This is a genomic window from Streptomyces nanhaiensis (assembly GCF_046614825.1).
GTDB classification, from domain to species: domain Bacteria; phylum Actinomycetota; class Actinomycetes; order Streptomycetales; family Streptomycetaceae; genus Streptomyces; species Streptomyces radiopugnans.
This window is the reverse complement of the sequence record NZ_JBKJFM010000002.1, coordinates 1-111,071: the sequence shown is the minus strand read 5'-3', so window position 1 is coordinate 111,071 and position 111,071 is coordinate 1. Positions and strand designations below refer to the sequence as shown.

120 protein-coding genes and 7 pseudogenes are annotated in these 111,071 nt (G+C 71.4%); 56 read left to right on the top strand and 71 right to left on the bottom strand.

What is annotated here, in order from left to right:
* Positions 1–61: 61 nt before the first annotated feature.
* On the bottom strand, positions 62–634 hold the full coding sequence (locus ACLIYP_RS01445; protein WP_412711295.1) for a hypothetical protein: 573 nt from the start codon (positions 632–634) through the stop codon (positions 62–64).
* 209 nt (positions 635–843) lie between these two features.
* Here ACLIYP_RS01445 and ACLIYP_RS01440 point away from each other — a divergent pair, with 209 nt between their 5' ends.
* Entirely contained in the window at positions 844–1,680 is an 837-nt protein-coding gene (locus tag ACLIYP_RS01440) for a phosphotransferase (RefSeq protein ID WP_412711294.1), read from the top strand.
* Positions 1,681–1,745: 65 nt separating this feature from the next.
* Here the strand turns inward: ACLIYP_RS01440 and ACLIYP_RS01435 are convergent, their stop codons facing one another.
* The 11 genes from ACLIYP_RS01435 to ACLIYP_RS01385 form a co-directional block, all read right to left on the bottom strand.
* Positions 1,746–3,536 (bottom strand): type IV secretory system conjugative DNA transfer family protein, encoded by a 1,791-nt coding sequence (locus ACLIYP_RS01435; RefSeq protein ID WP_412711293.1) that lies wholly within the window; start codon positions 3,534–3,536, stop codon positions 1,746–1,748.
* A gap of 42 nt (positions 3,537–3,578) precedes the next feature.
* The gene (locus ACLIYP_RS01430; RefSeq protein ID WP_412711292.1) at positions 3,579–3,884 is read right to left on the bottom strand and encodes a hypothetical protein; all 306 of its coding nucleotides are present in this window, start codon (positions 3,882–3,884) and stop codon (positions 3,579–3,581) included.
* 288 nt (positions 3,885–4,172) lie between these two features.
* Positions 4,173–4,994: an SPDY domain-containing protein gene (locus ACLIYP_RS01425; protein WP_412711291.1), complete on the bottom strand. Its 822-nt coding sequence runs from the start codon at positions 4,992–4,994 to the stop codon at positions 4,173–4,175.
* The gene (locus tag ACLIYP_RS01420) at positions 4,985–5,353 is read right to left on the bottom strand and encodes a hypothetical protein (RefSeq protein ID WP_412711290.1); all 369 of its coding nucleotides are present in this window, start codon (positions 5,351–5,353) and stop codon (positions 4,985–4,987) included. Before ACLIYP_RS01420 ends, ACLIYP_RS01425 begins: the two co-directional genes overlap by 10 nt.
* Positions 5,354–5,380: 27 nt before the next feature.
* Entirely contained in the window at positions 5,381–6,166 is a 786-nt protein-coding gene (locus ACLIYP_RS01415) for an SPDY domain-containing protein (protein ID WP_412711289.1), read from the bottom strand.
* A complete protein-coding gene (locus tag ACLIYP_RS01410) occupies positions 6,163–6,552 on the bottom strand; it encodes a hypothetical protein (RefSeq protein WP_412711288.1) in 390 nt (129 codons plus the stop codon). Before ACLIYP_RS01410 ends, ACLIYP_RS01415 begins: the two co-directional genes overlap by 4 nt.
* Positions 6,553–6,846: 294 nt before the next feature.
* Complete coding sequence (locus ACLIYP_RS01405) at positions 6,847–7,248, bottom strand: hypothetical protein (protein ID WP_412711287.1); 402 nt, start codon at positions 7,246–7,248, stop codon at positions 6,847–6,849.
* A gap of 24 nt (positions 7,249–7,272) precedes the next feature.
* Complete coding sequence (locus tag ACLIYP_RS01400) at positions 7,273–7,920, bottom strand: hypothetical protein (RefSeq protein ID WP_412711286.1); 648 nt, start codon at positions 7,918–7,920, stop codon at positions 7,273–7,275.
* The gene (locus ACLIYP_RS01395) at positions 7,917–8,663 is read right to left on the bottom strand and encodes a hypothetical protein (protein WP_412711285.1); all 747 of its coding nucleotides are present in this window, start codon (positions 8,661–8,663) and stop codon (positions 7,917–7,919) included. Before ACLIYP_RS01395 ends, ACLIYP_RS01400 begins: the two co-directional genes overlap by 4 nt.
* Before the next feature lie 25 nt (positions 8,664–8,688).
* Positions 8,689–9,384 (bottom strand): hypothetical protein, encoded by a 696-nt coding sequence (locus ACLIYP_RS01390; protein WP_412711284.1) that lies wholly within the window; start codon positions 9,382–9,384, stop codon positions 8,689–8,691.
* Positions 9,385–9,397: 13 nt separating this feature from the next.
* The gene (locus tag ACLIYP_RS01385) at positions 9,398–9,613 is read right to left on the bottom strand and encodes a hypothetical protein (RefSeq protein WP_412711283.1); all 216 of its coding nucleotides are present in this window, start codon (positions 9,611–9,613) and stop codon (positions 9,398–9,400) included.
* Positions 9,614–9,646: 33 nt separating this feature from the next.
* Here ACLIYP_RS01385 and ACLIYP_RS01380 point away from each other — a divergent pair, with 33 nt between their 5' ends.
* Positions 9,647–9,964 (top strand): hypothetical protein, encoded by a 318-nt coding sequence (locus ACLIYP_RS01380; RefSeq protein WP_412711282.1) that lies wholly within the window; start codon positions 9,647–9,649, stop codon positions 9,962–9,964.
* Between the two features lie 68 nt (positions 9,965–10,032).
* Here ACLIYP_RS01380 and ACLIYP_RS01375 read toward each other — a convergent pair whose 3' ends face one another.
* From ACLIYP_RS01375 to ACLIYP_RS01280, 20 genes and pseudogenes are all read right to left on the bottom strand, one after another.
* Positions 10,033–10,470: a hypothetical protein gene (locus ACLIYP_RS01375; protein ID WP_412711281.1), complete on the bottom strand. Its 438-nt coding sequence runs from the start codon at positions 10,468–10,470 to the stop codon at positions 10,033–10,035.
* A 103-nt stretch (positions 10,471–10,573) separates the two neighbouring features.
* Positions 10,574–11,023 carry a hypothetical protein gene (locus ACLIYP_RS01370; RefSeq protein ID WP_412711280.1) on the bottom strand — a complete coding sequence of 150 codons (450 nt, stop codon included), beginning with the start codon at positions 11,021–11,023 and terminating at the stop codon, positions 10,574–10,576.
* A 25-nt stretch (positions 11,024–11,048) separates the two neighbouring features.
* Positions 11,049–11,297, bottom strand: a pseudogene (locus ACLIYP_RS01365) (arsenite S-adenosylmethyltransferase); the annotation flags it as partial.
* 34 nt (positions 11,298–11,331) lie between these two features.
* A complete protein-coding gene (locus ACLIYP_RS01360; protein ID WP_412711279.1) occupies positions 11,332–12,786 on the bottom strand; it encodes a hypothetical protein in 1,455 nt (484 codons plus the stop codon).
* A gap of 292 nt (positions 12,787–13,078) precedes the next feature.
* The gene (locus ACLIYP_RS01355; RefSeq protein ID WP_412711278.1) at positions 13,079–13,435 is read right to left on the bottom strand and encodes a hypothetical protein; all 357 of its coding nucleotides are present in this window, start codon (positions 13,433–13,435) and stop codon (positions 13,079–13,081) included.
* Positions 13,436–13,448: 13 nt separating this feature from the next.
* Complete coding sequence (locus tag ACLIYP_RS01350; protein ID WP_412711277.1) at positions 13,449–13,811, bottom strand: hypothetical protein; 363 nt, start codon at positions 13,809–13,811, stop codon at positions 13,449–13,451.
* Positions 13,808–14,263 (bottom strand): hypothetical protein, encoded by a 456-nt coding sequence (locus ACLIYP_RS01345; RefSeq protein WP_412711276.1) that lies wholly within the window; start codon positions 14,261–14,263, stop codon positions 13,808–13,810. The genes ACLIYP_RS01350 and ACLIYP_RS01345 overlap by 4 nt, the downstream gene beginning before the upstream one ends.
* 40 nt (positions 14,264–14,303) lie before the next feature.
* On the bottom strand, positions 14,304–14,792 hold the full coding sequence (locus ACLIYP_RS01340; protein ID WP_412711275.1) for a hypothetical protein: 489 nt from the start codon (positions 14,790–14,792) through the stop codon (positions 14,304–14,306).
* A 117-nt stretch (positions 14,793–14,909) separates the two neighbouring features.
* Positions 14,910–15,458: a hypothetical protein gene (locus tag ACLIYP_RS01335; protein ID WP_412711274.1), complete on the bottom strand. Its 549-nt coding sequence runs from the start codon at positions 15,456–15,458 to the stop codon at positions 14,910–14,912.
* 8 nt (positions 15,459–15,466) lie between these two features.
* Positions 15,467–16,045 (bottom strand): hypothetical protein, encoded by a 579-nt coding sequence (locus tag ACLIYP_RS01330; protein ID WP_412711273.1) that lies wholly within the window; start codon positions 16,043–16,045, stop codon positions 15,467–15,469.
* 576 nt (positions 16,046–16,621) lie between these two features.
* On the bottom strand, positions 16,622–17,128 hold the full coding sequence (locus tag ACLIYP_RS01325) for a hypothetical protein (RefSeq protein ID WP_412711272.1): 507 nt from the start codon (positions 17,126–17,128) through the stop codon (positions 16,622–16,624).
* On the bottom strand, positions 17,125–18,099 hold the full coding sequence (locus ACLIYP_RS01320) for a ParB N-terminal domain-containing protein (RefSeq protein WP_412711271.1): 975 nt from the start codon (positions 18,097–18,099) through the stop codon (positions 17,125–17,127). Before ACLIYP_RS01320 ends, ACLIYP_RS01325 begins: the two co-directional genes overlap by 4 nt.
* Positions 18,009–19,523, bottom strand: a complete 1,515-nt coding sequence (locus ACLIYP_RS01315; protein ID WP_412711270.1) for a VirB4 family type IV secretion system protein — start codon at positions 19,521–19,523, stop codon at positions 18,009–18,011. The genes ACLIYP_RS01320 and ACLIYP_RS01315 overlap by 91 nt, the downstream gene beginning before the upstream one ends.
* Before the next feature lie 42 nt (positions 19,524–19,565).
* A complete protein-coding gene (locus tag ACLIYP_RS01310; RefSeq protein ID WP_412711269.1) occupies positions 19,566–20,105 on the bottom strand; it encodes a hypothetical protein in 540 nt (179 codons plus the stop codon).
* A gap of 40 nt (positions 20,106–20,145) precedes the next feature.
* Positions 20,146–20,610 carry a DUF6238 family protein gene (locus tag ACLIYP_RS01305; protein ID WP_412711268.1) on the bottom strand — a complete coding sequence of 155 codons (465 nt, stop codon included), beginning with the start codon at positions 20,608–20,610 and terminating at the stop codon, positions 20,146–20,148.
* A 31-nt stretch (positions 20,611–20,641) separates the two neighbouring features.
* Complete coding sequence (locus ACLIYP_RS01300; RefSeq protein WP_412711267.1) at positions 20,642–22,114, bottom strand: SCO6880 family protein; 1,473 nt, start codon at positions 22,112–22,114, stop codon at positions 20,642–20,644.
* A gap of 84 nt (positions 22,115–22,198) precedes the next feature.
* Positions 22,199–23,590, bottom strand: a complete 1,392-nt coding sequence (locus tag ACLIYP_RS01295) for an SCO6881 family protein (RefSeq protein ID WP_412711266.1) — start codon at positions 23,588–23,590, stop codon at positions 22,199–22,201.
* 48 nt (positions 23,591–23,638) lie between these two features.
* Positions 23,639–24,328: a hypothetical protein gene (locus ACLIYP_RS01290; protein ID WP_412711265.1), complete on the bottom strand. Its 690-nt coding sequence runs from the start codon at positions 24,326–24,328 to the stop codon at positions 23,639–23,641.
* Positions 24,328–24,642 (bottom strand): DUF6112 family protein, encoded by a 315-nt coding sequence (locus tag ACLIYP_RS01285; RefSeq protein WP_412711320.1) that lies wholly within the window; start codon positions 24,640–24,642, stop codon positions 24,328–24,330. The genes ACLIYP_RS01290 and ACLIYP_RS01285 overlap by 1 nt, the downstream gene beginning before the upstream one ends.
* A gap of 104 nt (positions 24,643–24,746) precedes the next feature.
* On the bottom strand, positions 24,747–25,856 hold the full coding sequence (locus ACLIYP_RS01280) for a C40 family peptidase (RefSeq protein WP_412711264.1): 1,110 nt from the start codon (positions 25,854–25,856) through the stop codon (positions 24,747–24,749).
* Positions 25,857–26,369: 513 nt separating this feature from the next.
* Between ACLIYP_RS01280 and ACLIYP_RS01275 the strand changes: the two genes are divergently transcribed.
* The 18 genes from ACLIYP_RS01275 (at position 26,370) to ACLIYP_RS01190 (ending at position 39,200) form a co-directional block, all read left to right on the top strand.
* Complete coding sequence (locus tag ACLIYP_RS01275) at positions 26,370–27,125, top strand: DNA-methyltransferase (protein WP_412711263.1); 756 nt, start codon at positions 26,370–26,372, stop codon at positions 27,123–27,125.
* A 180-nt stretch (positions 27,126–27,305) separates the two neighbouring features.
* Positions 27,306–27,869: a DUF4913 domain-containing protein gene (locus ACLIYP_RS01270; protein ID WP_412711319.1), complete on the top strand. Its 564-nt coding sequence runs from the start codon at positions 27,306–27,308 to the stop codon at positions 27,867–27,869.
* Positions 27,866–28,345, top strand: a complete 480-nt coding sequence (locus tag ACLIYP_RS01265; protein ID WP_412711262.1) for a hypothetical protein — start codon at positions 27,866–27,868, stop codon at positions 28,343–28,345. The genes ACLIYP_RS01270 and ACLIYP_RS01265 overlap by 4 nt, the downstream gene beginning before the upstream one ends.
* Positions 28,346–28,454: 109 nt before the next feature.
* Positions 28,455–28,970, top strand: a complete 516-nt coding sequence (locus ACLIYP_RS01260; protein ID WP_412711261.1) for a GNAT family N-acetyltransferase — start codon at positions 28,455–28,457, stop codon at positions 28,968–28,970.
* A 24-nt stretch (positions 28,971–28,994) separates the two neighbouring features.
* Entirely contained in the window at positions 28,995–29,714 is a 720-nt protein-coding gene (locus tag ACLIYP_RS01255; protein ID WP_412711260.1) for a hypothetical protein, read from the top strand.
* Positions 29,715–29,938: 224 nt separating this feature from the next.
* On the top strand, positions 29,939–30,403 hold the full coding sequence (locus ACLIYP_RS01250) for a hypothetical protein (RefSeq protein WP_412711259.1): 465 nt from the start codon (positions 29,939–29,941) through the stop codon (positions 30,401–30,403).
* Positions 30,400–30,849, top strand: a complete 450-nt coding sequence (locus tag ACLIYP_RS01245) for a hypothetical protein (protein WP_412711258.1) — start codon at positions 30,400–30,402, stop codon at positions 30,847–30,849. Before ACLIYP_RS01250 ends, ACLIYP_RS01245 begins: the two co-directional genes overlap by 4 nt.
* Before the next feature lie 13 nt (positions 30,850–30,862).
* Positions 30,863–31,276 (top strand): hypothetical protein, encoded by a 414-nt coding sequence (locus ACLIYP_RS01240; protein WP_412711257.1) that lies wholly within the window; start codon positions 30,863–30,865, stop codon positions 31,274–31,276.
* A gap of 40 nt (positions 31,277–31,316) precedes the next feature.
* Positions 31,317–32,177 carry a winged helix-turn-helix transcriptional regulator gene (locus ACLIYP_RS01235; protein ID WP_412711256.1) on the top strand — a complete coding sequence of 287 codons (861 nt, stop codon included), beginning with the start codon at positions 31,317–31,319 and terminating at the stop codon, positions 32,175–32,177.
* Positions 32,174–32,656, top strand: a complete 483-nt coding sequence (locus ACLIYP_RS01230; RefSeq protein WP_412711255.1) for a hypothetical protein — start codon at positions 32,174–32,176, stop codon at positions 32,654–32,656. The genes ACLIYP_RS01235 and ACLIYP_RS01230 overlap by 4 nt, the downstream gene beginning before the upstream one ends.
* 65 nt (positions 32,657–32,721) lie before the next feature.
* Complete coding sequence (locus ACLIYP_RS01225) at positions 32,722–33,861, top strand: MFS transporter (protein ID WP_412711318.1); 1,140 nt, start codon at positions 32,722–32,724, stop codon at positions 33,859–33,861.
* A gap of 30 nt (positions 33,862–33,891) precedes the next feature.
* Complete coding sequence (locus tag ACLIYP_RS01220) at positions 33,892–34,206, top strand: hypothetical protein (protein ID WP_412711254.1); 315 nt, start codon at positions 33,892–33,894, stop codon at positions 34,204–34,206.
* Positions 34,207–34,299: 93 nt separating this feature from the next.
* Positions 34,300–35,499: an ATP-grasp domain-containing protein gene (locus tag ACLIYP_RS01215; protein WP_412711317.1), complete on the top strand. Its 1,200-nt coding sequence runs from the start codon at positions 34,300–34,302 to the stop codon at positions 35,497–35,499.
* A gap of 14 nt (positions 35,500–35,513) precedes the next feature.
* Positions 35,514–36,380 (top strand): SPDY domain-containing protein, encoded by an 867-nt coding sequence (locus ACLIYP_RS01210; protein ID WP_412711253.1) that lies wholly within the window; start codon positions 35,514–35,516, stop codon positions 36,378–36,380.
* Positions 36,381–36,414: 34 nt separating this feature from the next.
* On the top strand, positions 36,415–36,909 hold the full coding sequence (locus tag ACLIYP_RS01205) for a hypothetical protein (RefSeq protein WP_412711252.1): 495 nt from the start codon (positions 36,415–36,417) through the stop codon (positions 36,907–36,909).
* A 58-nt stretch (positions 36,910–36,967) separates the two neighbouring features.
* Positions 36,968–38,035: a SpaA isopeptide-forming pilin-related protein gene (locus ACLIYP_RS01200; protein ID WP_412711251.1), complete on the top strand. Its 1,068-nt coding sequence runs from the start codon at positions 36,968–36,970 to the stop codon at positions 38,033–38,035.
* A gap of 232 nt (positions 38,036–38,267) precedes the next feature.
* The gene (locus tag ACLIYP_RS01195; RefSeq protein ID WP_412711250.1) at positions 38,268–38,927 is read left to right on the top strand and encodes a hypothetical protein; all 660 of its coding nucleotides are present in this window, start codon (positions 38,268–38,270) and stop codon (positions 38,925–38,927) included.
* A gap of 21 nt (positions 38,928–38,948) precedes the next feature.
* Positions 38,949–39,200 (top strand): hypothetical protein, encoded by a 252-nt coding sequence (locus ACLIYP_RS01190; protein WP_412711249.1) that lies wholly within the window; start codon positions 38,949–38,951, stop codon positions 39,198–39,200.
* 867 nt (positions 39,201–40,067) lie between these two features.
* Here ACLIYP_RS01190 and ACLIYP_RS01185 read toward each other — a convergent pair.
* The 3 genes and pseudogenes from ACLIYP_RS01185 to ACLIYP_RS01175 all read right to left on the bottom strand — a co-directional run.
* A pseudogene (locus ACLIYP_RS01185) lies at positions 40,068–40,764 on the bottom strand (Scr1 family TA system antitoxin-like transcriptional regulator); the annotation flags it as partial.
* A gap of 257 nt (positions 40,765–41,021) precedes the next feature.
* A complete protein-coding gene (locus ACLIYP_RS01180; RefSeq protein ID WP_412711316.1) occupies positions 41,022–41,441 on the bottom strand; it encodes an ATP-binding protein in 420 nt (139 codons plus the stop codon).
* 1,476 nt (positions 41,442–42,917) lie between these two features.
* On the bottom strand, positions 42,918–43,067 hold the full coding sequence (locus ACLIYP_RS01175; RefSeq protein WP_412711248.1) for a hypothetical protein: 150 nt from the start codon (positions 43,065–43,067) through the stop codon (positions 42,918–42,920).
* A gap of 270 nt (positions 43,068–43,337) precedes the next feature.
* Here ACLIYP_RS01175 and ACLIYP_RS01170 point away from each other — a divergent pair, with 270 nt between their 5' ends.
* Positions 43,338–44,102: a hypothetical protein gene (locus tag ACLIYP_RS01170; RefSeq protein ID WP_412711247.1), complete on the top strand. Its 765-nt coding sequence runs from the start codon at positions 43,338–43,340 to the stop codon at positions 44,100–44,102.
* Positions 44,103–44,591: 489 nt separating this feature from the next.
* Positions 44,592–45,608, top strand: a complete 1,017-nt coding sequence (locus tag ACLIYP_RS01165) for a potassium channel family protein (RefSeq protein ID WP_412711246.1) — start codon at positions 44,592–44,594, stop codon at positions 45,606–45,608.
* A gap of 98 nt (positions 45,609–45,706) precedes the next feature.
* On the opposite strand, the gene ACLIYP_RS01160 is transcribed toward ACLIYP_RS01165, so the two are convergent.
* Both ACLIYP_RS01160 and ACLIYP_RS01155 read right to left on the bottom strand, forming a co-directional pair.
* A complete protein-coding gene (locus ACLIYP_RS01160; RefSeq protein WP_412711245.1) occupies positions 45,707–46,366 on the bottom strand; it encodes a response regulator in 660 nt (219 codons plus the stop codon).
* Between the two features lie 3 nt (positions 46,367–46,369).
* Entirely contained in the window at positions 46,370–47,317 is a 948-nt protein-coding gene (locus ACLIYP_RS01155; protein WP_412711244.1) for a histidine kinase, read from the bottom strand.
* A gap of 278 nt (positions 47,318–47,595) precedes the next feature.
* Between ACLIYP_RS01155 and ACLIYP_RS01150 the strand changes: the two genes are divergently transcribed.
* Together ACLIYP_RS01150 and ACLIYP_RS01145 are read left to right on the top strand one after the other, a co-directional pair.
* Positions 47,596–47,886: a DUF3040 domain-containing protein gene (locus ACLIYP_RS01150; protein WP_412711243.1), complete on the top strand. Its 291-nt coding sequence runs from the start codon at positions 47,596–47,598 to the stop codon at positions 47,884–47,886.
* A 639-nt stretch (positions 47,887–48,525) separates the two neighbouring features.
* Positions 48,526–50,049 (top strand): potassium/proton antiporter, encoded by a 1,524-nt coding sequence (locus ACLIYP_RS01145; RefSeq protein WP_412711242.1) that lies wholly within the window; start codon positions 48,526–48,528, stop codon positions 50,047–50,049.
* A gap of 10 nt (positions 50,050–50,059) precedes the next feature.
* Here the strand turns inward: ACLIYP_RS01145 and ACLIYP_RS01140 are convergent, their stop codons facing one another.
* The 3 genes from ACLIYP_RS01140 to ACLIYP_RS01130 are packed head-to-tail and all read right to left on the bottom strand — an operon-like array spanning position 50,060 to position 52,074.
* A complete protein-coding gene (locus ACLIYP_RS01140) occupies positions 50,060–50,323 on the bottom strand; it encodes a hypothetical protein (RefSeq protein WP_412711241.1) in 264 nt (87 codons plus the stop codon).
* Between the two features lie 34 nt (positions 50,324–50,357).
* A complete protein-coding gene (locus tag ACLIYP_RS01135) occupies positions 50,358–51,599 on the bottom strand; it encodes a cation:proton antiporter (RefSeq protein ID WP_412711240.1) in 1,242 nt (413 codons plus the stop codon).
* Positions 51,600–51,603: 4 nt separating this feature from the next.
* Positions 51,604–52,074, bottom strand: a complete 471-nt coding sequence (locus ACLIYP_RS01130; RefSeq protein WP_412711239.1) for a cation:proton antiporter regulatory subunit — start codon at positions 52,072–52,074, stop codon at positions 51,604–51,606.
* Between the two features lie 249 nt (positions 52,075–52,323).
* Here ACLIYP_RS01130 and ACLIYP_RS01125 point away from each other — a divergent pair, with 249 nt between their 5' ends.
* The 4 genes from ACLIYP_RS01125 (at position 52,324) to ACLIYP_RS01110 (ending at position 54,774) form a co-directional block, all read left to right on the top strand.
* A complete protein-coding gene (locus ACLIYP_RS01125) occupies positions 52,324–53,496 on the top strand; it encodes an acyl-CoA dehydrogenase family protein (protein ID WP_412711238.1) in 1,173 nt (390 codons plus the stop codon).
* A gap of 234 nt (positions 53,497–53,730) precedes the next feature.
* The gene (locus ACLIYP_RS01120; RefSeq protein ID WP_412711237.1) at positions 53,731–54,063 is read left to right on the top strand and encodes a hypothetical protein; all 333 of its coding nucleotides are present in this window, start codon (positions 53,731–53,733) and stop codon (positions 54,061–54,063) included.
* Positions 54,060–54,506 (top strand): MerR family transcriptional regulator, encoded by a 447-nt coding sequence (locus tag ACLIYP_RS01115; protein ID WP_412711236.1) that lies wholly within the window; start codon positions 54,060–54,062, stop codon positions 54,504–54,506. The genes ACLIYP_RS01120 and ACLIYP_RS01115 overlap by 4 nt, the downstream gene beginning before the upstream one ends.
* Positions 54,487–54,774, top strand: a complete 288-nt coding sequence (locus ACLIYP_RS01110) for a mercury transporter (RefSeq protein WP_412711235.1) — start codon at positions 54,487–54,489, stop codon at positions 54,772–54,774. Before ACLIYP_RS01115 ends, ACLIYP_RS01110 begins: the two co-directional genes overlap by 20 nt.
* Here ACLIYP_RS01110 and ACLIYP_RS01105 read toward each other — a convergent pair.
* Positions 54,771–55,031 (bottom strand): annotated as a pseudogene (locus ACLIYP_RS01105) (arsenic resistance protein); the annotation flags it as partial. The gene ACLIYP_RS01110 and the pseudogene ACLIYP_RS01105 overlap by 4 nt on opposite strands.
* Before the next feature lie 51 nt (positions 55,032–55,082).
* Between ACLIYP_RS01105 and ACLIYP_RS01100 the strand changes: the two are divergent.
* The 5 genes from ACLIYP_RS01100 to ACLIYP_RS01080 all read left to right on the top strand — a co-directional run bounded on the left by ACLIYP_RS01100 (position 55,083) and on the right by ACLIYP_RS01080 (position 58,773).
* Entirely contained in the window at positions 55,083–55,502 is a 420-nt protein-coding gene (locus ACLIYP_RS01100; protein ID WP_412711234.1) for an STAS domain-containing protein, read from the top strand.
* A gap of 453 nt (positions 55,503–55,955) precedes the next feature.
* A protein-coding gene (locus tag ACLIYP_RS01095; protein WP_412711315.1) for an IS5 family transposase occupies positions 55,956–56,845 on the top strand; the annotation gives its coding sequence in 2 pieces (ribosomal slippage) (positions 55,956–56,295 and positions 56,295–56,845; 891 coding nt in all).
* 336 nt (positions 56,846–57,181) lie between these two features.
* Complete coding sequence (locus ACLIYP_RS01090) at positions 57,182–57,535, top strand: SPDY domain-containing protein (RefSeq protein WP_412711233.1); 354 nt, start codon at positions 57,182–57,184, stop codon at positions 57,533–57,535.
* A gap of 110 nt (positions 57,536–57,645) precedes the next feature.
* Positions 57,646–57,936: a hypothetical protein gene (locus tag ACLIYP_RS01085; RefSeq protein WP_412711232.1), complete on the top strand. Its 291-nt coding sequence runs from the start codon at positions 57,646–57,648 to the stop codon at positions 57,934–57,936.
* 15 nt (positions 57,937–57,951) lie between these two features.
* Complete coding sequence (locus ACLIYP_RS01080; protein ID WP_412711231.1) at positions 57,952–58,773, top strand: SPDY domain-containing protein; 822 nt, start codon at positions 57,952–57,954, stop codon at positions 58,771–58,773.
* Between the two features lie 172 nt (positions 58,774–58,945).
* Here ACLIYP_RS01080 and ACLIYP_RS01075 read toward each other — a convergent pair whose 3' ends face one another.
* From ACLIYP_RS01075 to ACLIYP_RS01030, 10 genes are all read right to left on the bottom strand, one after another.
* Positions 58,946–59,644, bottom strand: a complete 699-nt coding sequence (locus ACLIYP_RS01075; protein ID WP_412711230.1) for a hypothetical protein — start codon at positions 59,642–59,644, stop codon at positions 58,946–58,948.
* A gap of 80 nt (positions 59,645–59,724) precedes the next feature.
* Complete coding sequence (locus tag ACLIYP_RS01070; protein ID WP_412711314.1) at positions 59,725–60,171, bottom strand: hypothetical protein; 447 nt, start codon at positions 60,169–60,171, stop codon at positions 59,725–59,727.
* 84 nt (positions 60,172–60,255) lie between these two features.
* Positions 60,256–61,980: a relaxase/mobilization nuclease domain-containing protein gene (locus ACLIYP_RS01065; protein WP_412711229.1), complete on the bottom strand. Its 1,725-nt coding sequence runs from the start codon at positions 61,978–61,980 to the stop codon at positions 60,256–60,258.
* A complete protein-coding gene (locus ACLIYP_RS01060; RefSeq protein ID WP_412711228.1) occupies positions 61,977–62,603 on the bottom strand; it encodes a hypothetical protein in 627 nt (208 codons plus the stop codon). The genes ACLIYP_RS01065 and ACLIYP_RS01060 overlap by 4 nt, the downstream gene beginning before the upstream one ends.
* Complete coding sequence (locus ACLIYP_RS01055) at positions 62,600–62,836, bottom strand: hypothetical protein (RefSeq protein WP_412711227.1); 237 nt, start codon at positions 62,834–62,836, stop codon at positions 62,600–62,602. Before ACLIYP_RS01055 ends, ACLIYP_RS01060 begins: the two co-directional genes overlap by 4 nt.
* Positions 62,837–62,922: 86 nt before the next feature.
* The gene (locus ACLIYP_RS01050; RefSeq protein ID WP_412711226.1) at positions 62,923–63,114 is read right to left on the bottom strand and encodes a hypothetical protein; all 192 of its coding nucleotides are present in this window, start codon (positions 63,112–63,114) and stop codon (positions 62,923–62,925) included.
* Entirely contained in the window at positions 63,111–64,724 is a 1,614-nt protein-coding gene (locus ACLIYP_RS01045) for a hypothetical protein (RefSeq protein WP_412711225.1), read from the bottom strand. Before ACLIYP_RS01045 ends, ACLIYP_RS01050 begins: the two co-directional genes overlap by 4 nt.
* Complete coding sequence (locus ACLIYP_RS01040) at positions 64,721–65,353, bottom strand: WhiB family transcriptional regulator (RefSeq protein ID WP_412711224.1); 633 nt, start codon at positions 65,351–65,353, stop codon at positions 64,721–64,723. The genes ACLIYP_RS01045 and ACLIYP_RS01040 overlap by 4 nt, the downstream gene beginning before the upstream one ends.
* 125 nt (positions 65,354–65,478) lie before the next feature.
* Positions 65,479–66,171 carry a zinc finger domain-containing protein gene (locus ACLIYP_RS01035; protein ID WP_412711223.1) on the bottom strand — a complete coding sequence of 231 codons (693 nt, stop codon included), beginning with the start codon at positions 66,169–66,171 and terminating at the stop codon, positions 65,479–65,481.
* Between the two features lie 2 nt (positions 66,172–66,173).
* A complete protein-coding gene (locus ACLIYP_RS01030; protein WP_412711222.1) occupies positions 66,174–67,076 on the bottom strand; it encodes a helix-turn-helix domain-containing protein in 903 nt (300 codons plus the stop codon).
* An 806-nt stretch (positions 67,077–67,882) separates the two neighbouring features.
* On the opposite strand from ACLIYP_RS01030, the gene ACLIYP_RS01025 reads away from it, so the two are divergent.
* From ACLIYP_RS01025 to ACLIYP_RS01010, 4 genes are all read left to right on the top strand, one after another.
* Complete coding sequence (locus ACLIYP_RS01025) at positions 67,883–68,329, top strand: helix-turn-helix domain-containing protein (protein WP_380898785.1); 447 nt, start codon at positions 67,883–67,885, stop codon at positions 68,327–68,329.
* 447 nt (positions 68,330–68,776) lie between these two features.
* Positions 68,777–69,115 (top strand): hypothetical protein, encoded by a 339-nt coding sequence (locus tag ACLIYP_RS01020; RefSeq protein ID WP_380898783.1) that lies wholly within the window; start codon positions 68,777–68,779, stop codon positions 69,113–69,115.
* On the top strand, positions 69,115–70,311 hold the full coding sequence (locus ACLIYP_RS01015) for an MAB_1171c family putative transporter (protein ID WP_380898781.1): 1,197 nt from the start codon (positions 69,115–69,117) through the stop codon (positions 70,309–70,311). The genes ACLIYP_RS01020 and ACLIYP_RS01015 overlap by 1 nt, the downstream gene beginning before the upstream one ends.
* Positions 70,308–70,928, top strand: a complete 621-nt coding sequence (locus ACLIYP_RS01010; protein WP_412711221.1) for a hypothetical protein — start codon at positions 70,308–70,310, stop codon at positions 70,926–70,928. Before ACLIYP_RS01015 ends, ACLIYP_RS01010 begins: the two co-directional genes overlap by 4 nt.
* Positions 70,929–71,157: 229 nt before the next feature.
* On the opposite strand, the gene ACLIYP_RS01005 is transcribed toward ACLIYP_RS01010, so the two are convergent.
* The 14 genes from ACLIYP_RS01005 to ACLIYP_RS00940 all read right to left on the bottom strand — a co-directional run bounded on the left by ACLIYP_RS01005 (position 71,158) and on the right by ACLIYP_RS00940 (position 86,084).
* Positions 71,158–71,952 carry a hypothetical protein gene (locus ACLIYP_RS01005; RefSeq protein WP_412711220.1) on the bottom strand — a complete coding sequence of 265 codons (795 nt, stop codon included), beginning with the start codon at positions 71,950–71,952 and terminating at the stop codon, positions 71,158–71,160.
* 62 nt (positions 71,953–72,014) lie between these two features.
* Complete coding sequence (fxlM, locus tag ACLIYP_RS01000) at positions 72,015–74,390, bottom strand: methyltransferase, FxLD system (RefSeq protein WP_412711219.1); 2,376 nt, start codon at positions 74,388–74,390, stop codon at positions 72,015–72,017.
* 30 nt (positions 74,391–74,420) lie between these two features.
* Entirely contained in the window at positions 74,421–75,797 is a 1,377-nt protein-coding gene (locus ACLIYP_RS00995; protein WP_412711218.1) for a phosphotransferase, read from the bottom strand.
* A complete protein-coding gene (locus ACLIYP_RS00990; RefSeq protein WP_412711217.1) occupies positions 75,794–76,246 on the bottom strand; it encodes an MFS transporter in 453 nt (150 codons plus the stop codon). Before ACLIYP_RS00990 ends, ACLIYP_RS00995 begins: the two co-directional genes overlap by 4 nt.
* A complete protein-coding gene (locus ACLIYP_RS00985; RefSeq protein ID WP_412711216.1) occupies positions 76,230–77,285 on the bottom strand; it encodes a phosphotransferase enzyme family protein in 1,056 nt (351 codons plus the stop codon). Before ACLIYP_RS00985 ends, ACLIYP_RS00990 begins: the two co-directional genes overlap by 17 nt.
* Positions 77,286–77,365: 80 nt before the next feature.
* On the bottom strand, positions 77,366–78,829 hold the full coding sequence (locus tag ACLIYP_RS00980) for an NUDIX domain-containing protein (RefSeq protein WP_412711215.1): 1,464 nt from the start codon (positions 78,827–78,829) through the stop codon (positions 77,366–77,368).
* A gap of 71 nt (positions 78,830–78,900) precedes the next feature.
* Positions 78,901–80,934, bottom strand: a complete 2,034-nt coding sequence (locus ACLIYP_RS00975; protein ID WP_412711214.1) for an ABC transporter ATP-binding protein — start codon at positions 80,932–80,934, stop codon at positions 78,901–78,903.
* 410 nt (positions 80,935–81,344) lie between these two features.
* Positions 81,345–82,058: a hypothetical protein gene (locus tag ACLIYP_RS00970; RefSeq protein WP_412711213.1), complete on the bottom strand. Its 714-nt coding sequence runs from the start codon at positions 82,056–82,058 to the stop codon at positions 81,345–81,347.
* Between the two features lie 14 nt (positions 82,059–82,072).
* Positions 82,073–82,747 (bottom strand): pentapeptide repeat-containing protein, encoded by a 675-nt coding sequence (locus ACLIYP_RS00965; protein WP_412711212.1) that lies wholly within the window; start codon positions 82,745–82,747, stop codon positions 82,073–82,075.
* A 62-nt stretch (positions 82,748–82,809) separates the two neighbouring features.
* The gene (gene amcA / locus ACLIYP_RS00960; RefSeq protein ID WP_380898750.1) at positions 82,810–82,986 is read right to left on the bottom strand and encodes a multiple cyclophane-containing RiPP AmcA; all 177 of its coding nucleotides are present in this window, start codon (positions 82,984–82,986) and stop codon (positions 82,810–82,812) included.
* Positions 82,964–84,082, bottom strand: coding sequence for a cyclophane-forming radical SAM peptide maturase AmcB (gene amcB / locus ACLIYP_RS00955; protein WP_412711211.1), 1,119 nt, complete (start codon positions 84,080–84,082; stop codon positions 82,964–82,966). Before amcB ends, amcA begins: the two co-directional genes overlap by 23 nt.
* A 375-nt stretch (positions 84,083–84,457) precedes the next feature.
* Entirely contained in the window at positions 84,458–85,306 is an 849-nt protein-coding gene (locus ACLIYP_RS00950) for a helix-turn-helix domain-containing protein (protein ID WP_412711210.1), read from the bottom strand.
* Positions 85,307–85,336: 30 nt separating this feature from the next.
* Positions 85,337–85,849 (bottom strand): DUF6879 family protein, encoded by a 513-nt coding sequence (locus ACLIYP_RS00945; protein WP_412711209.1) that lies wholly within the window; start codon positions 85,847–85,849, stop codon positions 85,337–85,339.
* Positions 85,800–86,084 carry a hypothetical protein gene (locus ACLIYP_RS00940; RefSeq protein ID WP_412694737.1) on the bottom strand — a complete coding sequence of 95 codons (285 nt, stop codon included), beginning with the start codon at positions 86,082–86,084 and terminating at the stop codon, positions 85,800–85,802. The genes ACLIYP_RS00945 and ACLIYP_RS00940 overlap by 50 nt, the downstream gene beginning before the upstream one ends.
* A 604-nt stretch (positions 86,085–86,688) precedes the next feature.
* Here ACLIYP_RS00940 and ACLIYP_RS00935 point away from each other — a divergent pair.
* The gene (locus tag ACLIYP_RS00935; RefSeq protein ID WP_412711208.1) at positions 86,689–86,937 is read left to right on the top strand and encodes a hypothetical protein; all 249 of its coding nucleotides are present in this window, start codon (positions 86,689–86,691) and stop codon (positions 86,935–86,937) included.
* A gap of 219 nt (positions 86,938–87,156) precedes the next feature.
* Here ACLIYP_RS00935 and ACLIYP_RS00930 read toward each other — a convergent pair whose 3' ends face one another.
* Positions 87,157–87,993: an endonuclease/exonuclease/phosphatase family protein gene (locus tag ACLIYP_RS00930; RefSeq protein WP_412711207.1), complete on the bottom strand. Its 837-nt coding sequence runs from the start codon at positions 87,991–87,993 to the stop codon at positions 87,157–87,159.
* Positions 87,990–88,475, bottom strand: coding sequence for an aldo/keto reductase (locus ACLIYP_RS00925; protein ID WP_412711206.1), 486 nt, complete (start codon positions 88,473–88,475; stop codon positions 87,990–87,992). The genes ACLIYP_RS00930 and ACLIYP_RS00925 overlap by 4 nt, the downstream gene beginning before the upstream one ends.
* Positions 88,476–88,689: 214 nt before the next feature.
* Between ACLIYP_RS00925 and ACLIYP_RS00920 the strand changes: the two genes are divergently transcribed.
* Together ACLIYP_RS00920 and ACLIYP_RS00915 are read left to right on the top strand one after the other, a co-directional pair.
* The gene (locus ACLIYP_RS00920; protein WP_412711205.1) at positions 88,690–89,169 is read left to right on the top strand and encodes a hypothetical protein; all 480 of its coding nucleotides are present in this window, start codon (positions 88,690–88,692) and stop codon (positions 89,167–89,169) included.
* Positions 89,170–89,484: 315 nt separating this feature from the next.
* Complete coding sequence (locus ACLIYP_RS00915; protein ID WP_412711313.1) at positions 89,485–90,516, top strand: NAD-dependent epimerase/dehydratase family protein; 1,032 nt, start codon at positions 89,485–89,487, stop codon at positions 90,514–90,516.
* A gap of 7 nt (positions 90,517–90,523) precedes the next feature.
* Here ACLIYP_RS00915 and ACLIYP_RS00910 read toward each other — a convergent pair whose 3' ends face one another.
* Entirely contained in the window at positions 90,524–91,870 is a 1,347-nt protein-coding gene (locus ACLIYP_RS00910) for a hypothetical protein (protein WP_412711204.1), read from the bottom strand.
* A 198-nt stretch (positions 91,871–92,068) separates the two neighbouring features.
* Between ACLIYP_RS00910 and ACLIYP_RS00905 the strand changes: the two genes are divergently transcribed.
* The 14 genes from ACLIYP_RS00905 to ACLIYP_RS00840 all read left to right on the top strand — a co-directional run bounded on the left by ACLIYP_RS00905 (position 92,069) and on the right by ACLIYP_RS00840 (position 107,508).
* Positions 92,069–92,515, top strand: coding sequence for a hypothetical protein (locus ACLIYP_RS00905; protein WP_412711203.1), 447 nt, complete (start codon positions 92,069–92,071; stop codon positions 92,513–92,515).
* 170 nt (positions 92,516–92,685) lie between these two features.
* On the top strand, positions 92,686–93,534 hold the full coding sequence (locus ACLIYP_RS00900) for an SAM-dependent methyltransferase (protein WP_412711202.1): 849 nt from the start codon (positions 92,686–92,688) through the stop codon (positions 93,532–93,534).
* Positions 93,535–93,669: 135 nt separating this feature from the next.
* Complete coding sequence (locus tag ACLIYP_RS00895) at positions 93,670–94,980, top strand: ATP-binding protein (protein WP_412711201.1); 1,311 nt, start codon at positions 93,670–93,672, stop codon at positions 94,978–94,980.
* Entirely contained in the window at positions 94,977–95,402 is a 426-nt protein-coding gene (locus ACLIYP_RS00890) for a roadblock/LC7 domain-containing protein (RefSeq protein ID WP_206351716.1), read from the top strand. The genes ACLIYP_RS00895 and ACLIYP_RS00890 overlap by 4 nt, the downstream gene beginning before the upstream one ends.
* Positions 95,399–95,779, top strand: a complete 381-nt coding sequence (locus tag ACLIYP_RS00885) for a DUF742 domain-containing protein (protein WP_412711200.1) — start codon at positions 95,399–95,401, stop codon at positions 95,777–95,779. The genes ACLIYP_RS00890 and ACLIYP_RS00885 overlap by 4 nt, the downstream gene beginning before the upstream one ends.
* Positions 95,757–96,359: a GTP-binding protein gene (locus tag ACLIYP_RS00880; RefSeq protein ID WP_412711312.1), complete on the top strand. Its 603-nt coding sequence runs from the start codon at positions 95,757–95,759 to the stop codon at positions 96,357–96,359. Before ACLIYP_RS00885 ends, ACLIYP_RS00880 begins: the two co-directional genes overlap by 23 nt.
* On the top strand, positions 96,356–97,666 hold the full coding sequence (locus tag ACLIYP_RS00875) for a cytochrome P450 family protein (protein WP_412711199.1): 1,311 nt from the start codon (positions 96,356–96,358) through the stop codon (positions 97,664–97,666). Before ACLIYP_RS00880 ends, ACLIYP_RS00875 begins: the two co-directional genes overlap by 4 nt.
* The gene (locus ACLIYP_RS00870; RefSeq protein WP_412711198.1) at positions 97,663–98,931 is read left to right on the top strand and encodes a cytochrome P450 family protein; all 1,269 of its coding nucleotides are present in this window, start codon (positions 97,663–97,665) and stop codon (positions 98,929–98,931) included. Before ACLIYP_RS00875 ends, ACLIYP_RS00870 begins: the two co-directional genes overlap by 4 nt.
* Positions 98,928–99,707: an STAS domain-containing protein gene (locus tag ACLIYP_RS00865; protein ID WP_412711197.1), complete on the top strand. Its 780-nt coding sequence runs from the start codon at positions 98,928–98,930 to the stop codon at positions 99,705–99,707. Before ACLIYP_RS00870 ends, ACLIYP_RS00865 begins: the two co-directional genes overlap by 4 nt.
* Positions 99,708–99,834: 127 nt before the next feature.
* Positions 99,835–101,001, top strand: a complete 1,167-nt coding sequence (locus ACLIYP_RS00860; protein WP_412711196.1) for a hypothetical protein — start codon at positions 99,835–99,837, stop codon at positions 100,999–101,001.
* Complete coding sequence (locus ACLIYP_RS00855; protein WP_412711195.1) at positions 101,001–101,897, top strand: hypothetical protein; 897 nt, start codon at positions 101,001–101,003, stop codon at positions 101,895–101,897. The genes ACLIYP_RS00860 and ACLIYP_RS00855 overlap by 1 nt, the downstream gene beginning before the upstream one ends.
* Entirely contained in the window at positions 101,897–102,823 is a 927-nt protein-coding gene (locus ACLIYP_RS00850) for an MDR/zinc-dependent alcohol dehydrogenase-like family protein (RefSeq protein WP_412711194.1), read from the top strand. The genes ACLIYP_RS00855 and ACLIYP_RS00850 overlap by 1 nt, the downstream gene beginning before the upstream one ends.
* Positions 102,820–104,739, top strand: coding sequence for a phosphotransferase (locus tag ACLIYP_RS00845; protein ID WP_412711193.1), 1,920 nt, complete (start codon positions 102,820–102,822; stop codon positions 104,737–104,739). Before ACLIYP_RS00850 ends, ACLIYP_RS00845 begins: the two co-directional genes overlap by 4 nt.
* Before the next feature lie 60 nt (positions 104,740–104,799).
* A complete protein-coding gene (locus tag ACLIYP_RS00840; protein WP_412711192.1) occupies positions 104,800–107,508 on the top strand; it encodes a hypothetical protein in 2,709 nt (902 codons plus the stop codon).
* Positions 107,509–107,710: 202 nt separating this feature from the next.
* Here ACLIYP_RS00840 and ACLIYP_RS00835 read toward each other — a convergent pair.
* The 3 genes and pseudogenes from ACLIYP_RS00835 to ACLIYP_RS00825 all read right to left on the bottom strand — a co-directional run.
* Positions 107,711–107,944, bottom strand: a pseudogene (locus tag ACLIYP_RS00835) (ABC transporter); the annotation flags it as partial.
* Positions 107,945–108,031: 87 nt separating this feature from the next.
* Positions 108,032–108,238, bottom strand: a pseudogene (locus ACLIYP_RS00830) (anthranilate phosphoribosyltransferase); the annotation flags it as partial.
* A gap of 252 nt (positions 108,239–108,490) precedes the next feature.
* Positions 108,491–109,519, bottom strand: a complete 1,029-nt coding sequence (locus ACLIYP_RS00825) for a tryptophan--tRNA ligase (RefSeq protein WP_412711191.1) — start codon at positions 109,517–109,519, stop codon at positions 108,491–108,493.
* Between the two features lie 502 nt (positions 109,520–110,021).
* On the opposite strand from ACLIYP_RS00825, the pseudogene ACLIYP_RS00820 reads away from it, so the two are divergent.
* Positions 110,022–110,279 (top strand): annotated as a pseudogene (locus ACLIYP_RS00820) (transposase); the annotation flags it as partial.
* A gap of 403 nt (positions 110,280–110,682) precedes the next feature.
* Positions 110,683–111,071, top strand: a pseudogene (locus ACLIYP_RS00815) (IS1182 family transposase); the annotation flags it as partial.

The following is a 111,071-nucleotide window of genomic DNA, read 5'->3' as shown; positions in this document are numbered from 1 at the left end:
CTGCCGCGAGGAACAGGTTTTGGCTGGAAGAAGGCCCGGTGCGCCTGAGCGGGGATGGTGGTCAGCGGGTGCGCCGCTTGGCGGCCTGTGGGAGCTGCGGGGGTGCGGACGCATCGGTCCGGCCTGGGGCGGGAGGGATGGCGTCGGGGGTGGGGTAGCCGAGCGTGATCTCGGTGCTGAGGCCGAGGGCCCACAGGTGGGTCTCGGCGCGGGTGACGGCGCCGACGCTCTCCCGCTCGCCCAGACCGCTGGGCGGGGTGTAGCCGGCGGGAGTGCGGGCGAAGCCGTGCTGCTCCAGCACGCCGTGGGCGGCCGGGGTGTGGGCGGTTGCGGTGACGCGCCCGTTGGACAGGTCGAAGCGGGTAGCTGTTTGGGAGGGCGAGCCGTCGGAGGTCCAGCGGGTGGTCGAGCTGAGGTCGACGATGTCCATGGTGTGCGCGAGCAGGCCGCTCAGCGCGGTGCCGGTGCGGTCGTGCGCGTCTTCCGCCGGAGTGGCGGGCGGCAGTAGATACAGCGTGCGGCGCTGGTGGTGGCGGGTGGTGAAGCCGCTGTGGGTCAGGATGCGGTGGGCCGCACGCGGGGGGTAGTTGATGACGGCGAAGGTGTGCCCGTCGTCGGTCGAGCCGACGACCACGTCGTGATGGTCGATGAAGGCGATCGGTGATTCCTTCAGGGGAAGGCGGCAAGGTCAGCGGCTGTGGCACGGTGCCGGGCTGGGGCGCGGGCTCGGGCAAGTGGGGTGCCGTCGGCGGGGCGTGGTGTTGGTCTGGGAGCGGGCCTGAGGAGCGGTGCGGTGCGAAAACCGAATGCGGGCGGCAAAGCAGCGTGGGCAGGATGCCCGGCGTGACCGGACTGCCGAGCAACACCGTCCCGCCGCCTTCCGTGCTCGACGCCTTCGGAGTGGAGGGCACTCCTGTCCCGCTGGCCGGAGGGCGGGGACGCAGCGTCCGCGTCGGCGGTTTCGTGTTCAAGCCCGCTGACGGCACGGAGGAGGAGGTGGAGTGGGCTGCCTCCGTGTTCGAGCGGCTCGCGCCAGGCAGTGGCTTCCGCGTCCCTGCACCGCTGCGCGCCGCTGACGGGCAAAGCGTCGTGGAGGGCTGGACCGCTGGCGAGTTCCTGGACGGGGAGCCCGGGCCCCGGGGGCGGTGGTCCGATGTGATCAGCGCCGGCCGTGCCTTCCACGCCGCCCTGCGGGAGCTGCCCCGGCCTGGTTTCCTGGACCGGCGGACGCATCCCTGGGCGGTGGCCGACCGGGTGGCGTGGGGCGAGGAGGAGACCGAGGTGGCCGCGGGACTCGCCGGACCTCTGTCGGCTCTGCTGGAGTTGAGGCGTCCGGTGGAACAGGTGTCCCAGCTCGTCCACGGTGACCTGACCGGCAACGTCCTGTTCGCCGCCGGTGAGGAGCCCGCTGTGATCGACTTTTCGCCGTACTGGCGGCCTCCGCTCTTCGCGGAGGCGGTCGTGGTGGCGGACGGTCTGCTGTGGTTCGGCCCTCCACCCGGTCTGCTGGTCGTCGGAAGTGACCGTCCGGGCTGGTGGCAGATGCTGGTCCGTGCGCTGATCTTCCGGCTTGTCGCGTACAGCGAGCTCGTGGGGCCGTCCGGGCAGGCCTGGGCGGACGAGGTGGCGCGGTATGTCCGGGCCACCGGGGTCGTGCGGCACAGACTGGGTGATGCGTAGCGCTGGTCCTTCCTGGAGCAAGTCCGGGCCGACCGCGGACTCGTCGGGCTCACCGCTGGGTCCCCTCACGCCGCGGGCCCGTGGTCGTCCTGGCGTGGGGTGGTCTTGGCGACCGCGCGGGTGGTGATGGCCTGTGAGGCGCGGGCGGAGGCGGCGGACAGCTTGGCGGCGCCGGGTTCGGTGTACCAGGGGCGCAGGTCGAGCATGGCGGCGCGCAGGCCGGTGGCGAAGCACAGCGCGGTGCCCTTGGGCAGGGCGCGGATCGCGTCGGCGGGCAGGATCCGCTCCTGCCGCATCGAGACGGAGGTTGACTTGCCGGATTCGGAGCGGGAGGTGGAGGTGGTCGGGACGTCGTGGTCGCCGATGAGGCGGGAGAGCTTGTCGGCGAAGTCCGGGTCGTCGATGCCGGAGCCGATGACTTTGACCGTGCTGGCGGACCACAGTGCGTCCATCCCGGCGTCGCCCCAGACCTTCTGGCCCTGGCGGTAGGACTGCAGGATGGTGATCGGGATGATGCCGCGGCTGCCGAGGTGGGAGTACAGGTCCGGCAGGTCGCTGATCTTGCAGACGTTGGCGGCCTCGTCCAGGATCGCCAGCATCGGCGGGTCCAGGCGTCCGCCGGCGCGCTCGGCCTGGGCGGTCGCCGCCCGCATCACCGAGTCCGCGCACGCGGCGATCAGCGCGCTCGCTCCGCCGCCGCCGTCCTTGGACAGCAGGTAGAGGGTGTCGGTGGAGGTGACGAAGTCGGTCGGCCGGAACTCGGGGACATCCCGTTGCGGGGTGACCCAGGCGGCGATCTCGCTGTTGAGGAGGGCGGCGGCGTACTGGCGGGCGGTTTCGTAGATGCCGTCGCGGGTCTCGGGCGGTCCTTCGACGGTGCCCTTGAGCTGTGCGGCGACAGCCGCGAAGCCGTGGTCGCGCAGGATGTCCAGCGGGGTGCGGTCGGCGGGGAAGGCCAGCCACTGCATCACGTCCGTGATCGGCCGCTGGTCCAGCGCGGCGGCGAGGAAGAGCTGGGAGAGGATGTTGGATCCGGCCTTGGACCAGAAGTCGCCCTGCTGGCTCGCGTCCACGCTCGCGGCGAGGAAGTGCCCGGCCAGGCGTCCGGCGCCGTCCAGGGTCGTGGCGTCGGCGAGGGGGTTCCACCACATCCGGCGGGCGGCGTGCGCGATCTGCTGGGGGTCCATCGACCACACCCGGCCCGCCTCCGCCCGGGCCTCCAGGGTGGCGGTGTAGGCGTCGCCCGCGGCCTTGTTCGAGGTCAGCAGGACCGGGCCGGGGGCGTTGAGGATCGCGGGGACGGCCAGGCTGGTGGTCTTGCCGGAGCGCGGGGCCATGATCGCGACCGCGACGTCCTCGTATCCCATGCGGACCTCGTGCCGGCTCCGTTGCAGGTTGCCCAGCAGGATGCCGGTGTCCCTGGGGTCGACGCGTTTGGCGGTCTTCAGGCCCGGCCGCAGGGAGCGGGCCTTGGCGGTGAGCGCCTTGGCCATCAGGGGCTGGATGTCCCTCGGCGTGGCCATTCCGGGGATCTTCTTCGGCCGTCCACCGCCCCGGTCCTTGTGGCGCGACCACACGGCGGCGGCCACCGCGGCGAGGGCGAGCAGCACGGCGACGGGCACGATCCGGGCACCGATCAGCAGGGAGGTTTCCCCGGCCTGGGGCCAGAGGTGGTCGGGGTGGAGCAGGGCGGTGGTGGGCTCGTAGCCGGCCCAGGGGCGGCCGGTGGCCCAGGCGGTGACGTTGCCGGACAGCCAGGCCAGATGGGACAGGGGGACGACGACGGCGAGCACGCCGAGGAGGAGGCGCAGGGCGGTGTCGTAGCCGTCGCTGGATGAGCTGCTGGGAGAAGGCAAAAGGCGGTGCGCTTCCGGGCGAAGGAGCGAAGACGGAGCCGGTCAGCGGGTGTGGCTCGGACCGGCCGAGAGGGCTGTGGTCGCGGTCGGGGGTGAAGTCACGGGCGAAGGGGCGTACCGGGCGGCCGTATGGATGTCGCGGATGGCCTGGCCGTGGGTGGCCCAGTCGTCGAGGTAGCTCCAGCATTCGGCGTGGTGCTCGGCGAGCGCGTCGTCGAACACCGGGGTGCCGGGCCCTGCGTCGGCGGAGAGGCTGTCGCGGGTCCGCAGCCATTCGGTGTGCAGGGCGTCGAGCCGGTCGAGCGCACCGGACAGGACGCTCAGTTGGTATCCCCAGCGGTGTTGCACCGCGTCGGTGGGCAGTCGGCCGAGCTGTGTCTCGGCCGTGGCCAGCAGGTGGTGGGCGCCGGCGCGGACGGTTTCGAACGCGGCGGCGGTGTCGGCGTCGCGCCGGCTCGCGCGCAGCCCGTAGGCGTGGTCGTCGTGTGGCCATCCGTCGAGGTCGGTGTGTTCGTCGGAGTAGGCGTCCCAGGCGTCGAGGATCTTCTTGCTGTCGCGGAGGAAGCCGTCGAGGTGGTGCAGGAATGCGTGGTGAGCGGTGGGATCGAGGGAGATGGCGGAGGTCTCCTGTCGGGATCAGCGGCGCGCGGTCGGTCGGGCGGTGTCGGCCTTGGGCGGGGCGGCCGCCGCTCTCGGCCGCGGCCGACGGGTGGCACGGTTCTGTCGGCGGATGGTGTCGAGCCGGGCGGTGTGCGCTTCGACGACCTGCTGCGAGGTGAGCGGGCTCGGCCGCTGTACGGCGCTGTGGTGGGCGATGCGGTCGTACATGCCGCGCTGGAGCGGTGCGGTGTCGGCGAGCGCGGCGGTGAAGGCGGTCATCAGGTGGGAGGGGGTACGGCCGTCGAACCAGGCGTGCCAGATCCGGGGACCTGCGGGGGTGCCGTGGTCGTGCCGGCGGGTTTCGATGTGCCAGGACGGCGTGTCGTGGTGGTCGACGTGACGCAGCTCGATGTGGCACAGGGCGTCCGGTGAGTGGGCCGCGTCCGGCGCGTCGAGCAGCCAGCCCGCCGAGGACAGCACCCGCCAGGGGCCCGGCTGTTCGCGCGGCGGCGGGGCGACGAGGGCGTCGGTGAGACCGCTGAGAACTTCGGCGGGAACGAGCTCGCCGAACTCGGCGTACCAGCCCGGCTCGGTGTCGGTGGCCTCGGCCCGCAGCCGCCACCAGGCGGAGGTGGCGGAGTGCGGGTCGAACTGCAGGCTGTGCCGGTGGTCCGGGCTGGTGAGCACGATCTGCGGGCTCAGCGGGTCGGAGGTGGGGGTCCATCCGGCCGCGGCCAGGCCGTGGGTGACGTGGCGGGCGTCGCCGGGCCCGGCGAGGTGGCGGGGAGTGGTGTCGAAGGGGATCCGCCGGGCGTGGGTGTCGGCGAACGCGGCGAGCTGCCGCTCGCTCACCGGCACCGGCAGTGCTCCGAGGTGCTCGGGGAGTCGCTCGTGAGGAGGGCCCGCAGCTGGTCGAGGGTGTAGTGCAGGTCGTACTGGTTGGTCTGCTCCCACGCGGCGGTGCGCAGCTCTGCGACCAGGGTGTGCAGGTCGGGGGTGCGCGGGGTGTCGGGGTGGTCGAGCACGGTCCGGGCGAGGGCGCGCAAGGCGTCGCCGAGCTGGACGGGAATGCCGGTGTACTCGTCCAGCAGCGGTTCGGCCAGCGCGAGGGCCTCGTCACGGGCGGGGGCATCCCGCAGGTAGGCGGTGAGCTGGGACAGGGTGTCGGTGGCGCACTGGATGTCGTCCAGGGAGGGGGCAGGAGTGCGGTCGGGCACGGGGCTCCTTGTGGTGTACGGGGCGGGTCAGCGACGTGAGCGGGCCCTGCCGGCGGTGGCATGCGGGCGGGGTCGGCTGGAGGCCCAGGAGTTGCGGACCCAGGCGGCGGCACGGGCGGCGGTGATGCGGGCCTGCTGCCAGGCACCGAGCTGGGAGGGGAGGACGGACACCGACGTGGTGCGGATGCGGTCGCTGGGCGGGACGTGCCCGCGCGGACGCATCACCGGCCGCGGGTCGGCCAGCGCGGCGGAGAAACTCTGGAGCAGATGCATCGGTGTGCCGGACGTGAAGTGGGCGTCCCAGGCCCTGCCGTGCTCGGTGCGGGCACCGACCCACCAGAACGCCTCGCCGGCCCCGGCCTGGTGGAACTGCACGAAGGCGTTGCCGTCCGGACTCATGGCGGTGAAATGCCGGCCGCGTTCGGTCTTCCAGTCCCGCTCCTGCAGAGGCGCCCATACGTTGGGGGCGTGGGCGGAGCGGGGCCGGGTGAGGGCGTCGGTGAACCCGGCGACGATCTCCACCGGCGTCTGCCGGCCGAGCGTGGCATACCAGGCCTCCTGCTGCCGGGTGGCGGTGCCGCGGATCGTCCAGCCGCCCGGCTGGGTGAAGGGGTCGTATCCGACCCGGACCGCGCGATCGGGGCTGTCGAAGACCAGCAGGCCACCCTTCTTGGACCTGTCCGTCCAGCCGGAGGCGCGCAGGAACTCGCCGACGTGCCGCACGTCGCCACCGCCGGCGAGATGGCGCGGCTCGACCAGGTAGTACTGCTGGGCCTGCTCGACGAATCCCCGACCGGTCTGGTGCTTCTTCACCGGCGTCGCCTGACGACCATGTCGGAGGCCACCGGCTTCGCCGTCGTGGCACCCGCGGCGGCCGGAGGCGCGGCGAGGCGCTCGATGTCCGCGAGGTGCTCATCGAGGTCCAAGCCGATGTCGTGCAGCTCGTTCGAGGCGCGCCCCAGGGCGAGCCAGACCTCGGGTGGGAAGGTACCGGCCCGGGCGTGGTGTTTGGCGAAGTGCGAGCCGGTGGCCAGCAGTGCGGTCACCTGGCCGAGGACACCGTCGTCGCAGTCCAGGACCTTGCCCAGGATCTGGGCGGCCTGGCGCGGCGGGGCCTGGGCGAGGTACTCGGTCAGCTGACCGAGACGGCGGGTGATGTCCTCGGCGAGGGTGACGGCGTAGGGCGTGGAGTCGGTCATGGTCCTCCCGGACAAGAACGGGGTGCGGCCGGAGGGCGGAGGCGGTTAGTGGTGGGGGCTGCGGTGCCGGGCTTCGTGGAGGGCCTCGTACGGGCCAGTGGCGGGCGGGGTGATGCGCTCGCGGCTGCCGGCAGTGCAGGCGCGCAGGCAGCGGCGGAACAGGGCGAGTGCGAGCCGGGTCTTGCGGAGCAGGGAGAGGGGCGGGGATGTGCGGGGTGCTACGGGAACTCCAGGGCAGAAGGTGAGAACCCGGGGCGGCCCCGGCCGGTGTGGGCCGGGGCCGCCCTGTGAGGGTCAGGGGGTGTGGCGGGATGGCGCGGTGGGTGCGGGAGCCGGGGCGGGGTGCGAGGCTGCGGGCCGGGCTTGGGCGGTGCGCAGGTCGTGCACGGCCTGGTGGTAGGCGGCCTCGTCGAACAGCTCCGGGGTGATGTTGACCCGGTATCCGGCTGTGAGCAGGGCCGGGATCGCGCGGGTGGCGAGCCGTTTCTGCTCCGTCTCCGGCAGATGGGCGGGGACGGTGTGCCAGATGTAGACCGGACCGGCCGTGCGGACCTCCCGGCGCTCCAGGCCGAGGCGGTCGAGGAGGGCGAGGAGCTTCTCGGGGGCGCCGGCCGCGGTGTCCGCGTGGATGGTGTCGCTCAGGGCCTTGCGGTAGATCTCGACATCGGTGCCTTCGTCGTCGGCGCGATTGCCCATGGGCTCTCCAAGATGGTCGGGAGGTCAGCGCCGCCGGGAGCGCTCGGACGAAGGCGGCGGCGGGAGGGGCGGTATGGGTACCGGGGACGGCCTGCGGGCGGCCTGGTTGCGCACGTGCTCGATCTGCCGCGTGAGGGACGACAGCCGCTCGGTGATCTCCATGAGGTCGCCGGCCGGTTCCGTGCTGTGCCCGGTGGCGTCGAGCCGGTCCCACCACGGGCGCCAGGTGTGGGTCAGCACGTTGCGCACGAGCGGCAGGAGCCCCTCGCAGGGAGCGGCGATCTCGGTGAGGATCTCGGCGACCTGCCGGTCGTCGGTGGCCTGCCGCGCCCGCGCGGCCAGGCGGGCGAGGTAGCGCCGGGCCACCTGGCGGTCGCCGCCCGATGTGGGCAGGGTGTTGAGCGCCGGATCGAGGTGGACGCCGAATCCGGCGGAAAGAAGCGCGTGGGAGGCGGCCGTTGACCGGCTGAGCTGCTGCGCGATCGGCAGGCTGCAGGGCAGCCGGTGATAGTCCCCGCGCGGTCCGGGAGCAGGAATGAACCCCGCCATCTGCAGGATGCCGGCTGCCCGTTCGTCACCGCCGATGGCGACGACGAGACCGGTCCGGGTATCCCGCGTGATGGTGATGTAGTCCATCACCATGAACTCGGGCTCACCGTCGCGGTACGTCATCGGCCCCTGGTGGTCGAGGCCCGGGGGGCGGCCGGGGCCGGCATGGGCGTCGGCGGGGCGGCGGTGGGCGCGATCCGGCTCGAGGGGTGCTGGAGTGCGATGGTGATGCCACGTGCGTCAAGCTGCGGTCCGACTGCCCGCACGGCGCGGGCCTGCGCGGTGGTGTCGTCGCCGCTGAGGCGGTAGATGCCGCTCTCCTCGCGGACGAACCCGTTGGCGGTCAGGACGTCGGCGGCCTCCTCGCTGACCGGGGCGGCGGCGAGGCTGCCGTCCGGCTGCCAGGTCAGGACGATCCGGTCCGGCTGGGATGGCCGGATGCCTGCGGCGGTGCAGCGGACCTGGGCGAGGGCTGCGTCGAAGCGGGCCAGCAGGTCGCCGGCGACCAGCTCGGCGCTGTGGAACGGGTCGTCGCTCACCGCGATGCCGTCCGGTTCGCGGATGCCCCGGAACGCCTCGGCGGGGAGATCGCTGGGGGCGATGGCGGCGACGAGGAACCCATCGCGCCCGGGCCGGTCGAGGACGGCGAGCTGTGCACCGTCCTGGCGGGTGAGGACGGCCGCGTGCCGGAGCGGGTGCTCGGCGAGGGCTTCGGCGACGAGGTCCAGGTCCCAGATGCGGTCGGCCAGGTCGGCGAGGTTGTCCTTGTCCTCGGCCGGGTGGTGGACGCTGGTCCAGGTGTCGGGCAGTTCACCGGCGAGAAGGTCGGCGAACGAGGCGAGGTGTTCGGAGTCGTGGTCGTGCATGTCTTCCTTGATCTGGTGGGCGGTGTCAGCGGCGCGGCCCGGTGGCACCGGGAGGGGGCGGTGTCGGCACAGCGCGCGGCGGGGGCGGGCAGGCGCACACGGCGGAGCGTTCGCGTTCGGTGGCGGGGACCTCTTCGGTGCAGGCACTGCGGCCGGGGTGCGGGGCGTGCCGGTCGGCGAGGTCGTTCCGTGTGTGGAGAAGGTCGGTGCGGATGACGTGCAGGCGTTCGTCGGCGAGGTAGCGCAGGCGGCGGGCGATGTGCGGGTCGGCCGCACCGTCCATGCCGTCGTGGAAGTCCGCGGTGGCCTGGAGGATCTCGCCGACCGCGGCGAGGATCCCGTCCCGGGGAGCGGTCAGCTCGGTGAGGATCTCGGCCGCCTCGCCGGTGGTGGTGGCCTGACGGATGCGCTCGGCGAGCTGGGTGACCTGGGCGCCCAGCGGCAGATAGTGAGGCGGGCGCCGGTCGGTGGTGAAGTCCTCGTCGCAGTCGACGGGGTAGTCGACGGCCCGCAACCGGGCTACGGCTTCGGTGGCGAGGCGGGCTTCCTCCTCCGCCGTCAGGCCGGTGGGTGCGCGGTGGTAGGTCTCGTGGAGTCGGACGACGGGAACGAACCCCGTGCGTTGGAGGATGCTGTGGGCTTCGGAGTCCCCGCCTTGGGCGAGGACCTTGCCGGAGTGCGGGTCGCGGCGGACGGCCAGGAGCCGGTCGGCCAGGGGCAAAGAGACGTTTCTCCTACGGTGATCGTCGTGGGGTGTTCCGCCGTGAGAGTGGGCCGGTGGCAACGCCGGTCCGCAGCGGGGTGGTCGGGCGGGCGGCTGCCTGCCGCCCGGGAGGGCCGGTGACGGGGGTGATGAGGCGGAGGTCCTGCTCGATGCGGCGGGCCTCGTCCGAGAGCCGCCGCAGGAGGTCGGTCGGCTGCGCCTGCCAGGTGCCGTCGAGGCGGATCACGTTGGCGATCACATCGAGGCGCCCGGGTCGGCCTTGGACGGCGATCCAGCGGCAGCCGGCCTCGTCGCCGGGGATCTCGACGCCGGCGGTGCGGGCGAGGCGGTGGGCGGCCTCGGCCCACTCCGCGCCGGTCAGGTCACGGTCGCCGGGGTGGAGTCGGGCGTCGAGGTGGAGGATCGCACGCCGGTCGCCCTGGGGGCTGGTGGCGAACGGGTGCTCGATGAGCGGGTCTTCGAGGTGCTCCGCCCACTGGGCGGATGTCCACGTCGCCTGCTCGTCGTCCAGGGTGTAGAAGTCCAGGCCGGGCCAGTGGGCGACGACGGTGTGCTCGGTCAGCCCTTCCTACGGTGATACCGGGCGCCCCAGTGCCTGGCCGAGTGGGCCGTGCGGGGTGAGGGCGCGCTCATGGACGCGGGGGATCACCGGCCGCCCCGGCGGACGTCGGCGATGTGCACGAGCTGGTTGAGGGCGGTGGTGGCGTACCAGCCGCAGTCGATCAGCGCGTCCTGCCCGGCGTACTTCGGCAGGAGGTGGTCCTCCATGGCGCGCAGGTGGATCAGGCAGTCCGGGCAGCGGCGCGAGAGGTGCACCAGATAGCGCGGGTGGCCGGTGATGTAGGTCTGGGCTCCGCCCGTGGCATCCCGCAGCCGCCACCCGTCCTCGTCGGTCGGCGTGTGCCAGGACGGGGCGACGACACGCATGGCGTCTCCCCACAGCTCCCCGCCGGCGACTCCTTTGAGGACGACGACCCGGTCCCCGGCCTCGAAGTGGGCGTGGGTGATGTCCCGGACAGGGGTGAGCGGGTCGGGCGTCGGCGCGAAGGCCGGGGTGGTCGGGGGCAGGCAGGGATCGGTCATCGGGATTCCTTCCACGCGGATCGGGGTGGCGGTGGGAGGAACAATGGTCCGCAGGATCGCCGGTTTGGCTAACCGGCGATCTGCGGCTATGTTCCGGCCCGCTTCAGCGGAAAGGGTTCTCGGTTCTGCGCACCGATTCGGTTGCGGCGTCGAGGAGTTCGGGCAGGCCAGTGCCGTGTGCGTCGCGCTGGTCGATCCACCATCCGGTCCGGGTGATCGTGCGGGCCTTCTCTTCCAGCTCCGCCCAGTTGGCCTCGTCCCAAGTGCCTTCGACGACCAGCGCGGTGTGCGCGGCGATCATCAGCTGGTGTCGGGAACGCTCACCCCAGTCGAGAGCCTTCTCGGGGTCTTCCAGCGGCGGCATGTCGAAGCCTGCGGCCCACTCGGCGGCAGCCTGCTGCTCCTCGGCGCGCTTGGCGGTGAGCCACTGCTCCTTGGATGCGGTGTCGGCGTCGCGGGCGGCCTTCCAGCAGTCGGTGCAGTCCCGCCCACCGAGCCAGCGGGCGAACCCGGCCCGCTTGTCGGCGGGGCGGTTCGCGAGGTCATGATCCACACTGTGTCCACAGGTGTGGGCAACTTTCTAGGACGCGCTCGCCCTCGTTCATGTCGGCGACCGCCGTGGAACTGCCGCAGCTGAGCGACGCCGCGATGGCGCCGGCCGCAAGCTCGTCGGTCTCACCGCCGCTGTAGAGGGTGGAGCCGAAGTTTTCGTCGATCTCCACCGGCGCCGGTCCGCAGCAAGCAGTCCCGCCCTCGGTGACCTTCAGAGCGGAGGCCGCGTAACGGGCCCGGACTGTCTCGCGGAGGTCGGGGGACTGGTCGGTCATGTCGGACCTTCCAACTTGCCGTTGGTGCATGCGGTCAGCCCGTCAATGCCTTGACTTCCTTGTCCACGGAGTCGGCAGTAGGGGTCAGGTCCCCATCGAGCGAGTCCAGAATCAGTCCAAGGGCGGCCTGCGGGTAATACTCGCGCCCGTGCAGCGGCTTGTGGCCTGCACCTTTGAGGCGCGCCAGCATCCCGTTCTCCGCCTCCCGGGCAGCCCCCTCAGGAAGGCCGGTGAAGAGCCGGTGTCGGGTGTTGTAGCCGTCGCGGGCGTGCCGCGACAGCCGGACCTCTCCGTCCCCATTGCTGATGCCGAACTTGACCCCCGGCTTGCCGGTCACCCGGTCTGTGCCCGTCACGACGTAGAACACATCCTTCGGTTTGACGGCCCCGGCTTTGGCGGCTTGGCCGGTCCTAGCCTTCCGCTCGGCAGCAGCAGCGCGCGCTTCCTGCGCCCGGGCCCGTGCCTCCCGGTCGGCCTCCAGTTTCTGCATGGCAGCCTCGCGCTCAGCTCGCTCGGCAGCCTCGCGCTCAGTCCGGAGAGAGGGTTCACGCGCTTCCGCGTAGTTCCGCTCGGTCGCGTGCACACGCATCACGTGCATATAGGCGCGGAAACGGTCATAGTCGACGCCTGGCTCGAACCGCACGATCGCCTCTGCGATGTGCGCCTCGTCCAGCGTGTACTCGCCGTCCTGGTGGCGGTGATCCTCCCAGCTCGCCTCGACGACGCCCCAGAGTCGCGACGTCTCGATGCCTCGCAGGCCAGCCAGGTGGTAGCTGGCCTGGATGAGGTATCTGCCGACAGGGTCGTCCCAGAAAGGATCGTAGATATCGGGGCCGGGGATTCGACGGTCGGTATTCTGCGGAACAGCGGCACGGACGCCCCTCAGACGGTGCCGCGAAGCGGCGTACGTGTCGACCCCTACGTCACGCGCAGCAGCCCGCAGAGCCGTCACGGCCTGTGCCAGGGCGATTCCTGCAGAAGTGACCGTCTCCATACAGGCAATTACCTCAGCCGATTCGTATACCTCGCTCGCGCGCACCTCGATCGCAGCTGGGCCTGACTGCGGCTCTTCCGCCGAAACGATCGGCGCCACTCCCGCAAGGGCGGCTAACAGGTGATCGGCGTCCGCCCACGGGACCGTGATGTGCACGAACCCGGAGTCAGGGAGTGGGTGGACGCCACGCCCAGCGCCGTACTTACTGTGCTCCCCGTGACAGGTCAGGTCAACCCCGACCCGCTCGGCGAGGAGCCGGATCCCTCGGACTGCTTCCACGGCCCAGCCGTTTCGTACCTTGATGGGTGCGCGACCGTAGCGGTCGAGGTCTCCTTGGTATGGCGGGGCAGGAATCTCAATGAGTACGCCTTCATCGCCCCTGGCGAGAAACGCCTCCGCGTCCGGAGCACCCCCTTCCCTGAGAACCGTTTGGAGGCCCCGCCCAAGACGCTGCTTCTCGTCCTTCGTGTACCTGGACCACTTGCGCACACGCACGCTGACTCCCCCCTCGATGGCCGGGCCACCCGGCCGGAACGGCGACTCTATTCCGCTGCTCTGACATCTCCGCCGAGCGGGCGTACCAGGACTTCGTCGAGCGGGACTGGACCGCCCCCGCCGGGGTGCGCGCGCAGGCGAGCATGGACCCGACGATGTACAACAGGCCCTGCGTGCCGGTGTCCAGGGCGAGCGCGGCGTGCCGCAGCCGCTGGGTCGGGCAGCAGACTCGGCCACAGGGCTCGCATGCCGGCTTCGAGGGCCGGCGTGGACAGGCCGGCCGCGACGACGATCACCGTGGCGAGCGCTGGTCCGCCGTGCGGTCCGGCCACCGGGAGCTCAGCAGCAGGCTGGGGTTGAGCAGCGCGGTGGGGACGTGTACGGCGGTCTGGCCGTAGCGGTCCATGAGGCGCCCCTTGACCGGTTGCGCCAGCGCGGAGGCCAGCCCGTACAGGGCGCTGAGCAGGCCGCCGAAGACGATGCTGCCGCCGTTCGCGGTGATCCACAGCAGGATCGCGATGGGCGCCATGGCGTTGGGGAGGCGGCCGGTGAGGGTGCCGCCGAGGAGGCGGGCAACGTGCGGGCTGCCCAGCACCGCGCCATAGGTGATGCGCGGTGCCGGGGCAGTCGAGGGGGCGGTCAGGGACAACGGGAGCTTTCGGTCAGTGGCGGGGGCGGCGGGCCGCGGTGGACGGTGGTGGCTGGGCGGTCATCGCCGTCCTGGTGAGGCGGCTGGTCGTCGTCGGCGCTGCATCGGAGGGAGGCGTGCGCAGCGACGGGTCGAGGTCGACGCGGTAACGCGCGGCGGTCAGCATCTCGGCGGCCCAGGTTGCGTGCTCGTTCTCCCACTCCTCTCCCATGTCGAACGGCAGGCGGATCCAGTGCCCTCGCAGGGACGGCTCGAAGAGGAAGCCCGCACGTCGCAGGACGTCTGCGGCGAAGGAATCGAAGGCGCCGTCGAACTCGACCTCGACTTCACCGCCCCGGCCGCGGGTGATGCGGATGGACTCGCTGTCGGGTCTCACCGGCTCCGTCCTGTCCCCGACGCCGTCAGGTGGGCGGTGGGTGCGTAGGTGGGCCTCGGCGGGACCGGACGTGCCGTGGGCGGTGCGGCGGTGGGTGCCGGACCGCGCTGCGGTGAGCGGCCGGCGGCGGCCTGCGCGAGTCGGCTGCGGCGTTCCATCAGCCCGTTCGGGGACGGGCGCGGTGGGCTGGCGGAGGCCGCGGGGTCGAGGGCGTGGTCGGCGTGCACGGTGTAGCCGTGGTGGCGCAGATCGTGGACGGCTTGGCGGGTGCGGCGCGGACCGTCGCGCTCGGGCTCGGTGAGCCGGAACATCCCGGGCTTGCCGGGCACGGGCTCGAACTGTTCCCGTACGAGGAACCAGTGAGCCAGGTGGGCGGGCAGGGAGGAGGTGAAGGCGGCGACGAAGCCGTGCTGCTCGTGGGTGCCGAAGACGAAGTGCGTGCCAGGGTCCAAAGGGGCGAGGTCCTCCTTACGGTGGTGGTGCCGGTGGGGGTCAGCGGCGGACGGTCATGCGGGGATTGACCGCGGCTGTGACGGGAGCGGTCCGAGGCGACCGTGCTGCGGAAGCGGTGGTGGCGAACGGGGCCTTCGAGGGGGCGGGCCAGTGCGCCGGGTGGTTGCTGAATCCGGTGCGGGGGTCGGTGTCCCAGGCGACGACGGGACCGGCAGCTGCGTGGAGCAGGCTGATCACTTCGATCCCGTGGGGGCGCAGAACGTAGCCCCACTGCAGGTCCTGGTCGGCGGCGGTCTTCTCGGTGACGGTCATGCGGACGAGCGGGGAGCCGTCGGGGGTGATCAGGTGGTCCAGGGTGCTGCTGGGCCACCGCTCTCCGCCGATCAGGGCGGTGACGATCTCGGGCGGGGCACTGTCGAGGAGGTCGGTGCCCAGCTCCTCCCAGCCGACGGCGACGTCGTCCACGAGATGCCGCGCCATGGCCTCGACGTCCTGCCCGAACCGGTGCTGGTAGGCGGCCAGGAGCATGGGCAGCTTCTCGCTTGGATTGCCGTCGAGATGGACGTAGATGCCGGTGTAACCGGTCTCAGTTGGGCGGGCGATGAAGGAACGGGTCGACAGGAGGGGCCTCCAGAAGGGGGGAAGTTACCGACCGGGTGTCGGGCCGGCGGGCGGGGCGTGCGGCGGGGCCGGGGGAAGCCCCGTCGAGGCCCGTGCCTGGCTCGGCGGCGGGAGGTTCGGTGTCGGCGCCGGGTCGTACTCGGCGCGCAGGGTCGTCAGATCGGCTTCGTCCGCGATGGCTGCCACGGACAGGCTGCGGCTGGCTGCTTCCATCAGCAGCTTGGGCGGCGAGCCCTTCTCTGCTCCGCGGTGCTGGCCACGCCACTGGGCGGCGGCGAAGAGGTAGTCGCTCACCGCCCGCAGTGCGAGTTCGGCGGCATCCAGAAGATGCTGGGTGACGGCGCTGACCTCGGCAGGGGTCTCCGCTGCGGCGAGTGCGGCCAGGTAAGGGGCGAGGCCCGGGCTGGGCAGGGGCTTGTCCGGCAACGGATGCTCGGCCAGGAACGGCTTGGCGTCCCGCCTCGCCCACCGGAGTAGATCACGGCGGGTGGCGATGCCGTAGCGGGCGGCGGCGATCTGGTCGGCGTCGCGGCCGACGTTGTCGTACAGCTCGAAGTCGGGGTTCTGGGGCATGGGTCCTTCTAGACAGAGGTGCTGGGGCCGGCGGCCTTGGCGTCGGTGCGGCGGCAGCCGTAGCCGAGCAGTCTCGATGGACCCGGCGTGCTGGGGACGGCGGTGATGTCCGAGCAGGTAAACGTGTAGGTGAAGGCGGGGCTCGGGCTGGTGCCGAGCCAGGCGCGGTCGTGCTTCTCCGGCACGATCCCCAGGCCCGGGGCGGTCACGGCGTCGTGCTGGGTGTGCGAGAAGATCACGAGCGCACCCGTGATGGTCTTCAGCGCGGACGCGCCGGCGAACTGCGGGTCGGCGGTGGCAAAGCGGGTAGTGCCGCGCGGCCCGAACTTCCGGGCCGTTTCGTCGCGGATCTTGATCTGGCGCTGGGAGGCTTCCGACGGGTTGAAGACCTTCTTCCCGGCCGTTTCGCCTCCGGTGGCGAAGTTGTCGGTCACGGCGGAGCGGAGCACGCCGACCGGCGCGGCCAGGGACGGCGAGGTGGCGTCGACCGCGGTGGCGTACCCGTCCTTGTCGAGCGTGATCTGCGGAAGCTGCTTTGGACCGTCGATGTCGACGGTGGCGACCATCTCCCACTGCTTGGACTTCATGTTCTCGGCCAGGACCAGGACGCGGGCGTACTGCTGCTGGCTGCCGGCCCGGGTGACGGCGGCGAACCACCGCTGCTGTCCGTCCTTCAGGCGGGGGATGAAGAGGTCGGTGGCAGAGAGGCCGTACGACCAGGGGCGGTATGGCTCTCAGTCGGCATTGGGCAGGGCCTCGTCCTGCTTGATGCTGGCCAGCGACATCGCGTACCGAGGGCCACCCTCGATGGTGCCGAGGAGGGCGCGGTCCTGGTTCAGGTGTGCGAGGTTGTTGGTCTTCGAGTAGTGGGTGATGGCGTCTCGTGCCTGCGCCGGGGCGGCGGTGGCGCTGGGCGCCGTCTTGTTGGCGGAGGTGTTGGTGTCGTCGTTGGCGCAGGCGGTCGCGGACAGGGCGACGGTGAGAACCGCGGCGATCAGGGGCAGGGTGCGGCGGGCAGGGCGGATGGGCGCTCCTCGTGCTGGGAGGGGGAAGGGCAGCGGTGGGCGGTGTCAGGACGGTCGGCCCGGCGATCGACCAATGGCTGAAGGGTCTTGGGTTTGTCGCATGGTGGGCGGGGTGCCGGGGTCCGCGTCCCGTGCTGGTCACGAGCTGGGGGTGTCAACGTGATCGGCGTGGTTTTCGGCCCAGCCGAAGACCACGCGCTCCAGGTCGCCGAGGTAGATGACGTCGGTATGGGCACGGAAGGCGTCGATACGCTGGTCTACGTAGTCCTGGACTTCGGAGTCCGCCAGATCGACGCGCGCCCGGTTCCGTCTCGACAGCCGGCTCCACTCCAGCAGGTCGGAGTCGGTGGCGCGGTCCATCCATACCCAGATGCCGGTGCCCAGCTTCACGATGTCCTGGGGGTCAAAGAGGGTGCCGGTCCGTCTGCGGCGGGGGTTGCGGTGTTCACCGAATCCTGTGACGAGGCTCTGGGCGAGTTTGTCCAGGGCGGCGTCCTTGATGTGCGGGTCGAGGTCCTCGCGTGCGAGCTGTTCGCGTACCGCATCGGTGAGGTGGCGTTTGTGGAAACGGCCGTCTGCGTCGGTGAGAGCAACGGCGCTCTGCTCGACGATGTAGCGCAGACGGGCGTCGGCGGTGGTCGTCACGACAGGTCACGCTCCTGCCAGACCTGGTCCATCTCGGCCAGCGCCGTCATGGCGTGCGCGATGGTCTCGCGGGTGATAGGCGTGCCGCTGGCGTGCGCGGGGTCGTACCGGCTGAACGTGCGGGTACCGCGGGCCTGGGCGAGCGGCGGGACTACCTCGTCCAGCAGGCGCGTGGCTACCCGGCGCTGCCGCTTGTCCTCCTCGACGCGCTCGGTGCGCTCTGCCCACGCGCCGGCCAGCGTCAGGTCGCCCTGGACGACCCGTTCGGCCAGTTCGGGGTCCTCCTCCCGCAGGCGGGCGAGCTGGACCTCAGCGGAGTTGGCCTTGGCCTTGTTCTCCTGGGCGACTGCGTACGCTTCCTTGAGTCCCATGGCCCCGGTGATGACCGGGTCCACGAGGTCGGGTGCGTGCTGCAGGACGATGCTCGCCCGCCCCATGACGGCCAGGGCGACTCCGAGCTGTTCCCCGAGGGAACGCGCGGTCTGTTCCCTCGGGGAACAGCCTCCTTGTTCCCCGAGGGAACGGGCCTTGACGGTGATCATCGCGGCCTGTCCCTTGGTCAGGCTGCGGCGCCGGAGATTGACGGACAGGATGTAGACGTCCGGGGCGTCGCCCTCGTAGGTGATGAAAGCGGGTTCAACGCCGACGCGTTCGCACGCGACGAGTCGGCCGCGTCCGTCGAGGATGCGTCCTTGACGGTCGAGGACGATGGGCTGCAGAAGCCCGTTCTCCTGGATGTCGTGGGCGAGGGCGGTCAGGTCGTCCTCGTCGAGCAGAGGGAGGAGCGAGGCGGTCGGATGGGATTCGATGGGGCGTCTCCTGGGGGCGATGGAGGAGGTGAAGTGGCTGGTGTGCCCGGCGGGTTGGGTGGGGGAGGGTGTCAGTGCATGCGGGCATCGGTATCGAACAGCGCCAGCTCGTGCGCATGCAAAAGATGTTGAACGATGAATGATCGCCCGGCGACCTTCCACAGGCCGCGCCCGCGGTTGAGGTGGGCGATGGCATCGGTTTCGACGGAGGTCAGGCCGAGCAGGGAGGCTGCGGCGTGGAGCTGGTCGGTCTCCTGCCGGTAGATGATGCGGGTGGAGCAGTCGGCCAGGAGACCTTCGGCGAGGGCTCGGCCTTGTGATCCGGCGTCGCCGGCGGTGAGCAGGTCGGACAGCCGGTGGATGACCATGAGGTTGGCGATGCCGAGGCCGCGGGAGAGTTTCCACTGGGCCTGCATGCGCTGGAGGAGTCCGGGGTGGCGCATCAGGCGCCATGCCTCGTCGTAGACGATCCACCGTCGGCCGCCGCGCGGGTCAGTGAGCGCGGACTCCATCCACGCCGACGCGCAGGTCATGGCGAGGACGAGGGCGGCGTCGTCGCCGGACCCGCCGAGCCGGGACAAGTCGATGGTGAGCATGGGGGCGTTGGGGTCGAACGCCACGGTGGAGGGGGCGTCGAACATGCCAGCCAGGTCGCCGTGGACCAGCCGGCGCATGGCGTGGGCGAGGTCGCGGGCCGCTTCGCCGAGCCGTCCGGACATCATCCCGGCGGCCTCATCGAGCGCGGCGGGGTTGTTGAGGGCGGCGGCGATGTCGCCGAGCAGCGGGGTGCGGCCTGAGTCGGCGGCGCGGGTGACGACGGCGTCGAGGGCAATGTCGAGGGCGGTGTGCTCCATCGGCAGCAGGTCCCGGCCGAGGACGGTGCGGGCCAGGGAGCCGAGCAGCAGCAGGCGCCGCTTGCGGACCTCCCCGGCCCAGTCGGTCTCCGAGACGGAGGCGGGGCGCGGCGCGGCGTCCAATGGGTTGAGCTTGCCGGGCAGTCCGGGGCCGAGGGCGACGGACGTGCCGCCCAATGCGGAGGCGACGGGTGTCCATTCGCCCTTGGGGTCACACGGGACGTAGATGCGGTAGCCGAACGCCACACTGCGCAGGGCGAAGGACTTGGCCAGAGCGCTCTTGCCCTGCCCGATCACCCCGGCCAGCAGCACGTTGGGGTTGGTGAAGCCCTCGACACGGCCGTACAGGGCGAACGGGTCGAAGCAGAAGCCGGCCTCGGCGTGGACGTCGCGGCCGATGTAGATGCCTTCGGCGCCGAGGCCGCCTTCGGCGAGGAACGGGTACGCACCGGCCGCGACGGCGGTGGTCATCCGGTGGGCGGGCAGCTTCAACCGGTTTCCGCGGGCGGAGGCAGGGCCGGGGCGCCCGCTCAGCGGATAGAGAGGAGGGGGCATCTCGTGCTCGGCGGGCGTGGTACCGGCCGGGTGGGAGTTGGCTTCGGCGCGGGCCTTGGCGGCGGCTTCGGCGAGCTGGCGGCGGGCCGCTTTTCTGCTGGCCCGGTCGGTGCCGTGCGGGGTGAACAGCGGGGAGGCCGAGGCGCGGCGGGCTCGGCGGGCGGACCGGTGGTTCATGGCAGGCGGGCCTTCACAAGCGGTGCGGTCGGTGGGGCGGGCTCAGACGACGGGGGAGGCGGAGAACCGGTGGGTCCGGTAGCCGTCGCCGTCGTTGTTCCAGTCCAGGCGCAGCTCGCCGTCGCCGAGCCCGCGGGCGCTGCCGATCCGGTAGGCGAGGGTGCCGGTGGTGTAGCTGTTGTTGTAGTTGGCGCCGCTGGTGGAGTCCTCCAGCCGTGCCTCGATGCCGTGGTGGGCCCGGGAGGTGAGGACCGGGTCGGTGCCGGACTGGGACCGCTTGATCTGCAGCCGGAAGTAGGCGCCGTCGAAGAGGCCGCTGTCGTCGGCCCGGGCGTAGACCGGGCCGTCCCAGGAGAGCTTGGCGTAGGTGTATACGTACGATCCGGACCGCTTGGCGCAGATCGTGGTGGTGACGTTCCAGTTGTCGGGCCACGGCCCGTTGTAGGCGGCGTCGTCGATGCTCTTGTGGCTGGTGGTGCAGCGGTATCCGGCGGCGGAGGCCGGGGCGGCGGTGGCCAGGCCGGTGGCGGCCACCGCGGCGGTGATCAGGGCGGTGGAGGCGGCGCGGGTGAGCTTGCGCAAAGGGAGCCTTCCTGTTGTCCGGGTGATGAGCGGGGGAGGGCTATGCGGCGCGGTGGGTGGTGTGGCCGTGCGGCGGGCCCTTGAGATCGGTGGGGGTGGTCTTGCGGCGGACGGCGTGGCCGGAGGCGAGGTGACGCCTGCAGATGGTCAGCACCGGCGGTCCGTCGGGCAGCCGTTCGGGATGGCACTCGGTCGCATCGGCCGAGGCGGCCGGGAGAAGGTGGAAGGCGTCGTGCACGGCGGCGGTGGCTTGCCAGAGCCGGGTGTGTGCGGTGGCGAGGTGGCGGCCCGCGGCGGGATGCGGGGGACGGGCCGCGTCGGTGAGGTGGTCGAGGAGCTGGTGTAGGGCGGCGAGGTGGGCGTGCAGCACGTCGAGATGGACGCGGTCCACAGGCATCGGAGCGACAGGTGCGGATCGTGTGAGGGCGCGGGTGTGATGGCGGATGCCCGCGCTGGCGGCTCGAAGGTAGGGGTGCGCGTCGTCCGGACGTGGGGGAGAGGTCAAAGGGCGGGTTCCTTCCTGCCGCCGTGCGGGCTCAGAGGGCGGTGCGGGCCAGCGGCAGGGCGCCGAGGGTGAAGGCGTCGGGCTGCTGGTAGTTGAGGCGGCGCAGGTCGACGCCGGCGGTGACGGCGGCGGTCTCGATCTGCGCGCAGGCCGCGTCGAGGAGGGCATCAGTGTCGGCGGTGACGGTGACCAGGCCGGTCAGGGCGACATCGGCGTGCCCGGCGATGAGCTGCCGCTCGCGTGTCTTGACGTCGGCGTACTCGACGGAGTCTTCCTCGCTGTCAACCTGCCCGCGGCGGGCCCGCTCGCTGGCGTCGGCGATGATCGCGGCCTTCTTCCGCTGGACGTCGCGGAGCGCGGACTCCAGTCCTTGGGGCACGTAAATGAGAGAGAGGCTGCGGCGCACGCCTGCGGTGAACATGATCCCGTGCAGGAACCCGGCTCCCATTTCGGTGCGCGGCCAGTTCTCCACCCAGTACGTAGCGTGGTGGGCGGTGTCGGTGGCGAGGCGGTCGTACTCCTCGACCTGGACGACGGGCCCGGCGGCGGCCGGGTCGGCCTCGGCGCGTCCGGTGTCGGACCACTGCTGCAGGGCCGCGAGGGCGCCCGGGTCGTAGGCGGTGCGGATGACGGCTGCGATCTCCCGGGCGGACAGCCAGCCGGTGACCGTCAGGCCGGCGTTGCGGGCGGCCTGGGTGATGGAGGAGGTGGTCTGCTCCATGACCGTGAACGCGCCGGGCAGTCCGCCGCCCGCCTGGCCGATGAGCCGCCTGGCGGCCTTCAGGTCGAGGGAGATGGCGAGGTAGGTCTCGTGCGGGGCGGCTGCCGGTCCGGCGGAGGCGACCAGCTCGGAGTAGATCTGCCCGGCGACCGGAGCCTCGGGCCGGCCCTGCCGGGCCCAGTGGCGGGAGAGGGTGTCGCCGGAGTCGGGGACGGTGCGCTCCAGGACCTGCACGCGGGCGACGTGGCCGGTGCGGGCGATGCCGGCGAGGGCCCGGCCCCAGCCGTTGACGTTCGCGTTCTGGGTGGCCGGGTCGAGCAGGGCGAAGGCGCGGGAGGAGACGCGGGCGACGGCGGTGAGGGTCTGGTGGTGCGGGTCGTGGACGGCCGCGGCGCCGTTGGCCGAGTCGCCGGGGGTGACGACCTTCAGGGAGGCCGCGGTGCCGGGCAGGTGCAGGACGCCGTCCTGGCGGGGCCGGGTGACCGGCCGGGCCAGCCAGAGGGCCTGCCCGGTGCGACGGCGCTGTGCGTAGCGGGCGACGATCGGCGTCCAGTCGATCAGTGACCGACCGTGCCGGCGGATGGCGACCAGGGCGGTGACCGCGGCCCACAGCGGGGCCAGCGCGGCGGCACCGAGGAGTCCCGTGGAGACCACGGTCACCAGGAGCAGCGCCAACGCCGAGGAGATGAGGACGAGTTGTGGCAGGGAGAGGCCGAGGAGGATGCCGCGGCGGGACCGGTGCGGGAACTTCACCGTGACCGGGGCGACGGAGAGGTCAGACATAGGGCTGGTTCCTGGGGACGCGGTGCGGGCCCTGAGGGCAGGAGGCACAGGGGGCCTCCCGCCCCCGGGGTGTTGGGTGGGTGATCAGGGACCGGTCGGGGGCGGCGACGGGGATGCCGTGCCGCTGATTCCGTCCGTCGAGCCGGACGTGGGCGGGGCGCCCTGCGGAGGCGGCGTCGTGGTCGGCGGAGCGGACTGCCATCCGCCTGCCTGGCCAGCCGCGGTACCCGGTCCGGAGCCGCCGGTGCTGGTGCCAGGGGTGCCGCCGAGCTGGCTGCCGGTGTCGTCGGTGACGCTGGTCGGCGCGGGCTGTACGGCCTTCTCCAAGCCGGATGTGGCGGTGTCGCCACCGGACGAGACACCGCTCCCACCGCCCTGCGGGCCCTTCTGGTTTCCTCCGCCGGTCGAGGCGGGGGCGATATCGCCGGGGAACCCGCCGCCGCCCGGAATCGCGTCCGGGCCCTGTGGCGCGGCCCCGGCCCCGGCGCCCGCTCCGGCCGCGGCGCCGCCGGTTCCGGCGGTGGCCGCCATCGCGGCGGCCTTCCGCCCGGCGCGCTCGGTGTGCTGCCTGGCGAGCTGGGCTCCGGCTCCGCCGGCGCGGTGGAGGGACTCGCCGTCGGAGCCCTCGGCCGCCCAGTGCACGAACTTGAAGGTGGCGTACGGGCAGAGCAGGACCAGGGCCATGATGACGATGCCGGCCATGACGTCGGCGAGCGCGGCGAGCCCGTCGGTGGCCTCGGTGTCGCCCATCGCGGAGATGCCGAGCAGGAAGACGATCGTCATCAGCAGCTTGGAGACGACCAGGGTGGCGGTGGCCTCGATCCACCCTCTGCGCCACCGGCGCGCGGCCTCCCAGCCTCCGCCGGCCCCGGCGAACACCGCCAGTGTGACGAGTACGAGGATGCCGACCTTGCGGACCATCATCACGCACCAGTACAGGACCGCTCCGATCGCGGCCCCCAGAGCGGCGATGGTCGGCACCAGCCAGCCCAGACTGGTCATGGCACCGATCTGGGAGACCTTGACGATGCGGCGCACCGCGTCCTCGACGGAGGTGTTCGCCGCCTTGAACAGCCCGTCCGACAGGGCGTCGACCACTTCGATCGCCACCGTGGTCAGGGCGATGGCGGAGAAGGCGAACAGCACGCCCGTCGCGGTGCCGGTGAACGCCTGGGTGAGGGCCTGGCCGTCCCGGCGGACCGCGGCACGGACGAGTTGGGCGCAGAACGTACCGACCAGGACGATCAGGCCGATCGGCAGGACCAGCTCGTAGTTGTCGCGGAACCAGCCGGCGTTCAGGTCCACCCGGGTGGTGGTGTTGACGGCCTCGGCGGCGAGGTCCGTCGCGGCGGCGGCGAGTTCACCGGCCGACTTGGCCATCCAGTTGCCGATCGCCTCGCCGGGATTGGAGACGAAGTCGGCCGCGTCTCCGACGGCGCACAGCTTGTCCGCGAGGGGAAGATCGCAGAAGCCCACGGGAAGGTGTCCCTCCTTTCTTGCTCGGGGCTCAGGACTCAGGGCCGGTCAGGGCGCGACGCGAGGCGCGATGGCGACCAGGGAGCAGTCCTGGGAGGGGCGGCACTGCACGGCGAGGGTGACGGAGCGGTCCTCCGCCCCGCTCCCACCGTCCGCCCAGCCGATCCGCTGCTTGCCGGTGACGGTCACGGCGTAGATGTACGCCTCGGTGATCGCGGACGGGTCCTCGGCCAGGGCCTGCTTGAACGCCGACGGGTAGTGGCCCTCGGAGGCGGACGCGGTGGCGTGCTGCCGCTGGTCGGCCATCCGCGACCACAGGACTGGGTCCGGCACCTGCGCGGAGACCGACGACCAGTCGCTGTACTGGCTCTCCTTGGTCATCCACGCCTCCATGCCGACGAGCTGCTGCTCATGGCTGGTGGCGCGGGTGTCGTAGGACCAGAGCATCACCGCGGCCGCCTTGCCGAAGGCGACCGGATCCGAGATCCGCGGCGGCCGGGGCACCGAACCCGTCTCGGTGCCGGGCTCCTGCGCGTCCTGGGACGGCGCCGAGCTGCCCGACGAGGCCGGGGGAGGGGAAGCAGGGGAGGAGCGGTGCTGTTCACCGCGCCCGGTGAGGTAGGCGGTCGTGCCGGCGATGGCGAGCAGACAGGCCAGCCCGATTGCGACCGCGAGGATGCGGCGGTTGGCCGACCAGCCGATGCCGTGGCCCGACAGGGGGAGAAGCCGCTTCGGCATCACTGGACCTGCGATCCCAGGGCCGAGAAGAAGGCCACGATGCCGTTGGCCGCGCCCAGGCCGAGCGCGGCGCCGGCCGCGACGACCGCGCCCTTCTTCCCGTTCGCCTCCGCCTGGTGGCCGCCGGTGTGGTGGCCCCAGGCCCACACCGCCAGGCTGACGGCGAGGGCGCCGACCACGGCGATGATGCCGAACATGTTGATGCTGGAGACGACGTTCTTCAGGACCGAAAGCCCCGGCAGGCCACCGCCCTTGGGGGAGATGCCCGGGTCGTAGGCCAGGTAAAGGACACGGTCTGCGAGTGACATGGAAATGGCGGGACTCCTTGTGTGCGCAGGCTGAAGGGCCCGGGCGGGAGAGGCGAGGAAGAAGAGGAGAGCGCGAGGCGCGCGAGGAGGGTCGGCCGCAGGCAGCGGGGTCAGACGACGCGGCGCACGGCGAGGACGGTCCAGTCCGTGAGCGGGGTGATGCGTACGGGCTTACCCGTGCGCGGAGCCTCGATGACGAGCCCCTGCCCCAGGTACATGCCGACGTGCTCAGGGCGCGCGACGGTGCCGCGGCTGAAGATCAGATCACCGGGCCGCAGCCGATCCGGCGAGACGGCTTCGCCTTCGCTGACCTGCGTGTACGTGGTGCGGGTGAGCCGGACGCCGGCCTTGGCGTACGCCTGCTGCATCAGCGAGCTGCAGTCGCAGCGGCCCATCGGGTCGGGGCCGTGCGGCGCGGTGCAGGTGCCGCCCCACTGATACATCGTGCCGAGCTGGTGCATCGCCCAGACGATCGCCGTGCGGGCACGCGGGTCGGCGTCCTCGGGGACCTCGTATCCGTCCGGTACGGCGCCTTCGGGGATCTTCCCGAAGAACGAGCCGTCCTCCGTGGCGCACTCGGACAGCGGAGGAGCGTCGTCGCCCTCCTGGCCGGCATCGTCGCCGGCGCCGGGGAAGGTGGCGGCGATGGCCGTCTGCAGCGCGGTCGCCAGCGGCTCCCACTGGGCGTAGGCATCCGGATAGCCGGACTTCTGCACCGCCTGCGCGGCCTGGGTCACGGTCATCTGCTGCCAGCCGCTCACCCGCACAAGCGCCGTGTAGAACCTTTCGGACGCGTAGACGGGATCGCGGAGCTGCTCGGCGGTGCCCCAGCCTTGGCTGGGGCGCTGCTGGAACAGTCCGAGGGAATCGCGGTCCCCGTAGTTCAGGTTGCGCAGCCGGGATTCCTGCAGGGCGGTGGCCAGGGCGACGATCTGCCCGCGCCGGGGCACCTGGAGGCTGATGCCGGTGGCGACGATGGTCTGGGCGTGCGGGATCTGCTCACCGGGCAGGTCCAGGCCCTCGACGCGGATGTCGGAGGCGTCCGCGCCGTTGAGGATCTTGGTTACTTGCTCGGTGACCTTGTCGGTGTCCAGGTCGGGCAGGCACTGGCCGACGGCGCCGGTCGAGGCTTTGCTGGAGGAGGCCATCACCATGGCCGCGCCGCCGAGGAGGACGGGGGAGAGGACGACAACGCCGATGCCGGCGGCGAGCGCCTTCAACCGGCCTGGCCTCCTCGCCCAGCAAAGGATGCGGGCAGGGGTGGATAACGAGACGTCACGAAGATCTCCTTCGGAGCGGGGTCCGGCGTGCCGCGTACGCGTGGTGAGGGGCGGAAGGGGCGCGGCAGCCGGGGCGGGCGATCGAGAGGTGCCGGCCTGCGGGCGAGTTGCCGCTCGGTCCGCGGGCCGGGGTCGCTAGGTGTGCCGGGGCAGGGGGTACCTCCGCGAGGCGTGGTGGGAAGAGGTGCCAGCGGCGGTGTGCGCCGGGCGGTTCCAAAACAGTAGGCCCAGAGCGGCGGTTGACCAAAAAGTCGGCATGAGGGGTAGGAATCCGCGCCTTCAGTACGGCATTTCTTGGTCGGCGGCTGATTCGCCTCTACAGTTTTGGGACTCCCTCCGCCTCCGGTTTACGGTCTCCCAGGCTTCTGCACACCTGGTTTCTAGCCCTGCCGGATTCCTTTGCGTGAGGGAGCCCCCTCTCTAAGCCCCTTACACCCGAATCGGGGTAGCTCTTTGCCTTTTTCCCTTCATCAGGGCGACGCCCTGCGTGTGCTGTCCACGCTGCCGGACGACTGTGTCGACTCCGTGATCACCGACCCGCCCTACAACTCCGGCGGCCGGACCGCCAAGGAGCGCACGTCCCGCTCGGCGAAGCAGAAGTACACCTCCGCCGACGCCAAGCACACCCTGCCGGACTTCACCGGCGAGAACATGGACCAGCGCTCCTACGGGTTCTGGCTGACCCAGCTCATGACCGAGGCCCACCGGCTGACGAAGGCCGGCGGGACCGCCCTGCTGTTCACCGACTGGCGGCAGCTGCCCGTCACCACGGACGCGATCCAGGCCGCCGGATGGCTGTGGCGCGGGGTGCTGGCCTGGCACAAGCCGCAGGCCAGGCCGCAGAAGGGCCGCTTCACCCAGAACTGCGAGTTCATCGTCTGGGCGTCGAAGGGCGCGATCGACGGCTCCCGCAACCCGGTCTACCTGCCCGGCCTGTACTCCGCCTCGCAGCCGTCGGGCGCGAAGCGGCAGCACATCACGCAGAAGCCGGTCGAGGTGATGCGCGAGCTGGTCAAGATCAGTCCCGAGGGCGGCACGGTGCTCGACTTCTGCGCCGGCTCCGGCTCCACGGGCGTGGCCGCCCTGCTGGAGGGCCGCGACTTCATCGGGGTGGAGAAGACCGAGCACTACGCCTCCATCGCGACCGACCGGCTCACCAAGACCATCCGCCAGATCCTCACCCAGGACGACGTCGTCCTCACCGCCTGACCGCCCGGGCAGCCCACCGGCCGGTGCACGGCCCGTCGGCGCCGCACCCCGCCAGCCACGGTTCCAAGGAGGCCCTCTCCACTCATGTCCGATCCCGTAAACCCTCCGGACGGCGAACTCGAGCCGGTTCGCGTCCCCGACTCCCATCTTGAGGGGATCGAGGCCAGCGTCCGGAAGCTGATGGAGCAGTCCGCCCAGCAGGCCCAGCAGCTCGACCACCTCGCCTCCGCCCCCGCACCGCACCCCTCGCCGTCTCCGTTCGCCGCCTTTGGTACGCCGGGCCTCGGCGGGCCGCCTCCGGCGGCGCCTCCGGATCCGCGGCCGATCCTGGAGCTGGAGGGTGAGGAGTACGAGGACGAACTCGACGCCCTGTCGGACTGGGTGGACGACTTCCTGCTGCCCGTCTACGGGGCGGAGGTCACCACGGCCGCCCCGTGGTGCCTGCGGTGGCAGGAGCACGACGACGTGGTGGCCTGGCTCCACGCGCTGTGGCTCGCCTACCAGCAGCACAGGGACCCCGAAGCGGGCCCGTCCGGGCTGTTCATATGGCACCGGGACTTCCTCACCCACGCCGTCGCGGCGATCCGCGCCCCCGGTGGACCGCTGTCGGCGTGCATGACCTCACCCGACCGGCCCGCACACCGGCTCCTGCCCGGCCCGCCGCCCTCGGCCCGTACAGAGAAGGCGAGCGCGGCCGAACCTGTGCCGTCCGGTCCGGGCGAGCCGGACGAGCCGGCGTCATGAGCGCCGGGCGGCAGCCCGCCTTCGGGCTCAGCTTCGACCCGCGCGCCCTGACCGACCTCCTCCAGGCGCCCGGCGATATCCGCGACCTCACCCTCGCCTGCCTGCAGGAGGTGGTGAACGCCGAGCGCTTCGGGCTCCGGCTGACCGGCGACCTGGAGGGCTACCGCAAGCTGTTTGTCGACTCCCGCAAGGAGTGGCGCGTCGTCTACGGCGTTCGCCCGGCGCCGGGGACGTCCGCGCACCGCAGGGAGATCCACGTCGTGGCCATCCGGCCACGGGCCCGGAACGACGTCTACGACACCGTCGGCGCCCGGCTGGGGATGGCCCGTCGGCCGTTGAGCGCCCGCACCCACGCCGCCCGGGCCCGTCCCCCTCAGCTGACCGAACACCGTCCCGCCCCCAGGCCGGGACCGCCCCGCACGATGCCCGGCCTGCCCCGCCCCGCACCCGCTCCCGCGAAGGGACCTGCCCGTTGACGATCTCCCCTCCCACGCCGCAGCACCGGCTCACCGCCGAACCGCCGACAGCCGCACCACAGCGGAACACCCGCCGCCACGCGCTTCCGACGGCCACGCGGGGGCGCCCTTGCTGACCCACCCGATCCTCGCCGGCACCCGGCCGGCCCGCGTCGAGGACTGGCCGCTCATCGACGCCTTCCACCACCGCTCCTCTCGAAGTGCCCTGTATCGGCGCTGGGGCCGCACCCGCGTCCTCCGCCGCGACATCGAGCGGCTGCTCGCCCACTGCGACAGTTGGATCAGCCTCGATCCGCACAACGGCGAAGTCATCGCCCTGACCTGCGCGGGGCCGCTCAGCAGGGAACCGGGCGTGGTCGACCTCGGCCTGCAGGTCGCCGACACCCACCAGCGCCGCGGCATCGGCACCGCGCTGGCCCGCCACGCAGCCCAGCACGCCCGGGCCCGTGGCGCCCACACCCTGAGCGCGTACACCGAAGCGTCGAACATCCCGATGCTCCGCATCCTGCGCCGCCTCGGACCCATGCGCCACACCTACGACGGCACCCACCTCGACATCCGCGTCCCCCTCGACTGTGCCGCTGCCTCCGGCACCTTGTCGGACACCGAGCACAGCCGCCACTGACCCAGCTCCCATCGAAAGGGGCCTATGCACCCACCTCACCTCGACCTCCGCCTGGACGGCTTCGAGGCCGCCGACGAGCAGACCGAAGAGGCGTTCTGGCGCGCGATCCAGATCGAGCAGACCGAACTCACCCCACTGGCCGAACACCACGCCCCCGACGGCGCGAGCTACTACGTCCTCCACAACCGCGCGGTCACCTGGGGCATCCCTGGGGAGCCGCAACTCGTCGCCCTCCACCTGCAGCGCGACCGTGAGACGAAGACGTTCCGCTTCGACCACGCGACGCTGCCACTGCCGGCGATGGCACAGTCCTGGCTCATCCACCGCGGCTGCCCGCCCGACGGGATCAGCCTGAAGCCCGGCATGGGAACCACACCGGCGGACGAGGCGACCCGCGCACTGGAGCATCGGCTCATGGGCGATGGCGACCGCTTCGCCCTCCTGCACAGCTACACCGACGACGACCCCGACCACGCCATGACCGTCGCGGTCCTGCGCTGCCTCGACGAGCGCAGCCCTTCCCCGTTCCGCGTACTGCACGAGGACGTGGACACCGACTCCTGGACCCACACCCTGCGCGAGGGCGGTTTCGCCACCATCGCGGAAGCCCATCGGTGGTGTGAGGACGCCCTGAGCGGCGAGGTGTCCCCTTTGCCGCCGGTCCAGCCCACCGCCCGTTCCGTCCTGCGGCCGGTCAGTTCCCTTCCGACACTCGCGCAACGCCCCGCCGGCCGTGGCCGTTGAGTATCACTGCCACGAAACGGGCGGAAACATAGGCGACGATCGCCGGTTGGCCAAACCGGCGAATCCGTGGACTTTAGTAGCGGCCGACAGGTCGAATACCCGGTCCGCTTCCCTCTGCATTTGCCCTTCTCCGTACGGAGGTTGCTTCCTCATGCGTCCGAACTGACCTGGTCCTGTATTTCCGCCTGTCCGTGTCCCGTGTGCCCGCCAGAAAGGAATGCCCTGTGTCCGATGAGGTAGACGATGTCGCGAGCGTGTTCACCGAGCAGATCGAGCACCGCTTCGGCATGAGTATCGGCACGTTGAAGGCCGCCGTCGCAGCCGCTCCGGACGCTCACCGGGAGGCCACCGAGGTGGTGCGCTGGCACAGTCTGCTCACCGAGTCCCAGGCCGCTGTGGAGCGCGCGGAGGACGACCTTCTGCGCGCCTTGGAGACGCAGCCCGGCGAGGTCAATGACCTCACGATGGACCTCGCCCACCAGGTCAATGCTGCCGTCTCGGCCCGCGACGGGCGTGCCCTGGTCGTGCGGTGGCTGCTCGATCCCGACGCTTCGGGCAAACAGAGTCGTCCCACCGCCGACTGGCCGGTCGGCCGCGGCCGCAGCACACGCCGGGGCCCGGCCGTGCCCACCAGCCCGCCCGCGCGGCCCGCCACGGCGCCGGCCACCGGTCGAGGAGTCCTGCGATGAGCGTCCGTATCAAGCCCTGCACGCAGGACGGCCGACTGCGGGAGGTCTTCGGCGTCCCGGTCACCGATCTGTATGGGCAGGCCGCCGGTCCGGACGCCTCCGCGGTCGTCACCCGAGTCCTGGAACTGCGCAACTTCCTCGCCTTGGCCGAGGAACAGGTCGCCCGGATCCGCGACCGCGTGCATGAGGCGATGGCGCCCGAGCGCGGCATGGACGAGTTGTCCGCCGACGAGCTGCGGATGGATGTGCAGTGGCTGGACGCGGCACTGTCCGCCCGCGACGGCTACCGCACCGCGCTGGACGACCTGCTGTGCACCGCGCCCCCGCTCCACCGGCTGGCCCGCCCCGCCCGATTCACCCAGCAGACGGTCAGCACCACCCTGCCTCCGGACTCCGCCTCACCGACACCCGAAGGCCTCGGTGAGGTCCGCAGCCGACGACGATGAGGACCCCCGCCGATTGACCCATCCCACCGCCGCTGAGATCGCCGCGCGGATCGAGGACCTGTACGGCGCCGAGCTGCCCAGCCTCGAAGCCTACGCCCGAGACCAGGACCTCGGCATGCTGGCCGCGCTCCTCGGAAGCCACCGCACCCTGGCCTTCGCCGAGCAGAGCATCACCGTCCACCGCGAGCGGCTGCAGCATCTGACCCGTCCCGGGCGGCAGATCGGTGCGCACGAGGTCTCCCACGTCCTTGACTGCGCCCGCCGCCTCGCCGAAGCGGTCGCCGTCCGCGACACCCAGGCCACGACCGCCGGCGCGGTCCTGCGCAGCCTCGGCCGCGCCCCCACAGCAGAGCCGCCTACCACCTCCGCGGCACCACCTCTTCCCGCCCCGCCCGTACCGGCCGCGAGCCCCGCACCGAGCCGCTGACCCGACAGCGCCCCGGCCTTCCGTACTCAGGAGTCCCCCCTTGTCCACCACCGGTCTGCCGCCCGCCGACGACGCCGACGTCGCCCGGGTCACCGAAGCCCTCCAGATGATCACACCGCGCTGGAACGTGCGGATCCTGCTGGCCCTGAACCAGCCGCCGCAGCGCTACACGCAGATCGCGGCCAAGCTGCCGTACCTCCAGAGCGGCCAGCTGCACCCCAAGATCCGCTCACTGTGCGACGCCGGCCTGGCCGAACGCACCGAGCATTCCGCCCGCCACGTCACCTACGGCCTCACCACCCGTGGCCGACAACTCCTGCCGGTGCTCCCGATGCTGGCTTCCTGGGCCGAGCAGAACCTGCAGAAGCCGGAACAGCCGCTCTCCGCGATCGAGCAGGTTGAGGACAGCCTCGCCCTCCTCACCCGCCGCCAGGCCCCCGCGATCCTGTGGGCTCTCAAGTCGCGGCAGGAGGTGACGGCCCGCGCCCTGGCCCGCATCGTCCTCCCCGACGGCTACTGGACCAACGTCTACCCGCCGCTGCGGCAACTCGTCGACGACGGCCTGGTGATGACCGAGGGCAACGGGCAGCCCTACCGCCTCTCACCGGCCGGTGCCGCACTCGGACCCGTCCTCGGAGCCCTGTCCATGTGGTCCGCCGGTCGGCCACTCGACCACGCCGCTCGGCATCCGCTCTGGGGACGGACCATCCCCGGGCCCGCGACTCCCGCCCGCGCCTGGACAAGCCACCAGTCCCGGCCCCTCGCATCCACCGCTCCCACGGCCCCCGCCATACCGGCACAGCCCGCCCGCCGCCTCGGCTGGCAGCCCAGCGAGCTGTTCTCCCACGCCACCCCCACCCGTGCGAAGGCGGCCCTGCCGGTCGGAGGAGCCCGCCGATGACCTCCGCTCCCTCCCTCCAGCAGCCGCGCGACATCCGCACCGCGCTGTCCTGCGCCGCTCTGATTCGCCTGGTCGGCGAGATCGACGACCACGGAGCCATACCGGCGCGCGGCCTGGCACGCATCCTCGCGGACCTCTCTGCCGACCGGATCCGCCAGGCCGTCGAGCAGGCCGACTCCCTCGGAGTCCTCGCCCGAACTCCCGGCACCGTGGGTCTCTCGGCGGCCGGCCGGGACCTCGCCGACGTCTACGACGCGACCGCGCGGTGGGCCCGGCGGCACAACCACCCGGCCGCGCACTGCGATTTCGCCGACCGGATCCGCAGCACGTTCGCCCTCCTGGGCATGCCGACAGCCGACGCCTGGGATCCCGAGAGCGAGCGCGAGGCCGAACTCGGCCGCATCGAACGGCTGGTGGCCGAGTGGGTCCGCAACCACCGGACACAGCGAACCCGTCGCATCGACGGCGTCGCCGCGTGACGCCTGCCCCCGGCCTCCTGCGCGGGATCTACCTGCCCCGCAGCGCCGACGGCGCCGCGTTCGCGATGGCCACCTACGGCATTCCCCTCCTCGTCATCGCTACCACTGGGTCGGCCGCTCTGACCGGACTGGCCTTCGCTCTGGAATGGGTCCCGCGCATCGCGGCCTTCACGGTGGCTGGCACCCTTGTGGATCGCCACGGCACGGCCCGCGTCTTCCGGGCAGCCTGCCTCGCGCGCGCCCTGACCGTCCTCGCCGCGGCCGGTGTCCTGGCCGTGCTCGACGCCGGTTCGCCGGCGGTGACCGCCGCCGTCATGCTGCTGGCCGCGTCCACCGGCATCCTCACCGAGTTCAGCTACGTGGCGGCCGAGACCGCGGGCGGCGCGGCGAGCCGGAGCGCAGGCTCCCAGGCTCACCGGGTGCAGTCCGTCCTGCTGGGCATCGACCAGACCGCCATGCTCACCGGACCGCTGGTCTCCGGCCTGCTGTTGGAACACGGCGGGCCGACCGCCATGCTCGGCACGCTCGCGGCCTTCTCCCTGCTCGCCGCTGCCCTCGGATCCGGAAAGCGGAACGCACCGACGAGCGCGGCGCCCGCACAGGGAGGACTACGGACGGGCTGGGCGACGCTGCGCTCCCTGCCGGCCCTGGCCTGGCTGGTCGCCGGACTGGTCGTCTCCAACACCGCCATCGCCCTGCTCCAGGCCGCCATGCCGGTCATCGTCGTGACCGAGCTGGGGCACTCCAGCGCGGACGCCGGACTGATCTGGTCCGCCGCGGCCGCCGCCTCCCTGCTCGCCATCACCGCCGCCCGCCGGGCGATCGACCGCTGGGACCTGTGGCCGGTCGGAGCCGCAGCCGCCGCTCTCGCCGCCGGAGCGACCCTCGCCGTCGCCCAGGCCGACACCTACCGCGGCTACCTCCTGCTGATCGCCGTCCTGATGGCCGGCGAAGGCGGGCTCACCGTCGTCCTGCGCACCCTGCGCTCCCACCTGATCCCGTCCGACGTCTTCGGCAGCACCCTCGCCGTGACGATCCTGCTGCTCCTGCTGCCCTTCCCCGCCGCCGGGCTGCTCGTCGCGGCCGTACCGCCCGCCCAGCTCGGGCACGCCGTCACCGCTGCCGCCCTGCTCCAGGCCGCTGGCCTCGCGGCCGCCTTCATCCGGCTGCGCACCCTGCCCGCCCCGCCGACACCGGCGCCCTGACCTCCCGGTCCAAGAGGAGCCTCACCGCTCATGTCCACCATCACGCAAAACGGGCTGCTCGGCCTCGCCCTCCCGCACCAGGGTCTGACCATCACCGAGCAGTGCCACGCCTTCGACGCCCAGCACCCATGGGTCTACCGAGCCCTGGAGCAGCTCGTCGAGCAGCGGCTTGCCGCAGGCGCGCAGCGCTTCGGGATGAAGGTCCTGTTCGAGGCACTGCGCTGGCGCCAGCCGCACGGGGTGAAGGGCCTCAGCAACTACACGGCGCTGTACGCCCGCAGGCTGCTCACCGCCCACCCCGAGTGGACCTCCGCCATCGAGGTCCGCCGCCGGCGCAGCCCGTGAACGGCAGCACGCACCAGCCTTCTGTCCCCTGAACCGTTGAGGAGCCTGTTCTTGCCCGACCGTCCTGCCGTCCTGGTCGTCGCCGCGGCTGACATGGAAGCCGAGGCGTACCGCGGCTACTGCCTCGAGTCCGTGGCCGCCGCCTACGACGTCGTTCTCATCACCGGCGAGGAACCGTCGTGGGAGGTGCCGTACATCCGGGACTGCCTGGTCGTGCCCGACCCGACCGACCAGGCGGCGCTGTATGCCGCCGGCCGGGCCCTGGCCGACCGCTACGACCTGGCGGGGGTGTTCACCTGGACCGAGTGGTACCTCGTCCCCGTCGCCCGCCTCGCACGTCGGCTCGGCTTGCCGACCACCGACCCGGAGGCGATGCGAGCATGCCGCGACAAAGCCACGGCGAGGAGCCTGTTCGCCCGCCACGGCGTTCCGTCGGCCGCCTCGGTGAGCGTCCGCACCCGCCATGAGGCGCAGGCCGCGGCCGAGCGGATCGGCTACCCGGTCGTCCTGAAGCCGGCCGCGCACGCGGCTAGCATCGGCGTAGTCCGTGCCGACGACCCCGACCAGCTCACCGCCGCGTACGGCATCGCCGGCCGGGCGGCCGGCCTGGGCCTGGAGAGCACCGACGTTCTGGTCGAGGAGTACCTCGACGGCCCGGAGGTCTCGGCCGAGTGCGTCACGCACCGGGGCAAGACCACGGTGGTGGCCGTGACCCGCAAGACGGTCAGCGAGCCGCCCCACTTCGAGGAACTGGCCCACTCCGTCGACGCCACCGACCCACTCCTGGCCACCGTCGCGCCCGCCGCGCGGGCCGCGATCCGCGCACTGGGGATCACCGACGGCGTCAGCCACGTCGAGATGCGCCTGGTCGGCGGCCGGCCCCGGCTCATCGAGGTCAACGGACGCCTCGCCGGAGACATGATCGGCCACCTCGTCCGCCTCACCACCGGCATCGACCTGCCCCGTGCCGCCGCCGACATCGCCTGCGACCGCGCCCCCGACCTCACTCCGACCAGATCCTCGGCCGCCGCGATCCACCTGATCTACCCCGAGACCTCCGGCATCCTCACCCGTCTGCGTTTCGACGGCCCCCGCCCGCCGTGGCTGGAGCGGATCCACTTCCAGCGCCACCCCGGCGACCGGCTCCTCCTGCCGGCGGACGGCGGTGACATGTTCACCGCCCGGATCGGTCACCTCATCGCCACCGGCCCCACCGTCGAGGCTGCCCGCGCCCGCGCCGCCACTGCCCTCGGCCACGTCGTCACCCACGTCGAACCGGCCGCCGCCTCCTGACCACCGGACCCTTGATGCCGCCCCACGACGACCTTCGCACCATCGACGGGGACGTCCACGTCTCCCCGCGCTACCTCGCCGCCGCCACCGCGACCGGCGACCCCGCCCTCGCACCGCTGCTCGACCTCGGCTGGGACCTGGAACACGACGACCTCGGCAACGCCTACGTCCACGCACCCGACCGCACCGTCCGCCTCGGCTACCTCCCCGAGGGAGAGGACGACGGCCTCTGGCGTATCAACGCCTACCGCGACGCCTTCGGCCCGCCCACCTGGGGCGTCTGCTTCAACGACTCCTGCCCCACCGAGTTCGTCCGAGCCCTCACCACCGCCCTCGCCGAGGCGTACGAACAGGGCCCGGACGCCTACCTCGCGGCACCGGACTCCCGAAGCGCGGACCGCGAGCCGTTCCTCGCCGCCGCCCCCTTGATCAACCGCGGCTGGCAGCTCGAACGCCCCAGCGGAGGCGTCCTGGCGATCCGCTCACCCGACGGGCTCGCCGGACTGGAGTTCACCACCGGACGCCTCGACCCGCAGGCCGAGTTGACCAGCCGCGATGCCCGCTGGCAGCTGTGGGCCGGTACCTCCATCGACCGCCCCGCCTGGTACGCCACCGCCAGCACCAACACTCCCGTCGCCCTGCTCAGAGCCGTCACCGAGTGCGTCTCCGACCCGGCTCCGCTGCCCCGCTGGCGAGAGGAGACCTATAGCTACATCCAGGGCATGGCCCGGCTCACCTCCATCCTCCCGCCGGTCCCGCCGGCGCCGACCCCGCTCGATGTCCAGCGGATCGCCTCCCGCCGCTCTGCTGTGCTCCCGGCCTCCAGCGTGCCGCGCTGGAGCACCACCAGCCGCCCGGCCCTGCGCGGCCCTCGGCGCTGACCACCCGCAGCCTGCCGCTTCCGGAGGTATCCGCTTGGCCCTGCACGCTCGCGAGTTCTTCACGGAGCACCTGAAGCTCCCGTTCGCCGAGGCCGCCATCGTCGGCAACACCTACTACGCAACTCCCACCCCCGGCGGCCTGCTGAGGCTGCGGATCGACTTCGCCCGCACCATCCGCGCACACGAGTACGACGGCCTGCGCCTGGCCACCATCCACCAGGACAGAGGCGAACTCGACGCCCAAGTACTGCGGTTCGAGGACCATAAGACCTTCGACCACCGCGACGTTGCCCAGGGCCGCGGCCCGACGCACTCGGGGTACGCCACGTTTCGTGAGTTCCGCGACCGGCCCGACCAGGTGCCGTGGAAGGACGCCCACACCAACGAACTGCGCGGTGCCATCGAGCAGTACACCTCCGTGTGGTTCCCCGGCACGTGGCAGACGCCCACACCGCCCCGTACTCCGGGCCGCACCGCGCGGAAGCCCCCGTCCCCGCCGCCCCCTCGCAGCGTGAGCCGCTCTCGTTGACCTTTACCAACCCCGCGCCGCACCCCTTCCACCCCCATCCTCGTTCCGGAGTTCCTTCTTGCGTATCCGCCCCGCCTACCGCCTTCCCGCTGCCGTCGCCGCGGCGGTGACCGGCACCCTCACCTGGGCCCCGACTGCCACCGCCCAGGCCTCCACGCCGTCCCCGTCCACCTCCACCGCGCCCACCCCTTTGGGCATGACCGAGCCCGAGCCCGGTGGCGTCCAGATCCTCAAGAAGGACCCCTCGGGATCCGTGCTCGCCGGCGCCGCGTTCACCCTGCTCGACGCCGTCGGCCAGCAGGCCGCCACCGGCAAGACCAACGCTGCGGGGCAGCTCGCCTTCACCGACCTCGCCCCGGGCGTCTACCGGCTCAAGGAGACCTCCAGCGGCAGCCCGCTGCACGACGTGGTCCCCGACCAGGACGTCATCGTCACCCCCGGTCAGACGTCACCCTTGACGATCATCGACCCATTCAAGCCCGCCGACCTGACGGTGAAGAAGACCGACAAGAACACCGGCAAGCCGCTGGCCGGAGCCGTCGTCAACATCGCTTCTACAGGCAGCGGCGGTGACACGGTCACCCTGACCACCGGCAAGAACGGCACCGCCACAGCCCAGCTCCCGGTCTCCTCTCGCACCGGCACCACCTACACCGCCACCGAAACCACGGCACCGGCCGGCTACCGGCTGGACGCCAAGCCGGTGAAGTTCACCGCCAAACCCGGAACCCCGGTCACCGTCACCCTCACCAACACCGCCAAGAAGCAGCCGACCCAGCCCTCCACCAACCCGCCGCCCTCCCCGGACAGCACCACACCCGCCAAGCCCTCAGGCAAGCCGACCCCCCACGCACCTGAGGACAAGCCGACCGAGAGAACCTCCAGCGGGACGAAACCCACTCCGGCGGACGCTAACTCCTCACCCGTCCCGGCCGCAGACGCGACCGGCGAAGCAACGCTGAAAACCCCGGTCGGCTCCCTCGCCGACACGGGCGCCGAAGCCACCCCCTGGATCCTCGGTGGAGCTGGACTCATGCTCGTCGGTGGCATAGGGGTGGCGGTCGCCGTCCGCTGCCGCACAGAATTCGAGCCTGAACAGGACGACAACGCCGAGGAGACCAGCTAACGCCACGATCACCCTCGAACAGCAGGCCCCCGGGGGACTCCCCGGGGGCCTGCTGCGTATACCGCGCTCCGTAGCCTGGGTGGCAGAGTTTGTGAAGCTCCCAGCGAGGCTGGGTGATATGCGAGGCCGGTAGGAATTAGGGACTGTTGGAGCAGACTCCTCCGTCTTGCCCAATATGTCGTCGCCAGACAGGTGCCACAGACCACCGAGGCCGACCCTATATGATGACCACGTGACGAGCGGCAATGAGTGGAGAGCGCGGGTGGCATTGGCCATCTCCTCTGCCATCGAGCCTGGGTCACCGATATACGCGGGGAGTTATGCCCGCGCGACACGGGTGAGATCGGTTAGGGATGCCGATTTCGACCTTGTGATCTCGGATGAGTGCCACCGAACCCAGGCTGGCTACCTCCTTGGTCAAGTTAAACGTTATGACCGCGCAGCGCGGCGTGCTGATGCTGAGCACGCGCTGCTGAAGCTGTTGGTGATCGCTCGCCGCACTGCAGACGAACCGATGCCTCTCCCTGTAGATGTCGACGGGGCAGAATTTCTGTGGAAGCAGGAAGAAGAGAACTTCATTCTCCTTGACTTCCTCGGCGGCATGCCTGTTGACAGCCGAGAGGAACTCTGGCGCCGGGCCGCAGCCGCCGAGCAGCGCGCTCAGCAGCACCGTGAGCACGCCCGCGCGGTCTACGTGGCTCTCCTTCGTGAACTCGGCATTACTCACATTGAGGTGGAGGCGGACCCGCCGATCCTCGAGACCAGTCCGTGCGGTGTGAGTCGGTTTAGGGCGCCGGTTATCCCTCGCCCGCCGACCACGGTTGAGTACCACTGCATTTCGGTGTTTGTCACCGTCGTCCGCACCGTGCTGAACTGCGTATTGGCTGCCTAACTTCCTCAGGAGGTCTGGCCAGTGCGCCAGATCCCTCCTGGAGAACAGTTGGACACCCAGTCTCTGATCGCACTCATCAGGACGAACCTCACCCTCGCGTTCATCCTGCTGCTTGCTCTGCTGGTGGTCGGCCCACCGATGGCGAAGCTGATGGCCCGCGAGACGGCCGCATTCTGGTCCCCGCGGATCATGGCAGGGCGACGTCGCCTGGTCAGGCTGCTGGCCCCGAAGGATGATGGCTCGCCAAGTACACCGCCGAACCGGAAAATCTAACGTTGGGGTGGCTGCGGAGGCGGGCATCACGACTGTCGCCCCCGCAGCCACCAAGCCCGTGGCCAACTCGGCAAGGCGCGGAGTCGCGTACGCCAGCCGGGACGCCGAGGCAAACAGTTAACGTCACAGTCATCATCAGTCTGCAGGCCACGGGGCTTCCCAGAGGCCTGATACGTCTGCTGTGACCGGTATTTTTCTGCCCGGGCAAGTCCCGGGCGGCTCCGTTTGGATCACCGACCGGGTCACTGGATGATGTGCCGAGTGCCCGGCGCGGGCAGCTCACTGGCGATTGACACCTTTGCGGGCAGAGCAGTCGGCTGGCCGACGGCTCATAGACTGTGCGGCAGGTTGGGGGCAACCGAGTAGGCGGCGGCTCCGGGATCGTCACTTAGGAAGGGCATTCGTGGCAGAGAGTAGGGCGGATCCACAACAGAGCCGTACAGGTGGCGGAACCCTGCCGCTACCGTCCGCGTCCGGACCATCGCGCGCTCCCGCCCCGGACCCAGTGCCGAACCCGGTGGTTCCGGCTGACAACCGTCTGCAGCGCTTGGGACGCCGCTACCGCACCCTCTCCACCTCCAACAAGCTAACCCTGTGGGGCACGGTCGTCGCCGCGCTCCACGAGATCGGCCACGCTGTCGACGAGAAGCGCGCCCGGTAGATCCTGCGCGAACCCGCCGCGGACGGCATCCTCCAGCGTCTGGACACCGATCGAGCTGTCTGCCGCCCTGCTGACGACCCGGAACGGTAGGTCACCGGGAGGCCGAACCCGCCCAACGCCGGCCGACTCTCGGTGCCCTACAGGCTGGCCATGGCCAAGGTGGTGACCAGTTGCCCGGCCTCAAGGTGGTGGGTGAGGTCGAGACCGCTGTCGATCATGGTGAGGACGGCGTGATGCCGGGCGGCAGGGATAACGGCCATCGACGCAAGGCCGGCGAACGTTTTGGCGCAGTCGGCGTCCTCGCGCGGCTGCGGCACCTTGATCTCTTCTGTCAGCGTCTCCACCACGGCCATGGTGTCGTCGTGGACGTAGAACGCCTCCAGCGGCCACACGGTGCGCTGCGCGGTGAACGGGGTGATCCCCAGTGAGACGGAGGCGAGCGGCATCACGGCCAGGAGGTGGCGCAGCTGGCCCTTCATCGCGTCGGGGTCGGCGGTTCGGTGGCGCAGGGCGGGTTCCTCCAGGAGGGCGACGTGGACGTGGCCGCCCTCGTAGAGGAACCGGGAGCGGGCGACACGGGCGGCGACGGCTTCGGCGATGCCGTCGGGGGTGTCCTGGAAGCGGGTGGTCTGCTCCATGAGGGCGGTCGCGAAGGCCGGCTCTGGAGGAAGCCCGGGGCACGTTGGAGATGTAGACCCGGCAGTGGCGGGTCTGCTCGTGCAGGGCGTACCAGTCCTCTTGGGCCTGGCGCATGCCGCCCTGGTGCAGGTGGCGCCACTCCAGGTACATCGAGTCGACCGCGCGGGCGGTGGCGATGAGGTCGTCGGCCTGGTCGTCGGTGCCCCATGCCGCGCACCAGATGCGGATGTCCGCATCGGAGGGCAGGACCGCGCCCTTTTGGATGCGGGTGGTCTTCGCGGGGCGCCGGCCGCACCGGGTGGGGAGTTCCTTCCCGGTGCGGCCGGCGCCCTTGTTCCTGGACGGGCCTTGACCGGGCCGGTACGCTCCAGGTCTCCCCCCTGAGCGGTAGCGAAGGGCTGGAGCGTCCCTCTCCCGAACGTCTCGGGCTGGCAGCGGTCTCCCGCCGTCAGCGTGTGGGCCTGTATGGGAGGCGTGCCGCTACCCCTGGCTCTGCTTGCGTCTGCGGATGGTCCGCTGTTCTATCCGCGTGCCGCGTCCGGGCCGGTGGCGGGTTGGAGGGCGATCCGGGCGGTGATCCGCTTGCCCACTGGCTCCCGCTGCATCTCCACGCCCTCGCACAGCGCCAGGACGAGTTCCAGGCCGTGCTGGCCGATCCGGCCCGGCTCGGCGGCCCGGGCGATGGGCAGTACCGGGCTGGTGTCCCGCACGGTGATCTGAAGGACGGTTCCGGTCAGCTCCACGTCCACGGTGCACGGTCCCGGCGCGTACTTGCACGCGTTGGCCACCAGCTCGCTGACCACCAGCTCGGCCGCACCGGCCGCCCGGGAGGCAACCGCGATACCGTGCGTGTGCTGGAGGCGGGCCAGAAAGCCGGCCACGAACTCCCGAGCCGCGGGGACCGACTGCGACGCACCGCCGTAAGCCGCACCCGACCGCATGGATGGCTGCGGCGCGGCCACCTCGCTGCTCGACGGCGGCTGCCCCACCACGGTCGCCTCCACCTCCCACCCCCGTCTGCCTCCCGGCGTGATCCCGCCGCCGTGTACCCCACTGTCCTCCGCGTACACCACGGCACCTCACCAAAAGGGCAGGACCTCCTTCGGGTGACCCGCCCGCCCGCGGCGAGATGTCACCGCCGGCAGCGGGTACGCACAGCGACGCCCCCCTTGGCCAGGACCGCCGGGTGAGGACAGGCACCGCAGCGCTCCTGGTCCAGCCGGCCGGCGGTCGGCATATACCCCCGAGGCCCGCCGGCCGCCGACCACCGCCGCTCACCCCTGTGACCGGCGCCGCCCGGGTTGACGTACGACACCACCGGGCTCGGGACGGCCTCCCCGACACCCGTCAAGGCAGACCGGAGACGGGCGGCCATGCCAAGGTCAGCGGCGCGCCGCCGCACTCACCGGTGCGGGGCACGCCGGCCGGCCCCGCACACCGGCACGGGCAGGCAGCCAGCCCAGCCGGAGTCGTCCCCGGCCCATGACACCAACACGGAGACGGCGGATCCCCTGCTGCGCTGGCTGTCCGCCGTCGGCGGCACCGCTCCTTCGCGAACCAGGGAAGGCACCCGGCTGGTCGCGGCGTCGATGGAAAACCGCCCACGGCCGGATCTGAAGACCCCAAGGGCCTCGTCCGCCGACCGGCTTGCCCGCTATACCAGCCCACCATCGCGGGGTGGGGTGAGAAACAGCGGGGCGGAGGAAACACGGCGACAAGCCCCGCCACCGAATCCGTCCTCGATGTGGCCGGCGCACCGGCCGGAGCCGTGATCACGGCGCGCACGCGAGGCATGCGGCAGGACGTGCAGCGCCCGGCCGCTCGCATCCACGCCGACGGCGCCGGCCCGCACCACTCGCCTGACTTCCGTACCGGAGGCAGCCGGGCCCTGCTGCGGGATCGAGAACACCGCCGACTCCCTCACCGCCGGCCTCTCTGCCGGCAGCCCTCCAAAAAACGGTCGGCGGCCGTAACCGGACGGCCCACGGATCGTTGGGCAGACCGCACATGCACAAGCATCCGCTCTCCCCCGTGCGGATGCGCGAGCCACAGGGGCCTGACAGCCACCCCGTCCCCCCGGGGGTTCAGGTCTCTGTGGTGTTTCACCGGTGCCGGCCCCGCAGGAAAGACACGCGGTCGGCCCGGCGTCACCCCCGCGGCCATCGGCTGCGGTCAGGACATAGCCCCGGCGCAGGAGAAGCGGCAGCTCACACCCGGCCCGGATATAAGGGTGCGCCGGGAATGCGATCCGTACAGCGCGCCGAGATCTGGGCTCCGCGCGTGGCCAGGTGCTGCTGGACGGCCTTGACGGCCGCGTCCAGGAGCCCGGAGTGGGACGTGGTCAGTCCGTGTAGGTCGTCGACGGGCAGGCCGTTGAACGGGTTGGCACGCAGGTGGGGGCTGATGATGCCGTCGGGTCAGTCGCCGCCGTACTCGCCCAGGGCGATGCCGTCGGTGTTGCAGAGGAGCATCTTGCGATTGCCTGCCGGTGATCTTGCCGGTCGTCCCGCCCGCTCCCCCTTTGCCGACACCGTGGGCCGCTGCCCCGGCCCGCCGGGAGGGATCATGGCTCACCACCACACTCCGCAGCGGCCGACATCACCGTCAACCAGCGCACCGGGATCCATGCCGCCCTCAGCGGCCCCCTGAGCAGGGCGGGAACAGACGGCCAGCTTTTCGGAGCGGAGCTGGCCCTAGGCTGCGCTGACCGCTCGGTCACGCCGACTACAGGTCCTGGCAGAGGAGTGGGAGGCAGTCCGGCCGCTCTCCCGGAAAACCGGCAGAAGGCCCTCTGGAAGCTGGGAGACTGCTTGGCGTCTGATTCCGGGGAGGCAGTGATGAGCGTCTTTCACTGGGGATTGCTGGTAGCGGTGGTCGGTGCGGTCTGCGTGGGCCGGCAGCTGTACCTCTACCCTGGCGGATGGGCCTACGCCTTCCGCCCCGAGCATCACGCTGCGCGGGAAGACTTACGTACACACCGGGAGCGTGTACGGGGCCTTGAGAGCCGCGACAGTCAGCAGGTGGCCGCGGCCGATGCCAAGGTCCGCGCCGAGCAGAGAAAGAAGCGTTCAGCCATCCGAGCGCTTGAGAAGGAGCGCGATCGGCTGCGTGCCCCTGGGCGAGGCCCTCTGCTGAAGGTGCTCGGTGATCTGGCGCTTCATCAGCATGTGTTGTCAGTCCCCTCAGAGGACGGCTCGACGGAGTCTCTTCAGCTCGACGGGCTTGAGGTGAGCGACCGTCCGAACTCCAAGCGGGATGAGCACTGGATCATTGTCGCGGAGCCGAACGGGGACGAGCGTGTCTTCCGGTACCCGTACAGCCAGTGGGAAGAGGCCGCCGTGTACAAGTTCGCAGCGTCGATCCGGAAAGCGGTCAAGGACCACGGCGTCTGGACGGATGAGCGGGAGCTCCGGCTGGCAGAGCTCGGGGACGAGCTGGACCGGGTCGAGGCGGACAACGACAGGATCGAGAAGGCGCGGCGGGAGCGTGACCGGTTGAAGGTCCAGCGGCGTGCGAACCCCCAGCTCAAGGCCGCACGCGCCGCTCTGGAGCAGGCTTTCGGCCGCTGGGAGGCCCTCACCGGCCACCGGCCGCATCGCTAACGCTCGCCTTTTCCTGCCCTGGAAGCGCGGGCACCGCACACGGCGCTCAAGCAGAGGTGCCCGGCTGGATACCTGCTGATCGCCTGCTGCGCTGGCCGGGTCTCCCATGTCCGCCGACGCCACCTGGCTGGCGGCAGCGCGAAGGCCGCCTGAGCCGCGGCGGACTTCCTGGTCATGGGCGCGCAGGAGGCTGCCCAGGCCCACCGGTTCCTGCTGCTCCCAGCCTGCGGTTTTGCGGCTTCTGCGCCCACTGCGGTGAAGGCCTTCCCGGCCCGCTTCAGCCAGCGGGCCAAGATGAGAACGCGGGTCACTCCCTCGGCCGCTATTGGACATATCCACAGTGATGAACGGGCAGTCGCACCCTCATGCCCGACGTGCCGTGACGGGGCATGAGGGTGCCGTCTTGCGGGCTGCATCCGTACAGGGTTCTGCTACGGCGTCCGATGCGAGTCCCTGCCGTGGAACCAGGTGGGGGGAGGAGAAGGTGCGATGAGCCTGCTGGTGGGGGTTCTCGGCGGTGCCTTGGTCGTGCTCGTTCTGGCCGATGCCGTGGTCACCACCTTGTCCATGGTGACGACCACCGGTCCGGTCAGCGGCCGGGTGGCCAGGGGGGTGTGGAGGCTATTCCTCGCCGCCGGCACCAGGTCCTCCCGCGGTGGGATCCTGCGGTGGAGCGGGACGTGCACGCTGCTGGCCACTTTCCTGACGTGGGCGGTGCTGTTGTGGGCCGGGTGGTTCCTGGTCTTCACCGCCTACGAGTCCGCGGTGGTCGCCTCGACCACCTCCACTCCCGCCGGCGGCTGGGACCGGGTGTACTTCACCGGCTACACGCTCTTCACCCTCGGCATCGGCGACTATATCCCGGACACCGCCTGGGCCCAGGTGGCCACCGTCCTCGCCTCGCTGTCGGGACTGTTCCTGGTGACCTTGTCGCTGACCTACCTGGTGCAAGTGATCCAGGCGGTGGTGCACAAGCGCGAGGTCGCCGAGCAGATCCACGCCCTCGGGCAGAACGCCCGGCACTTCATTGCCCAGGGCTGGACCGGAAGCGGCTTCAGTTCCATGTTCAACCAGCAGCTGGTCTCCCTGACCGCGCCGCTGCTGCGCCTGGGCGAACAGCACCTGGCCTTCCCCGTGGTCCACTACTTCCACTCCGTCGCACCCCAGAAGGCCCCGGCCCGCGCCATGGCGACCCTCGGCGATGCTCTGCTGCTGCTCGACGTCGGCACAGCCTCCGGCAGCCGGCCGGACCCGGCGGCGATCGGCCCGCTGGGCAGGGCACTGGACCAGGTCCTGGAGAACCTGCGGGGCCAGTTCTTCTCCCCGGCGAAGCAGGAGGAGAGCCGCCCCGTGCCCCCTTTGTCGGTGCTGCGCCAGGTGGGGGTTCCCACTGTCGGCGAGGAGGAGTACGCCGATCGCGTGCGGCAGTACGACGGGCGACGGCGAGCCGTGCAGGGGTTCCTGCACAGCGACGGCTGGCGGGACGGGCCCTCCCACGGGAGCTGACCGCTGCTCCGCGCGGCGGTGCGGTGTTCGGCCGGCCCGTTCACGAGCCGGTCGCGGAGCCGTCAGGGGGACAGGCCCGGTCCGGTGGGGGCTGGTGGTCACGGTTCGATGAGGCCGGTGCGGATGGCGTAGCGGGTGAGTTCCAGGCGGTCTTTGAGGCCGAGTTTGTGCAGGAGGTTGGCGCGGTGGCGTTCCACGGTCTTGACGCTGATTACCAGCATGTCGGCGATCTGCTGTGAGGTGTGGCCTTCGGCGACGAGCTTGAGGACCTCCTCCTCACGGTCGGTGACGGGCCGCCCGGGGATGGTGTCGCCGTCGCGGGTGTGGTCGAGGTAGTGGCGGATGAGGGCGGTGACCGCTCCGGGGTAGAGGAAGGGCTCGTCGCGCATGGCGGCGCGGCAGGCTTCGACCAGGTCGCGGTCGGCGACGGATTTCAGGACGTAGCCGCAGGCTCCGGCTTTGAGGGCTTCGAAGAGGTACTGCTCGTTGTCGTACATGGTCAGGATGAGGATGCGCAGGCCGGGCTGGGCGCGGGAGAGTTCGCGGGCGGCCTGCAGGCCGGTCAGGCGCGGCATGGCGATGTCCAGGACGGCCAGGTCGGGCTGCTGGGCGCGGGCCTGTTCGACCGCTTCGGCTCCGTCGCCTGCTTCGGCGACGACGGTCAGGTCCGCCTCACCGTCGAGGATGAGGCGGACGCCGCGGCGGACCAGAGTGTGGTCGTCGGCCAGGAGGATGCGGGTGGTGGCCGCCTCGGACATGAGTCACGGCCTCCCGGAGTGGGTGGGGATGGTCAGACGCACCTCGGTGCCGCCGTCGGGGCCGGGGGCGAGGGTGAGGTCGGCGCCGATGAGCAGGGCGCGTTCGCGCATGCCGCGGATGCCGGCGCCCTCGGCTGCTCCACCGGTGCCGTGGCCGTCGTCGCGGACGCGCAGCCGCACACCGGCGGATGTGCGGTGCAGGTCGAGGTCGACGCGGGTGGCTCCTGCGTGGCGGGCGGTGTTGGTGAGGCTTTCCTGGGCGACGCGGTAGAGGACGAGTTCGGTGTTGTGGTCCAGCGGCGGCAGGTGCGCGTCGATATGGGCGCGCACGGTGAGGCCGGGGGTGGAGAACTCGCCGGCGAGGGCCTTGAGGGAGCTGGTCAGGCCGAGTTCCTCCAGAACACCGGGGCGCAGTCGGCGGGCGATGCGGCGGATCTCCTCCAGACTGGCGCGGGTGGTCTCCTGGACCTGGCGGATCTCCTCACCGACGGGCGGCGGAGCGTGGTCGGCGACGCGTTTGAGTTCGAGCAGGACGGCGGTGAGGGTCTGGCCGATCTCGTCGTGGAGTTCCTGGGCGATGCGGCGGCGTTCGGCTTCCTGGGCGGACAGGGCGCGGGCGGCGCTGGTGGCGCGTTCGGCTTCCAGGCGGTCGAGCATGGTGTTGAAGGTGGTGATCAGCTCGGCGATCTCGCCGTGACCGCCGGGCGTCAGACGGGCTGTGGGCCGCAGCAGGTCGGTGGTGGTCATGGCGCGGGTGAGACGCTGCAGCGGGGCCAGGCCGACGCGGAGCAGAGCGGCGTTGGCGATGAGCATGGCGGCCAGCCCCGCGGTGAGGACGGCGGCCTCGGTGACCAGGACGGGAGTGGAGACGGTGATCGGCCCCAGCAGCAGTGCGGTGGCTGTGATCAGCACCAGGGCGTTGAGTCCGAAGATCCGCCAGAACAAGGACATCGGGTACCGCCTCCACCTCACTCGCCGTCCTTCCTCCACTATGGCCGTCCCATGCCGGTCGGCCGGCATGGGACGGTGCCGGCTTCCTCCGGCGGTGCGGCCGCCCCGTCAGCCTGAGGACGCGGGCCGCGGGGCGTCCATCGGGTCCGGCACCCATGTGCCGGCCGCGTCCTGCGGGTCGTTACCCCGGGGAAATGGGGGTCAGCCCCGATGGCGACTGCTGCCGGGGGGCGTGATGGTGGAAGTGATACCGCAGCCTTGGCGCCCGGGGAGGAGTCGTGACCCATTCCGAGAACAAGGTGCTGGCGGATATCGAAGCGCAGATGGAACGCAGCGATCCGCAGTTCTCCCGCGGCCTGGACTCCGGACAGCCGTGCAGCCCCCGGGAGTACCGGCGCGGACCGGGCTGGCTGCTGCTGGCCCTCTCGCTGGTACTGGTGGTCGCAGGCTTCGCGCTGCCGCAGGGGCTGCTCCTGGCGACCGGCCTGGTGCTGGCCGGGGTGGCCCAGGAGTACCTGTTCGACCCGGCGCGGGGACACACCTGGTTCCGTCGTCTGCACACGCCATGACACCCGTGGCTCAAGCCCGGTGGGCCCCACACCGGCGGGCAGAGCCGTCGGCTCCGTTGACAGGGCGGATTCTGAACGACGACGCGAGAGCCATCGACACGGTGAGGAAGAAGATTCTGCCGCTGCCCCAGGTGCCCCCAGGAGCAGGAGAGCCGCTGCCATCCCTGCCCCGGCCCGCCGCCCCAGCCTCCGTGCCGCTTTGGGAACAGACGCTGTCCGGTGCGCGGGCGCTCCACTCACCGCGGGCGGTCCCATCCTGACCGCTTCGCCCGTCGCCGGGTTCCGCAGCCGTTTCACCACGCGCTCACCGATGTCGGCGGCCTACACCGGCCATGGACCTGCCGAGGACCGGAGAGGGCCGGCTCGCGCCGACTGTTCTCACCCGTACCGCGCCGCCCGGAACCACAGCGGCGCGGGCCCCGAACCGTGAGGCCCGGACGCCACCCCACTCGACCGCTCTCCCCGTGACGTCGGCCCTCGTGGTGCCGGCGCAATCGCTTCTGTCCGGCCCGGCCCGCACCAGCGCGGTGCCCCGTGCCCCCCGCCGGAGCGGACAGCGGCTTGGAGGGCGTTGCCCGCGGTGGTGGCACGGTATGCCTGGACAGTGATCGAAGCAGCGACCATATGAGGGACGGGCAGATGACGTTGCCGGAGCTGTACACGGCGCTCCTGGGCGGCGGCCTGGTGCTGCTGGCCAGCATCGCCGCCGCCCGTATCGCTCACCGGGCGGGCCTGCCCAGTCTGCTGCTGTTCCTGGCCATCGGTGTGCTGGCCGGCGAGGACGTCCTCGGTGTGGAGTTCGATGACGCCCAGCTCGCCCAGTCTCTGGGCATCGCGGCCCTGGCCGTCATCCTCGTCGAGGGCGGTCTGACCACCACCTGGGCGGATGTGCGGCGTCTGCTGGCGCCCGCCGGAGTGCTGGCCACCGCCGGGGTGGCCGTCTCGACGGTGGTCACCGCGACCGGGGCCCACCTGCTGCTGGGCATGGACTGGTCCCTGGCGCTGCTGCTGGGAGCGATCGTGTCCTCCACCGATGCCGCGGCGGTGTTCGCCGTGCTGCGCTCCCTGCCCCTGCCGCAGAAGGTCACCGGCCTGCTGGAGGCCGAGTCCGGCTTCAATGACGCCCCTACCGTCATCCTGGTCTTGGTCTTCTCCACCGCCGCCGCCGACCTGCCCCATCCCGTTTTCATCGCCGGGAACGTGGTCTACCAGCTGGTCGTCGGCGGCGTACTCGGCCTGGTGCTCGGCTGGCTGGGGGTGGTCGCCCTGCGGCGCATCGCCTTGCCGTCCACCGGGCTGTATCCGCTGGCCACCGCCGGTTTCGGGATCATCGCGTTCGCCGCCGCCGGAGCGGCGAACGCCAGCGGCATCATCGCCGCCTACCTGTCCGGCCTGGTGCTGGGCAACAGCCGCCTGCCGCACCGCGCCGCCACCCGCTCCTTCGCCGAAGGAGCCGGCTGGCTCGCCCAGATCGGCCTGTTCGTCATGCTCGGGCTGCTGGTCACCCCCAGCGAGCTGCCTGCCGCGATCCTCCCGGCTCTGGGCGTCGGACTGGTTCTGCTGCTGGTCGCCCGCCCGGCCTCGGTCCTGGTCTGCCTGCTGCCCTTCCGCATCCCGTGGCGCGAACAGGTGTTCGTCTCCTGGGCCGGGCTGCGCGGAGCCGTGCCCATCGTGCTGGCCACCTTCCCCATCGTCGCGGGCGTTCCCGGTGCCCGCGACCTGCTCAACATCGTGTTCGTCCTGGTGGTCCTGTTCACCCTCCTGCAAGGGCCCACCCTGCCGGCCGCCGCCCGGTGGCTGGGATTGACCCGGCCCGGTGCGCTGCGCGAGGTCCAGGTCGAGACCGCCCCGCTGGACGTGCTCGACGCCGACCTGCTCACCGTCACCGTGCCCGAGGGGTCCCGGCTGGCCGGGGTGGCGGTGTTCGAGCTGCGGCTGCCGCCCCCCACCGTGCTCACCCTGATCGTCCGCGACGGCACCACCCTCGCCCCCCGGCGCGAGACCGTGCTCCGCGCGGGCGACGAACTGCTGCTGATCACCACCCCGGCCACCCGCGAGGCGACCGAACGGCGCCTGCGGGCGGTCGGCCGCCGCGGCCGCCTGGCCCACTGGTTCGGCGAGCACGGCACCCTGGAGCCCACCGGCCGCGACAGTGCCGCATGAATCCAACCTCTCACCGGGGGCCACGACAGCGCCGACGGGCCACCCGCCAGGCGAGGTAGGGGCCGCTTACCGGCCAGCACACGATCAGCACCGCCAGCACCAGAGCACTGGATCGGGGATGGCGCTCGGTATCGGCCCGCCACCCCGGATCGCGCAACAGCAGCCGCGGCAGCGTCCGGGCAAGTCCGGCCACGCCGCCGAGGTAGACCGCCAGCGCGGCGAGCGCGAGAACCACCCCCGCACTGAGCAGCATGGAGAAAGTCTCCTCGCTCACCGTGCGGCGCACCTCCCTCCCTCTGCGGCCCGGGTCAGTCCCCGGTGGCCACGTGCTGCCCGGGGTCGGCATCGGCGGGTGTCCCGTCTCCGGACGGAGCGGGCACCGCCCGGGCCGCGCGGCGCCGGGCCAGCAGGCCGGCCACCGGCTCGGTGTAGCGGGCGGTCAGCGGCCCCAGCACCACCATGATCAGCACATACGCGGTCGCCAGCGGACCGAGTGCGGGCTCGACCCCGGCGGTCACCGCCAAGCCGGCGATGACGATGGAGAACTCCCCCCTGGCCACCAGGGTGCCCCCGGCCCGCCACCGACCCCGAACCGACACCTCGGCCCGCTTCGCCGCCCAGTACCCGGTGGCGATCTTCGTGCCCGCCGTGACGATCGCCAGCACCAGCGCCGGCACGATGACCGGGGGGATGCTGGACGGATCGGTGTGCAGGCCGAAGAAGACGAAGAACACCGCCGCGAACAGATCCCGCAGAGGGCTGAGCAGGTTGTGCGTGCCCTCGGCGACCTCCCCTGAGAGGGCGATGCCCACCAAGAACGCCCCCACCGCCGCCGAGACCTGCAGTTGCTGGGCGATTCCGGCTACCAGCAGCGTCAGCCCGAGCACCACCAGCAGCAGCTTCTCCGGGTCGTCGCTGGAGACGAACCGGGAGATGACCCGTCCGTAGCGGACCGCCACGAACAGCACCAGCCCGGCCACACCCAGCGCGACCGCCAGCGTCACGCTGCCCGCCGCCAGGCTCAGCCCGGCCACCAACGCGGTGACGATCGGCAGGTAGACCGCCATCGCCAGGTCCTCCAGCACCAGAATGCTCAAGATCACCGGGGTCTCGCGGTTGCCCAGCCGCCCCAGATCACCGAGCACCTTGGCGATCACCCCGGAGGATGAGATCCAGGTGACACCGGCGAGCACCACCGCGGCCACCGGCCCCCACCCCAGCAGCAGCGCTATCGCCGCGCCCGGCAACGCGTTCAGCGCGCAGTCCACCAGCCCGGCCGGGTACTGGGTCCGCAGATTGGACACCAGATCGCTGGCGGTGTACTCCAGGCCCAGCATCAGCAGCAGCAGTACAACGCCGATCTCAGCGCCGATGGCGACGAACTCCTCGCTCGCCCCCAGCGGCAGTAGCCCGCCCTCACCGAACGCCAGCCCGGCCAGCAGGTACAGCGGAATCGGGGAGAACCGCAAACGCCCGGCCAGGCGGCCCAGCAGCCCCAGCCCCAGGATGATCGCACCGAACTCGATCAGGAAGATCGCAGAAGAATGCACCCGCTCACTCCCGACCCAGTATCGCCGCGGCCGCGTTCACGCCCTCACGGGTACCGATCACGATCAGCGTGTCCCCACCCGCCAGCCGGAAATCCGGCGCCGGAGAGGGAATCGCCTCCATTCGGCGCAGCACCGCCACCACCGACGCCCCGGTCTCGGTCCGCAGCCGTGCCTCGCCCAGCACCCGGCCGTTCCAGCGCGAGACCGCCGGCAACTCGATCCGCTCGGCCACCAGCCCCAGATCGGTGGTGTACAACAGGCTCGGACTGTGATGCGCGGGCATCAGCGCATCGATCAGCGACTCCGACTCCCCAGCGGTCAACCGCAGCGACAGAGCACACTCATCCGGATCATCCACCCGGTAGGCGCTGAAACTGCGCGTACCGTCATGGTGCGCCACCACCGACACCCGCCGGTGCTCCCGCGTGGTCAGGTCGTATCTGACCCCGATCCCCGGCAACGGCGTGGTACTCATCCGCGGAGCAGACACAGCCCCGTCCTCCCTCATCCGACCGACATCCCCGCGGCCCCTTCCCGGCCGCCCGGCTCTGGCCTTGCGCCAGCGCCGCCCCACGATGACACATCTCCGGCCTATCGCCCCGCAGACCGCCGCACCATCACAACGCGACCGGGCGTGGTTCGTAGCCACCGCGGCCCCTGCCCCGACCGCACCCGGTACCGAGCCCCCTTCCGGGCCCCAGTGCCCCCAAGGGGCGTCTGCGGTATGCGGGGTACAGCGGTGATGCGGATCGAACTGGGAGCCGCGGTGTCCGCCGCCCGTGAGATCGCCGAGGAGGTCCTGCGCCCGCAGGCTGCCACCGTCGACACGGAGCAGCGGTGGCCCGCGGAGGGCATGGCGGCCCTGCTCTCCCGGCTGGGCGGGCTGGTGGTGCCCGAGCACTCCGGCGGCATGGGACACGGGCTGCTGGCCGTGGCGCAGGTGGGCGAGGCGACGGGCCGGGCCTGCGCGTCCACGTCGATCTGCTTCGGCATGCACCTGGTCGGCTCGGCGGTGATCTCCGCACAGGCCGGCGCCGTGCAGCGGGAACGGTACCTGGAGCCGATCGCCGCCGGGGAGCACCTGACGACCCTGGCCCTGTCGGAGCCCGGGACGGGCGGCGAGTTCTGGCTGCCGCAGACCGGCATGGAGCGCTCCGGCGACGGCCGGCTGCGGCTGACCGGCGCGAAGAGCTTCGTCACCAACGGCGGCCACGCCGACTCCTACGTCCTGTCCACCGTCGCCGTGGGCCCGGGGACGCCGCCCGGCCAGTTCTCCTGCACGGTCGTCGACGCCGGCACGCCCGGCCTGGAGTGGGGGCCCGAGTGGCACGGTTTCGGCATGCGGGGCAACGCCTCGCGCAACCTGGAGCTGCCCGGTGTGGAGATCCCCGTCGAATGCCTGCTGGGCAACGAGGGCGACGAGATCTGGTACGTGTTCAACGTCGTCGCCCCCTACTTCCTGATGGCCATGGCCGGCACCTACCTGGGCGTCGCCGCGGCCGCCCTGGAGGAGGCCCGCTCCCATCTGATGCGGCGGCGCACGCGCGCCGGCCGGGTCCTGGCCGGCAACCCGGTCGTACAGCACCGGCTGGGCACGATGTGGGCCCGGGTGGAACGCACCCGGCGGCTGATCTACCACGCCGCCGCCGAGGCGGAGCTCGGCGGCCCCGAGGCCCTGTTGGGGCTGGCCTCGGCCAAGGCCGAGATCGCCGACGCGGCCGAGGCGACCGTGAACGACGCCCTGACCCTGGTCGGCGGGATCGGCTACGGGACCGACTCGCCGCTGCAGCGGATGCTGCGCGCCGCCCGCGCCGCCCATGTGATGTCCCCGCTCCGGCTGGCCGCCGACGCGCTGCCTCCCCGGGCCGACGCCCCCTGGCACCCCGCCGGTACCTAGAGGGCGCTCGCAGTGACCTCACCGGCTGTCGGCGCGCCGGTGCACCCGGCCTCTGGGGCTGCCTTGGCAGTCAGGCCGTGCGAACGTCCCCGGCACCGAGCGACGTGGCGGGAAGGGCCGGTTTCGCGAGCGGGCCCGTATCCGGCGGGGTGAGGCTTGCATCCTGTACCTAGGTACAGGATTACCGTCGAGGTGTTCCCGGAGCTCGGGGGCGGGATGACGGGAGTGAGCGCGATGAGTGATCTGGCGTGGGTGCCGCAGTCCTGCACGCTGCCGACCGAGGAGCGGCCGTTGCGGGTGGCGCAGTGGGATGCGCTGTTCGCTGAGCGGCTGGCCGCGGTGACCCGGCCGCAGCCGCTGACGCTGCGGCTGGAGCTGGCGGACGCGCCGGGCGCGGTCGATCAGGTCCGGAACCTGGCCGGGCGGGAGGGCGGGTGCTGCTCGTTCTTCACCTTCACCGTCGCCCCGGGCGAAGACGGGATCGTTCTGGAGGTCTCGGTGGACGCCGTCCACGAGCCGGTGCTGGACGCTCTGACCGTACGGGCCGGCGCGCAGGTGCCCCGGTGAGCGCGGGTCTGCGCAGCGGGCAGGTCGCCGAGCGGGCCGGGGTGAACCTCCAGACGCTGCGCTACTACGAACGCCGCGGCCTGCTCGCCGAGCCCGAGCGCAGCAGCGGCGGCCACCGCCTCTACGGCGAGGGCGCCGTGACCACGCTGCGGGTGATCAAGGCCGCGCAGCGGCTCGGCTTCACGCTGGAGGAGGTCGCCGAGCTGCTGGAGACCGGTCGCCACCGGCACGGCCGCCCGGTGGTCGGACTGCAGGAGCGCGCGGTGGCCAAGCTCGCCGAGGTCGACGCGAAGATCGCGGACCTGACCACCATCCGCACCGCCCTGGCCGCCGCCGTGGAAGCCGGCTGCGACGACCTGACCGCCTGCGCCGGCAGCAGCTGCTGCCCCATCCCCTTCACCGGCCTCGCCGAGGAGAACCGCCATGACGGCCCCTGCTGCTGACCCGAGCCCGCACAAGACGCCCAAGGCCCTGGCGGGCCTGGCCGCCCTGGCGTGCGTGGCGTGCTGTGCGCTGCCCGTGCTGATCACCGCCGGTGTCCTCGGCGCCGGGACCTGGGCGGTCGTCGGGTGGCTGCCCAGCCTGGCCGTCGTCCTTGGCGTCCTCGCGGCCGGAACCTGGTGGCTCCAGCAGCGCCGGCGGGGCGGATCGTGTTCCTGCGGGCCCACGCCGGCCGGACGCGAGAGGTGCGGCTGCCGCGCCTCCGCCTAGCGACCTGCCTGGTGGATCAGCTGGGCAGGGGGGATGAGCCGGGGGACGGCGCGGACGTAGAGCACCATGCCGATCACCTCGACGAGGGTCTGGGTGACGACCACGACCGCGGCGACCGCGAACTCGTCGGGCAGGGCCAGGGCGAGCGGGAGGACGATCAAGGAGTTGCGGGTCGCGCCGGTGAACACGATGGCCCGGCTGTCGTCGGCCCTCAGCCGGAAGAGGCACGCGACCGCGAGCCCGGCGAACGCCATCACTCGGTCCACCCGCACGCCGTCTATCGGGCGGCCTGGCGAGGAATCGGTGCCATGACTGCCGAGTTCACCTTCATCCTCCAGTCCGTCCGCGGCCAGCTCGCGGTCGCGGATGTCACCGGCGACGCGGACTATGCCACCGCCCCGGTCCTGCGCAAACGCGGCCAGGCCGCCATCGACTCCGGGCATCCGGTGCTGGTGCTGGACCTGTCCGGCGTCGGCGAGGTCGACTCCTCAACCCTGGGCGCCCTGCGGCACCATGCCCGCGCCGCAGGCGGGACACTGGCCCTGGCCGCCGTTCCCGAACGCCTGGCCCGCATGCTGGCCCTGACCGGTGCGGAGACAGTCCTGCCGGTCCACCCCACCGTCGGCGAGGCCGTCACCGCCCTCAGCGCCTCCGTTGCCGGAGGGACCGGTGGCGGCGATGACGGTCCCGAGAGGGTGGGTGACGTCGGTGCCGGACGCTCGGAGTGAACTGGAAGTCCGGCGGGACCGGACTCGCTGTGGCGGTGGCCGGGCCGGTGAGGGACCGGGCGGAGGCGGACGTGCGGTCGGCGGCCGAAGGCGCGGATTTTTGCTGGTTGACAAAAGAAGAGGAATGGCGTGACGGACCGGGACGGTGGCAGTCGGCGTATGCTGACCGGCTTGCTGGAGGCCAGCCACCTGATACCGCTGGAGTCGGTACCGGATACGGTGGCCGCACACGCGGCGGCCGCGGGTTTCGACGGTGTGCTGATCTACCTGGCCGACCTGCAGCGGAGCGTGCTGCGTCTGCTGGACGCAGCCGGCCCGGACGCCGAACAAAAGGGAGGGGCCGACGGCGCGGCAGAGCTGAAGATCGAAGGCACCGTGCCCGGACGGGCCTACCAGTACGGCCAGATCCTGCCCGCCTCCCAAGAACGCCACGACGGGCATCTGCGGTGGCTTGTGGTGGGTCGAGGTGAGTTGACGGGTGCCGCCTGGGAGCGGATAGCGCCGCTGCTGTCAGGAGCGGACGGCCAGGGGCGGTCGTGGCGGGATCACCGGCAGGTGATCAACGGAGTGCTGTGGCGGCTGCGGACCGGGGCGCCGTGGCGGGACCTGCCCCAGCGCTACGGTCCCTGGCAGACCGTCTACGAGCGGTTCGCCCGCTGGGAGGCCGACGGCACCTGGGCCCGCCTGCTGGAGCACGTGCAGGTCCGCGACGACGCGGTGGGCCAGGTGGCGTGGACGGTGTCGGTGGACTCCACCATCAACCGCGCCCACCAGCACGCCGCCGGCGCCCGCAAAAGGGGGCGACGCGCGGGGACGAACCGGAAGATCCGGCATCTGCGGCGCACCGCCAGGCGCTGGGGCGCTCCCGGGGCGGGCTGAGCACCAAGGTGCACCTGGCCGTCGACGGCCGCGGCCTGCCGCTGGCCATCGTGCTCACCCCCGGCCATGCCGGTGATGCCCCGGCCTTCACCGAGGTCCTGGAGACCATCCGCGTCCCCCGGACCGGGCGGGGACGGCCGCGCACCCGGCCCGAGCACATCGTGACGGACAAGGCCTACTCCTCCCGCGCGATCCGGAGCTGGTGCCGACGGCGCGGCATCGGCGTCACCCTCCCCGAACGCGCCGATCAGGTAGCCGGCCGGCAGCGCCGGGGCTCGGCCGACGGCCGGCCACCGGCCTTCGACCGCGAGGTCTACCAGGGCCGCAATGTGGTCGAGCGGTGCTTCAACCGGCTCAAGCAGTTCCGCGCCATCGCCACCCGCTTCGACAAGCTCGCCGCCCGCTACCGAGCCGGGCTCCACCTCGCCACGCTGATCCTGTGGCTCCGCGAACCACCGAATTAATCTTTACCAGACACGACCCAGTGCTGCTGAAATTCCGCAGCCTTCTCCCGGTGTATGCGCCCCTGAACCCGAACGGTCTGAACGTCAACGGCAGTTCGTCTGCGGCCTGCATTTCTTTCAGCGAATTGAATTCCACGGAATGCTCCTGTTCCTGAGTAACAGACCAGGATGCCATCGCTCTCTGCGGCTTCCGCCTGTCCGGCACGTGTCCGCCCCTCCGTGAGGCAGTTCGCCTGGGGCAGACAGGAAAGAACCGCGAAAGACTGGCCAACGGGGTAGGGGCATGCCAACCTAGACGACCTTCCCGGAAAACCCAGGTCAGAGAGGTGATCGCTTGTGACTGTGGCTCCCGTGAACCTCGCATTCTCTACCACCGTCGGGGCTCTGCGGCTGTGTGAGTGGCGGCTCGGCCCAGGCCAGCCGACTCTCGTGCTCGATCAGTTCAGCGAGCAGGACTTCAACCTGGTCGTGGACGACCGAGCCGACGTGCACGTCAATTCCAAGGACGGTCGCTTCTATCTCGGCTGGTTTCCGCTCGGCCGCCCCGGCGCCAGTGGGGAGGGCTGGAAGATCGCCGTCACCGGAACGGCCAAGGAGCCCGGATACCACATCTCCTTCGACACCGAGACGCCGGCCGATATCGTCGCCGCCGCCGTAGCGCGCGTGCTGGAGACCTCCCGGCGCGTGTGACATCAAAAGCTCGAATCGGAGGGCCACCGGAGACTGCTTTCCTCCCCGGTTCATCGACGACGCTACAGCCCGCCATCTCCAATCACTTTCCCCGCGTAAGGAGGCTGTCCGTGGCGTACACGGAGATGACCGTCGGCGATCTCATCGACTGCTTGTCCGCCTGCGACCGTAACGCTCCGGTGCGGCAGGCGATGAATCCGTTCTTCCCGATGGCGCACCGCCTCGAACAGGTCGTCCAGGCCACGGACGAGACCGGGCGGCCTGTCGTCTACCTCGCTGAGGGCCGGGACGCGGGCACGCAGCTCGGTCATCTGCCGCCCGAGGTCGCCGTAAAGCTGGCCTGGCAGGCTCCCGTCCAGGCGCCCCCGCCCCGCCCCCGCCGCACCGCCGGCGGCCAGTAGACCCGCACCCAGCCGTTGGAGACGCCCCTGAACCCCGACTTCCCGCTCGACCCACCCACCCCGAACGGCCCCCGGCCCGCGTACTGGGTCGGCCCTCGCCACCTGGCCGGTGACGACGGACTCCTCTACGAGGTTGTCGCCGAAACGCTCGCCGGCCTCGGCTGGACGAGCCTGACGATCGTCCGCGGACGGCAGCAGCCGGACGAGGCACCGGAGGACCGCCAAGTCCTGCGCAGTACCGTCCTGCACATCAGCCCCGACACCCTCCGATGGGCCCAGTGGGTTCTGCCCGACGAGCCGTTCCGCCTGGGGAATCTGCCGATCGCCTGGCACGTCTCCGCCCGTGCAGACACCAGCAGCCCGCTCGCCCAGTGGTCGGCCTACTTCACCCCCGACATCCCCGGAGAGATCCTGGTGGACTTCCTCGTCGCGCTCAATGCCCGCGAGCAGCCCGCCGCGCCGCTCACCGGGCCCGAGCCGGTTCTCGATGCCGTCACCGCGCACGGTTGGCTGCGTGACATCGACCAGCCCGACGCGGGAGCGATGGACCCGACCTTCACCTCCCACCTCAGCCTCGGCGAGGTACCGCCCCTCATCCAGGACGCCGACCCGCGCACCCTGGTGGCCGAGGCCGATGAGACGGGACTTGCTGGGTGGCAGGCATGGGCCGAGCCAGTGCTGGGCGCGCAGTGCTTGTGGGCCGCGTCCTTCTCGGCCAGTGCGCCGCACGACCTCGTCGCGGTGTTTGCCGCCTCGCTCAGCTCTACCGCACCGGTTCTGCGGCGGGTGCTGCCCGAGAGCACGCGGGACCGGCTCCTGCGCACCCCGGCCAGCTGATGGCCAACGCCTTCCTCGACCCGATGCACGAAGCCCGGCCTCTTCGATCGAAGAGGCTGGGCTTCATGCTGCTCCGGCTTCTCGGAGCTCGCAGAACCCGCGCCTGCTGACAGAGCGCGGCGGCGCCCCGACCCGTCGCTTCTGATGGGTCGGGGAGCCGCTGGAAGGTGCGTCAGCGGGCCGCCGTCGCCTTGGTGAGGGCCTTGCCGAGGTGCCGGTCGACGAGGGCCGGCGAGCCGGAGACGATCAGCAGCACGTTTCCGTCGCGGATCGCGGTCTGCTTCACCACGGTGCCCTGGCCGCCGGCGGAGAAGGTCAGCAGCTGACTCCACCGCTCGTCGCCGAGCTGAGGTGCGGTCACCTGCTGTGTAGTGATGTCGATCGCGGTGCTGCCGACGAGGACCTGGTACTCCGGGCAGCCGGTCATGGCGTCGAAGATGCGGCTGGTGCCGTCGGAGAGCTTGGCGACGGTGTCGCTGTACAGCTCCTCGGAGATCTCCGAGTTGCTGCTGCCGGTGTAGGTGAAGGCCACCTTCGCCTGGCGGGGGAAGTCGAGGGATCCGCCCGTGACCGCGCCGCCGCCCAGGTCGTTCAGCGCGGGGCAGCCGAGGACGGTGACGTCGTCGTGCTGGGAGGGGCGCTCGGGCTTGCGGGTGTAGCCGGTGCCGAGGTCGCTCTCGTCGAGCAGGCGGGCCTCCAGCGCGGCCGACGACAGCGGAGTGCCGTTCTGGCCGACGTTGGCCGGCTGCGTGGCAGGGGCGGGGGATGAGGTGGCGGGCTTCGCCTCGTTGGAGTCGGTGGAGCAGGCGGGCAGGGCGAGGACGGCGATGGCGGTGAGGCCGAGAGCGGTGGTGGTGACGCGAACGCGCATGGCGGAGCTGACCCCTTTGCTGCTGGACAACGGTTGGGCAGTGCGGGCCCGTAGGCCCGGTGGGGTCGTAGGGATGGCGGTCAGTGGCCGAGGTGCCGCAGGCAGTCCTCGAACGTGGTGTGGTGCGCGTCCGCCGGGCCGGCGTGCCGGTTGTACCAGGCGGTGTCGAGCCGCGCCTCGTGCTGCTGGTGCCCGGTGCGGCAGCGCAGCCAGATCTGGTCGCGGGTGGAGAGGATGAGCCAGTCGCGGTACGCGCCGCAGCCGGCGCAGGCGACGACCTCGCCGTCCAGGACGATCGGCCACGGCCAAGGCATCATCCGGCCATCGAGCTGGTCATGGCTGGGGACACGCAGCTCTGGTGGAAGGAGGTCGTCCACCATCGGTGCCGGCTCGGCGGGCTGCTGCGCGGCCCGCATCCGTTCGACCTCCGGCGGCGTCTGGCCGGCCACCCGCATGTACGCCTCATGGCTGTGGCGCTCCAGCTCGCTGGGCTCCGCTGCCCGCCGACGGCGTATCCGGTGAAACACCCTGGCGTCCTCCCTCGTCTCGTCCTGCACGCGTCATGATCGTGTCGCGAGTCCTCGCCCTGCTTCAATTCACAAAGTCCACAGTCACGACCGTCCGCGCCGGGGCCCGGGTCGGCCCGGTGTCCGTCGCTGCCCGGCACGGTGCGCCGAGCGCTCCGGTCTCTGACCGTCGGGCACCATGCCGGTTGTGTCCGCGGGCAAGCCTGCGGCCCGGCGCAGCCGCCACACCAGGACGTCACTCACGGATTCCGCCGTGCCGAGTTCCCGCCGCCCAGCGGCCTCGGCGAGCAGTGTGGTCGGGTTGTGGCCAGCGGCTTCGGCGTCGGTGAGGGTGGCGGCGAGCGCATACCAGCCGGGCTCGGCGAGAACCTGCTCGGCCAGTTCCGGCAACACCTCACGCAGCACTGCCGCCCGCTGCTGGAGCAGGGAGAGTCCTAGGCGTCTGCCGCGCTGGTGGAGAGCACCGAGGGGCTGGGTGGCGGCGGCCTGGTAGGCGGCGCGCAGGTGCTCGGCAGCCTGACGCGCGGCGGCAGCCTGCTGGGCGTGACCCTTCCTGGCGTGCCAGTGGGCGGCGGCAGCGATGAGGAAGAACAGCATGTCGATCGCCATCGCGGTCGTCGCGCCGTCTTCGCCGCGGCCGAGGGCCGGGCCGCTGCGGACGAGGTCGCGGGCGGCCTGCCGCAGCGCCCGGTCGTGCCCGCGTTCGGCACGGACATGGGACCGAGAGGCACGCTCGAACTCCCATGCTGCTTCCCGTAGTCCGCGGCGGGTGTGGGCGGCAGAGGTCTTCGCCAGTGCGTCCAGGACCTCGCCTGTGGCGGCGATGTACGCGGCGGCGACCGCGTCCTCGGCGTGCTCGATGGCCAGTACCGCCGTCCACGCGGCCGACGCGGCCTGCCGGCGGGCGGCGGCCGGGTCGCCCGGTGCCGGACGCGAGGTTGGCTCCGCTGCGGCGAGGCCCTGACCGGGGGCGTCGGCGGACCAGCGCTCCCGGACCCGGGGCAGGGACAGGTCCGGAGCGAGGCGAGCGCCGGGGTAGAACACCGGTTCGTTGTCCTTGTTGCGGTCGTCGGGCAGGGCGACTTTGTAGCCGAGCAGGTCACCGGAGGGCGCGGCGCGCTTACGGATCAGCAGGCCGGCGGCGGCCAGCCGGTCGAAGAACTCCTCCTCGCTCGTCGCGCCGGCCACCGCGCGCCGGACGGTCTCGCGCAGTTCCTCTCGCGCGGTTCTTTCCCGGCCCTGGCGCTCGGCCTTGTGGCGCTCGGCGCTGGTCGGGCGCTGGGCAGCGGTCCCATCACCGGGCGCGACCTGGTGCAGGCCGAGCTCCTTCTCGATCAGACGGCATTCGGCCTGGGCACGCTTGCCGGAGCGGAAGTCGTCGGGGCGGCTGCCATCCTCACAGACCAGGGTGGCGACGATGTGGATGTGATCATCGGCGTGGAGGACGGCGGCCCAGCGACAGCCGGGCTGGCCGCCACCGGGGTCGATACCGGTAGCGGCCACAACGCGTCGGGCGATGTCGCCCCACTCCTCGTCGGTGAGAACCCGGTCGTCGGCGGTCGCGCGCACGGAGGTGTGCCAGACGTGCTTGGTCGGTCGCGCATGCTTCGGCAGTGCCTGGACGGGCTGATCGAGGAGCTGCTGAAGATCTTTGAGGGTGGCCTTCGGATCGCGGCCGGGGTCGGGGCACATGCCGTCGAAGGACGCCACGAGGTGGGGGTCGATGTGCTCCTCGTGCTTGCCCGGCCCGTAGAGGTAGGCGAGCAGACCGATCGTCCGGGAGCCGGACTTGTTGACGCTGGGGATCATGAGGCACGCTGCTCGATCAACCGCGAGGAGGCTTCATGGACGCTCTCGGCGGCGCGCCGGACGGCGGCGACTGCTGCTTCGAGCTGTGGGGCCTCGGCACCTGAGTTGAGGGCCTTTACCGCCTGGTTGAGGTTGCTGCCGGCCCAGCCGAGCCTACGGCGGGTGTCGAACAAGGCTGTAATCACTTCGCGTTCATCGGCGATCTCCGCGCTCGTGCGGTCAAGGTCGCGGGCGGCGGCGAGGGCGGAACGGGCGAGGAACCCGGCGACGGACAGGTTGCACCGGGCGGCGGCGGACTTGATCAGGGCGAACTCTTCGTCGTTGAGGCGGGTCGCAGGCTGGTGCAGGCGCTTCTTCTCGCGAGGCTGACGCGGACGCTGGCGGGCGCGGGCAGTGCGCTTACGGCGGCTGCGACGCTCGGTCGGCTTCTCCTCCTGCTCCGGCTTCGATCCGCCCCCGGTCGAAGCCTCCAGGACCTGCGCCCCCCGGTGCAGGTCTTCGCCCGCCCCTCCGGGGGCGGGCTCGGCGGAAGCTATGCTTCCGCCCCAACTTGCTCGCTCCGGGACCGAGTTGAGGTCAGGAGCAGGTTCCGGGGCGGCGCCGTTCTCGTTGGAATTGGTCATCGGGTGCGGGGCCTCGTGGAGCGGACGCAGTGCTGGATGGCGGCGGCCAGCTTGACGACATCGGCCGGCCCCGCGAGGACGTGGACGGGACTGTCGGGGGCGTGCTGGACGAGCCACTGGCCGCTCGGGGCGAGGACTGCGGCGTGCAGGAACCGCTGGCGGAACAAGACCTCCGCCCACGCGATGGCCTCGATGGTCGTGGGCGTGGAGGAACAGGCGGGACGGGGAATCATGGGTTGCCTCCTGGAGCGGGGCGGTGGCCCGGCCGTGAGCCGGGCCACCTGTAGCGATTAGGGGATTTGAGCTGCCGTTTTGCCGGTCAGCCGCACTCGGGGCAGCGCCCGACGTGGCCGGTCAGCGCTCTCGCCATTCGCGCCTTCGTCGATGCTGCGTGCTTTGCGCTGGACTTCGCCGACGGCTTGCCGGCATGCCGCTCGGAGTGGGCGTTCAGGAACGTGATCTCGCGCTCGTACTCCTCGCGGATGACCGTGAAGCGGCGGCAGGTCTTCATCGGGCGGTACTCCTTGTTCTCGTGGTGTTTGCCTCGCTCCGCAGCTGTGCGAGGACGAGGCTCAGCCGGTCGTTCCGGCCGCCCTTGAGGCCCTCCCGTCTGAGGATCTCCCGCAGTTGGACGCGAGTGATGGCGGCGTTGCCGTCCCGGGCGAGCAGGGCGGGGACGTGGGGGCGGACCTGCTTGACGAGGTCCTCCACGGATTGCTCCGGCTCGCGCGGCGGACGCGGTGTCTGAGGGGTGCGGGACCGGCCACCGGACTTGCTGCTCTTGAACCTCGTGGTCGGCTTCCGCCGGAGGGGGACCTTGCGTCCCCGGTCCCCGGTGGGGGTGGTCCCCGTGTCGGTGTCGCTCGGTCCCCGGTCCCCGGTGGGGGTGGTCCCCGTGTCGGTGTCGCTCGGTCCCCGGTCCCCGGTGGGGGTGGTCCCCGTGTCGGTGTCGCTCGGTCCCCGGTCCCCGGTGGGGTCGGTCCCCGACTCGGCGCCCCTCGGTCCCCGATGCGACTCAGGGCTCTGAGCAGGGGCTCCAGCCGTAAGCTGCCCGTTGGCCATGTAGCTGTCGGTCCCCGTGATTCGGTCCCCGACCCCCGCATCCCGGTCCCTGGTCCCCGGTTCGGTTCCCGTGTCTCGGTCCCCGGTTCTGGGGACCTTGTACGGTCCCCGGTCCTCAGTGGCTTCGGACGTGACGCGGGGACCGTCGGTGGCGGTCGTGGTGCTTCGGCCGGTCGGTGCGGGGACCGTGGCGGTCCCGTCGTGGTCGTGATGTGGGGACCAGGGGGAGGGCAGGGGGACCGTGGCGAGCGCGAGTGCGTGTCGGCGGGCGGCGAGCTGGTCGAGCAGTTCGGCGCGCTGTGCGGGGTCTGTGCCGACCGAGGCTTTCCCGATCGCCTTCGACAGCCGGCGTGTGAGGCGCCGACCGCGCCAGTTCCGTTGCTGCTTCGGGGTGCGCTCCGCGAGGCGGGCGGCGAGGGCGACGGCGCGGGCGGTGGCGCGGTCACGGGTGATCTGCGCGGCGTCGCGGTCCCGCGCGGCGATGCCCAGTCGGGACAGCAGCCGCTCGCGTGCCTCCCGCCCGAGGGTGGCGATCAGGCCGTGGGAAGCGGCTCCGGGAGTACGCAGGCGCAGCTCGATGCCCATGGCGAGGTGCCAGAGCATCGCCGCCATGATCGGCCCGACGAAGGCGCGGACCGTGCCGCCGACCGGACCGCTCTCGGCATAGGCGGGGATCACCTGTACGCCGGTGATGACCCAGACCAGAGTTCCCGGCAGCCCCGGAGCTCCCTGGGTCGCCAGGTTCTGCCGGGCCATCAGGGCCGTCGCGAAGAGTGCCAGCTCGGCGGCGCCGAACATCGCGGCGCGCTCGGCGGTGCCGGCCATGTCGAGGTAGTCGGCGGCGAAGCGCCAGCTGGTGTCGGCACTGTAGGCGGTGCAGCCGAGCGCGGCGACGGCTGCGACCTTGACCGCCGGGCTGCCGGGGCGTTTCCGCAGGAGCTTCCCGCGCCGCCGGATCGCCCAGCCGGTCAGGGCCAGGGCCGCGGCGGCGACGAGGGCACCGGCGGTGAGGAGGAGGGGCAGGTCCGGGGCGGCACCGAAAGACAGGAGGTGGGTCATGCGGCCTTTCCGAGAGGGGCGGTCGCGGAGGTCGACTTCGCCGGGCGGGGCGCCGGTGGCTTTGTGTCGGGGCTGCTTGCCGAGGTCGCCTGCTTCTTCTTTTTGTTCTTGTTCTTGCGCCTCGGCACGCCGAAGTTCCGGTCGCGGTCGAAGACCTTGTTGGCCGCCTGCCGCAGCAGGTCGCGCGCGTGCTTGTGGCTGATCTGGAGGGCGCAGGCGAGCCGGTCGGCGCGCCAGCCCCGTACGTAGGCGTGGTCGATGACGACCTGGCGCTCGGCCTCGGTCAGGTGCACGTCGCGGCCATTGAAGAACGCGACCACGCGGTCGTAGTCGAGGCGCTGGGGCAGGCCGTCGTGCCAGGGGCGCCGTTCGGCCTCGGTCAGCCCGCCCCAGATGCCCTCCCGCAGGACGTTCTCCAGCGCGAAGTCGAGGCAGTCGCGGCGGACCGGGCACAGGCCACACAGCTCCTTCGCCTCGGCGATGGCCTCGTAGTCGCGGGGGAGCGGGAAGAAGACGGCGTCGGCGTCCTCGGGGTCCATGCCGTGGCACACGCCGTACGTGTGCCAGCTGGTGTCGCCGATGGCTCGCAGGCCGGTGGCCGGCGCGTCGTGGGTGGTGATGTGACGCAAGGTGCTCTCCGGTGTGCTGCCGCACCGGCCGGTCACGGTCGGCGGCCGGCGGGTGCGGGTTCTGGTGCGGGCCGCGGCGCGGAGCGGGTGCCGCGGCCCGGCGGGACGGGGACGAGGCGAGCCGGTCAGGCGATCGCGGTTCGCGGGGTCTGCCGGGCCGCCGCGAGGTCGAAGCGGCCGGGGTGCGGGGTGGCGCGGGGTGCGCTGCCGCGCGCACTGCCGTCGGGGCCGACCCGTCGGCGACGGCACGGCTCTCCCACTCGTGCGTGGCACCACTCGCAGCGCACCGACAGGGCGTCGGGCCGCCCCTGGGCGATGGCCGCCTCGCGAGCCGCCCGGGTGGGCCGGTAGGGCGCGAGGGCGGCCCGGGCCTCCGCAGGGATGCAGGAGCCGATCTGCCGCAGCCTCTCCTCCAGGTCGGGACTGACCCGGCCGCCGGTGATCTGCCGGTGGTGTGCGGGCTCGGCGTTCCCCGAGGCCACGGCGCGCCGGGTGCTGACCAGCTCGGCGGTCCAGGCTGCCTGGTCGTCCGGGTCGGCCGCCGGGGGCGGGTCGGTGTGCCGCTGCAGGCGGTCGCGCCGGTAGGCCTCCCACGGGCGGGCGACGTCCGCGGGCAGGATCTGATACGGCGAGACCCGGATGTGCTCCCGGGCGGCGACACGGGCGTCCCAGCCGTGCGGTGTGGCCATGGGCACGTCCGCGAGCAGCTCGTGCCACTGGGCGAGCTGGTCGCGGGCCTCGCCCTGGTCGGTGCGGATGGTGCGGGGGTCGAGTCGGCCGATGTAGGCCAGCAGGGCGGCGGTCTCGCGGCGGTCCACGGCTACTCCTCCGTTCCGGTCGGCTCGTCGAGGGCGGCGAGGAGCGCCGCGGTGTGGGCCTCGGCGCGGGTCATCCCGCCGGCGGGGGCGGGTCCGCCCTTGCCGGGCAGGGCGTAGAGGTGAGGGCGGGCCGGAGGGTGTTCCCGGGCGATCCAGGAGCGCCAGTCCGCTGCCCAGGCGTCGGCGGGGCGGGGCCCGCGGTCGGCCCGGTGGGCGCGCCACTTCGCGTCGGCGGCGGCCAGGCCGTCCTCGCCGAGGCGGTCGAGGTGGCCCTGTCGGCGGGCCCAGGCTTGGGTGGCGGGGTCGATCCGCCAGTCGTGGGCCGAGGTGACGGCGGCACCACCACTGCTGCCTTTACGGTTCACCTTCGGTTCTCTACGGTTCTGGGGGTCGGATTCCGTACCCCGCCGGGGCCGGATTCCGGCACGGTGAGGGGTCGGATCCCGTCGTGAGGTGCCGGGTTCCGTACCGGTCGGATTCCGCCGGGAGGGCGCGGATTCCCCGCCCTCCCTGGGCCAGATCCCGTACCGCCGGAGCCTGGTCTCGTCCAGCTCGGGCACCGGATCCGAGTCCGTCGGCGGTTCGACGTACGCGTCCGGATCCTCTCGCCGGGCCTCCGCGACCTTGGCCAGCCATGCGGCTGCCCGCGGCAGGCGGTAGACGGTGGCGCGCTGCGGCCCCTGCAGGTGGTCCAGCACCTGGAGTTCACCACTCCCGGTGAGAGCGGCGAGCGCGTCGCGTACCGCCGTCCGGCTCGCGTTCGTGCGCTCGACCAGGCTTGTGTGGGAGGCCCAGGCGGCGCACTGCTCGTCCGGTACGCGGTCGGCGATCGACAGCAGGACCAGACGCGCGGTGCCCTTGCTGGAGCTGCGCTCCCACACCCACTCTCGGGCGCTGACGCTCATCGGCTGCTCCCGTCCGCCGGGTGGGAGGCGCGCACCGGCGCGGTGGCTGGAGCACTGTGATGCCGTCGGCGGGCGGGATCAGAGAGGCGGGCGGCTGCCGCGCAGGCCGGACCGTCGGGCCTTTTGCGCAGGACGGAGCGCATGCGAGAATCTCCCTTGGTGTTGCCACGCTGAGACGCCCCCTGGAAGGGATCAGCGTGGTGATGGTGGCGATCTCCGCCCTTGCCGGGGCGGGTTGTGCCGTTCAAGCGTCCGGCGTCCGGGAGTTGCCGCTCTCGGGCGCCGTCGCTGTACGCGGGCCTACGGGGCCCGGGGTGTGCGCATGCCGCTGTTCCTCACGCTCGTCGTGGCGGGCGGGCTGCCCGAGGGACGACGAACATACGCACGGCCCCGCGCCAAGATCCAGACTTGGTTCAACAGCCTTCTACAACTCGTAAGACCGAGCGTGCTGGTCCTGTGGGCCGAGTCGCGCCGCAGTGGGACCGGTCAACAGCACGAGCAGACGCTAGGCCCGCACCCATGCGCGGTGGAGACGGGGGAAGCAGGCGCACAGCCTCGTCCGGCAATGGCGTCCAGCAGCGTGGCACTTCGTCTCCCCTCATGTCTTCCGTCCGGGCACGACAGGGCGGCCCTCTACGCTTGCACTGTTTACACCTGTGGACAGCGCAGGGTGATCGTAAGCTGAGAGCGCTGCACTCTGTCAACTGAAGAGAACGGAACGAGAGGGGTGTTTCGTGTATCGTCCACACCTGTAGACGTTGCGAGTAAAGGCGGACCGTCGGTTCCAGGCGAAGGGAGGTCAGCCGGTGGGTGGCGAAGTGAGCGAGGAAGGGCGCGCCCTGGCGGAGAAGGTCGACCGCCTCTTCAGGGTGGTTCATCCCGAGGGGCGGGGTCCGTACTCCTTGCGCGAGGTGGCGCGGGGTATCGCCGACATGGGCGGCCCGACCATGTCGCCCAGCTTCCTCCATCAGTTGCGGAACGGGCAGCGGGACAACCCGGGTATCAAGTACCTCAAGGCGATTGCCGACTTCTTCGGCGTCCCTCCCTCCTACTTCTTCGATGGCGAGGAGGGGCGGCGTGTCGATGCGGAGCTGTCCCTGCTGGAGTCGATGCGCGACAACCAGGTGCGCTCCGTGGCGCTGCGGGCCTCAGGGCTCTCCTCGGAGACACTGCGGACGGTCCAGGCGTTCATTGAGCGCGCGCGGGAGCTCGAAGGGTTGAACGAGAACGGTCAATCCCGCGAGGAAGTGTGACCCTTGCCACGCTGGCGTAGTTCCCCGCCCTTCGCCAATCGGGACACTTCACGCCCGGCCGGTTCCGCTCGGGGGGCCTTGCGAAGCGCTCCGTGCTTTCTGCCGTAACCGAGAGTGCTGATCATGAAAACCCTGACTGCTTTGTGAATTGATCAAGGAATCGGGTCGCCTATCGTTACCTGTGTGGTGCATGAAACGATGCATCGTGTAGAAAACAGGTCATGAAGGTCCGGGAGAGAACCATTGCGTCTGCGGCGACGACTCCAGAGACCCTTCCGCCGACGCCGGCGTCAGGAGAACCCCGACCCTCTGGACGGGATCAAGATTCCCTCCCCCTTCGACATCCGGAAGTTCTGCGATGCCGTCGCGCAACATCGCGGGCGCCGTCTCCAGGTACAAGCGGCTGAAGGGGTAGCCGGAGCGGATGATGAACTGTGCGGCCTGTGGGTGGCACTCGACAACGCCGACTACATTTTCTACGAGGCGTCGACCTCTCCACTGCATCGCGACCACATCATCCTGCACGAGATCAGCCACATGCTGCTCGGGCACACCACCGCGACCGGTACGGACCCCGGCGCCGACCTGACCGGACTCTTCACCAGCATCGACCCCCGTACCGTCCGCAACGTACTGGGCCGCGCCAACTTCAGCAGCCCACAGGAACGGGAAGCCGAACAACTCGCCACCCGCATTGCCAAAGCGGCCAAACTGCAGTCCATGGCAGAGGACCGCGCCCCCGAACTCGACCGCCTTGACGCGGCGTTGCGCGGTGAGGAAATCTGATGGATTCGTTTGAGGCGGTCGTAGCAGTCCTGCTGTGGATTACCACCGGGTGGCGTGCCACCAAGGTTTGGCGGAAAGGCCAGGACCGAACCCTGTGGTGGACTTTCTTCGGCCTGGCCATGATGATGACATTGCGCCTGCCGGCAGGGCGGGCACTGGACCAGCTGACCGAAGTCACCGATCTCTCCTACCTGTTGAAGCATCTCTTCGGCGGAGTGCTCTCGTCGGCTGCCTTGCTGGCGTTCCTGCGCAGGGTGTCCGGACAACAGGGCGGCAGTCCTGTGGCGAAGCGGATGCGTGTCATTCTCCCCTTTGTCACCGCAGCCGCCATGGCGGTGCTTTTCTTCGCCGAGCTTCAGCCGTACGAGACCAGGGCGATATTCCAGGACCCCACGGCCCGGTTGGCACTCCTCGCCTACACTGCCGTGTTCCTCGGCTTCCTCAGTGCCTCGCTGCTGAGCGGCATGCGGGTCTGCTGGCGCTGGGGACGCGACTCCAGTGACGGTGCCCTCAGCTGGGGGCTTCGCGTCATCGGTGCCGGGTTGGCCGCCGGAGTGGTCTACGCCCTGACCCGCATCGCGGCGCTCGTCGCCCACATGACCGGGGACGGAATCCTCCCCGGAGACCTCGACGACTACGTGAGCACCTACCTGCTCATGGCCGCCCTCCTCCTCATCGTCGTCGGCAGCAGCCTCCCAGTGCTCGGCAAGCTGCGCACCTGGCGAGCCGAGCGGCGCGCATTGCTGCGCCTTCACCCCCTGTGGTGTGCTCTCACCGAGGCCACCCCCTCCGTGCGCCTCGATCCCCCGCGCGGCCTGGCCACCGAACGACTCGACCCTCGCAACGTGCACGGCCGTCTCTACCGCCGCACCATCGAGATCCGCGACGCCGCCCTCGCCCTCAGCGACTACGCGCCCGCCGACATCCGGGAACGAGCCAGGCAGCACGTCGAGGCCCGAGGGCTCGCCGAATCTCGGGCCACTGTCACCACTGAAGCCTGCTGGCTCGCCGCCGCTCGCCGCTCCAAGCTGCGCGGTGATACCCCCGGCTCGAACACGGAGCACCAGCCGACCAGAGGCGGCGGGGACCTGCGCAGCGAGATCTCAGCACTCACCCAGCTGTCCGACGCCTACCACTCCGACCTCGTCCGAGACATCGCGGACGCCTGCGACCGCCTGCCGGAGAAACAGACATGAGCACCTTCACCGCACCCCCGACCCCCACCTACGCCGAGGCCACTCCCCGAGTGAAGGCGGCCAAGGTGATCACGGACGCTCTGGCGCCGGGCCACCTCGTCATCGCCCTGCTCCTGCTCATCGGCTGGCACAGCACAGGCAGTCTCGTTGGGGTGGGCTGGGGGCTGTTCGCCGCCTTCTTCTGCGGCATCATCCCTCTTGTGATCATCCGGCTCGGCGTACGCCGAGGGAAGCTCACCGACAAGCACATCCGGGTGCGCCGACAGCGCATCGCGCCCTTGGCGGCCACTCTTGGCTCGGTCGTCACCGGCATCGTGCTGCTCGATGTCCTCAACGCGCCCCGCGAGGTCTTCGCCCTGGTCATCGCCATGCTTGTCGGCTTGGCCAGCAGCCTGGCGGTGACGGTGTGGTGGCAGATCTCCGTACACAATGCTGTCGCCGGCGGCACGGTGATGATCCTGCTCCTGGCCTACGGTCAGGTGCTGCTCCCCGCGGTAGCGCTGGTCGTGGCCATCGGCTGGTCCCGCCGCGTACTGAAGGCACACACCGTGGCTCAGCTCGTCTGCGGAACCGCCCTCGGCTCCGTCGCCGCCCTCGTCTTCGCACTTCTCAGGTGATTACCAAAGGCCGGGAGAGGTTCACCAGGTGCTGCCCACCGGTTAGCCCGGACAGCCCCTGGTGATCCAAACCGAACACCTTGCGCCGATCCCGAGTGCGACGACCGCGCCCGCCGCCGCTCCGAGCGCCGCATCAAGGCGCTACTGAACGTTACCTCTGCTCATGATCACGCAGGAATGCTCGATCGGTGCTCATGATCACGCGGAAGTGCTCGCGAAACTGCGGAACCTACACGGGTACGGGAGTGCCGGTGAGGTGCTCGGCCCAGCGGGCGATGAGCGGGGCGAGTCCGGGGTGGACGCCTCTGCTGCAGGCCTGCAGGAGCTGGCCGAGTGCGACGAGTTCCCCGGCGCGGCCGGCAGCCGTGCCGAGGACGTGGGCGAACTGGTGGCGGATCCGCGCTGCGGTCGCGGGCGCGGTCAGGGAGTAGGCGTGAAGTAGCCCCAGGTCGTAGCCGACGGGCAGGCGCCCCCAGTTCTCCCAGTCGAGCAGGACCAGGGGCGCGTGGGTGAGGTTCGCCCAGTGAAGGTCTCCGTGGCCGGTGGTGTAGGCGTGGATCTGGATGGGGTCGATGCCGAGGAAGCGGCGGAAGTTGTTGTCGATCCACCGCTGCCGTACCGCCTCCCGATCGGTGGGCACCGTGGCGAGCGTCTCCAGTGCGGTGCGCAGATCCGCCCACCACGCGTCAGGAAGGGCGACATCCCGGGCGAGCACCGGCGTTCCACTCGTCACCGGGGGCACGCTGACGTATTCGGTGAGCTCGGCACGGTAGGCGGAGCCGTCGGCCTTCCAGTCAAGCAGGCCGCGCAGCCGCGGCCGGGGCACCGACCGGGGCACGAGCGCGTCCGCCAAGGCGGTGCCCTCCCACAGCCGCCCGCCCTGCTTCGCGACCGGTGCGGCCACGACACGCAGCCAGCAGCTCCCGGCCCGCCGGCTGAGGGTGCGGCCCTGCCAGCCCCATACTTCCGGACCGGACGCGGTCACCTGGAGGCTGCGTGCCGCGGCGGCGTGAGCGTCCCGCATCCGCGTCTGCTCGTCACGTGCTGGCGGCGCGGCGAAGACCGCCGCCGGTGCTGGTCCGCCCGTCACATGCCCTCCCCGGAAGCGGTCCGTGCTTCGACCCGGTCAACGGGGGAGGGCAGGAGGGTGTTACGGCCGGGCCACTGCACCACAATGCGGCAGAGGGCTTTGTCCACCACGTCGCCGGGAGGAAGCCGGTGGTCCGGCGTTCCGGCGGGGTGCACGGTCACGGCCGGATCGGTGCTCCTGCCGCCGTCGCCGCGTACGTCCCGGTGCCAGGCCCTGACCGCATCCGCCAGCTTCTCGCCGAGAGCGGGTCCCTGGTCACCGAAAGCGTGGACGTACCACTCCCATTCACGCTCTTCGCGAATCTCGCTGTGCCGGGTCTGCACATAGGTGAGGTAGGCGAGCGAGGCGCCGCCGAGGACAGCCGGCGCGTCCGAGCCGGTGGTGATCTGGACGACCGAGCTCTCCTGGTCGGCGGTGACTGCCAGGCGGCAGAATCCGGGCACCGTCGTCGCCGTGTAAAGCTGTAGCGACCCGAAGTAGAAGCCCTGGCCCATGGTGACGCCAGTGGCGATCTCGTGCCGCCGTCCGCGCAGCGCCTCCTCCAGGCCCTCGACGTTTCCGGCGGGGCCGTCCTCGAAGCGGAGCTGCAATTGACCGTCCAGCAGGTCGGCGACTGCGGTGGTGCGGGCGTGCGCGCCCTGGGCGGGGACGAACCCGCAGTGCGTGAACTTCTCCGCGACCAGCACATCACCGGCCCGCTGGAAGGTGATCGCACGCGTATAGCCGCCGAGCTCGAGGGGCAGCACAAGCCGGCCGCCCTCGGCGAGCTGGTTCTTCCAGGCCGGGGCGATGTCCCAGCAGTTGTAGGTGATCACGATGGCGTCGAACCCGCCGCGCGGGACCAGAAGGGCTGGCGCGCCGTGAGCGGCGTCGCCGTGGACGACGGTCACACGCCCGCTACCGGCCTCCGCGGTGAACCGACGGGCACGGCGCACGACGTACTCGTCGATGTCGCTCGTGATCACCCGCCCGCCCGGGCCGACGACGTGGGCGAGTAGCTCGGCGTTGTACCCGCCGGAGCCCGCCTCCCACACCACCGCGCCCGGCTCGAGGCCAAGGCCCTCGATCATGTCGGCCTGCAGCCATGCCGCGGACACCGAGCTCGTCGCGCGACCGGCTTCGTCGCGACGGGTCACGATGGCGACGTCTCCGGCGTCGTACGCCGTCTTCAGATCCTTCTCGGGAGCGAAGCGGTGTCGGGGCACCGTGCGCAGAGCGTCGCGTACCGGCGCGGAGACGGCCCAGCCGTCGGCGATGACCGTCTCGGCCATCGCCCGGCGCAGCCGGACGGCCTCGGCCGGCTCACCCGGCACAGGCGGCTGGTCGACGGCGACGGGGTAGGAGGCCGTCGGCGGCAGGCCCGGGATGACTCCGGGCCACACGGCATCCACCGCAGCCGCGGCCGGGGCGAACACGTCGCCGACGCAGGCCAGAGCATGCAGATCGAAGAACTCCCAGCGGGCGAATTTCTCGGGCTCGGGGTTGGACACCGTCCCCGACCAGGCGGTGATGCGGACCACCGCGGTGAGCCGGGGCACCTCACCGGCGGCGTCGGCAAGCATGGTCACCACGTACGCGTTCTCAATCTCGGCCGCGAGCCCGGTCTCCTCGGCGAGTTCACGCACCGCCGCCGCCTCGAACCGCTCCGCACCCAGGGTTTTGCCGCCCGGGAGTTCCCACATGCCGCGGTGCGAGCGACCGAGCAGGACCCGGCCGGCCTCGTCGGTGACGACCGCGAGCGCGGCGGTCGCCGCCGGGCCGGATGGCGGCCGCCGCCGCTCCACCGCCCGCGTGTTGGCATAGCACGGGCCACGCAGGACCAGGACCGCCAGCTGGCCGGCGTCGAACCGCTGCGTACGTTCCCAGCCGACCGTCAGCAGAGCGATCTCCTCCTCGTCGAGGGCGATCCCGCGCCGTTCCTCAGGCGTGTGCTCGGCCACCGGGGTGATGATGACGAGCGCGCCGCCGGGACACAGCCGCTCTCCGAGGCCGTGCAGAATCCGCGTGCGGTCGGCGAAGAACGGATACACCAGTCGCAGCACGACCAGGTCGTACCCGTCTTCGCGCAGCGGGGCCGGGTCATCGCGCTCGATGTCCAGGTGCAGCCAGCGCACTCCCTCTACGCCGGCGTGCTCCTTGCGGGCCCGGTCGAGCGCACTCTCAGCGAAGTCGCACGCGTCCACGGTGTAGCCCAGGGAGGCGAGGCAGGCGGTCATCTCACCGGTGCCGCATCCCACGTCGAGCGCCCGCCTGCCGCCGTCGGGCGCCGGGGTGTGCTCGGCGAGCAGTGCCCGCTCACGCTCACCGACCTGCCGGAAGTTCTTGCCGTCGCTGTAGTGCTGCTCCCACTGGTCGCGGGCGATGTACGTCAACGTGCTGCTCCTCGTGTGACGGTGTGGTGGTCAGGGGTGTTGTGCGGGGCGGAGCCGGGCCAGGGTGCGGTGGCTGCGCTCCACGAGCTCCGGGTCGCCGTGGGCGGTGCCGTAGGAGATGCCGGAGACGGCATCGAGGACGGACAGGACCGTGAGCTGGTCCTCTTCCTCCGGTGTGAAAGGGCGGCCGTAGCCGTCCATCACGGCGATCAGGAGGTCGGGACGGCCGTGCCACGCGTCGGACAGCCGGACGAAGTCCCGCATCGCGGGCCCTCGCTCCGACCGCTCGAAATCGATCACGTAGAGGACGTCAGCGTCCGCGTCCCAGCGCAGGTTGCGGGGCTGGAGGTCACCGTGCGTTGGCACTTCATCCAGGGCGGGCAGCTCCGCAGCCTTCTCGGCGGTGGCGCGAATGAACTCCTCGTCCCCGTGCGCAAGGTAGGGCCGGGCTCCGTTCAGGTGCCGCTCCAACTTCCCCAGAGGCAGGGTGCCGGCGGCCGGGCGGGACGGGGCGCTGTGATGGATGTCCGCCGCGAGCCGTCCGATGCGGTGGAAGATCCGGCGCTGCTGCTCGGGAGGGTGGACGGCGCCGTGCAGCGGCCGGCCGCCCACCGCGGTGAGCACCACGACCCGTAGCCCCGGGTCGGCGGCCACCAGGCGGGGTGCGGCCGCGCCGAGAGCGGTGGGGACCCATTCGCGCAAGGCGCTGACCTCGCGCTGGTGGAAGCGGTCGTTCTGGTGGATCTTGACGTACCAGGTGCCGCCGTCGGCTCCGGCCGCCCGCCATACGCGGCTCTCCTCGCGTGCCCAGGAGACGTCCGCCCAAGCGGTGATCCGGCCTACCGCCTGCTCGGTGAAGGCCCGCACCGCGTCGCCCGGGGCGGCGTCGCGGCTGATGCGGTCGGCGACCAGGACCAGCCGGTCGGCGGACGGGGCGTAGGCGACCGGGTCGCCGGGTTCCTGGAAGTGCACGGCCACCGGCGCGCCGGCCCGGTAGGCGTCCAGTCCGGCCCGGCAGTACGCGACCATCGGCTCTGGCAGGTCGTCGAGCCGGAACCAGCCGATCGCGTCGCACTTGTCCGGTTCCATGATCCGCGGGGTGCCGTGCCAGCGGCGGACCTCGAAGAAGAAGCCGATCCGCGCCTGCCCGCCCGGTGGCCGGTGGTGCACCGTGACCGCTGCCCGGACGTCGACCGGATCCACGACGAGCCCGGTCTCTTCCAGCGTCTCGCGGGCGACGGCGGCGAGGATGGTCTCCCGCTCCAGGTGGCCCGATGGCGCGTGCCACAGGCCCGCCGCGTACACGTCGCCGGCCCGCCGGGACAGCAATACCTCCGGGCCCTGCTCGCCGTCGCGGACGGCCAGCAGGTGCACGTCCACCGGCACGGTGTGCCGCTCGCTGCTCACGCGTCGCCTCCCGGGCGCCGCGTGAGCAGCACGCTGAACACCGCGTCCTCCCGCAGGACGCTCGCCGCCCCCTGGACCACAGGGATGATCATGAGCTGCGTCAGGGTCGGCGTGCCGAGCGCGGCCGCCACCGGTACGGTCACGAGCACCGCGGCACGGACCAGGTCACCGGTGATCACCTGCCGGTGCTTGGAGTACCGATCGGCGAGCGCGCCGGCGTGCAGAGCGAGTAGCACAGGCGGGAGCTGCTCCAGGAATGCCAGCCATGCGCCCCGGGCGGTCGCGGCGTCCAGGTGGAGCACGGCCGGCACCGGCAGCGCCATCTGGGTGATCGAGCTGCCGGCCACGCTCGCGGTCTGGCCGCTCGGGTACCGGCGGAAGTCGCGGTGCCACCACAGCGACGAGGGGGCGAAGGCGGGTGTGGAGAGGCACTCAGGACAGGACGTCACGGAGCACCTCCTCGGCTTCCTCCAGGCGCTCCCACAGCACCGTCGCGGCCTCCTGCCGGGCACGCCCGTACGCCTCCAGCGCTGGGGTGAGCGCGGCGGGGTCGTTCAGCGGCTCGGACAGGGGATAGACAGAGCAGGCCAGGTACCCGGCGGCGACACGCGGCACGGCGAGCAGATCCCCGGCGGAGAGGGCGGGGTTGGCCGCTCGGTAGGCGTCCACTGCACGGACCAGGCCGGGGATCCACTCGTCGGGGCGGGCCAGCACGGTGCGCGGGTCCAGGACGATGCGCGGGTCCAGGACGATCCGGCCGAGCTCCCGGGCGGCGCTGCGATGTCCAGGGGGACGGAAGTCGATCAGTGCTGCGACCTCCTCGCCGCGCAGCAGCAGGTTGGGCGAGGCCAGGTCCCCGTGCACAACCTGAGCCGTCAGCGTGACCGGCAACCTCTCCAGCCTGGCTGCCGCCTCGGGAAGGGCGGCGAGCCGCCGTTCCGCGGTCCGGTGCGCCCAGGCCGCGAACCCCTGTGACGGTGGTGCGGCGGCCCAGCGGGCGAGCAGGTCCTCCAGCCGTCGCCCGGCCCGCTCGACGTCGCACACTGCGCCGACCGGGACAGGGCGCGGCGGCCCGGCGGGGTGACGGGCCAGGGCCCGGTGCAGACGGCCGACGGCCTCGCCCACCGCGGCCCACCGGCCGCCGGACAGTCCGCCCTCGGCGGTCTGCGCATCCGCGACGTACTCCGTCACGGACACCGACAGTCCTCCGGCCGACGCGATCAGCTCGCCGGTCACCGTCCGTCGCACGGCCGGCACCGGAACCCCGGCCGCCCTGGCCGACTCGCCCAGGGCCAGGGCCTGCTGCTCCTCGCCCACGTCGGTCCCGCGGGGATACTCCTTCACGAACCACCGCCCGCCCTCGCGGTCCTCGACCAGGTAGTTGCGGGTCGCCGTGCCTGCCGGCCCTTCGCTGACCGAGACCGGGACGATCCGGTACAGCAGCGTCAGGATGCCGGTCACGACCATGCTGTCGGACTGTGCGCTCATCTCGGCACTCCGCGGTGGCTGGGGACCGAACGGGGTGGCCGGCAACCCGGGGCTGCTCCCGGTATGCGCGCTCACGGCCTTCACCAGCCCATCTGCGAGTAGACGCGGCCCTCGGCGATGCCGGCGAGGGCCGCACGGGTGTAGGGGACCAGCCGCTCCGGAAGCTCGTGCGGCGGCCACCACCGCCAGACCAGGCACTTGTCCGGTTCGCGGACCTCCGGAGTGCCCTCCCAGCGGCGGGCCCGGAACACCAACTGCATCAAGGGCTGTCCGCCCGGGGCGTCCACGACGTGCACGGCATGCACGAGATCCACGTCCGCAGGGTCGATGACCAGACCCGCTTCCTCCCACGCCTCCCGGACGAGACACGCCCGCGCCGGCTCCTGCTCGCACCGCCCGGCCAGGTAGTGCCAGGTGTTCCCCGCGTACACCGAGTCGGGGTGGCGCAGGCCGAGAAGCACCCGACCCTCGTCATCTTCCAGGTGGAGGTGCACGCCGATGCCGTTCAGCACGGTCCGGCTGCCCCCGCCCCACGGGGCAGGAGCTACGACCGGCAGGCCGTCCGGGCCGTTCTCGGCCGCATGCCGGTGAATGAGGTCTCGGGTCGCTGGGCTCAGGCGCAACCGGTCCAGGTCGGCGGGGGCGAACCAGCGCAGCAGCACTCCCTCGCGCAGCAGTAGCCGGTCGGGGTTGCCGCGCCAGCGGCCGGTGAACACCTGGATCGGAACGTGGAGCCCGTCGACGCTGGTGGCGTCCTCCACGGCATAGGGCTCCAGATCCTCCAGACAGAGGTCGGGGACCTCTTCGGACAGCTCACGCAGCAGCGTGTCCTCAATGCTCCGGTCGTCGTGCGTCCGGCCGCCGCCGAGAAGGGCGAACGCCCCCGGCTGCCAAATGCCGGACTTGTGGTCGCGCAGATGGAGCAGGTACCGGCCCTGGCCGTCGTGGATCAGCGCGGATGCGTTCACTGGTTCCGGCCGGCCGTCCAGCTGCGCCCCGAGGAGCTTCGCACGCAGGGTCGGTGAGGTGACCTCCGACAACGGAAGCCACAGAGCGCCGGACACCTCCTCGTCTTGCAAGGTGATCGTCGGCAACTCCTCGTCGACGAGGTAGAACACATAGCGGAAGTCGAAGTGCCGGTGGGCCGATTCGCCCTTGGAAGGGCTGGCGTCGATGTCGTGGACGTCGATGTCGATGGGAGAGCCGAGCATCTGCCGGGTCAGGCACAGGGCACCCGGAGGGATCCCGGCCTCCTCCGCCACCTCGCGCAGCGCCGCGGTGAGCAGCGTGCGGTCGCCGGGCTCGATATGGCCGCCGGGGGTGAGCATGAGGCCGGTGGCCCGATGCCGGATGTGCAGCGCCCGGAGCCGGCGGTCGATGACGACGGCACTGCAGGTGATGTGGCCGGGCAGCGTCGTCCGGGCGGTCACGTCGACAGACCGTTCCAGTGAGGCGAGCATCTCGGCCAGGGCGTCATGCTCATCAGGGTGGCGGTCGAGGTATGCCTCGACGGTCTTGCGGATCGAGGAGGAGCTGGGGGGCACGTGCGTCGTCTCGCCTTCGACGTAGGGGCGGGTGCTGCGGGACCGGGCTGAGGAAGTCGCGCTGGAGCGGGTCAGCTCGCCGTTTCGTGGTCGGACGGCTGGATGCCGCGGGGGCCGGGAAGCCTGGCGGCTGCGGGCGCGAGTCCGTACTGGGCGGCCTGGGCGGTGAACATGCCCTGGTACAGGCCGCCCGCGCGGGCCATGAGTTCGTCGTGGGTGCCGTCCTCGACGACGCGTCCCTGGTCAAGGACGTAGATGTGGTCGGCGTGCATGGTCGCGGCGAGCCGGTGGGTGACAAGGACGACCGCGTGCCCTTCCTCGGCAAGGGACCACAGCCCCTGGAACGAGGCGATTTCCGCATGGGGGTCGAGGGCGCTGGTGGGCTCGTCGACCAGCAGGAACGGCGCCCGCCTGTAGCGGGTTCGAGCGGACCCCAGTTTCTGCCACTGTCCGCCCGAGAGCTGGACACCTCGCTCGTACCCCTTGAACACGATGGAGTCCCAGCCGTGCGGCAGGCTCTCGACCAGGTCGAGCACGCCCGCCTCCCGGGCGGAGCCGCGGACGCGCTCCATGTCCCGGGGACGGTCGCCGGCGCCGATGGCCACGTTCGCGGCGGCCGTCATCTCCCAGCGCGGGAAGTCCTGCGCCAGCAGCCCGACGGAGCCGAAGACCTGGGCGCGGTCCGTCTCGCGGAGCTCGACCTGCTCGCCCGACTCACCCACCCACCACACGTTCCCTTCGGAGGGCAGCAGCAGCCCGGCCAGCACCTTCGTGAGCGTGGTCTTCCCCGAGCCGTTCGCTCCCACCAGGGCCGTCACCTTTCCCCGGGGAACCCGCACGCTCACGCCCTTCAGGGAAGGACCGTCGGCGCCCGGGTAGCTGAACGACACCTCCTCCGTCCGCACCTCCAGCACCGGCGCGGGCAGCGGCTTACCGGCGAGCGGGATCGCGTTCTCACCCGCCACCGTGATGGCGTCCTCGGTGTCGGTGAGGAACAGCAACTCCTCGTACAGCCGGTTCACCTGCTGCACCAGCGACGTGAGCCGCGCCGTCGAGGTACGGATGGCGATCACCGCCGTGCCGCCCACGGCGAGCGGCAGACCACCGGACGCCAGCAGCCACCACAGCACCCCGTAGCACGCCAGCGACGCCACACCGGCGAACGCGCCCGCGACCAGCTCCGTGGAAGCCTGCGCCCGGGCCAGACGCCGCTGCTCCGCCTCCGTCTGCCGCGACATCTCCTCGTAGCTGGACAGCAGCTTCGTGCCGGCGGCGTGCACGCGGATCTCCCCGGCAGCGTGCGGACGGGTCAGATAGGCCAGCAGAGAGGCGATCGCCCTGCGGTGGTCGACCCAGTTTCTCCGCGAGAGGTACTCACGGCGCGCGGAGCGCACCGCGCCCCACCCCTTGGGCAGGGCGATGGCCAGCAGCATCGGCAGCAGGACCCAGTGCAGCGACGCCAGCACGACCGCGGCCGCCACCATGCCGATCACCACATTGCCCACGCCGACCGACAGCCGGAGCATGCTGCGGGCCGAGTCTGTGCCGAACTTCCCCGCTTCCAGGACCCGCTGGACCTCCGGCCGCTCGGTCGCCTCCACCTCCACACCGGTGACGGCCGTGTAGTACCGGGCGGAGACCGCACGCTCCACCTGCGGCTCCAGCCGGCCCGACATGGCCGTCGACCACGCCGACAGCACCGCGGTCGCCACCGCCGCTACCGCGAGTGCTGCCAGCGACGGCAGAGCGTCGCGGAGCTTGTCCGCAGTCGGACCGTCGGCGAACAGCTCCGTCAGCACACTGTTGACCGCGACCAGCCCCCAGGCGGCCGTCACGCCCTGCCCGAGCTGCGCCGCCACGACCCCGGCGAGCGCCCGCCGGTCCGTCTCCCAGCCGGTACGCAGCACCATGCCGACCATGCGGGGAAGCGCGGCTGCCATGTATCCGAACTTCAGCCGGGTCAGGGGGTCTTCATGTCGGACGTAGGACTGGTCGTAGCGCAGTCGGCCACCGTACAGTTCACGCTCGGCATCCGATGTATCGCCCGTGACCGCGGCTTTCGGCGGGTTCTTGATCTCGTCGCTGTCTGGTTCGACTTGCGTCAACGTATTCCCCTCGTGGGCGTGGTGGTGTCGGCGTGTTCAACGATGCCGCCGCAATTTCGAACACGTGTCTTTCGGACGTGTCGCGTTCCCCGAGATCCAGCGGTCCTCCGAACGTGCGCAATGCACCGACCCTTGCCACGCAAGAGCGCACGGCCGGTGGCGGATTGGCCGAAACGCCGATGCTGAGGCACTGCGAATCTGCGCGGTCAGTCAGGCACGGGCGTGGCGTCATGGCCGCGTCGTCGGGCAGGCCGCTCTCCGTGCTTCCTGGTGGTCGCAGGCGAGGCCCTGGCGGATGTGGGGCGCGGAGACGAGTGGTGCTCGAAGGGAAAGCCGCTGCCGGTGCGCGCGTATCAGGGGTGGGCGATCGCCTCGGGGTGCAGGGGACGGTCGTCGGCAGCAAGGAGGGCTCATATGAGCGACGGCAGTTTCCCGCTCTGCCAGTGGCCGAGCCAGAAGGCGATGGCGGATGCCTCCTGGCCTTCGGTGGAGCCGTCGTGCAGCAGGTACTCGGTGGGGGCGATGTATCCCTCGCCGGGGACGAGACGGATGCGTATGACGTTGATCGTGTGTCCGGCGGCGGCGTGGGTGCGGTAGTCATCGGTGTGGGGGTGGCGCCAGGCGTAGTCGTTGGGGCGGACGGCGCGGCAGACGGCTTGGGCGTCGAGGGTGGCGAGGATGATGTAGCGGATGCCGGGGCCGAGGTTGAGGGCGAGGCGGCGTCGGCCGGAGGGCTTGTGCTCGTAGGTGAGTTTGTCCCAGTTGTCGAGGTGGAGGCCGATGAGGCGGCCGTCTCGGTGGTTCGTGGTCGTGGTGGTCATGTCGGGCTTGGCGAGGGCTTGGCCGATGTACTGGGCGTGTGCGCCGCCCAGGGGTAGGGCGAGGTCGTCGAGGTGGCCGTGCGAGGGCAGGGGCGGGCGGACGATCTCCACGAGCGTGCTCGCCGGCGTAGCGGTGGGTGGGATGAGCGCGCGGGCGGCGGCATCGGTGACGGGGTGCCATGGTCCGGCGGGAATCACGGCGCCGGGTTCGTAGGCGGGCTCGGTGTCGGCGGTCCGCACGGTGGTGATGTCGCAGCGTTCGCGGAGTGAGTCGGGGCTGGTGAAGGCTATGTGCAGCGGCAATGCGGCGCTCCGGGTCAGTCGTCTCCGACGGCGATGTCGAGTTCGCTCACCAGGGCCTGGGTGAGGTCGTGCTGCTGGCCCGGGTCGATGCGGACCTTGGCGAGGTGGGCGACACCGCGGAGGGTGGTGAGGTCGTTGCCGCGCAGGTCGGCACCCCGGTAGCGGCCGGGTCCGAATTCGGTGAGGCGCAGTGTGCAGTCGGAGAGGACGACGTTGGACAGGTCGCAGTCGGTGAACGTGGCTTCGGTGAGGATGCAGCCGGCGAAGGCGACGGGGCCGGTGCTGCGGACCTTGGTGAAGGTCGTGTAGTCGAGCTTGCAGTTCTCGAACAGCACATCGTCCAGCACCAGACCGTCGAGTGCGGCGCCGAGGAGCTTGGTGTCCCGGATGACGACGCGGGTCAGCTTGCTCTCGTTCCAGCGCGCCGCGCCGAGATCGCTGCCGGTGATCTCGACGCTGTGCAGGTTCAGAGACTCGAACTCGACGCGCTGTGCGCGGACGCTGTGGATGCGGCCGGTGATGAGCTGGGTGTCGGTGAGTCCGAGGGAGCGGAGGTCCGCGTCGCCGAAGGTGAAGTCCTGGAGGGCGCCCCGCGGGTTGTCCAGGGTGCTGACGTTGGTGAGGTAGAAGCCCGGCTCGTCGAGGTCGGGCGTGGTGATCGTGGCGGTGCCGAAGGTACGGGTGCTCATGGTGCTCCTGGTTCTGCTCCAGGGCGGCCCGATTCGCCGGGCCGCCCGGATGGCGGTGCGGGCTAGGACTTCTTGCTCCAGTCGTCCCAGGTGGGGCGGTTGTCGAACACGGGCGTGAGGTTGTCCCAGGTGGGACGGTTGTCGAAGGTGGCGAGGGGGTGGGTGCCGGCTGTCTCCAGGAGTGCCTGGAAGCCCTGGGCCGAGTTCATCACGAGGTCAGTGGCGGTGGGCGGAAGCATGACGCGCGACTCCTTCGAGTAAAGCGATCTTGGCGGTGGTGCAGTACCGGGTCCGGGTACCGTCGAAGCGGCCCTCGTGCTCGAAGTACCGGTTGGCCGGGTGGGCTCCTCCGCAGAAGGCGAAGAAGGGGCAGGTGGCGCGGCAGGCATCCACGCCCTTCCAGAACTCGGTGATCCAGGGGGTGCGCTTCTCGGTTTCTGCCACGAGGACATCGAGACCATCGCGGAGCACGTTGCCGGTGGTGAAGTCGCCGAACCGCTTGTCGGTGAAACCGGCCAGCTCGGGCGAGAGCATGACCACGCCGCCGTCGTAGGCGATGGTGGGCAGCGGGTCCCACGGCATGTCGGCAGGTGCCGAGGCCGGGGTGTGGCCGTGGAGGACGGCGCTGGCGAAGTTCATCACCCTCGTCATCTCCCGCAGCTGTATGACGGGGTTGCTCCTCCAGGCGTCGGCGAGGGCGGCCCAGAACTCGGTGGACCGGGCGGGGTCTGCCTGGGGCGCGTGGTAGTTGACTCCCTCGGTCTCTTCGACGTTGACGCCGAGGGTTGTGACGCCGAGCTCGGCGAAGAACTCGTAGAAGCGGGCCGCGTCCGCGGGGTCGGGGTCGGAGACGACGGCGATGGCGGAGAACGCGATGCCGTGTCGGTGCAGCCGGTCGATGCCGCGCATCGCGACATGGAACCCGGGGCGGCCGGCGAGCGTGACGCGATGGGTGTTCATGTCCTCGGGGCCGTCGATGCTGACGCCCACGTACACCTCGTGCTCCAGCAGGAACTCGCACCATGCGTCGTCGAGCAGGGCGGCGTTCGTCTGCACGGAGTGCTTCGCCCCCCGGAAAGGGGCCATGAGGGCGGCCAGGTGTTCGCGGCCGGTGGCCAGCGGCTCCCCGCCGTGCCAGACGACCTCAAACGCGGGGTCTTCGGCCGCCCACCGGTTGACGGACCTCGCCGCAGCCTCGGCGACAGCGGTCGGCATCAGATGCTTCGTCTTCCTGAACGGCAGGTAGCAGTAGGTGCAGTCCATCGGCAGACACTGCGTGGTGGGCTGCATGATCACCGCACGCGGCCTGGAGGCCAGACGGGACCGGCTGGGCATCGTGCTCCTCTCGATCGGAGGTTCGAGCGGGCGGGTCAGGAGACGAGCTGGATGTTGTCCGCAGCCATGGCCCACTCGACGCCGGACGCGGACCGTCCTGTGCACCAGGGGTAGCCATCCTCGTGGAAGGAGGCCACGCCGCTCACGGGCGCGTCCTGCACACCGTTGTCGCCTTGACGTACGCGGGGGCGGGCCGCGGCGGGCACGTGCGGTGGGGTGGCAGACCCAGAGATCGAGGGGAGCACGGGCATCGAGGACTCCTCGGAGGCTTCGGAAAGGAAGCGGCCCGTAGGGTCGTCGGTCTCCGGGCGGCAGCGACCACGCTAGGAAGCTCCGCGCCGCGGCCTCAACGAAGTTGCCACTTCTTGCCGGGATTTACCCGAGGGCGTCGAGCGCGGACAGGATCAGGGCGCGGGCCTTGGCGCCGTGGACCGCCATGCCGGCCAGGTTGTTGAAGGCGCGGTCGTAGTCGGCGATCTCGGTCGGTTGGGTGATCCGCAGATATCCGGAAGTCAGCTCGACGGCCACCTCGGTGTCGTCGAACATGTAGAAGTCTTCGGCGGGCAGGTACGAGCGGCCGGCGCCGAGAGGGATGACGCCGAGGCTGACGAAGGACCGGGCGCTGACCGACATCAGGCGGTCGAGCTGGTCGGCCATCGCTTCGGGGTCGCACACGGCCGCCCGCAGGACGTACTCCTCGATCAGCAGCCCGAACCTGTGCCGCCCACTGAGGAGGGTCTTCTGGCGGTCCATCCTCACCTGTACGGCTTCGTCGACGTCGTCCACGCCGACGCGATCGCGCTGGATCGAGCGCAGGACGGCGGCGGTGTACTCGCGGGTCTGCACCATGCCGGGCAGGACCCTGCTCGCGTAGACACGGATGAGGCGGGTGCGCTCGTAGAGGGCGGTAACGGACTCCTGGGCGGCGCGGAGCCCGTTGCGCTCCAGCTGCCGCCACTCGGTGTACATCGAGTCGACCGCGCGGGCGGCGGCGATGAGGTCGGGGATCTGGTCCTCGGCACCACACGCGGTGCACCAGGTCCTGATGTCCGACTCGGACGGGGCCCTGTCCGCGCTCTGAATCCGGCTGGTCTTCGAAGCCCCCCACCCGCACCGGATGGACAGCTCCTCGCCGGTCAGACCGGCATCCTTGCGGAGGTCTTTGAGGCGGCGGGCGAGGGCCTTGCGTGCTTCGACGACGCTGGAGGACGGAGACGACGGCATGCTGATGATTCGGTGGCGGTGGAACAGGAACTAGACCGCGAACTCCTCATGCGGGACGGCCCGCGCCCACACGGCCTCGAACGCCGCCACGACCGTCTTCACCACGGTGGGGTCCTCGCTGAACTCGTGCCCCGCCCACTCCCCGTCACCGGTGAACCAGTGGAACAGCACCCGCTCGTCATCGATCAGCCAGAGATCGTTGCCCGGGAGCATCAGGTCGGAGGCGAGCCGACGCGGCAGCCATCGCACATCCTCCCCGGCGGCGATGTTGTGCCGTCCGGTGAGGGAGTGCTCCCACCGGATGTAGTCGGTCACCGGCTCGGAGACGATACGTGCGCGGCGTACGGCGACGCCGCGGGCCACGGTCTCCTCCACCAGAGTGCGCCACTGCCGGTAGGCGTCGGGCAGCTCGACCTCACGGCCGTCCTGCCAGGCGTCGAACACCGGGTCAGCCATGTAGGAGTCGCGCATCTCCAGGTGGACAGCCGAGCGGTCAGCGCTCCTGAGCAGAGCGGTGAAGTCCGGCACGTCGTTCTGCGGCATCGCAGGCCTCTCTCAGATACGGAATCATCCCGACGGGGATGCGCACGACGCCCTCGTGGTCGGGCACGCCCACAGGGTGTCCCGGTACCCACTCCGTCGTGTCGATCTTCGCTTTCATCTCCGGATCCGGGAGCCAACCCTGGACGACGATCTCGGCTGACTCGTCCTCGACCCACACGGTCGGCGAGCCGCCGTTGGGCGAGTCCGGATCCTTCCCGACGAACTGTAGAGCCACGATTCCTCCCAGCCGCAAGCCAGTTGCCAACCCTTGCGCACCATTCCCCTGCCGAAGGGTGCGGTCAAGGTGGCGTGGCGAGTTTGGCGCATTCACGGCTCGGCGAGACTGTCGAAGGGCTACCTGGGCCCGGCGACCCTTCGCTTCCCGCGTTCCGGCAGTCCCATAGTGTGTTGTCACCGGTCACCACAGGTTCAGCGACTCCAGGACATGCGTGGCTGGGAGTAGCGGTCCGGCCCGGGCAGCGGTGAGGAGGTTGTTGGGAAGGGCCGTCTTCGCGTCGGCGGCTGTCGGCCAGGAGTCGGGCGGCGGTCTTGGTGCTGGTTCCGCGGATGCCGGGGATGTTGTCGGCGAGGTCGCCCATCAGGGCGCGGACGTCCGGCCACTGCTCGGCGAGGATTCCGTAGCGGGGAGGGAGAGACCTCTCCCCGGCCCGCCGCGGCCAGGTGGGGGCCAGACTCCTGCGGCACGTCCCGGTACGGGCGCACCCTCGGCGGCGGAGGCACCCGCACCCAGTGACGAACATCCGAGAACGCTCCACCCTCGCGACGCCGTCCTGCGATCATCAAGGGCCCCAGCGAGCAACACGAACTGAGGTAGCACCATGGCGTGGGCCTACGCTGAACTGGCCAAGGAAGCAGCCCGGCGCGGCGGTCCCGCCGCGCTGCGAGCCTTCTACATCGGGCGGGGCGTCATCATCGGGAGCGCCGTCACCGGCGCCTCCGCTGTCGCCGGGTCCGTGGCCTACAACAAGTGGAGCAAGCGCCGCGCCGCCGCTGCCGAGCCGGCATCCGAGGCCACCCAGGAGGCGGCCTCCTCGGAACGCCCGTCGGCACCCGAACCTGCCCAGTAGAGTCCGGGAGCACGCGGCCAGACTGCCGCGGTACTCCCCACCCCGTAGGGTCCGCGCACAGCTGACCCCGGTCGGGGTCAGGCATGCTTGTCCGCGCCCCAACCTCCTGACGGGGCACCAGTTTGACACCCACACATGTGAGCTTCTGGCGTGCTATGTGCCGTGTGAGCTGGTTGCCCTTTCCTCGGCAGGAGGTAGCGGCAGCTCGACAGCTGGGCCTCACACGGTTCTGCAGAGAAGCCGCAGGTGAACGGTCATGACCGCGTGGTCGGTCAGGCCCGCTGCGCGGGCCTCCTGGTGGTAGTCGCAGGCGAGAACCTGGGCGACGTGGGCAGTGGAGACGAAGATGTGATCGAAGCGGAAGCCGTTGCTGCTGCGCCCGTACCAGGAGTGGGTGATCTTGTCGGGGTGCAGGTGACGGAAGGCGTCGGTGAGGCCGACGGACTGGAAGGAGTCGTAGAAGGCGTACTCCCAGACGCCGAAGACCTCGTGCGGGGGCTGGTGGCCGCGTTCGACGACGTTGAGGTCGCCGGCCACGATGACGGGCATGTCCGGGAAGGCGGCGTGGAGCTTTGGCAGAGCCTCGGTGACCGCGTCCTGGAAGGCGCGCTTGGCGACGTTGCGTTGCTCTTTGGGGCCGCGGGAGGGGACGTACAGGCCGAGGACGCCGATGTCCTGGCCGCCGACGGTGACGCGGGCGGCCGGGGCGCGGTGGGGCGTGACGGCGACCGGGCTCTCCACCGGGTGGGCGTCGCCGGTGCGGCAGGCGATGACCGTGCGGTAGTCGGGGTCCGTCGGCTGCGGGGCGATCACGGAGGCGTACCCGCGCTCGCCGAGCGCGGCGACGAGAGCGTCGCCGCCGTGGGTGAAGGACACCTCGGTGAAGACGGCGATGTCCGCGTCCTCCTGGGCGGCGACCCAGGCGGCCTGACGGCGGGAGCGGTCCGGGGAGGCGTGCTGGGCGTTGAACAGCAGCAGCCGTACGGCGTCGTCGGCCAGCTGGTGCGCGGGTTCTTCGGGTGCGATCAGGGCCAGCTGCTCGGCGGGAGTGCTCATCGGCCGGCGCCCTTCTCGTCGAGGAACACCTCGCCGGCCTCGCCCAGGTAGCGGTCGTCGGGCCCGAGGTCGGAGTTGTGCAGGAAGTAGATGTCGAGGTGGTCGGTGCGCAGGTTCTTCAGTGTGGTCTCGAGCTGGCGGCGCATCGCCGAGGGCAGGTAGGCGTGCTGGGCGGTGCAGTGGTGGTAGCCGACCTTGGAGGACAGCACCACCGTGTCGCGGGGGACGGTGGCGACGAAGTCGCCGATGACCCGCTCGGAGTGCCCATGCCCGTACACGTCGGCGGTGTCGATGAGATTCGCACCGAGCTCGTAGGCGCGCTCCAGGCCGCGGCGGGAGGCGGCGTCGTCGGCGGTGGACCAGCCCATCGGCAGGCTCAGGTTGTGGTCGGGGCCGCCCAGGGCCCAGGCGCCGATGTCGATCGGGTGGACGGACAGGCCGCCAGCGAGGGTACGGCGCGCAGGGGACTGTGGAGCACTCACGGGAAGTACCTATTATCTCTCAATTAGTGGCAAATGTGATGAATTGGTTCGGGAAGTGAGTATGGTGCGTCGCGTGACGACACAATCCCCCTTTACCGAACTTGACTTGAACGCGATCGCTGAGTGACGCTGGGTCGACCGGAGCGACTTCACCGACGGCGAGTTCGAACGTGCCCGCGCCTTCTACGAGCAGATGCGCGCCGACGACGAGTGCTTGGAACGGGTACGAACCGAGGCGTCCGCTCTGATCAGCGAGTGGACAGGGCACAAGCCCCGGGACGTCGGCTCCTTCAGCACCAGGCTCAACCTGGAGACCTCCGACCTGGACCTGGGCATCGGCTACCCGGTCGAGGACCGCCACCGGCTCCGGGAGGTTCTGAAGCTCCACACGACCTTCCTCGGCGAGCGCAAGACCAGCTTCTCCACCTCCTGGTTGGTGTTCTCCTTCACCCTGGAGGGCATCGAAATCGACCTGAGCGCGCTGACGGTCGAGGATTTCGCCGTCGCCTGCCGGATGCTCGACCAGATCGACACGACTATGATCCTGGATGAGCGCATCGCGCACACCTGGGTCAAGCACCTGCTGCGCTGCTCGGGCCGGGTGGAGGAGTACGCGGCCTGGAAGCTCGTCACGTACGCGAGGTTCTGCCCGGAGTTCAACTGGGTGCCGGTCCCGGAGAAGCCGGGCGTGTGAGGATGCCGCCTCGGGTGCCCCGCCCACGAGGAGGACAAAGCATCCGGGGCGGGCCGGGGTGGACCGCCCTGGGCACCCTCGCCGTGATCGTCTTTACCTAGCTGTCGTTCCAGCAGGATGACAACAGACACGCCCTCACCCGCGAGGAACAGGTCACCGACCGCTACGACGCCGCCATCGGCAACCGTGTCAGCCGCACCGGAGGTCACGGCCGGATCTGCGGTCGCCACTCGGGAGTTGAGGCAGGGCAGGAGATGCGGTCCTCAGCAGGGCATGGTGGCGCAACGCATGTGCGACCAGGCAGGATCGTCCAGCATGAGGATTCTCGTACTGGGCGGGACATGGTTCCTGGGGCGGGCGGTCACGGAGCTCGCACTGGCGCGTGGTTGGGAGGTGACGGTCTTCAACCGCGGGCGATCCGGCACCCCGCCGACGGGGGCCCAGGCTGTTCAGGGGGATCGGACGGTGCTCGAAGACATCGCGCGTCTGGCCGGTGCGGGGTCGTGGGATGCGGTGGTGGACACCTCCGCGTCCGAACTGGCGCCGCGTGACGTGTTGGCGGGAGCCCGTGTCCTGGAGCCAGTTGCCGGGCGGTACGTGTACGTCTCCACCGTGAATGCGTACCGGGGCTGGCCGACCGAGCCGCTGTCGGAGGACTCCGAGCTGTTGGACGGGCCGCCGGACGCGGATATCGACTACGGGCGGTTGCCGGCGGATTGGGACGGCCCGGACTGGTATTACGGGCGGCAGAAGGCGGGGGCGGAGCGGGCGGTCGCCGCGGCGTTCGGTGAGCAGCGAACGGTGGTCCTGCGACCGGGGGTCATCCTCGGGCCGGGTGAGTACGTGGGGCGGTTGCCGTGGTGGCTGCGCCGTGCTGCCCGCGGCGGCCGGATGCTCGCGCCGGGGGTGCCGGAGCGGTCGATCCAGCCGGTCGACGTCCGCGACGTGGCCGCGTTCGCGCTGGACCAGGCTGCTGCGGATCGGGGCGGCGCCTACAACGTGACCGCGCCGATCGGCCGGGAGACGATGAGCGGCTTCCTCACGGCCTGTGTGCTGGCCACCGGAGGGGAGGCGCAACTGGTGTGGGCGCCGGACAAGCTGCTGCTGGACCACGGTGTGCAGCAGTGGACGGAGCTGCCGCTGTGGCGAACCTCTGCGGGCGTGTGGCGGGTGGAATCCACCCGAGCGCAGGCCACTGGGCTGGTGTGCCGTCCGTTGTCGGAGACGGTCGAGGACACCTGGGCGTGGCTGCGCGGCGGTGGGATGCCGGTGGAGCACCCCCGCTGGGCCGAGCACGGCATCACTCCGGAGAAGGAAGCGATGATTCTGGCCGTGCTCGGCCGCTGAGCAGCGGTCATCCCTGAATGGCCAGGTGTCCAGTGGCGCCGATCCGCCGCACGGGGGACAGGGCGGCGAACTCCTCGATCTGCTCGCCCAGGGCTTGCGCGGCGGGGGCGTCGCGGAGGCTTGGGCGAGTCAGTTCAGCCCGTGCGGCGACCAGGCGTTCCAGCATCCCCGCGCCGCGCCACTCAGCTGGCACCTGGAACACCGGGGCGAGTGCCTCCTGCGCCCCGTCCAGCTCCCCGCGGACCAGCCGGGCGCGGGCGAGGTCGATCGCGGCCGGCCCGGCGACCAGGACCGGCTGCCGCTCGGAGGGCTGCCCGTCCAGCAACTCCAGTGCCTGGCTGGCGGAGGTCTCGGCGCCTTCGGCGTCCCGCAGCAGCAGATAGGTGGTGGCGTTGCTCATGGCGATGCGGGCGGTGGGGAAGGCGAACTCCCCGGCGGTGTCGTCGTGGAGCTCGTCCCGTGCCCCGGTGTCCAGCTCCAGCGAGGTACGGATGGCGTGCTGGGCCTGCTCGGCGTTGCCCAGGTGCCCGTGGGCGCGGGCTTCGATCACCAGCAGTCGCCGTAGTGCGGTGTCTCCCAGGCCGCCGAACTGCTGCGCCTGCTTGGCCAGGCGGACCGCTTCGGTGGGGCGGCCGTCCCAGTATGCGAGGAACGCCAGCGCGCCGTGGGCGTATGCCTGGAGTGGCCCGTGTTCGATGACCGAGCCGTACATGGCGGAGGTGCGGGCCAGGGTGACGGCCGGGGTCAGCACCCCGACGTCGAAGCTGACGGCGGACAGCAGGGCCGCGGCCTGGCCGGCGGCCAGGTACAGTCGCTGCTTCTGGCGAGGCAGGTTGGTGCGGTCCAGCCAGGTCTGTGCTGTGCGCAGCAGTTCGTCGGCCCGGCGGTATATCACGGCCGGGGGATCGGCGAAGAAGTCGCGGGCCAGCCGCCTTACGTCGTCGTCTATCTGGTCCAGGCTCATCTCAGGCAGGGCGAGGGAGGCGGCATCGCCGGCGTGGGCGGCGGCGTCGCGAGCAGTCATCTCAAGGTCTCTTTCGTCGAGCACGGGCACGGTGGTGGCCAGCTGCTGGTCCTGCTGCGGCACCGCGTCGGCCGGGCCCATCAGTTCGTGGACGGGACGGCCGAACATGCGCGTCAGCACCCGGGCCGTCGCGGCGTACGGCTCGGTCTTGACACCTCCCACCACTAACCAGCGCTGGTACTGGCGGGACTGCGGCGCGGGAGTCACGTCGTAGCCCTGGTCCCGCAGTGCGTCGGCAGCGCGCTCGTACTCCTCGGCGAAGCGTTTGTAAGGGCGGATCCCCGCCTTGCCTGCCAGGAGCCACAGCAGAGTGTGACCAGCTTCGTCCATGATCCCTCCACGGAATCGGTCACTCAGGGGATACCGCGCTTCGCGCGGACTGCAACGCGTTCAGCGCAGAAGGCATTGAGAAGACACCATCACGACACATGCGTCACCTGAAAGGGGACTAGAAGGCAGAGCCGCGACATAGTGATGGCGCCCCCATTTCCTGAACCCTATGTGACCAGACCACAGCTAGGAGGAGTCATGGGGGCAGGTGTGGTGAGCGCTCTCTCGTCATGTGTCGACGAGGCTCTCGGCGGGCGCAGCGGTTCGCTGGTCACACCGGGGGTGTGGTGCCAGGCCGTCGCCGTCACCGGAGACGGTTCGGGTGCTGCCGAGCGCCGGGACATGTACGCGGCGGTGGACCCCGAGGCGGCCATCGAGTGGATACGAGGCGCGGTGCGGCGGACCTCTTCCTGCCTCGGCCGGCTCCAGCGGGCCTATGTCCTGGAGCACTGGGCCCATGGCAAGGGCTCGCTGGAGGACTATGACCGGCTGCGCCAGGGCCGACCTTGCGCGCTGACTGTCTATCCGGCCGATCACACGGTCACCTGGCAAGCAGTCCCCCGGCGCTTCGTGCAGATCATCGCCGTCAACGGCGGCCCTCCCTGCCCTGACCGGCGCTCCTGCCTCCCTGGCAAGCCTGGCTAGGCGCCCAATGTCCGCCGGTAGCGGCAGGTCCGGGCGGCGGATCGCCGCTCTCCCTCACCGTGTCCTTGCCGTACTCGGCACAGTCCTGCCTTCCCTGAACCGCCCTGCGGCGGTCGTGTCCCCCCGCCCGTCCGCCGCAGGGCCTCACACCACTTTCCGAAGGGTTACCCGTGCCCCCGCCCACAGTGCACCAGCCAACGGTCATCTCCGAGGCGTCCACGTCTCACGGCCCCTCGGCCGACTGGGCCAGCCATCCCAGTTCGGCCCGCCTCTACAACCACCTGCTAGGCGGAAAGGACTGCTACGAGGCTGACCGGACCTTGGCCGCGACGCTGACCGGCACGGTGCCGAATCTGCCGACGGCCGCGCAGATCAACCGCGCCTTCGGCCACCGAGCCGTCCGGCTCATGGCCGACCGGGGTATCGCGCAGTTCCTCGACCTGGGTTGCGGCCTGCCGTACGGGGAGAGCCTGCATGAGACGGCCGCCGCCCGGCACCCCGACGGCATGCGGTTCCTGTACGTCGATCACGACCCCCATGTCATCGCCCACGCCCAGGCGCTGATGACCGCCCAGCCGCCGGCGGTGGCCGCGCACCTGCTGGCCGACATCCGGCAGGCGGAGACGGTGCTGTCCTCGCCCGAGGCTGCCGAGGTCCTCGTCCCGGGCCGGCCGGTGGGAGTGGTCATGCACACGGTGCTGCACCTGCTCGGCGACGATGCGGTCTCGGCTCTGCTCGCCGCGCTGCGGGACTGGCTGCCGCCCGGGAGCTGCCTGTCCCTCACACACCCGGCCGCAGATCTGCGGCCCCAGGACGCCCGGTACGAAGCCGTACTGTGCGCTGCCGCGGGCCTGCCGCTGCGGCAGCGCACCCGGCGGGAGGTCGCTGATCTCCTGGGCGGGCTGGAGCTGCTGGAGCCCGGCATCGCCCCGACCGGGGCGTGGCTGCCCGACCACCTGACCGGTGAGCTGCCGCTGTCCGCGTCTGCCGCGTGGGCCGCCATCGCCGCCGTGCCCTGACCGGCGGCTCTTCCCGAGACCGGCCGCCGGGGTGCGATGCGCCCCCGGGCCGTGCGGCTTCCCCCGGCGCCCACGACACGGACACCGCTCGCACCCCGGCGGCTTTCCACCCGACTTCGCTTCGTAAGGACTGTGATGAACCTGTTGGTGACGGCAGTGTTGGCCGTCCTGCTCGCTGCCGTGGTGGTGGCGCTGATACGGCAGGTGCTGGCCCGGCGCCGTCTGGAGCGGCAGCATGCCACTGCCCTCCGGCAGCACGAGGAGCGGATCCGGCAGCTTGACCGCACCCTGAACGCGGCCGAGGGCGAGGCGTGGCACCTGGCCGGTGAGCGGGTGCCGGCCATGGTGGCGGGACTGTGGGACGACCAGAGCCGTGAGGTGCCCGGGCTGCTGCATCCGGAGCTGGAGGGCACCCGGTTCGCTGCCGCATTGGACGCGGTGCTCGCGGCGCTCGGCGAGGTGCCGGAGCAGGCCGCCCGGCGGGCGGAGGACGCGGCGCGGGCGGCGGTGGCGACCACCTCGCGGTCGATGGCCGCTCTGGTCCAGGAGGTGCAGGCAGCGGTCTGGGCGATGCTGGAGCGGCACGACGACCCGAAGGTGCTGGAGGACGTCAGCCGGATCGACCACACCGCCAGCCAGCTCGGCCGCCGCGTGCAGGTCATCTCGGTCCTGGCCGGGTCCTGGCCCGGCCGGCAGCGCGAGGACTCCCCGCTGCTGGACGTGGTGCGCGGCGCGGTTTCCCGCATCCGGGACTACCAGCGCGTCAGGATCACCGGTGAGCCGCCGGTTCTGGTGAGCAGTCAGGCGGTCGAGGCCGTGATCCTCGCGCTGGCCGAACTGCTGGACAACGCCGCCCGCCACTCCAGCCCCAGCACCCACGTGCAGGTGGCCTTCACCACCGGCCACAACGGGGTCACGATCGTCATCGAGGACGCCGGGATCGGCCTCACTCCGGAGGAGAGGGCGCGGGTGGCGGCGCGGCTGTCGGGCCAGGCGCCGGTGCTGCTGACGCAGATGCCCAACCCTCCCCGCTTCGGGATCCCGGTGGCCGGTGTGCTCGCGGCCCGGTACGGGTTCCGGGTCAGCGCGGACCAGGAGTCCGTCTACGGCGGGGTGCGGGCCGTGGTCTACCTGCCCAACGACCGGTTGGCGACCCCCGCCGCCCGACAGGCCCAGCCGTCCCCGCCGCCGGCAGCACCCGCCCCACAGGCCGCGCCCGACGCCGCGCCCAAGGCTCTCGTGCCCGCGGAGCGGCCCGGTGGCCTGCCGCAGCGCCGGCGCCGGGCCCGGCATGTCGCCGAACCGGTGCGGCCGCGGCAACCACCCATGCAGTCCCCCACCGAGGCGGGCACCCTCGGGGCGTTTGCCCGGGGCCGCCGCGCCGCCCAGGACCACAGCTCAACCCCAAACGCTTCTCCCGCCGATGAAGGGAACACCACGCGATGAGCGCACACCACAGCAAGGCTGCCGACCTCGGCCGCATCCTGGACACGGAGCTGATCGAGGCACTCCCGGGGGTTCTGCGGGCCGTGCTGGTCTCCCGTGACGGTCTGGTGGTGACCACCTCGAACGGGGTGGAGCGGAACCTGGCCGACACGATGGCCGCCGCCGCGTCGGGCCTGCTGGCCCTGAGTAGGCAGGGGGCGGCCTTCGCCGACTGCTCCGACAGCCCCCTGGAGCTGACCCTGATCCAGTACGGGGACGGCTACCTGGTGGGCATGGCCGCTGGAGAGGACACCTACCTGGTGGTGGCCGCCAAGCGAAACGCTGACGTCGAGACCCTGTCCTACGCCGCGCAGAAGACGGTTGACCGGATCGGCCGCGTGATGGGCGTGGGCGCCCGGAGCGCTGCGGGCCCGCAGTCGTGACCCGCCCCCGGCGGGACCGGAGCGCCGGACTGGTACGGCCGTATGTGGTCACCGGCGGCCGGTTCGCCCCCAGCCGCAACCATTTCGACCACATCACGCTGGTGGTGCGCGGCGTGCGGGGCCTGTCGCGCGCCGAGTTGGGCTCCGAGCAGTGCAGGGTGCTGGACCTGCTGGAGTCCGGGGCGCTGTCGGTGGCCGAGATCGGCCACCACCTGGGCCTGCCGATCAGTGTTCTGCGGGTGCTGCTGTCGGAGCTGATGGAGCACGGCCACATCACCACCCGGTCCACCATCCTCACCCCCTCGGGGCCTCACGCCGATGGCCCTGACCGAGAACTGCTGGAGGCCGTCCTTGCTGGACTCCGCGCACAGCTCTGAACCGGCCGGCACCCACCTGCGCGGCGACGAGACGACCGTGAAGATCCTGGTCGCCGGCGGCTTCGGGGTCGGCAAGACCACCCTGGTCGGGGCGGTGTCGGACATCGAGCCGCTGCGGACCGAGGAGACGATGACCGCCGCCTCCGTCGGCACCGACGACCTGGCGGGCCTGCCGGACAAGCAGCACACCACCGTGGCGATGGACTTCGGCCGTACCGCCCTGAGCGACAAGATCGTGCTGTACCTGTTCGGGGCGCCCGGCCAGGAGCGGTTCTGGCCCCTGCTGACCGACCTGGCCCACGGGGCGCTGGGCGCGCTGGTGCTGGTGGACACCCGCCGCCTGGAGGACGGCTTTCCCGTTATGGACCGGCTGGAGGACCTCGGTCTGCCGTATGTGGTGGCCGTCAACCAGTTCCCCGACGCCCCCGCCCACCCCGTGGCGGATCTGCGCGGCGCGATGGCCCTGGAGGAGCACACTCCGCTGCTGCTGTGTGATGCCCGCGACCGCACCAGCTCCCTCACCGCCCTGATCGGCCTGGTGTCCCACCTGCTCGACCCCACCCCGGAGCCCGCTCGATGACCACCCCGCACACCTTCGGCATCTCCCGGCCGCCCGCACCCGGCTGCCCCTACAACAGCGGCCAGGCCACACCCGCCGGCCCGTGGCCGCTGCCGATCCACGGCCCGGCCTTCAGCTCCGACCCGCAGGCCACCTACGCACGACTGCGAGAGACCGGGCCGATTGCCCCGGTGGAGATCGCCCCCGGCGTCCACGGCTACCTGGCCGTCACCTACGACGCCGCCCTCCACCTGCTGCGCAACACCCCGGGCAAGTTCGCCAAGGACCCCGCCCAGCACTGGCGGGCGCTGCGCGACGGACAGATCCCTCCCGACAGCCCGGCGCTGATGATGATGCAGCCCCGTGACAACGCGTTGTGGAAGGACAGGGTGGAGCATGCCCGGCTGCGCGGCGCCATCACCGGCAGCCTGGCCCGGGTGGACACCCACGCCCTGGCCACCACCGTCGCCCGCATCGCCGACACCCTGATCGATCGCATCGCCGCCCAGGGTCATGGCGATCTGATGGCCGACTACGCCGACCCGCTGCCCATGCAGACCCTCATCTCCCTGTTCGGCTGCCCGCCCGAGCTGGGCATGAGGATCGTGCGGGCCATCGCCGCGCTGTTCGACACCGCCGCCGACGCCGCCGCCATCAACGCCGAGCTGGGGGCCGCCTGCCTGGAGCTGGCCGACCTCAAGCGCCGCCGGCCCGGCGCGGACGTGACCTCCTGGCTGCTGGCCCACCCCGCCGCCCTGACGGACGCGGAGATGGCCCAGCAGATCATCCTTGTCATCGGCGCCGGCACCACCCCCACGACCAATCTCATCGCCAACGCCACACTGCTGATGATCAGCGACGAAGAGTTCAGCGGAGACGTCTTCAGCGGTGTGCGGCCGGTGTCCGACGCGATGGACCATGTGCTGTGGACGGACTCGCCGGTGGCCACCTACTGCCCGCTGTACGCGCGGGAGCCGGAGACCTACCGCGGTGTCCGCCTGGAGCCGGGCGTCCCCATCCTCGTCTCCTTCGCCGCAGCCAACACCGACCCCGGATTGGGGATCGACCCCCGCCAGCGGTCCGGGAACCGCGCCCACCTGGCGTTCAGCGCCGGGGTGCGTGGCTGCCCGGCTCCGAACCTGGCCCGCGTCATCGCCGAAACCGCCGTCGAGCACCTGCTGGACCGCCTGCCCGGCCTGGACCTGGCCGTGCCCGCCGACCAGCTCACCCGCCGCCCCGGCACCTTCCACTCCGGCTGGGCGGCCCTGCCCGTGACCTTCCCGCCCGTCGCCCCCTCCACCTCACCCACCCCGGGAGGCACCTCATGAGCATCCAGCCCACCATGTCCACGCCCGGCTGCCCTTACCGCCTCGACCCCGACGCGGCCGACGTCCACGCCGAGGCCGCCGCCCTGCGCCCCGCCGGCCCGGCGCCGCTGGTAGAGCTGCCGGGCGGCATCACCGCGCGGCTGGTCACCGACCCCGGCCTGATCAAACGGCTGCTCACCCACCCCCAGGTCTCCAAGGACGCCCACCGGCACTGGCCCGCCTACCGCAGCGGCCAGATCCCCGAGGATTGGCCGCTGCGGGCCTGGGTGGATGCCCGCAACGCCCTGACCGCCCACGGTGAGGAGCACACCCGGCTGCGGCGCCTGATCGCCCCGTCCTTCAGCGCCCGCCGCATCCGCGCGCTGGCCCCGGTCATCGAGGAGATCACCGCCGACCTGCTCGACGGCCTCGTCGCCCTCGACACCGACGGTCCGGTGGACCTGCGCGGCCACTTCGCGTGGTTCCTGCCGCTGACCGTGGTCAACACCGCCCTCGGCGTCCCCGCCGACCTCCACGACGGGCTCCGCGACACCATCGGGAACCTGTTCGCCACCAACCTCACCCCCCAGCAGGCGGTGGAGAACGTCAGCGCGGTCTACCGGCTCCTGGCCGAACTGGTCGAGACCAAGCGGGCCCGGCCCGGCGACGACGTCACCACCGACCTGATCCGCGCCCGGGACGAGGAGACCGGCACCCGGCTCTCGGACCAGGAACTCCTGGACAGCCTCATGCTGCTCATCGGCGCCGGCCACGAGACCACCGTCAACCTCCTCACCCACGGCACCGTCGATCTCCTCACCCACCCCGGCCAGCTCGCCGCCCTCCGAGCTGGTTCGGCCCGATGGGAGGACGCGGTCGAGGAGATGCTGCGCCACCAGCCGCCCATCGCCAACATCATCATGCGCTTCCCCACCGAGGACATCACCGACGAGACCACCGGCACCCACTTCCGTACCGGCGAGCCCCTCGTCATCAGCTACGCCGCCGTCGGCCGCGACCGGAGTCTGCACGGCGAGAGCGCCGACACCTTCGACATCACCCGCTCCACCCGCCGCGACCACCTGTCCTTCGGCCACGGCCCCCACTACTGCCTGGGCGCCGAACTGGCCCGCCTGGAAGCCCGCATCGCCCTGCCGGCCCTGTTCGACCGCTTCCCCGACCTCACCCTGGCCGTGCCCGCCGAGGAGTTGCGCCCGCTGCCGTCGTTCATCTCCAACGGCCACCAGACCCTGCCCGTCCACCTCACCCACCAGGTGACGCCATGACCGACACCACCACCGACGGCCGCGCCCCCCTCAGCCGCTACGCCCAGATGGCCTGGCACACCGACGGCCCGCACACCATCACCACCATCACCGGTTCCCTGGAGGTCGACGAGGGCATGCCGTTGCGCGAGCGGCTGTGGGCGCTGGTTGAGCAGGGCAGCGGTGACCTGGTCCTGGACATGAGCGGCGTGGACTTCCTCGACTCCACCTGCCTGGGGGCGCTCGTCAGCACGGTGAAGAAGGTGCGGCCCCAGCCGGGCCGGGCCGTGCGCGTCATCCCCAGCGACCGTGTCCGCAAGGTCCTGCGCCTCACCAGCCTGACCAAGATCTTCCCTGTCCACGAGACCATGAACGAGGCGTTATGCGCCGCGGCCTCCAACCCGGTCGGTGAGCACCTGCATCCAGCGGACACCATCCTGTTCGGCGAGCGCGAGTTCACCCCGATCGGCCCATACATCTCCATCCACCTGCGGATGCGGGAAGGAGCCGCAGCCCTCAACACTGTCCGCGACGGTGGCGGCCGCATCGGCCCGGTGCTGATCTGCCACGACCACAACCTTGTGCAGGCCCTCCTCACCCCCGGCTCGGCCGACACCCTGCGCGGCCTGCCCGCGGTTGTGGCTACCACGGACAACACCACCGACTGCGGCCCCCACCGGCGCCCGCCCACCTGGGCCGTCCCCCGCCGCGGCGAGATGGCTGCGGCCCGCACCGACGCGGACGCCCTCCACGCCGCCCTCACCGGCCCGGCACCCACCACAGGGAGGGCCAGGTGACCTACCCACCTACCGTCCCGACCTCCTCACTGAAGTCTTCTCGCCGCAAGGCGTCGAGGGGAGAACCTCAGCAGTCGCGCTTGCGGCGGCACGCGCGATGGACGACGGACAACGACAGAGGAAAGGGGTGACGCGCATCGTGTACACGTTGAACCTCTGCACGGCTGCTGGCGCGGTGGGGGTGACCGTCAGGTCGCCGCACCGCAGTGTGGTCGAGTGGATCGCCCGCTACGTCGGGCTGTGGTGGCACACCGCCCCGGCAGACGGGGAGAGCGGCAATCCGGTGGTGACCGCGACGGCGACCGGATTCGACGAGCTGGCCGCCGAGGTGGAAGCCGCAGGCTGGCAGGAGGTCAGCTATCCCCGGGCGGCGACCCGCTATGCCCTGGGCCGGGAGGGCACGGTGATCGCGGTGACGCCATCCGATCAGGTCGGCTACCGCTACGCCATCGCCACCCGTCGTATGGACGTTCATGGCGAACAGCCGCAGGTGCTGGCCCGGGCTGCGGCCCGGGTGGCGCGGGAACTGGTCCGCGCGCAGCTCGTGGCCGACGGGTGGGTATTACTGCACGCCTCGGCCGTGGTCTGGCCGGGCGGACGGGCGGTGCTGGCGCTGGGCGGCCGGGGAGCGGGCAAGTCCACCGTCGCGTTCACCCTCGCCGTCGCAGGAGCGGGGCTTCTGGGTAACGACCGGGTGTTCGCCCGGCCCGCTTCCGATGGCGGGGTGGAGCTGGCACCGTGGCCCTCGGGCGCCGCCATGGGACTGGGCCTGCTGGGCGCGCTGGGCTGGACCGAGGTGGTGCGCGAGCACCTGGCGGCCGGAGGGGCGCCGCACCCGTCGCAGGATGCGCGGGCGACCGCCGCGATCCTGGCCGGCCACACCACTTCCCTGTCCGACGCCGGGCGGGAGGTGAAGGCGCACATCTGCCCCGAGGACTTCACCGGCTGGTTCGGCTTGTCCGGCGCGGCCACCGGGCGTGTGGCGGCGGTGGTCTTCCCCGCCATCCGCCCCGGGGCGCGGCCCGGCCTCGACGGCACGCGCGACGTGGCCGCGGTGGGGGTGTCGGAGTCGGACTTCATGATGGGCGCCACGGAGGACTCCTACCCCGACATCTTCGGCCTGACCGGCGGGCGCGGGGCGGGCACACAGCAGGCCCGCGCCGAGGTGGCCGCCCGGCTGGTCACGGTGCCGGGCCATGCGGTCGTGCTCGGGCATGATCTGGGTGCGAACGCCGCGTTCCTCACCCGCCTGGCCCCGGCTCCGGAGGCGGCCGTGGTGGTGGAGCGCGGCTGATGGGCGGTGGGGATCGGCGTGTGGTGGAGCTGCGCAGCGCGGGGCGGAGACTGGCCGTGGACGCTCCGGCGGCCCTGGCGGAGTCGTGGTGGCCGAGGGTCGCACCGCACCTTCCCGGCGTCGCCCCCGGCAGTGTTCCGGTGGCGGCGTCGCCGGGAGTGCGGCCGGTGGCGGTGCCCAGCGGGGCGGGGCTTGTCGATGTGCGGCGGTGGCTGGGCGCGCATCTGCACCGGCTGCACCTGGAGCATGGCACGTTGTGCGCGCACGCGGTCAGCGCCCAGGTGCCGTGCGGGCGCGGAGCTGTGGTGCTCCTGGGCGGGCACGGCGCGGGCAAGACGCTGGTAGCGCTCGCCTTGGCCGGCCGTGGCTGGCGGATGCTGGCGGGCGATGTCGCCCTGCTGGACTGCTCCGGCCCCGGTCGGCCGGCGGTGCTGGGCGGTACCAGCGCGATGGTGGTCCGCCGCCGCGTGACCGCACGGTGGTTCCCCGAACTGGGCCTGCCCCCGGACGGGCCTGCCGTTGTGGAGGTGGGCGACCGGCCGGGCCTGGCCATCGCCGCCCCGGGCCGCCCTGTCCCGGTAGCGGCCGGCCTGGTGGTCGATGTCGACGGCGACTCGTCCGGGGCCGAAGCCGCGCCCGAGCCGGTCGACCGGCACACGGCCGCCAACACCTGGCTGCGTGCCAGTGGCCATTTGCTGGACCGGGTGCTTCAGACGCCAGGCGGCAGGGCGTTGCACGAGGTCGAGGACCACGCGGCCTACCTCCGCCGCCTGGCCTTCGTCCGCGCGCTGTCCGAGCGCCTGCCGCTGTACACCGCGTGGGGGAGCCCGGAGCGCATCGCGGCCTTGGCCGCACGGCTGGTGGCCGGCCACCAGCCCGCACAGGAGGTGTGCTGATGCGCCATCAGGGAGAGGCCGCGGCGCGCTATCCGTACGTAGGCGCGCGGATCAGGCTGGGGGGCGGGCAGGCGTGGCTCCAGCCCTCACCGCCGGGCGGGACGCCGGTCGGCTGGCTCGCGGGGCGCTGGAGCGTTCTGTCCCCGGGTACGGAGTGGCGGCACCTGGCCGCCAGCGGTGCCGGTGCGCCGCGCGAGGCCGGATATATGACGCTCGGCCGTCCCGATGACCGGTCGGGGTGGGTGCTGGCGCCGGTGCCGCACGGTGCCGCCTTCCCTCCCAGCGGTGGGGGCGCGGTGACCGCGCCGCCCGGTGTCCCGGTGGCGACGGCGGCGGTGGCCCGGTTCCAGCAGATCGCGTTCCTGGGCCTGAACCGGCTCGCGCCCGGGGCCGAGTTCGACGGGGCGGTGGTGGTCGGCTCCGGGCCGGTCGCGCTGGGTGCGGCGCTGGAGCTGGCGCGTCGCGGCGCCAGCACGATCCGGGTGGCGGCTTCCCGCCCGTATCCGCCGATCCTCACCGTGCCCGGCACCACCCGCCTGCCCCCGGGCGAGACACCGGCGGGCGGCGCCGCACTGGTCATCGACGCGGCCGGCACACCGCAGCGGGCAGCGAGCCTGCTCGCCCCCGGCGGCGTCCTGGGCCTGCTGGGCACCCCGCCGCAAACATCCGGCATCGCGGCGCTGGCCGCGCACCGGGGCGGCTGGGCCGTGATGGGGATGCACGAGCTCGTCCCCGCCGAGCCCGGCGCATACCAGGACGCCTACACCACCACAGCCACGTGGCTGGCCGACTACCTCGATTCCGGGCTGGTGTCCTCCTGGTGCCGCACCGTGCCCGGCCACCTCGCACCGCGCACCTACAGGCTCCTGGGCTCGGCCGCCCGACCGGCTGAGCCGGTCATTCTCTTTGACTGGGAGGCGACGTGACCGCGGTGGGCCTGTACAGCATCTCCGTGCGCGGCCTGGACGTTCCCGCCCTGCTGACCTGGGCCGCCCGCGCACGCATCCCGTTCGTCCATCTGCGCGGCGGCCCACGCGGCTTCGACCTCGCCCGCCGCGAGACGCCGGTACTACGCGACTGGCGGCGGCGGGCCGACGACATCGGCGTGCCCATCACCGGGATCACTGCCGACCTCGACCTCGCCGACCTCCTCACCGGCACGGCGGCGGCCCGCGCCGAGCTTGACCGGCTCACCGAGGCCGCCACCGTGCTCGGGGCGGGCTGGGTGCGGCTGCTGGCCCGCACCGAGCCGACGGACACCTACCTCCACGCCCTGCGCCACCAGCCCGTGCCCGAGCTGCCCGTGGGCCTGCTGGTCGAGCCGCATCACCCCGCCTGGCTTCAGCCCGCCGCCCGAACCGCGCTCGCCTCGCTGTTGGCCCGAACCCCTCGGCTGCGGCTGCTGGCCGACACCGCCCAGCTGGCCGCCGCCTCCGCCCAGCACGGCGGCGATGCGGCGCTCGCCCCCCTGCTGGACCACGCGGAGGTACTGCACCTGTCGGAAGCGGGCGGCGGCCTGGACGAGCACCACAGCGTCGCCGCTCAGGCCGCGGCGCGGATCACCGCCGGGCAGCGGATCGAGGTCGCCGTGGAGTGGACCGGTACCGACCGCTCTCCGGCCGCCTGCCTGCACCAGTACCGGGCGGCTCGCGCCTGGTGGGACCGCGTCCTCCACCAGGCGCGAGCCGCCGAAGCCGTCACCACCTTCACCCTCGCTAGGGTAGCGGGCCGATCACCAAACGTAATGACCGAGGAGGAGCAGCGGGCTATGCCGACGACCACCACCAATGCCACCGAGCCACCGACCGCCACGCAGATCACCGAGATCCTCGCCGACGCCTACGGCCTCGCCGAGGCGCGGCTGACCCGGCTCGATGGCCAAGTCGCCATCAACTACCGCGCCGAGTCGGAAGACGGGCGGGTCGTGTTCGTCAAGCACTACCAGCCCGCCGCTGACCTGACCGCCGAGGAAGACGTGATCGCCCAGACCCGGCTCGCCGGCCAGCACGGTGTGCCGGTCGCCGCCGTCATCCCCAGCTGCGACGGCGAGGCCATCACCCGCCACGCAGCCACCGCGCTGTCGGTGTGGCAGTGGATGCCCGGCCACACTGTCGAGAGCGGCTTCACGCCCGCTCAGCAGGCCGCCGCCGGCCACATGCTCGGCCGTATCCACGCCGCGTTCGCCGACCACCCCGCCAGCGTGCGCCCCTCGCCCAAGGCCGACAGGTGGCTGGCCCCGGACCTGGCCAAGCGCGAGGCGACGATCAACCGGCTGTCGGACCTCATCAACGGGCGTGCGGAGCATGACGAGTTTGACCGGCAGGCCGCCGCCACCCTCGCCGAGCGCCGCACCCAGCTGCGGCACCTGCCCAGTCTGCTCGCCGGGCTCCCGCCCTTGCACACCCAGGTCCTCCACGGCGACTACTCCGTCAAGAACATCCTCTTCAGCGACGATGACATCACCGCCGTAGTCGACTTCGGCCCCACCGAGCCCTACCTGGCCGCCTGGGAACTGGGCCGGATCGCTTTCGACCCCCGCTCCATCGTGCACGCCCCAGACTGGATCGCCTCCGGCCTCACCCTCGTGACCGCCTACCGCGAGGCCAACCCGCACCTGCCCGCCGCCGACGTCACCGCCTGCGCCCGCGTCGCGCTCATCCAGCTCGCGGTCAGCCTCTATGGCGTCAAGGAGCACTACCTGGCGCCTGGCCTCGATCAGGGTGACCTCGACCAGTTCTGGCTGCTGCGCCACCACGCGGCCAGCGCACTCCTCGACCGTCTGGACGAGGTTGAGGCCGCGCTGGCACACGCGGCCCGCACCAGCAACCCACCCAGCCGGTAACCCACCCCGGCCCCGCCCAGGCCGGCGGGGCCCCCTTTCTCCACCCGCAGGGAGACGATGATGACCACCCCATCCTCCAAGCCCGGCCCCGCTCCCTGGGCGGTCCTGCGCGGACCGCTCACCGATCACCAGATCCGCGCCATCACCCGGGACCTCGCCGCCGTGCACCGGCTCACCGCCGACCACCCCGGCGACCGTGCCGTCCGGCTGACCGACCCGGCCCGCGACGGCGCCGCACTGACGGTGCGCTGGAAGCCGCTGCCGCCCCAGCCACCCCACTCCCTCGGCTTCCTGACCCAGCCGCCGCCGGCCGTGGAGATCCTCATCGGCCCCGGCACCGGACCCATCCAGCAGATCGCGGCACAGCTGCACGAACATCTGGCCGCCGCAGCCCTGCCCTACACCCCTCCCGAACTCGACGGCATCCGCGACTCCATGCCCCTCCTGCACCGCTACAGCACCCCCACCCCGGCCTTCGACGGGTGGGCGCTGATCTTTCGGGACCACTTCCTCGAACACAGCGTCGGTTTCGTCCTCGCCATGGAACGCGCCGGGATTCCCCCCGAGTGGATCTACACCCTCGACAAGGGCGACCGGACCTACAACCGCGACCGGGTACGCGCCACCTTCACCGCCCGCGGCTACCGCACCGGCCTGCTGGACAACACCGCCCTCAACGTCCCCACCGACCACACCGACGTCCTGGCCGACGCCGAGAGGGCCATCGAGGTGCTCATCGACGCCGCCCACACCGACGGCCGCCGCGTGCTCGTGATCGACGACGGCGGCCTCCTCGCCCGAGGCTACGGCCACACCTCGGCGCCGCGACGGGTCGATGCCGCGCTGGAGCTGACCGTCTCCGGCATCAAACGCATAGCCGCCGCCGGCCCCTTAAGCATCCCCGTACTGAACATGGCCCGCTCCCAGGTCAAAACCCGGCTCGGCTACCGCGAGATCGCCGACTCCTGCCTGCGCCGCCTGCGCACCATCCTGCCCGACCGTAAGATCATCGGCCGCCCGGTGCTCCTCCTGGGATACGGCACCCTCGGCTCGCGCCTGGCCCCGGCCCTGCGCACCCTCGGCTGCCGCCTGACCATCGTCGATACCGACCTGCTCACCCTGGTCGAAGCCGCCGAAGCCGGCTACACCACCTACCCCACCGCCGCCGAGGCCCTGCGCGCCACCGACCCGTTCCTGGTGATCGGCACAACCGGCGAGACGGCACTGACCGAGAACGACCTCGCGCACCTGGCCGACGGCACCCTGCTGGCCCCGTTCGCCACCCGCGACTTCTCCCTCCTCGCCGAGCACGCCACGGAACCCACCGAGATCCCCGGCGTCGGCCTCCGCCTCCGCCTCGACGGCGACCGGCACGTCACCCTGCTCGGCGACGGGCGGAGCCTGAACCTGTTCGAGGCCGACTCCATCCCGAACCAGGGGTACGATGCCTACCGCGCCGGCACCCTCATCGCCGCCGGCCACCTGTGTGCGCACCACGACAGCATCCCGCCCGGCCTCCACACCACCCCCGCCGACCAGGCCATCGCCGACGCAGGCCTGGTCGAGGCGTACTACGACCTCCACCTCGCCCCGCGCAGCGTCCACCACCGCCTCGGCCCGCCGGCCACAGCCGTAGTGCGCGAGCGGCCCGTGGCCCACGCCTGCGTGGTCGGCTACGGCGTCGCCGGCCGCCTCCACACCACGATCCTCGAAGACCTCGGCGCCGACCTGACGATCATCGACCCCAAGCACCAGGACCTCCCCACCGGCCGACACCGCACCTTCACCTCCCAGGTCAGCGAACTGCCCGGGAACGTGGCCGACAACATCAGCCTGTGGTCCGTCTGCACCCCGACCGCCGACCACCTCCCCGTCCTGCGCGCGATCCTGGCCCACCAGCCCACTGCCCGCATCCTGCTGGAAAAGCCCGCCTGTCGCGGCCACGAGATCGATGCCTTCACCGACCTCCTCGCCCGCCACCCCCAGGCCCGCATCGTCGTCAACGACCAGTACCGGCACACCAAGGCCCTGCCCGCGTTCACCGACCTCATCCGCCGCATCGAGCCCGACGCCCCGATCAGCCAGGTCACGGTCACCTTCACCAAGGACCGCCGCGGCGACATCGACACCGGCAGGTTCATCGACCGCGACTACGGTGTTCTGGGGTACGAGTGGCTGCACATGCTCGCCGTCCTCGCGGGTATCCTCCCCACCCCGGTGGTCGACACCTACCTGGCCAGCGACCCGGCCACCAGCCAACTATGGGCAACCTACGACCCGCGGCTGTTCGTCGCAGCCCTCACCGAGCGCACCACCTTCAACCAGCACCAGGGCGGACCGCTCCACCTGGAACTGGCCTCCTCCATCCTCGGGCCCAGCATCCTCCTGGGCAAAGTGCCCGAACCGCGTCCCCCCTGGCGCCACAACATCCGGCCCGCCGACGACCGGCACCGGCACATCGCCGTCCACGCCGGCACCACCCACTTCGCCCTGCACCTCGAACCCGTCACCGCTCCCGACGGCTGGCAGCTGGACCGCAACGATCACCGCCTCACCGCCGTACGCGACGGCCGTCCCCTCCACGACGAAGTCCTCCACGACTCCCCGCTGGAGACCTCCATCCGCCACGCCATCGACCAGCTCACCCACACCACACCACCCGCCCCCGACCTCACCCCCCTACGACGCATCGCCGCCCTGGCGGAAGCCCTGCGCAACACAGCGCCCCACCACCTCTCAGCCCCTCCCACCGGCCAGGTCAGCGCATAGACAGTGCCGATCCGTATTCAGGCCCCGCCGCGGGACGCCTCCCCACTCCCGGCTTGGCCAGCGGCACCGCCTCACCCGGCTCTGAAAAGGTCCAGACGCGCAGTCTCCGGGCGTCTGGGCGGGGAGTGTGACGGCCCCCGCCCGGGCGCCCAGCCACATCTCACCGCTCCCACTCGTACTCCTCGTCGTCCCAGCCGGCATCCCGCTCGTCGCCGTCGGGTCCCGGGCCCCGGCCGACCAGGCCGCGCGCGTTGCGGTGGAACGCTCTGGTGAGCACGGTGCGCTGCCACTGCCCGCCGGACAGCTGCTGGCCACCGAACCACTCGGACGTGAGCAGGGTGTCGAGGCCGGACCGCAGGCCGGGCAGCAGGTCCGCGGCTCCGGACGCTTCGCAGGCGGCCAGGACGGCGGCGTTGCTGGTGTCGCCCTGCTCGAAGAAGCTGAACGGGGTCAGGGACGAGAACACGCCGTCGTACCGGTCGGCGTAGACGGGGCAGAAGGCGGCGTAGGGGACGAAGGCGAGACCCCGGCGATCCAGCTCTCGTGGAACGTCTTCCGGATCACCGACGGTGGGGACTCCCAGGACCGACAGTATGTCCGCGGAGCCGGAGACCGCGGACACGGAGGCCGACACGCCCTTGACGACCCTCGCCCCGGCGGCAGCGGCCAGGATCGCCGCGGCTGTGCTCACGTTGAAGGTCTTGAAGCTCTCTTTCCCGCTGCTGGCCACGATCACCGCCGGGTCGGCCAGCGGCACCGGCCGGCGAACGTGCAGGGCGAGCGCCTGGTCGAAGGCGAGGATGACGTTCCACAGCTCGCGCAGGTCGCCGGTGTCGAGGTCCTGGCCGTCGACCAGGGTCCGGGCCCAGGTGCGCCATCCGGAGACACCTCGTTGCCCCGGCGCTCGGAGGAAGGTGCGGAGGTCAGTCGCTAACCCGTTGGATGGAGCCGTACCTGTCACCTGACCTCCATGTCCGGTCTTCTAACGTTCGGTGTCGATGCCGATGGCGGAGCGGACCGACCGCAGGACGCGCTGGGCGCGTTCCCGGGCCCTCTGCGCGCCCTCGGCCAGCAGGGCGTCCAGCTCGCTGTCCGGCTCCATGAGGGCGTGGTACCTCTCGCGCAGGGGTGTGATCTCCTGGTTGAGGACCTCGAAGAGCTGGTTCTTCAGTTCACCCCAGCCGACGCCTCCGGCCATCAGCCGCTTGCGGGTGTCGGTGATCACGTCCTGCGTGGCGAACTGCTGCAGGATCTGGAACACCGCCGAACTGTCCGGGTCCTTCGGGGCCTCCACCGGGGTGCTGTCGGTGGGGATCCGCCGGACGAGCTTCCTCAGCTGCGCCTCGGGGAGGAACAGTGGGATGGTGTTGTCGTAGGACTTGCTCATCTTTCGGCCGTCGAGACCCGGGAGGGTGCGCCCGGTGTCCGCCTCCGGAACGATCGCCTTGGGGATCTTGAACTCGTAGGAGTCGCCGTACAGGTGGTTGAACGAGCCGGCGATGTCCGCCGCGTACTCGACGTGCTGGACCTGGTCCTTCCCGACGGGGACGACGTCGGACTCCATGATCAGGATGTCCACCGCCATCAGGACCGGGTAGTTGTACAGCCCCATGTTGATCCCGGCGTCGAGATCCTCACGGCCCGTCGCGGCGTTCTTGTCGCGCGCGGCCTTGTAGGCGTGCGCTCGGTTCATCAGCCCCTTCGCCGTCACGCAGGAGAGCGCCCAGTGGAGTTCGAAGATCTCGGGGATGTCCGACTGCCGGTACATGACCGTCCGGCTGGGGTCGAGACCGGCCGCCAGCCAGGTGGCCGCCACGGACCGTGTGTAGTGCCTGAGCAGCTTGGGATCCCGGATGGTGGTCAGAGCGTGGTAGTCGGCGATGAAGTAGATCGACTCGTACTGCTTCGTCAGTTCCAGGGCGGGGCGGATGGCGCCGACGAAATTGCCCAGATGAGGTTCGCCGGTCGGCTTGATCCCGGTCAGTGAGGTTTCCGATACAGGCTGCGACATGTCGAAATCCTATACAGCCGGAAGAGACCGGATTCGGCCGTACACCATGGCGTGGATATCGACCAGACGACGGTGTTCAGCCTGGCGGAAGGCGCGGAAGGCGAGCTGGCCGCCATGCGCGGGACGGACGAGCGTCAGAGCCCTCAGCAGGTGGTCGGCGAACCTCCTGGTCCCCAGTACACCGTGTCAATGGCCTTGAATTCTCCCCGTAGGCGGCCAGGAGTTCTCCCCACTGGCGGCCTGCAGGATCTCCCCAACGGCGGCCAGTTATCTCCCCGCCGTGGGTGGTGTGGTGGTCAGCTGAAGGGCTTGACGCCCTGGCCGGAGGTGGCCTGGGCAAGTCGGAAACTGAGCGACTCTGTCGGGGATCTTGGAGTTCTCGGGACGAGAGCTGATGGCGCTTGGAACACTTCGGACAGTCCTGCGCAGTTCCGTCCTCCTGAGGTGATCAGTGTCCGTTCGTCCCCGGTCCGGTGCGGTAGTCCCCGAGCTCACAGCCCAGATGGCGCGGGCCGGCAGCCCCAGCGGCACCACGGCGATGTGGGTACGTGATCGTCTCGATGGGCCCTGGGACGACAGGGACTTCGCTCCCTGGTACCCACGCGACGGCCGCCCCGGACTCTCGCCGGCCCAGCTGGCGACGGTCTGTGTGCTGCAGTTCCTGCTCAACCTCTCCGACCGGCAGGCGGCCGAGGCGGTCCAGTGCCGGATCGACTTCACGTACGCCCTGGCCCTGGAGCTGGACGACCCGGGGTTCCACCACAGTGTGCTGACGGATTTCCGTGACCGCCTGTGCGAGGACGACCGCGCGGACCAGCTGCTCTTCCTGTCCCTGGCACGGATGCGCGATGCCGGCATGGTCACCGAACGTGGGGGACAGCGCACCGACTCCACCCAGGTCCTGGCCGCCGCGCGGGACCTCACCCGCCTGGAGCTGGTCCTCGAAGCAGTACGCGCGGCGTTGGAGGAAGCCGCCCAGCGGGCACCTGAGATCCTGGACGGGCTGGTGGATGCCGAGTGGGCCACCCGCTACGGGCGTCTGGTCCGACTCCCCAGCCAGCCCAGCCACCCGGCTCAGACAGGCCGGCGCGGACGCCCGCCATCTCCTGGATCGCCTGCCACCGCAGCGGCGTGGGCCTCGCGCGGAAGTGTTGCGACAGATCGTGCTGCAGAATTTCCTCCTCGACGCCCGTGGTGGGTTACGTCCGCGCACCGAGAAGGATGGACAGCCCAAAGGGGCCTTACGGATCGTCTCGCCCTACGACTGCGAGGCCCACCGGGCCATCCGCGGCAGTACACGCTGGAGCGGCTACCTGGTCCATGTCACCGAGACCTGCGATACCGACGATGCCCAGGCCAACCTGATCACAGACATCGCCACCACCAGGCCGACTCGGGACACCGAGGCCCTCCCCGGCATCCACACCCGCCTCCGTGACCGTCGGCTGCTGCCCCGGCAGCACCTGCTCGACGGCGGCTACCTCTCCGTCTCGCTGCTGTACCACTCCATCCGCGACCACCAGGTCGAACTCGTCGGCCCGGTCAAGACCAG

Excerpts from the sequence above, each read along its gene's own strand:
- ACLIYP_RS01410 (WP_412711288.1), bottom strand. The coding sequence starts at position 6,552 with ATGACCGACTCCACGCCCTACGCCGTCACCCTCGCCGAGGACATCACC.
- ACLIYP_RS01405 (WP_412711287.1), bottom strand. The coding sequence starts at position 7,248 with ATGGGCAATCGCGCCGACGACGAAGGCACCGATGTCGAGATCTACCGC.
- ACLIYP_RS01400 (WP_412711286.1), bottom strand. The coding sequence starts at position 7,920 with ATGACGTACCGCGACGGTGAGCCCGAGTTCATGGTGATGGACTACATC.
- ACLIYP_RS01395 (WP_412711285.1), bottom strand. The coding sequence starts at position 8,663 with ATGCACGACCACGACTCCGAACACCTCGCCTCGTTCGCCGACCTTCTC.
- ACLIYP_RS01375 (WP_412711281.1), bottom strand. The coding sequence starts at position 10,470 with ATGACCGATCCCTGCCTGCCCCCGACCACCCCGGCCTTCGCGCCGACG.
- ACLIYP_RS01340 (WP_412711275.1), bottom strand. The coding sequence starts at position 14,792 with ATGCTCCTGGCCGCCTACCAGCACCGGTTCGGGCAGGACGTCGAGGCC.
- ACLIYP_RS01335 (WP_412711274.1), bottom strand. The coding sequence starts at position 15,458 with ATGCCCCAGAACCCCGACTTCGAGCTGTACGACAACGTCGGCCGCGAC.
- ACLIYP_RS01330 (WP_412711273.1), bottom strand. The coding sequence starts at position 16,045 with ATGAAGTCCAAGCAGTGGGAGATGGTCGCCACCGTCGACATCGACGGT.
- ACLIYP_RS01315 (WP_412711270.1), bottom strand. The coding sequence starts at position 19,523 with ATGAACCACCGGTCCGCCCGCCGAGCCCGCCGCGCCTCGGCCTCCCCG.
- ACLIYP_RS01300 (WP_412711267.1), bottom strand. The coding sequence starts at position 22,114 with ATGTCTGACCTCTCCGTCGCCCCGGTCACGGTGAAGTTCCCGCACCGG.
- ACLIYP_RS01290 (WP_412711265.1), bottom strand. The coding sequence starts at position 24,328 with ATGCCGAAGCGGCTTCTCCCCCTGTCGGGCCACGGCATCGGCTGGTCG.
- ACLIYP_RS01270 (WP_412711319.1), top strand. The coding sequence starts at position 27,306 with ATGGAGCAGTCCGCCCAGCAGGCCCAGCAGCTCGACCACCTCGCCTCC.
- ACLIYP_RS01265 (WP_412711262.1), top strand. The coding sequence starts at position 27,866 with ATGAGCGCCGGGCGGCAGCCCGCCTTCGGGCTCAGCTTCGACCCGCGC.
- ACLIYP_RS01255 (WP_412711260.1), top strand. The coding sequence starts at position 28,995 with ATGCACCCACCTCACCTCGACCTCCGCCTGGACGGCTTCGAGGCCGCC.
- ACLIYP_RS01245 (WP_412711258.1), top strand. The coding sequence starts at position 30,400 with ATGAGCGTCCGTATCAAGCCCTGCACGCAGGACGGCCGACTGCGGGAG.
- ACLIYP_RS01230 (WP_412711255.1), top strand. The coding sequence starts at position 32,174 with ATGACCTCCGCTCCCTCCCTCCAGCAGCCGCGCGACATCCGCACCGCG.
- ACLIYP_RS01225 (WP_412711318.1), top strand. The coding sequence starts at position 32,722 with ATGGCCACCTACGGCATTCCCCTCCTCGTCATCGCTACCACTGGGTCG.
- ACLIYP_RS01220 (WP_412711254.1), top strand. The coding sequence starts at position 33,892 with ATGTCCACCATCACGCAAAACGGGCTGCTCGGCCTCGCCCTCCCGCAC.
- ACLIYP_RS01215 (WP_412711317.1), top strand. The coding sequence starts at position 34,300 with ATGGAAGCCGAGGCGTACCGCGGCTACTGCCTCGAGTCCGTGGCCGCC.
- ACLIYP_RS01210 (WP_412711253.1), top strand. The coding sequence starts at position 35,514 with ATGCCGCCCCACGACGACCTTCGCACCATCGACGGGGACGTCCACGTC.
- ACLIYP_RS01180 (WP_412711316.1), bottom strand. The coding sequence starts at position 41,441 with ATGCGGTCGGGTGCGGCTTACGGCGGTGCGTCGCAGTCGGTCCCCGCG.
- ACLIYP_RS01175 (WP_412711248.1), bottom strand. The coding sequence starts at position 43,067 with ATGATCCCTCCCGGCGGGCCGGGGCAGCGGCCCACGGTGTCGGCAAAG.
- ACLIYP_RS01170 (WP_412711247.1), top strand. The coding sequence starts at position 43,338 with ATGAGCGTCTTTCACTGGGGATTGCTGGTAGCGGTGGTCGGTGCGGTC.
- ACLIYP_RS01165 (WP_412711246.1), top strand. The coding sequence starts at position 44,592 with ATGAGCCTGCTGGTGGGGGTTCTCGGCGGTGCCTTGGTCGTGCTCGTT.
- ACLIYP_RS01160 (WP_412711245.1), bottom strand. The coding sequence starts at position 46,366 with ATGTCCGAGGCGGCCACCACCCGCATCCTCCTGGCCGACGACCACACT.
- ACLIYP_RS01155 (WP_412711244.1), bottom strand. The coding sequence starts at position 47,317 with ATGTCCTTGTTCTGGCGGATCTTCGGACTCAACGCCCTGGTGCTGATC.
- ACLIYP_RS01145 (WP_412711242.1), top strand. The coding sequence starts at position 48,526 with ATGACGTTGCCGGAGCTGTACACGGCGCTCCTGGGCGGCGGCCTGGTG.
- ACLIYP_RS01130 (WP_412711239.1), bottom strand. The coding sequence starts at position 52,074 with ATGAGTACCACGCCGTTGCCGGGGATCGGGGTCAGATACGACCTGACC.
- ACLIYP_RS01125 (WP_412711238.1), top strand. The coding sequence starts at position 52,324 with ATGCGGGGTACAGCGGTGATGCGGATCGAACTGGGAGCCGCGGTGTCC.
- ACLIYP_RS01120 (WP_412711237.1), top strand. The coding sequence starts at position 53,731 with ATGAGTGATCTGGCGTGGGTGCCGCAGTCCTGCACGCTGCCGACCGAG.
- ACLIYP_RS01110 (WP_412711235.1), top strand. The coding sequence starts at position 54,487 with ATGACGGCCCCTGCTGCTGACCCGAGCCCGCACAAGACGCCCAAGGCC.
- ACLIYP_RS01100 (WP_412711234.1), top strand. The coding sequence starts at position 55,083 with ATGACTGCCGAGTTCACCTTCATCCTCCAGTCCGTCCGCGGCCAGCTC.
- ACLIYP_RS01075 (WP_412711230.1), bottom strand. The coding sequence starts at position 59,644 with ATGCGCGTTCGCGTCACCACCACCGCTCTCGGCCTCACCGCCATCGCC.
- ACLIYP_RS01065 (WP_412711229.1), bottom strand. The coding sequence starts at position 61,980 with ATGATCCCCAGCGTCAACAAGTCCGGCTCCCGGACGATCGGTCTGCTC.
- ACLIYP_RS01060 (WP_412711228.1), bottom strand. The coding sequence starts at position 62,603 with ATGACCAATTCCAACGAGAACGGCGCCGCCCCGGAACCTGCTCCTGAC.
- ACLIYP_RS01055 (WP_412711227.1), bottom strand. The coding sequence starts at position 62,836 with ATGATTCCCCGTCCCGCCTGTTCCTCCACGCCCACGACCATCGAGGCC.
- ACLIYP_RS01050 (WP_412711226.1), bottom strand. The coding sequence starts at position 63,114 with ATGAAGACCTGCCGCCGCTTCACGGTCATCCGCGAGGAGTACGAGCGC.
- ACLIYP_RS01045 (WP_412711225.1), bottom strand. The coding sequence starts at position 64,724 with ATGACCCACCTCCTGTCTTTCGGTGCCGCCCCGGACCTGCCCCTCCTC.
- ACLIYP_RS01030 (WP_412711222.1), bottom strand. The coding sequence starts at position 67,076 with ATGAGCGTCAGCGCCCGAGAGTGGGTGTGGGAGCGCAGCTCCAGCAAG.
- ACLIYP_RS01015 (WP_380898781.1), top strand. The coding sequence starts at position 69,115 with ATGGATTCGTTTGAGGCGGTCGTAGCAGTCCTGCTGTGGATTACCACC.
- ACLIYP_RS01010 (WP_412711221.1), top strand. The coding sequence starts at position 70,308 with ATGAGCACCTTCACCGCACCCCCGACCCCCACCTACGCCGAGGCCACT.
- ACLIYP_RS01005 (WP_412711220.1), bottom strand. The coding sequence starts at position 71,952 with ATGCGGGACGCTCACGCCGCCGCGGCACGCAGCCTCCAGGTGACCGCG.
- ACLIYP_RS00985 (WP_412711216.1), bottom strand. The coding sequence starts at position 77,285 with ATGAGCGCACAGTCCGACAGCATGGTCGTGACCGGCATCCTGACGCTG.
- ACLIYP_RS00965 (WP_412711212.1), bottom strand. The coding sequence starts at position 82,747 with ATGAGCACCCGTACCTTCGGCACCGCCACGATCACCACGCCCGACCTC.
- amcA (WP_380898750.1), bottom strand. The coding sequence starts at position 82,986 with ATGCTTCCGCCCACCGCCACTGACCTCGTGATGAACTCGGCCCAGGGC.
- amcB (WP_412711211.1), bottom strand. The coding sequence starts at position 84,082 with ATGCCCAGCCGGTCCCGTCTGGCCTCCAGGCCGCGTGCGGTGATCATG.
- ACLIYP_RS00950 (WP_412711210.1), bottom strand. The coding sequence starts at position 85,306 with ATGCCGTCGTCTCCGTCCTCCAGCGTCGTCGAAGCACGCAAGGCCCTC.
- ACLIYP_RS00945 (WP_412711209.1), bottom strand. The coding sequence starts at position 85,849 with ATGCCGCAGAACGACGTGCCGGACTTCACCGCTCTGCTCAGGAGCGCT.
- ACLIYP_RS00935 (WP_412711208.1), top strand. The coding sequence starts at position 86,689 with ATGGCGTGGGCCTACGCTGAACTGGCCAAGGAAGCAGCCCGGCGCGGC.
- ACLIYP_RS00930 (WP_412711207.1), bottom strand. The coding sequence starts at position 87,993 with ATGAGCACTCCCGCCGAGCAGCTGGCCCTGATCGCACCCGAAGAACCC.
- ACLIYP_RS00915 (WP_412711313.1), top strand. The coding sequence starts at position 89,485 with ATGAGGATTCTCGTACTGGGCGGGACATGGTTCCTGGGGCGGGCGGTC.
- ACLIYP_RS00910 (WP_412711204.1), bottom strand. The coding sequence starts at position 91,870 with ATGGACGAAGCTGGTCACACTCTGCTGTGGCTCCTGGCAGGCAAGGCG.
- ACLIYP_RS00905 (WP_412711203.1), top strand. The coding sequence starts at position 92,069 with ATGGGGGCAGGTGTGGTGAGCGCTCTCTCGTCATGTGTCGACGAGGCT.
- ACLIYP_RS00895 (WP_412711201.1), top strand. The coding sequence starts at position 93,670 with ATGAACCTGTTGGTGACGGCAGTGTTGGCCGTCCTGCTCGCTGCCGTG.
- ACLIYP_RS00890 (WP_206351716.1), top strand. The coding sequence starts at position 94,977 with ATGAGCGCACACCACAGCAAGGCTGCCGACCTCGGCCGCATCCTGGAC.
- ACLIYP_RS00875 (WP_412711199.1), top strand. The coding sequence starts at position 96,356 with ATGACCACCCCGCACACCTTCGGCATCTCCCGGCCGCCCGCACCCGGC.
- ACLIYP_RS00870 (WP_412711198.1), top strand. The coding sequence starts at position 97,663 with ATGAGCATCCAGCCCACCATGTCCACGCCCGGCTGCCCTTACCGCCTC.
- ACLIYP_RS00865 (WP_412711197.1), top strand. The coding sequence starts at position 98,928 with ATGACCGACACCACCACCGACGGCCGCGCCCCCCTCAGCCGCTACGCC.
- ACLIYP_RS00855 (WP_412711195.1), top strand. The coding sequence starts at position 101,001 with ATGGGCGGTGGGGATCGGCGTGTGGTGGAGCTGCGCAGCGCGGGGCGG.
- ACLIYP_RS00850 (WP_412711194.1), top strand. The coding sequence starts at position 101,897 with ATGCGCCATCAGGGAGAGGCCGCGGCGCGCTATCCGTACGTAGGCGCG.
- ACLIYP_RS00840 (WP_412711192.1), top strand. The coding sequence starts at position 104,800 with ATGACCACCCCATCCTCCAAGCCCGGCCCCGCTCCCTGGGCGGTCCTG.
- ACLIYP_RS00825 (WP_412711191.1), bottom strand. The coding sequence starts at position 109,519 with ATGTCGCAGCCTGTATCGGAAACCTCACTGACCGGGATCAAGCCGACC.